Annotated in this window: 97 protein-coding genes (1 of these 97 running past the window's edge); 61 read left to right on the forward strand and 36 right to left on the reverse strand. The window is 44.8% G+C overall.

The window, feature by feature from the left end:
- Window positions 1–445 precede the first annotated feature (445 nt).
- The 7 genes from AB2J24_RS15740 (at window position 446) to AB2J24_RS15770 (ending at window position 6,604) form a co-directional block, all read left to right on the forward strand.
- A complete protein-coding gene (locus AB2J24_RS15740; protein ID WP_162653488.1) occupies window positions 446–1,048 on the forward strand; it encodes a hypothetical protein in 603 nt (200 codons plus the stop codon).
- A gap of 189 nt (window positions 1,049–1,237) precedes the next feature.
- Window positions 1,238–2,050 (forward strand): phosphonate ABC transporter ATP-binding protein, encoded by an 813-nt coding sequence (phnC, locus tag AB2J24_RS15745; RefSeq protein ID WP_367386258.1) that lies wholly within the window; start codon window positions 1,238–1,240, stop codon window positions 2,048–2,050.
- Window positions 2,051–2,108: 58 nt separating this feature from the next.
- The gene (gene phnD / locus AB2J24_RS15750; RefSeq protein ID WP_367386152.1) at window positions 2,109–3,020 is read left to right on the forward strand and encodes a phosphonate ABC transporter substrate-binding protein; all 912 of its coding nucleotides are present in this window, start codon (window positions 2,109–2,111) and stop codon (window positions 3,018–3,020) included.
- Window positions 3,021–3,102: 82 nt separating this feature from the next.
- Window positions 3,103–3,969 (forward strand): phosphonate ABC transporter, permease protein PhnE, encoded by an 867-nt coding sequence (gene phnE / locus AB2J24_RS15755; protein WP_367386153.1) that lies wholly within the window; start codon window positions 3,103–3,105, stop codon window positions 3,967–3,969.
- On the forward strand, window positions 3,966–5,306 hold the full coding sequence (phnE, locus tag AB2J24_RS15760; RefSeq protein WP_367386154.1) for a phosphonate ABC transporter, permease protein PhnE: 1,341 nt from the start codon (window positions 3,966–3,968) through the stop codon (window positions 5,304–5,306). The genes phnE (AB2J24_RS15755) and phnE (AB2J24_RS15760) overlap by 4 nt, the downstream gene beginning before the upstream one ends.
- A gap of 3 nt (window positions 5,307–5,309) precedes the next feature.
- Entirely contained in the window at window positions 5,310–5,987 is a 678-nt protein-coding gene (locus tag AB2J24_RS15765) for an SDR family NAD(P)-dependent oxidoreductase (protein WP_367386155.1), read from the forward strand.
- A 2-nt stretch (window positions 5,988–5,989) separates the two neighbouring features.
- Window positions 5,990–6,604, forward strand: coding sequence for a chloramphenicol acetyltransferase (locus tag AB2J24_RS15770; protein WP_367386156.1), 615 nt, complete (start codon window positions 5,990–5,992; stop codon window positions 6,602–6,604).
- 70 nt (window positions 6,605–6,674) lie between these two features.
- Here AB2J24_RS15770 and AB2J24_RS15775 read toward each other — a convergent pair whose 3' ends face one another.
- Window positions 6,675–7,901 (reverse strand): glycerophosphodiester phosphodiesterase family protein, encoded by a 1,227-nt coding sequence (locus tag AB2J24_RS15775; protein WP_367386157.1) that lies wholly within the window; start codon window positions 7,899–7,901, stop codon window positions 6,675–6,677.
- Between the two features lie 67 nt (window positions 7,902–7,968).
- Complete coding sequence (gene phnF, locus AB2J24_RS15780; RefSeq protein WP_162653481.1) at window positions 7,969–8,733, reverse strand: phosphonate metabolism transcriptional regulator PhnF; 765 nt, start codon at window positions 8,731–8,733, stop codon at window positions 7,969–7,971.
- A gap of 129 nt (window positions 8,734–8,862) precedes the next feature.
- Here phnF and phnG point away from each other — a divergent pair, with 129 nt between their 5' ends.
- From phnG to phnN, 7 genes are read left to right on the forward strand one after another with little or no spacing between them, the layout of a single operon-like run.
- Complete coding sequence (gene phnG / locus AB2J24_RS15785) at window positions 8,863–9,291, forward strand: phosphonate C-P lyase system protein PhnG (protein WP_420883665.1); 429 nt, start codon at window positions 8,863–8,865, stop codon at window positions 9,289–9,291.
- Window positions 9,288–9,869, forward strand: a complete 582-nt coding sequence (phnH, locus tag AB2J24_RS15790; RefSeq protein ID WP_367386158.1) for a phosphonate C-P lyase system protein PhnH — start codon at window positions 9,288–9,290, stop codon at window positions 9,867–9,869. The genes phnG and phnH overlap by 4 nt, the downstream gene beginning before the upstream one ends.
- The gene (locus AB2J24_RS15795) at window positions 9,869–11,041 is read left to right on the forward strand and encodes a carbon-phosphorus lyase complex subunit PhnI (protein ID WP_367386159.1); all 1,173 of its coding nucleotides are present in this window, start codon (window positions 9,869–9,871) and stop codon (window positions 11,039–11,041) included. Before phnH ends, AB2J24_RS15795 begins: the two co-directional genes overlap by 1 nt.
- Entirely contained in the window at window positions 11,038–11,916 is an 879-nt protein-coding gene (locus AB2J24_RS15800; RefSeq protein WP_162653477.1) for an alpha-D-ribose 1-methylphosphonate 5-phosphate C-P-lyase PhnJ, read from the forward strand. Before AB2J24_RS15795 ends, AB2J24_RS15800 begins: the two co-directional genes overlap by 4 nt.
- Window positions 11,913–12,683 carry a phosphonate C-P lyase system protein PhnK gene (phnK, locus tag AB2J24_RS15805; RefSeq protein ID WP_162653476.1) on the forward strand — a complete coding sequence of 257 codons (771 nt, stop codon included), beginning with the start codon at window positions 11,913–11,915 and terminating at the stop codon, window positions 12,681–12,683. The genes AB2J24_RS15800 and phnK overlap by 4 nt, the downstream gene beginning before the upstream one ends.
- Window position 12,684: 1 nt before the next feature.
- On the forward strand, window positions 12,685–13,368 hold the full coding sequence (gene phnL / locus AB2J24_RS15810; protein WP_367386160.1) for a phosphonate C-P lyase system protein PhnL: 684 nt from the start codon (window positions 12,685–12,687) through the stop codon (window positions 13,366–13,368).
- Entirely contained in the window at window positions 13,368–13,928 is a 561-nt protein-coding gene (gene phnN, locus AB2J24_RS15815; protein WP_197742836.1) for a phosphonate metabolism protein/1,5-bisphosphokinase (PRPP-forming) PhnN, read from the forward strand. The genes phnL and phnN overlap by 1 nt, the downstream gene beginning before the upstream one ends.
- On the opposite strand, the gene AB2J24_RS15820 is transcribed toward phnN, so the two are convergent.
- Window positions 13,897–14,592: a DUF1045 domain-containing protein gene (locus AB2J24_RS15820; protein ID WP_367386161.1), complete on the reverse strand. Its 696-nt coding sequence runs from the start codon at window positions 14,590–14,592 to the stop codon at window positions 13,897–13,899. The genes phnN and AB2J24_RS15820 overlap by 32 nt on opposite strands.
- 74 nt (window positions 14,593–14,666) lie before the next feature.
- Between AB2J24_RS15820 and AB2J24_RS15825 the strand changes: the two genes are divergently transcribed.
- Window positions 14,667–15,860: an alpha-D-ribose 1-methylphosphonate 5-triphosphate diphosphatase gene (locus AB2J24_RS15825; protein ID WP_367386162.1), complete on the forward strand. Its 1,194-nt coding sequence runs from the start codon at window positions 14,667–14,669 to the stop codon at window positions 15,858–15,860.
- Between the two features lie 47 nt (window positions 15,861–15,907).
- Here the strand turns inward: AB2J24_RS15825 and AB2J24_RS15830 are convergent, their stop codons facing one another.
- The gene (locus tag AB2J24_RS15830) at window positions 15,908–17,482 is read right to left on the reverse strand and encodes an ABC transporter substrate-binding protein (protein ID WP_367386163.1); all 1,575 of its coding nucleotides are present in this window, start codon (window positions 17,480–17,482) and stop codon (window positions 15,908–15,910) included.
- Window positions 17,483–17,617: 135 nt separating this feature from the next.
- Here AB2J24_RS15830 and AB2J24_RS15835 point away from each other — a divergent pair, with 135 nt between their 5' ends.
- The 3 genes from AB2J24_RS15835 to AB2J24_RS15845 are packed head-to-tail and all read left to right on the forward strand — an operon-like array spanning window position 17,618 to window position 21,242.
- Window positions 17,618–18,595, forward strand: a complete 978-nt coding sequence (locus AB2J24_RS15835; protein ID WP_367386164.1) for an ABC transporter permease — start codon at window positions 17,618–17,620, stop codon at window positions 18,593–18,595.
- Entirely contained in the window at window positions 18,595–19,512 is a 918-nt protein-coding gene (locus tag AB2J24_RS15840) for an ABC transporter permease (protein ID WP_367386165.1), read from the forward strand. Before AB2J24_RS15835 ends, AB2J24_RS15840 begins: the two co-directional genes overlap by 1 nt.
- Window positions 19,512–21,242, forward strand: coding sequence for a dipeptide ABC transporter ATP-binding protein (locus tag AB2J24_RS15845; protein WP_367386166.1), 1,731 nt, complete (start codon window positions 19,512–19,514; stop codon window positions 21,240–21,242). The genes AB2J24_RS15840 and AB2J24_RS15845 overlap by 1 nt, the downstream gene beginning before the upstream one ends.
- A gap of 5 nt (window positions 21,243–21,247) precedes the next feature.
- Here AB2J24_RS15845 and AB2J24_RS15850 read toward each other — a convergent pair whose 3' ends face one another.
- The gene (locus tag AB2J24_RS15850; RefSeq protein WP_367386167.1) at window positions 21,248–22,147 is read right to left on the reverse strand and encodes a LysR family transcriptional regulator; all 900 of its coding nucleotides are present in this window, start codon (window positions 22,145–22,147) and stop codon (window positions 21,248–21,250) included.
- Between the two features lie 96 nt (window positions 22,148–22,243).
- Between AB2J24_RS15850 and AB2J24_RS15855 the strand changes: the two genes are divergently transcribed.
- Entirely contained in the window at window positions 22,244–23,746 is a 1,503-nt protein-coding gene (locus AB2J24_RS15855) for a CoA-acylating methylmalonate-semialdehyde dehydrogenase (RefSeq protein ID WP_162653468.1), read from the forward strand.
- A 56-nt stretch (window positions 23,747–23,802) separates the two neighbouring features.
- Here the strand turns inward: AB2J24_RS15855 and AB2J24_RS15860 are convergent, their stop codons facing one another.
- Together AB2J24_RS15860 and AB2J24_RS15865 are read right to left on the reverse strand one after the other, a co-directional pair.
- Complete coding sequence (locus tag AB2J24_RS15860; RefSeq protein ID WP_162653467.1) at window positions 23,803–24,573, reverse strand: amino acid ABC transporter permease; 771 nt, start codon at window positions 24,571–24,573, stop codon at window positions 23,803–23,805.
- 10 nt (window positions 24,574–24,583) lie between these two features.
- Window positions 24,584–25,327: an amino acid ABC transporter ATP-binding protein gene (locus tag AB2J24_RS15865; RefSeq protein WP_367386168.1), complete on the reverse strand. Its 744-nt coding sequence runs from the start codon at window positions 25,325–25,327 to the stop codon at window positions 24,584–24,586.
- A gap of 133 nt (window positions 25,328–25,460) precedes the next feature.
- On the opposite strand from AB2J24_RS15865, the gene AB2J24_RS15870 reads away from it, so the two are divergent.
- From AB2J24_RS15870 to AB2J24_RS15925, 12 genes are all read left to right on the forward strand, one after another.
- Window positions 25,461–26,237 carry a transporter substrate-binding domain-containing protein gene (locus tag AB2J24_RS15870; RefSeq protein WP_367386169.1) on the forward strand — a complete coding sequence of 259 codons (777 nt, stop codon included), beginning with the start codon at window positions 25,461–25,463 and terminating at the stop codon, window positions 26,235–26,237.
- A 154-nt stretch (window positions 26,238–26,391) separates the two neighbouring features.
- Window positions 26,392–27,597, forward strand: a complete 1,206-nt coding sequence (locus AB2J24_RS15875) for an NAD(P)/FAD-dependent oxidoreductase (RefSeq protein WP_367386170.1) — start codon at window positions 26,392–26,394, stop codon at window positions 27,595–27,597.
- A 121-nt stretch (window positions 27,598–27,718) separates the two neighbouring features.
- A complete protein-coding gene (locus AB2J24_RS15880; protein ID WP_367386171.1) occupies window positions 27,719–28,915 on the forward strand; it encodes an MFS transporter in 1,197 nt (398 codons plus the stop codon).
- Window positions 28,916–29,096: 181 nt separating this feature from the next.
- Window positions 29,097–31,016, forward strand: a complete 1,920-nt coding sequence (locus AB2J24_RS15885) for an autotransporter assembly complex protein TamA (RefSeq protein WP_367386172.1) — start codon at window positions 29,097–29,099, stop codon at window positions 31,014–31,016.
- Window positions 31,013–35,305 (forward strand): translocation/assembly module TamB domain-containing protein, encoded by a 4,293-nt coding sequence (locus AB2J24_RS15890; protein WP_367386173.1) that lies wholly within the window; start codon window positions 31,013–31,015, stop codon window positions 35,303–35,305. Before AB2J24_RS15885 ends, AB2J24_RS15890 begins: the two co-directional genes overlap by 4 nt.
- 215 nt (window positions 35,306–35,520) lie before the next feature.
- Window positions 35,521–36,726 (forward strand): LuxR C-terminal-related transcriptional regulator, encoded by a 1,206-nt coding sequence (locus AB2J24_RS15895; RefSeq protein WP_367386174.1) that lies wholly within the window; start codon window positions 35,521–35,523, stop codon window positions 36,724–36,726.
- Between the two features lie 27 nt (window positions 36,727–36,753).
- Window positions 36,754–39,108, forward strand: a complete 2,355-nt coding sequence (locus AB2J24_RS15900; protein WP_367386175.1) for a S8 family serine peptidase — start codon at window positions 36,754–36,756, stop codon at window positions 39,106–39,108.
- Between the two features lie 13 nt (window positions 39,109–39,121).
- On the forward strand, window positions 39,122–40,393 hold the full coding sequence (locus AB2J24_RS15905; protein WP_367386176.1) for a trypsin-like serine peptidase: 1,272 nt from the start codon (window positions 39,122–39,124) through the stop codon (window positions 40,391–40,393).
- A 3-nt stretch (window positions 40,394–40,396) separates the two neighbouring features.
- A complete protein-coding gene (locus tag AB2J24_RS15910; protein WP_367386177.1) occupies window positions 40,397–42,361 on the forward strand; it encodes a di-heme-cytochrome C peroxidase in 1,965 nt (654 codons plus the stop codon).
- Window positions 42,362–42,531: 170 nt separating this feature from the next.
- On the forward strand, window positions 42,532–42,978 hold the full coding sequence (locus AB2J24_RS15915; protein WP_367386178.1) for a hypothetical protein: 447 nt from the start codon (window positions 42,532–42,534) through the stop codon (window positions 42,976–42,978).
- A gap of 24 nt (window positions 42,979–43,002) precedes the next feature.
- The gene (locus tag AB2J24_RS15920) at window positions 43,003–44,835 is read left to right on the forward strand and encodes a M4 family metallopeptidase (RefSeq protein ID WP_367386179.1); all 1,833 of its coding nucleotides are present in this window, start codon (window positions 43,003–43,005) and stop codon (window positions 44,833–44,835) included.
- A 72-nt stretch (window positions 44,836–44,907) separates the two neighbouring features.
- A complete protein-coding gene (locus AB2J24_RS15925) occupies window positions 44,908–46,404 on the forward strand; it encodes a M20/M25/M40 family metallo-hydrolase (RefSeq protein WP_367386180.1) in 1,497 nt (498 codons plus the stop codon).
- Between the two features lie 78 nt (window positions 46,405–46,482).
- Here the strand turns inward: AB2J24_RS15925 and AB2J24_RS15930 are convergent, their stop codons facing one another.
- Window positions 46,483–47,916: an HlyD family type I secretion periplasmic adaptor subunit gene (locus AB2J24_RS15930; RefSeq protein WP_367386181.1), complete on the reverse strand. Its 1,434-nt coding sequence runs from the start codon at window positions 47,914–47,916 to the stop codon at window positions 46,483–46,485.
- Window position 47,917: 1 nt separating this feature from the next.
- Window positions 47,918–49,627 carry a type I secretion system permease/ATPase gene (locus AB2J24_RS15935; protein ID WP_367386182.1) on the reverse strand — a complete coding sequence of 570 codons (1,710 nt, stop codon included), beginning with the start codon at window positions 49,625–49,627 and terminating at the stop codon, window positions 47,918–47,920.
- Between the two features lie 405 nt (window positions 49,628–50,032).
- Between AB2J24_RS15935 and AB2J24_RS15940 the strand changes: the two genes are divergently transcribed.
- From AB2J24_RS15940 to AB2J24_RS15975, 8 genes are all read left to right on the forward strand, one after another.
- The gene (locus AB2J24_RS15940) at window positions 50,033–52,504 is read left to right on the forward strand and encodes a calcium-binding protein (protein ID WP_367386183.1); all 2,472 of its coding nucleotides are present in this window, start codon (window positions 50,033–50,035) and stop codon (window positions 52,502–52,504) included.
- 242 nt (window positions 52,505–52,746) lie between these two features.
- A complete protein-coding gene (locus AB2J24_RS15945; protein ID WP_367386184.1) occupies window positions 52,747–53,499 on the forward strand; it encodes a FadR/GntR family transcriptional regulator in 753 nt (250 codons plus the stop codon).
- Window positions 53,492–54,643, forward strand: coding sequence for a PLP-dependent transferase (locus AB2J24_RS15950; protein WP_367386185.1), 1,152 nt, complete (start codon window positions 53,492–53,494; stop codon window positions 54,641–54,643). The genes AB2J24_RS15945 and AB2J24_RS15950 overlap by 8 nt, the downstream gene beginning before the upstream one ends.
- Before the next feature lie 36 nt (window positions 54,644–54,679).
- The gene (locus AB2J24_RS15955) at window positions 54,680–55,939 is read left to right on the forward strand and encodes an ABC transporter substrate-binding protein (protein WP_162653451.1); all 1,260 of its coding nucleotides are present in this window, start codon (window positions 54,680–54,682) and stop codon (window positions 55,937–55,939) included.
- Window positions 55,940–56,007: 68 nt separating this feature from the next.
- Window positions 56,008–56,871, forward strand: coding sequence for a carbohydrate ABC transporter permease (locus tag AB2J24_RS15960; protein ID WP_367386259.1), 864 nt, complete (start codon window positions 56,008–56,010; stop codon window positions 56,869–56,871).
- Window positions 56,872–56,883: 12 nt separating this feature from the next.
- Entirely contained in the window at window positions 56,884–57,717 is an 834-nt protein-coding gene (locus tag AB2J24_RS15965; RefSeq protein ID WP_420883667.1) for a carbohydrate ABC transporter permease, read from the forward strand.
- 10 nt (window positions 57,718–57,727) lie between these two features.
- Window positions 57,728–58,810: an ABC transporter ATP-binding protein gene (locus AB2J24_RS15970; protein WP_367386186.1), complete on the forward strand. Its 1,083-nt coding sequence runs from the start codon at window positions 57,728–57,730 to the stop codon at window positions 58,808–58,810.
- Window position 58,811: 1 nt separating this feature from the next.
- On the forward strand, window positions 58,812–61,199 hold the full coding sequence (locus AB2J24_RS15975; RefSeq protein ID WP_367386187.1) for a transketolase: 2,388 nt from the start codon (window positions 58,812–58,814) through the stop codon (window positions 61,197–61,199).
- A gap of 157 nt (window positions 61,200–61,356) precedes the next feature.
- On the opposite strand, the gene htpG is transcribed toward AB2J24_RS15975, so the two are convergent.
- The 8 genes from htpG to AB2J24_RS16015 all read right to left on the reverse strand — a co-directional run bounded on the left by htpG (window position 61,357) and on the right by AB2J24_RS16015 (window position 70,554).
- Complete coding sequence (gene htpG, locus AB2J24_RS15980) at window positions 61,357–63,222, reverse strand: molecular chaperone HtpG (RefSeq protein ID WP_367386188.1); 1,866 nt, start codon at window positions 63,220–63,222, stop codon at window positions 61,357–61,359.
- A 65-nt stretch (window positions 63,223–63,287) separates the two neighbouring features.
- Window positions 63,288–64,412, reverse strand: a complete 1,125-nt coding sequence (locus AB2J24_RS15985) for a RuBisCO large subunit C-terminal-like domain-containing protein (RefSeq protein ID WP_367386189.1) — start codon at window positions 64,410–64,412, stop codon at window positions 63,288–63,290.
- Window positions 64,412–65,416, reverse strand: coding sequence for a transketolase family protein (locus tag AB2J24_RS15990; RefSeq protein WP_367386190.1), 1,005 nt, complete (start codon window positions 65,414–65,416; stop codon window positions 64,412–64,414). The genes AB2J24_RS15985 and AB2J24_RS15990 overlap by 1 nt, the downstream gene beginning before the upstream one ends.
- Before the next feature lie 12 nt (window positions 65,417–65,428).
- Complete coding sequence (locus AB2J24_RS15995) at window positions 65,429–66,355, reverse strand: transketolase (protein ID WP_367386191.1); 927 nt, start codon at window positions 66,353–66,355, stop codon at window positions 65,429–65,431.
- A 77-nt stretch (window positions 66,356–66,432) separates the two neighbouring features.
- Window positions 66,433–66,873: an RbsD/FucU family protein gene (locus tag AB2J24_RS16000; RefSeq protein ID WP_367386192.1), complete on the reverse strand. Its 441-nt coding sequence runs from the start codon at window positions 66,871–66,873 to the stop codon at window positions 66,433–66,435.
- 75 nt (window positions 66,874–66,948) lie between these two features.
- Window positions 66,949–67,992, reverse strand: coding sequence for a substrate-binding domain-containing protein (locus AB2J24_RS16005; RefSeq protein WP_420883666.1), 1,044 nt, complete (start codon window positions 67,990–67,992; stop codon window positions 66,949–66,951).
- A gap of 34 nt (window positions 67,993–68,026) precedes the next feature.
- Complete coding sequence (locus AB2J24_RS16010; protein WP_367386193.1) at window positions 68,027–69,043, reverse strand: ABC transporter permease; 1,017 nt, start codon at window positions 69,041–69,043, stop codon at window positions 68,027–68,029.
- Between the two features lie 11 nt (window positions 69,044–69,054).
- Entirely contained in the window at window positions 69,055–70,554 is a 1,500-nt protein-coding gene (locus tag AB2J24_RS16015) for a sugar ABC transporter ATP-binding protein (RefSeq protein WP_367386194.1), read from the reverse strand.
- Between the two features lie 118 nt (window positions 70,555–70,672).
- On the opposite strand from AB2J24_RS16015, the gene mtnK reads away from it, so the two are divergent.
- From mtnK to AB2J24_RS16035, 4 genes are all read left to right on the forward strand, one after another.
- Complete coding sequence (gene mtnK, locus AB2J24_RS16020) at window positions 70,673–71,935, forward strand: S-methyl-5-thioribose kinase (protein ID WP_367386195.1); 1,263 nt, start codon at window positions 70,673–70,675, stop codon at window positions 71,933–71,935.
- Window positions 71,932–73,041: an S-methyl-5-thioribose-1-phosphate isomerase gene (gene mtnA / locus AB2J24_RS16025; protein ID WP_367386196.1), complete on the forward strand. Its 1,110-nt coding sequence runs from the start codon at window positions 71,932–71,934 to the stop codon at window positions 73,039–73,041. The genes mtnK and mtnA overlap by 4 nt, the downstream gene beginning before the upstream one ends.
- A 20-nt stretch (window positions 73,042–73,061) precedes the next feature.
- Window positions 73,062–74,030 carry a sugar-binding transcriptional regulator gene (locus tag AB2J24_RS16030; protein ID WP_162653431.1) on the forward strand — a complete coding sequence of 323 codons (969 nt, stop codon included), beginning with the start codon at window positions 73,062–73,064 and terminating at the stop codon, window positions 74,028–74,030.
- 91 nt (window positions 74,031–74,121) lie between these two features.
- Window positions 74,122–76,179 carry a bifunctional aldolase/short-chain dehydrogenase gene (locus AB2J24_RS16035; protein ID WP_367386197.1) on the forward strand — a complete coding sequence of 686 codons (2,058 nt, stop codon included), beginning with the start codon at window positions 74,122–74,124 and terminating at the stop codon, window positions 76,177–76,179.
- Window positions 76,180–76,219: 40 nt separating this feature from the next.
- On the opposite strand, the gene AB2J24_RS16040 is transcribed toward AB2J24_RS16035, so the two are convergent.
- From AB2J24_RS16040 to AB2J24_RS16070, 7 genes are all read right to left on the reverse strand, one after another.
- The gene (locus tag AB2J24_RS16040) at window positions 76,220–77,296 is read right to left on the reverse strand and encodes a D-TA family PLP-dependent enzyme (RefSeq protein WP_367386198.1); all 1,077 of its coding nucleotides are present in this window, start codon (window positions 77,294–77,296) and stop codon (window positions 76,220–76,222) included.
- Window positions 77,286–78,755, reverse strand: coding sequence for a M81 family metallopeptidase (locus tag AB2J24_RS16045; protein WP_367386199.1), 1,470 nt, complete (start codon window positions 78,753–78,755; stop codon window positions 77,286–77,288). The genes AB2J24_RS16040 and AB2J24_RS16045 overlap by 11 nt, the downstream gene beginning before the upstream one ends.
- Complete coding sequence (locus AB2J24_RS16050; RefSeq protein WP_367386200.1) at window positions 78,755–79,567, reverse strand: ABC transporter ATP-binding protein; 813 nt, start codon at window positions 79,565–79,567, stop codon at window positions 78,755–78,757. Before AB2J24_RS16050 ends, AB2J24_RS16045 begins: the two co-directional genes overlap by 1 nt.
- On the reverse strand, window positions 79,564–80,538 hold the full coding sequence (locus AB2J24_RS16055; RefSeq protein ID WP_367386201.1) for an ABC transporter ATP-binding protein: 975 nt from the start codon (window positions 80,536–80,538) through the stop codon (window positions 79,564–79,566). The genes AB2J24_RS16050 and AB2J24_RS16055 overlap by 4 nt, the downstream gene beginning before the upstream one ends.
- Before the next feature lie 2 nt (window positions 80,539–80,540).
- The gene (locus tag AB2J24_RS16060) at window positions 80,541–81,392 is read right to left on the reverse strand and encodes an ABC transporter permease (protein ID WP_367386202.1); all 852 of its coding nucleotides are present in this window, start codon (window positions 81,390–81,392) and stop codon (window positions 80,541–80,543) included.
- A complete protein-coding gene (locus AB2J24_RS16065; RefSeq protein ID WP_367386203.1) occupies window positions 81,389–82,336 on the reverse strand; it encodes an ABC transporter permease in 948 nt (315 codons plus the stop codon). The genes AB2J24_RS16060 and AB2J24_RS16065 overlap by 4 nt, the downstream gene beginning before the upstream one ends.
- A 72-nt stretch (window positions 82,337–82,408) precedes the next feature.
- Window positions 82,409–83,950 (reverse strand): ABC transporter substrate-binding protein, encoded by a 1,542-nt coding sequence (locus AB2J24_RS16070; protein ID WP_367386204.1) that lies wholly within the window; start codon window positions 83,948–83,950, stop codon window positions 82,409–82,411.
- A 145-nt stretch (window positions 83,951–84,095) separates the two neighbouring features.
- Between AB2J24_RS16070 and AB2J24_RS16075 the strand changes: the two genes are divergently transcribed.
- Both AB2J24_RS16075 and AB2J24_RS16080 read left to right on the forward strand, forming a co-directional pair.
- Window positions 84,096–84,494, forward strand: a complete 399-nt coding sequence (locus AB2J24_RS16075; protein ID WP_367386205.1) for a RidA family protein — start codon at window positions 84,096–84,098, stop codon at window positions 84,492–84,494.
- A gap of 15 nt (window positions 84,495–84,509) precedes the next feature.
- On the forward strand, window positions 84,510–85,388 hold the full coding sequence (locus AB2J24_RS16080; RefSeq protein ID WP_367386206.1) for a MurR/RpiR family transcriptional regulator: 879 nt from the start codon (window positions 84,510–84,512) through the stop codon (window positions 85,386–85,388).
- Window positions 85,389–85,420: 32 nt separating this feature from the next.
- Here the strand turns inward: AB2J24_RS16080 and AB2J24_RS16085 are convergent, their stop codons facing one another.
- The 4 genes from AB2J24_RS16085 to AB2J24_RS16100 all read right to left on the reverse strand — a co-directional run bounded on the left by AB2J24_RS16085 (window position 85,421) and on the right by AB2J24_RS16100 (window position 90,201).
- Window positions 85,421–86,923, reverse strand: coding sequence for an aldehyde dehydrogenase family protein (locus AB2J24_RS16085; protein ID WP_367386207.1), 1,503 nt, complete (start codon window positions 86,921–86,923; stop codon window positions 85,421–85,423).
- A 127-nt stretch (window positions 86,924–87,050) separates the two neighbouring features.
- The gene (locus tag AB2J24_RS16090) at window positions 87,051–88,355 is read right to left on the reverse strand and encodes an aspartate aminotransferase family protein (protein WP_367386208.1); all 1,305 of its coding nucleotides are present in this window, start codon (window positions 88,353–88,355) and stop codon (window positions 87,051–87,053) included.
- Window positions 88,356–88,360: 5 nt separating this feature from the next.
- Window positions 88,361–88,705, reverse strand: a complete 345-nt coding sequence (fdxA, locus tag AB2J24_RS16095) for a ferredoxin FdxA (RefSeq protein ID WP_367386209.1) — start codon at window positions 88,703–88,705, stop codon at window positions 88,361–88,363.
- Between the two features lie 62 nt (window positions 88,706–88,767).
- Complete coding sequence (locus AB2J24_RS16100) at window positions 88,768–90,201, reverse strand: KamA family radical SAM protein (protein WP_367386210.1); 1,434 nt, start codon at window positions 90,199–90,201, stop codon at window positions 88,768–88,770.
- Between the two features lie 47 nt (window positions 90,202–90,248).
- On the opposite strand from AB2J24_RS16100, the gene AB2J24_RS16105 reads away from it, so the two are divergent.
- Entirely contained in the window at window positions 90,249–91,355 is a 1,107-nt protein-coding gene (locus AB2J24_RS16105; RefSeq protein ID WP_367386261.1) for a LysR substrate-binding domain-containing protein, read from the forward strand.
- 42 nt (window positions 91,356–91,397) lie between these two features.
- Here the strand turns inward: AB2J24_RS16105 and AB2J24_RS16110 are convergent, their stop codons facing one another.
- The 7 genes from AB2J24_RS16110 to AB2J24_RS16140 all read right to left on the reverse strand — a co-directional run bounded on the left by AB2J24_RS16110 (window position 91,398) and on the right by AB2J24_RS16140 (window position 98,311).
- Window positions 91,398–92,456 (reverse strand): saccharopine dehydrogenase family protein, encoded by a 1,059-nt coding sequence (locus AB2J24_RS16110; protein ID WP_367386211.1) that lies wholly within the window; start codon window positions 92,454–92,456, stop codon window positions 91,398–91,400.
- Between the two features lie 73 nt (window positions 92,457–92,529).
- On the reverse strand, window positions 92,530–93,387 hold the full coding sequence (locus AB2J24_RS16115) for a 3-keto-5-aminohexanoate cleavage protein (RefSeq protein WP_367386212.1): 858 nt from the start codon (window positions 93,385–93,387) through the stop codon (window positions 92,530–92,532).
- A gap of 169 nt (window positions 93,388–93,556) precedes the next feature.
- Window positions 93,557–93,982, reverse strand: coding sequence for a universal stress protein (locus tag AB2J24_RS16120; protein ID WP_162653415.1), 426 nt, complete (start codon window positions 93,980–93,982; stop codon window positions 93,557–93,559).
- Window positions 93,983–93,999: 17 nt separating this feature from the next.
- On the reverse strand, window positions 94,000–95,301 hold the full coding sequence (locus AB2J24_RS16125) for a TRAP transporter large permease (RefSeq protein WP_367386213.1): 1,302 nt from the start codon (window positions 95,299–95,301) through the stop codon (window positions 94,000–94,002).
- On the reverse strand, window positions 95,298–95,828 hold the full coding sequence (locus AB2J24_RS16130; protein ID WP_367386214.1) for a TRAP transporter small permease subunit: 531 nt from the start codon (window positions 95,826–95,828) through the stop codon (window positions 95,298–95,300). Before AB2J24_RS16130 ends, AB2J24_RS16125 begins: the two co-directional genes overlap by 4 nt.
- A 60-nt stretch (window positions 95,829–95,888) precedes the next feature.
- A complete protein-coding gene (locus AB2J24_RS16135; protein WP_367386215.1) occupies window positions 95,889–96,869 on the reverse strand; it encodes a TRAP transporter substrate-binding protein in 981 nt (326 codons plus the stop codon).
- A gap of 188 nt (window positions 96,870–97,057) precedes the next feature.
- The gene (locus AB2J24_RS16140; protein WP_367386216.1) at window positions 97,058–98,311 is read right to left on the reverse strand and encodes an NAD(P)/FAD-dependent oxidoreductase; all 1,254 of its coding nucleotides are present in this window, start codon (window positions 98,309–98,311) and stop codon (window positions 97,058–97,060) included.
- Between the two features lie 185 nt (window positions 98,312–98,496).
- Between AB2J24_RS16140 and AB2J24_RS16145 the strand changes: the two genes are divergently transcribed.
- Window positions 98,497–99,009 (forward strand): Lrp/AsnC family transcriptional regulator, encoded by a 513-nt coding sequence (locus AB2J24_RS16145; protein ID WP_162653410.1) that lies wholly within the window; start codon window positions 98,497–98,499, stop codon window positions 99,007–99,009.
- 92 nt (window positions 99,010–99,101) lie between these two features.
- Window positions 99,102–99,818, forward strand: a complete 717-nt coding sequence (locus tag AB2J24_RS16150; RefSeq protein WP_367386217.1) for a hypothetical protein — start codon at window positions 99,102–99,104, stop codon at window positions 99,816–99,818.
- 1 nt (window position 99,819) lies between these two features.
- Here AB2J24_RS16150 and AB2J24_RS16155 read toward each other — a convergent pair whose 3' ends face one another.
- Window positions 99,820–100,881: a glycosyltransferase gene (locus tag AB2J24_RS16155; RefSeq protein ID WP_367386218.1), complete on the reverse strand. Its 1,062-nt coding sequence runs from the start codon at window positions 100,879–100,881 to the stop codon at window positions 99,820–99,822.
- Window positions 100,882–100,996: 115 nt separating this feature from the next.
- On the opposite strand from AB2J24_RS16155, the gene AB2J24_RS16160 reads away from it, so the two are divergent.
- From AB2J24_RS16160 to AB2J24_RS16220, 13 genes are all read left to right on the forward strand, one after another.
- A complete protein-coding gene (locus tag AB2J24_RS16160; protein WP_367386219.1) occupies window positions 100,997–101,713 on the forward strand; it encodes a class I SAM-dependent methyltransferase in 717 nt (238 codons plus the stop codon).
- Window positions 101,714–101,963: 250 nt separating this feature from the next.
- Window positions 101,964–102,590, forward strand: a complete 627-nt coding sequence (locus AB2J24_RS16165; protein ID WP_367386220.1) for a TetR/AcrR family transcriptional regulator — start codon at window positions 101,964–101,966, stop codon at window positions 102,588–102,590.
- The gene (locus AB2J24_RS16170) at window positions 102,583–103,746 is read left to right on the forward strand and encodes an isovaleryl-CoA dehydrogenase (protein ID WP_367386221.1); all 1,164 of its coding nucleotides are present in this window, start codon (window positions 102,583–102,585) and stop codon (window positions 103,744–103,746) included. The genes AB2J24_RS16165 and AB2J24_RS16170 overlap by 8 nt, the downstream gene beginning before the upstream one ends.
- Before the next feature lies 1 nt (window position 103,747).
- Entirely contained in the window at window positions 103,748–105,343 is a 1,596-nt protein-coding gene (locus AB2J24_RS16175; RefSeq protein ID WP_367386222.1) for a carboxyl transferase domain-containing protein, read from the forward strand.
- Window positions 105,344–105,348: 5 nt separating this feature from the next.
- Window positions 105,349–107,328 carry an acetyl/propionyl/methylcrotonyl-CoA carboxylase subunit alpha gene (locus AB2J24_RS16180; protein ID WP_367386223.1) on the forward strand — a complete coding sequence of 660 codons (1,980 nt, stop codon included), beginning with the start codon at window positions 105,349–105,351 and terminating at the stop codon, window positions 107,326–107,328.
- Window positions 107,329–108,948, forward strand: a complete 1,620-nt coding sequence (locus tag AB2J24_RS16185) for an AMP-binding protein (RefSeq protein ID WP_367386224.1) — start codon at window positions 107,329–107,331, stop codon at window positions 108,946–108,948.
- Window positions 108,948–109,823: a hydroxymethylglutaryl-CoA lyase gene (locus tag AB2J24_RS16190; RefSeq protein WP_367386225.1), complete on the forward strand. Its 876-nt coding sequence runs from the start codon at window positions 108,948–108,950 to the stop codon at window positions 109,821–109,823. The genes AB2J24_RS16185 and AB2J24_RS16190 overlap by 1 nt, the downstream gene beginning before the upstream one ends.
- On the forward strand, window positions 109,816–110,598 hold the full coding sequence (locus AB2J24_RS16195; protein WP_367386226.1) for an enoyl-CoA hydratase-related protein: 783 nt from the start codon (window positions 109,816–109,818) through the stop codon (window positions 110,596–110,598). The genes AB2J24_RS16190 and AB2J24_RS16195 overlap by 8 nt, the downstream gene beginning before the upstream one ends.
- A gap of 53 nt (window positions 110,599–110,651) precedes the next feature.
- Window positions 110,652–111,119, forward strand: coding sequence for an Lrp/AsnC family transcriptional regulator (locus AB2J24_RS16200; RefSeq protein WP_244627889.1), 468 nt, complete (start codon window positions 110,652–110,654; stop codon window positions 111,117–111,119).
- A gap of 207 nt (window positions 111,120–111,326) precedes the next feature.
- The gene (locus tag AB2J24_RS16205; RefSeq protein ID WP_367386227.1) at window positions 111,327–112,514 is read left to right on the forward strand and encodes a thiolase family protein; all 1,188 of its coding nucleotides are present in this window, start codon (window positions 111,327–111,329) and stop codon (window positions 112,512–112,514) included.
- Window positions 112,515–112,543: 29 nt separating this feature from the next.
- A complete protein-coding gene (locus AB2J24_RS16210) occupies window positions 112,544–113,578 on the forward strand; it encodes a Leu/Phe/Val dehydrogenase (protein ID WP_367386228.1) in 1,035 nt (344 codons plus the stop codon).
- 38 nt (window positions 113,579–113,616) lie between these two features.
- Window positions 113,617–114,762, forward strand: coding sequence for an acyl-CoA dehydrogenase family protein (locus tag AB2J24_RS16215; RefSeq protein ID WP_367386229.1), 1,146 nt, complete (start codon window positions 113,617–113,619; stop codon window positions 114,760–114,762).
- A gap of 4 nt (window positions 114,763–114,766) precedes the next feature.
- Window positions 114,767–115,343: the 5' portion of an enoyl-CoA hydratase/isomerase family protein gene (locus tag AB2J24_RS16220; RefSeq protein ID WP_367386230.1), read on the forward strand. 500 nt of this gene lie beyond the right edge of the window; 577 of the gene's 1,077 nt are visible here — the first part of the coding sequence; the start codon lies at window positions 114,767–114,769; its stop codon lies beyond the right edge, outside the window.

Raw genomic sequence — 115,343 nt, forward strand, 5'->3', positions numbered from 1 at the left:
TATAAAATTGAGATACTACATAACCAGATGTAGAAATAAACCAACAGCGACAATACGTTACCCTAGTAACGTATGAGAGCTATGGCACATAACTTGCCCAATTAGCCCGTCAATTTGACGGGCTTTTGGCATTTAGATGCTGGGATCCAGTATTTTGACACCTAATCAGGGGCCCAATAGGAGGGCTTTGCACGACGCATTGGGACAGAAAATGTAAATCCTACTCCCGCAATCAAAACATAAAAAGCCCTCACCGTAAAACGTGAGGGCTTTTTTGTGTCTGGTAGTTATGAAACATAGGGTAGCTGATAGCTGAGAAAATGATCGCGCATCCAAATTATTGAAAACAGTTAGATAAATCCTACCGATACATTCAAAATTCATTCCAGTATTGATTACCTGCTAAGACTATTGCTAAATAGTCTTACATCAGGAGAACTTAAAGATGTTGAAGTTTTACTTATCATTAATAGCCGTTACTCTATTAGCCTCTGGTTGTGCTGTTAACTCCATTGAGCAGGGTAGTCTTGAAAGTGGGATATATCAATCATCTACCCAAAAATTTACGATACCTGTTCCTGACGGAGCTAAAATTTTTGATGGTACACATGCGTTGGGAGAGTATGTAGCTGTAAATTCCTTGCCCAAACCTCTGGAAGTTCGTGGAGTGAGCTACAATCGCGTCGCGAATGTTGATGAAGAAACCTCCGAATTAACCAAAGACAACATAATTAAAAGCGGATATGATTTTTGGAGAAAAGGATATGCTGGCATAGAAGTGAGCACGATTAGTAGTGAATGGATAGAGCTAGACGGTAGACGCGTATATTTTACAGTTTTGGAGGGGCAGCCGGCAGGGCTTCTTGTTAAACCGAATACATTTTATGGCACGCTTAATTTTCTAAAAGATGGGTATGGTTATGTTGTTTTTGAGAGAATACGTACTGAAAAAATGCTAATTGGCGCTGAAGGGCGTCCAACAGGTGCGGATGCAGAGTTACGTAAAAATTCTATCCTTGCATTTTATCGCAGCATTAAATTCCATTAAACTGCAGAAATATATGTATTTTAAGTTTGTATCTCATTAGCCAAGGGTGAGATTTGGCAACTCTTGCCTACTCTGTGGAGTGAGCTTACCAGCTATTTAGTTAGTCATGTATTTGTATTAAATCCGTCATCAAATTGAGACGGGAAGGCCTTAGTGTTCGCTTGAGATGAACCAGGGACTTTGTACATGCTGCTTGAATTTCGTGATGTGATAAAAAAATTCGGACCCGCCACAGCGGTAGATAAAGTAAAATTTACTGTCGAGCGCGATCAGTTCATTGGAATTGTTGGACGCTCGGGCGCAGGGAAATCAACTGTTCTTCGAATGCTAAATCGCCTGGCGGACCCAACAGAAGGTTCGATCCTTTTTAATGGAAAGGATATCACAAAGTTGGAGGGCGCAGGGAAACGTAAATGGCAATCCGATTGCGCTATGATTTTTCAGCAGTTCAATTTGGTGCCGCGTTTGGATGTTGTATCCAATGTTCTTCATGGAACGTTAAACAGACGCAATACACTAGCAACGATGTTTAATCTTTATCCAAAGAGCGATATACACACAGCGCTCGATCTTCTTGAACGACTTGGAATTGAAGAGCATGCAATTAAGCGGGCGGAAGCGCTTTCAGGCGGTCAGCAGCAACGTGTCGCAATAGCAAGAGCATTGATGCAAGACCCGCAAATTGTTTTGGCAGATGAGCCTATCGCATCGCTTGACCCGATGAATGCACAGATCGTTATGGATAGCCTAAGGCGTATCCATGATGAAGATGGACGTCTCGTCATATGTAATCTTCACACACTTGATACTGCACGCAAATATTGCGATCGCGTTATTGGTATGCGTGATGGCAAAATCGTCTTTGATGGCGCAGGCGCAGAACTCACCGCTGGTGCAGCGCGTGAAATTTATGGTGCTGATGAGAGCTTTTCAGAATCGGCAACTTCAACAAGCGTTGAGACACTTGCCCAGACTAATCACAAGCTAGAAACGCTTGCATGATATGACCCAGCCCCGAAATGTACGGGGTTTTTTATGTCTTTAATGGAGAAATTAGATAATGAAAAAAATAGCTATTGCCCTAATGGCAACGACACTCATGACAGGTGCAGCATTTGCTGACAGCATGGAAAAAATTTCCGAATTCCGCATCGGCATCCTCGGTGGTGAAAATGCGCAAGACCGTATGAATGATAATCAGTGTCTTGCCGATAAAGCAAAAGAGCTGCTTGGGGTTGATGTTAAGTTGTTCGCACCTGCTGATTATGCTGGCGTGATTCAAGGCCTACTTGGCGGTACAATTGACATGGCTTGGCTTGGTGCGTCTGGTTATGCAAAAACGTATCTTTCTGATCCAGAAGCTGTTGAGCCTGTGCTGGTTAAAGTCAATGTTGATGGTGGATATGGTTATTATTCAGTTGGTTTTGCACGTAAAGATTCAGGCGTGAAGTCACTTGAAGACCTTAAAGGGAAAACATTTGGCTTTGGTGATCCAAATTCAACATCTGGCTATCTAATTCCTTCCATTGAAATTCCGCAGAAAATCAATGCTACGATGGAGTCAGGTGACTATTTCGGTGAAGTGAAATTCACTGGCGGTCATGAGCAAACAATTGTTGCTGTTGCAAATGGTGAAATCGCCGGCGGTGTAACCTGGGCTGATGGCCTTGGCGAATGGGAAGACGGATACAATTCAGGTGCGCTTCGCAAGGCCGTTGATGCCGGTTTGGTTGACATGAATGACATGGTCAAAATCTGGCAGTCAGAAACAATCCCTGAAGGTCCGATTGTGCTCCGTAAAACTTTGCCAAGTGATGTTAAGGTAAAAATGACAGGACTTCTCGCATCTCTACAATCTATCGATCCAGAGTGTGCGTATGGGATTGCTAAAGGTGAAACAAAAGGCTTCATGCCAATCACGCATGATGCTTATGAAGTCATTATCGAAGCTCGCAAATTGAAATCAAACTAATCGATTTTCAGCGCTTTTGAGGGCCACTCTTAACAGGGTGGTCCTTTGTTTTAATACCTACATCTCTCGTTAAAGATAGCTTATGTCATCTCAAACAATATCAAACTCCGCAACGACTGAATTGCGTGAAAAATATTTAGCACAAGTTCAGCGTAAGCAAATTTATAATGCAATTTTATTGGCAGTGTTCGTTGCACTTCTTGTCGGCGGCTTCATGACAGCCAATGATCGAAACGCAGGCGGTTTTTGGGATGGTTTGCCCAATATTTTTGATTTTCCAGATGAGATGCTAGCCGATGCAAGTGAAAAACTGGTACAATTTCCGGCCCATTTTCTGCGTTTTCTGCCCAGCTTACTAGAAACAATAAACATCGCAGGTGCAGCAACGCTTATCGGTGCGATTTTTGCCGTATTTATCTCACTGCTCGCAACTCGTGGGCTCGCGAAATGGCCAAGACTAATTCCTGTGTTTCGTCGCTCAATGGATATTTTGCGTTCGATGCCAGAAATTGTTATCGCGCTCGTTTTGATCTTTATTATGGGAGGTGGACCGGTTCCTGCCATGATTGCGATTGCATTTCACACAGTTGGAGCTTTGGGAAAGTTATTTTCCGAGGTTAATGAAAATGCAGATATTAAGTCGGTGGAAGGTCTCCAATCTGTTGGGGCGACATGGTTCCAGCGCATGTGGCTCGGTATCATCCCACAGGTGATTCCGAATTACTTGAGTTATGCTCTTCTACGTTTTGAAATAAATATTCGTGCCTCTGCCATTCTAGGTTTTGTTGGGTCGGGCGGAATTGGTTATGAATTGAAAAATGCGATGAGCTGGGGCAAAGGCAGGTATGATGAAGCTGCTGTTATTTTCATTTTATTGTTCCTGACAATTGTACTTGTTGATCAGGTATCCAGCTATGCAAGAAATAAACTCGTTGGAGAAAGCCGATGAGTACAATCACCGCTGATAATAAATTAGATATTAGAAACCTTGTCGAAGATAATTTCGCGCGAAAGAAGATTATTGCTTTTGGCGCTCCATTATTGATCGTTGCATATTTCATCTACATAGCAATTTCATTTGATTTTGCAGGGATATCAGAACGCGCTAAATTGGATAAGGCAGCAACACTTCTAGCTGATACTTATTCTTATAAAACCCATGTTTTGAAATCCAATCGCGGAGCAGAGGATTTTTCTATTGCCATAGAAGGCGAGAAAAAGGGACGCTACAAAAAAGGGGTTACGCCTGATTGGGTAGCAATCAATGGCGACAATGCGACGGTTTCATTAGCGCCGGAACATGCGATCGAGTTTGTTGGGAAGACTGTTTACTATGATATTCCGAACTATGGTTTGGTTGAGGTGCAGCCAAAGAGATCAGGGGTCGATCTTAAGTTACCAAGTGAAGATATTCCTGATTTTATCAATGCATCTAAAACGCGTGTAACAATAACAACTGATGCTGGCCGTGTAAGTGTTACAAAAACAAAAACGCAAGTCTTTCGTTACTTTTTTGGTTGGGAGATGTTTTTCTTTACACTCGATAGTCCATTCTACGATATGAGTTTCACCGAGATTGTTGGGTCAGCATTTTCATCAGATCAAATTGATCCTGTTAGAAGCAATGCGAGCGCCATCTGGAATGATTTTTGGTATAATCCAATGTGGCGCCATTCCGATGTTGCATGGGCGTTGTTTGAAACGATCCTCATGGCATTTTTGGGCACTGTTGGCGGTGCATTGATTGCGCTACCTTTGGCATTTATGGCTGCAAAAAACTTTTCACCGATTTGGTTGACGCGTTTTTCCCTACGTCGCGTATTTGATTTTCTACGCGGTGTGGACGGACTTATTTGGACCATCATATTGTCTCGTGCATTCGGTCCCGGGCCGTTAACCGGTGCGCTCGCGATTTTGTTAACTGATACGGGAACATTTGGGAAGATGTTCTCCGAGAGTTTGGAAAACGTTGATGAGAAGCAAATTGAAGGCATTCGATCAACAGGTGCTAAGCCATTGCAGCGTTATCGTTTTGGCGTGATCCCTCAATTGATCCCGGTTTTTCTTAGTCAAATTCTTTATTATTTAGAATCCAACACGCGCAGTGCTACAGTCATCGGTGCGATTGTTGGTGGCGGTATCGGTCTGCAACTGACTCAAGCCATTATCACTGGCAAGGATTGGGAAGAGGTTAGCTATTACATCATTCTCATTATTCTTATGGTGATGATGATGGATACGATTTCTGGCTGGCTCCGCAGGAAACTGATTGGTGGAAAGGGGTAAAACATGCCTTCTGCACTCATTACAGGAGTTGCGCGCGGAATTGGTTTTGAGCTCGCACGTGTTGCTTTAGATGATGGGTTTAAAGTCTATGGCAGCGTTCGCTCTGCGAGTGACGCGGATTATTTAGCTACGGAGTTTGGTAGCCAGTTTGTACCTTTGATCTTTGACGTAACGGATCAAGATGCCATTTTAACGGCTTCTATGCAGATTAGTGAGTTGGATATTATTATCAATAATGCGGGCATAACTGGTCCAGAAGATACGGACACAGTTTCTGCCAGCACGGACGAGTTTCTCCGAGTTTTCAATATAAATTCTGTAGCCCCTCTTAATATTTCAACGACCTTCTTACCCGCTTTGCGCAGGGTGGAAGGTGGAAGAATAATCTCGATCTCCAGTCAAATGTCGTGGATGGGGTATGGTAAATCTGATCGGATAGCTTATCGAGCGTCAAAAGTTGCATTGAATAAAATCATGCAGGGGTTGGCAACTGATTTGGCGGACGAGGGTATTAGCGTTTGTGTTGTTGATCCCGGCTGGGTACGGACGGATATGGGTGGAGTGGATGCTGATAACGACCCTAAGGACGTAGCTGTCGGTATTTGGAATATTGCGAAAAATTTGCAGGTGGATCATTCAGGCCAGTTTATTCATTGGTCAGGTGAAGAGCGAGACTATTGATCATGGCGAGATTATCAGAAGAAGTGTTTTTGCATCCGGAATGTAATGTAAAAAAAAGCAATTTTGGGCGTTATACCGAACTCGGTCAGGGAACTCGTATCCTAAACAGTGAGTTGGGCGATTATTCCTATACAGATCGCTATGCTGATATTGCTAACACCACAATTGGTAAGTTTTCTAACATAGCTTCATTTTCACGAATTGGACCTACGGACCATCCGATGGAATTGGCAAGCATGCACCATATGCTTTATCGGACAAATGATTATTGGGATGATGTTGAACCGTGGACAGATTTTTTTGAAAAACGCACAGCTCGCCGAACGCATATTGACCACGATACATGGATAGGTGCGCAAGCGATTATCAAGCCAGGGTTAAATATTGGTCATGGTTCAGTTGTTGCGGCTGGTAGCGTGGTGACGAAAGACGTAGCGCCGTTTATGATTGTTGCTGGTGTTCCTGCGGTGCCGCTTCGCAAACGTTTTGAAGATGATATTGCTGAACGCTTGATGGCTTTGTCTTGGTGGGATTGGGATCATGACAAACTTAAAGATGCTTTGCCGGATTTCAGATTACTTCATATAGAAGCATTCCTAGAAAAATACGAAAGCTAGAAAAGACGGGACAAATGCCCCGCCTTAATTTATCATCATGCGTTGTGTTTGAGATGATGCGTTATTCCGATTAATTAATTTTGTTATCCAGCTCCATGCAATTCGCATAGTAGGTGACTGTTGCAGGCCAATCAGAAAATATACCTTCGATGTCAACATCCTGAGCTAGAACATCAAGCACTTCAAATAACATGCCGTCGGTATTTGTTACATCTTTGATGGATTGGTAATACCAGCCGCCACCTGTTTGCAGAGGTCCTGAACGTTCAAGTGTCCAGGTGATGATTTTTAGGCCAGCTTCCTTGGCTTTATTTGCATATTCAGACGGAATGATTTTACCATCCTTTGTGGTCATAAGCATCCACATGGGAGGTGCGATATAGTTGACGCCCAAATCTTTGAGTTTTTGCATCGAAGGCTTGAAGGTTGCAGCATTATTTGCGTTGAAATCTTTGCGTTTGTAACTCGCATCTAGGTAGACAGCTTGTTTGCCAAATTCCGGTTCGTTTTTGATCCAGTATAAAACATCATCAAGGTTAAATGATTGTGCCCATACGTCAGAAGCGGGGATGCCAGCTGTTTTATATTCATCAATCATCTTCTGGGCGTAATCAGCCTGCGTAAAACCATTAAACGGCATTTCTACAGCTGGCGATTTGAGTTCTGGTGTAAACTTAACATCTAATGATTTGAACAACTCAATCGATTGAGCATGCGTCATTAGGGTGCCGGTCTCTGCGGCATAAAGATCAGTGCGCCAATCTGCCGTTCCACCCAGATACGCTGCAACATCTTTAGCTGAGCGATCTGCCGCATCCATCTTGCCTTTGAGTGTTTTAAACTCAGCTAATGTGATATCAGACGTTCTGCATTCTGCTGATGCTTTTTTATCGCCATTTGCTGGCATGAAACCAGATGTACATTGTGGCGCGAGATCTGATGCAAGAATATTGGTCGTTGTATGAAGATCGTTTTGCGCATGCCGGCACACAAGTTCCTTATCCTTGGTAAAGGTGACGTCACATTCAACAATGCCTGCGCCCATGCGTGCCGCAGCTTTATAGGATTCTTTGGTATGTTCGGGAAATTGCATTGCAGCGCCGCGATGCCCGATTGAGAAGTCAGATTTCTTGAAATCCATCTTGGAACATGAAAGCAGCTTCTCTTTAAGTTCGCTCTGTTTCATCTGATCAATCAGATAAAAGGGTCTTGGCCCTAATTCAATATCTGCGGCAAATGCTGTTGACGTAATAATTGCGCAAGCGAGTGTTGCTGTCGTTGTTTTCAGTTTGATCATTGAAAATCACCCAGGTTTTAAAATTTCTATAGAATGATAGAACCCACATGTGACACTAAGTCAAAGTTTATGAGACTGTTTTATGAAATTCTGAGTTTGCTTCATTTTTGAAGATAAGTTCGATATTATTTCCCGAAAACCATGTGCGTCCATATTCAATGATTTGTCCATTCGTATCGCAGTTTAATGCCAGAGATCGGAGCAGCGGAGCACCAGATTTCAAGTTTAGATGAATGGCTGTTGTTGCGTTGCAAAGGACAGCGGTAAGTCTCGTCTCAATTCGAAAATAGTCGTTAATACCGCACACCGACATTGCGCTTGTTACAGATCCGGTTTCAACCAATTTGTTTAACAGATTTGGGAGTTTTTTTGCCGGATATGCAGATATAAAGTGCGCTGCAGGTTGATCATCAATAAATGCAATTCCCTCGTGGATATGTACCAGGTCGGTCGTACTGATTTTTAATGCTTGAGCTTCTTCTTTTGTTGCAGGCCGTGTTTCAACATGAAGTGTTTCCTTTTTTGCTTTATGTCCCTCACCATCAATTGATTGATGAAACCTCACACGTTTTCCGATTTCATATTTGGCTGGAGCAGTGGATACGAAAACACCAGATCCTTGTTTTGAGAAAACTATCCCATCTTCGTTCAAACTGGAAAGTGCGTGGCGAATTGTATGTCGATTAACATTAAATCTTTCGACAAAGGCTGCTTCTGTTGGCAGCTTTTCACCTGGTTTGTGAATTCCATCTGTAATTTCTGTTTGAATAATTTCAGCAATGGTTTTCCAAACGGGTTTAGATTTTCGGTTATTTGTGCCGCTTCTCGACATGTCACATAACTTTCATAAAATTGGCATGGATATTTCATATATTTCATGCAATATTTGTCTAGTTGTATAGTAATATGGACAATTGGAGAATTTGTCTAGATGAAATATTTAGCAGATAGAAAAAATTGGATGAGCTTGCTAGCCAAAGCCCCGTCTTCAACATTGGCAGCTGCATTTTCGAATGTGATTGAAGAACTTGGTCTTACGCCGGATTTTAAATGGCTCCGCAAACCTGAGATTGGCGGTGTAATGGTGCAAGGTCGTGCAGGTGGAAAAGGCGATGCATTTAATCTTGGTGAAATGACAGTCACCAGATGTTCATTGAAGCTTGAAAATGGTGTCGTTGGTCATGCTTACGTGCAAGGGCGAGATAAAGTGAAGGCAGAGCAGGCCGCACTTATTGATGCATATATGCAAAGTGATAAAGCCACCGTTTTTGCCGATATCGTTTTGAAGCCAATTCTAGATGAGCTTTCCGGTATTGGTGCAAAACGTAATCAGCGAGCCTCAAAAACCAAAGTTGATTTTTTCACCCTTGTTCGGGGGGAAGATCAATGAGTACAAATTCACTTGAAGGCGGCTTTGTTGATGCGCCTGTAGAATCAGCACAGGCATTCCGCAAAATTATGAACGTGATGGCGAGGCCTGGCCTGATTGAAGATCTCGCAGTCGCAGCGCCTCCTCAGCCGTTGTCGCCAGCCATGGGCACGTTGCTTTTGACATTGTGTGATGGGCAAACATCAATTTTTCTAGCGGGTGAATATGATAGTGCTGCAGTGCGAGAATGGATTACATTTCACTGCAATGCTCAATTTGCCGATGCTGCAACTTGTATGTTTGCGATCGGGAACTGGAGCTCTTTGTTACCCATAGATCAATATTCGATTGGGACTTCGCAATATCCAGATAGGTCAGCAACATTGATTGTCGAGATGGATGAACTTACTTCCCATGGTCAGGAATTATCTGGCCCAGGTATCGAGACCGTAAAGCATCTTTCCTTACCGGATACGGACGCTTTCCAGAAAAATGCATTACTTTTCCCGCTTGGTTTGGACTTCTATTTTACATGTGGTGCGAAAATTGCAGCTTTACCCCGTACGGCAAAAGTCATCGGCATAGAGGAGGTGGCATAATGTATGTTGCAGTAAAAGGTGGTGAACGTGCCATTGATGCCGCCCATGAATGGTTGGCAGACGAGCGTCGTGGAGATCGATCAGTTCCTGCTTTGTCACTTGCGCAGATCATTGAGCAGCTAGCTTTGTCCGTAGCGCGCGTTATGGCGGAGGGATCGCTTTATGATCAGGAATTAGCCGCACTCGCGATCAAGCAATCTCGTGGTGATTTGATCGAAGCCATTTTTCTGATGAGGGCATATCGCACGACATTGCCAAGATTTGGTTATTCCAAACCAATAGAGACGGGCCAAATGAGTTGCATACGGCGCATATCCGCAACATTCAAGGACGCCCCTGGCGGACAGATTTTGGGCCCGACATTTGATTACACGCACCGGCTTCTTGATTTTAAGTTGGCGGCTGAAGGTGATGACATAATTTCGAAAGAAGAGGCTGATGCACTTAGTGTTTGTTATGAGAACAATGATGCGGCAAACGGGAATGAAGCAAACAGGAATCACGAAAATGACATTCCGCATATTACGGAGTTTCTCAACAAAGATGGCCTCATTCAAACGGAAGTAGAAAGTAACGCAACACCGGGAGATTTAACTCGTGAACCGCTTGAACTTCCAACGTCACGCCCTTTACGATTGCAGGCTCTTACTCGAGGGGATGAAGGTTTTGTCTTAGGCTTGGCTTATTCCACGCAACGCGGATATGCGCGAAATCATGCGTTTGTCGGTGAATTGCGTATTGGTTATTGCCCGGTGGAGATGGAGATCCCCGAACTCGGATTTACTATCGATATTGGCGAAGTGCTGGTGACAGAGTGTGAGACCGTCAACCAGTTTAAAGGTTCAAAAAAAGAGCCGCCACAATTCACACGTGGATACGGGTTGGTTTTTGGACAATCGGAGCGAAAATCCATCTCGATGGCGCTGGTTGATCGCGCACTTCGATGGAAAGAATTGGGTGAAGATTTTGTCGGTGCGCCTGCGCAGGATGAGGAGTTTGTCCTTTATCATTGCGATAATATTCAAGCGACAGGTTTCTTGGAGCATATCAAACTACCCCATTATGTGGATTTCCAATCTGAACTCGAACTCATTCGGAAAATTCGTAGTGAGGCTATGAAAAATCAAGAAAATGAAACCCAACAAGAGGCGAATTTGGAGGCAGCAGAATGAACGAGTATAATTTTGCTTATCTTGACGAGCAAACAAAACGGATGATCCGCCGAGCGATTTTAAAAGGATTGGCAATACCCGGATATCAAGTACCCTTTGCCAGCCGTGAAATGCCAATGCCTTATGGTTGGGGGACAGGCGGTGTGCAGGTGTCTGCGGCATGTTTGATGCCTGATGATGTTTTAAAAGTGATTGATCAGGGTGCAGATGATACGACCAACGCTGTATCCATTCGCAAGTTTTTTGAAAAGACCGCAGGTGTTCAAACAACTGGTCGAACATCTGATGCGACACTTATTCAAACAAGGCACCGGATTCCGGAAGAAGAATTGAGTGAGGATCAGGTTTTGGTTTATCAGGTTCCAATCCCCGAACCGCTTCGTTTTCTTGAACCACGAGAAACTGAAACGCGGAAAATGCATGCGCTCGAAGAATATGGTCTTATGTATGTAAAGCTTTATGAGGATATATCTCAACATGGGCAAATAGCGACATCTTATTCTTATCCGGTTAAGGTAGAAGGGCGTTATGTTATGGACCCGTCACCCATTCCAAAATTTGACAATCCGAAACTGGAAATGTCAGCAATTCAACTCTTTGGTGCGGGGCGTGAGCAGCGTATTTATGCCATCCCGCCCTATACAAAAATTGTTAGTCTCGATTTTGAAGATTACCCGTTTGAAGCAATGAAAGCGGAAGGCAAATGTGCGCTTTGTGATGCTGATAACACTTATCTTGATGAAGTGATCATTGATGATGATGGTGGTAGAATGTTTGTTTGCTCTGACACGGATTATTGTGAAACGCGCCGGCAGCAAGGTTTCATTGGAAGTGAAGGTGTTCCTCAGTCAGATATGGAAGGTAGCGTGCTATGACACCTTTGTTCCAAGTGAAAAATATTGCCAAGAATTATGGTAATCGAATTGGCTGCAAGGATGTGTCCTTTGACCTTTATCCCGGTGAAGTGATGGGAATTGTGGGTGAGAGCGGGTCTGGAAAATCAACATTGTTGAATTGCATGGCAGGCCATCTCGAACCTGATGCAGGAGAGGTTTTGTTCAACACTCGCATTGAGGGGCTTAAAGATACACTGCTTATGTCTGAGCCGGAGCGCAGAATGTTGTCGCGCACGGATTGGGCATTTGTGCATCAAAATGCCCGTGATGGATTGCGCATGGGAATTTCTGCTGGCGGCAATATGGGTGAACGCCTAATGGCGGTTGGTGATCGGCACTATGGGCAGATTCGATCGCAGTCAATTAACTGGCTGGAGAAGGTTGAAATTTCAGAGGATCGGATCGACGATCGACCAAGTGCTTTTTCAGGCGGTATGCAGCAGCGTTTGCAAATTGCACGAAATTTGATCACAGGCCCGCGCTTGGTGTTCATGGACGAGCCGACGGGTGGGTTGGATGTATCGGTTCAGGCTCGCTTGCTTGATTTAATCCGAAGTCTTGTCCGAGAGCTTGGATTATCTGCTATCATTGTAACGCATGATTTGGCCGTCGTACGTCTTCTTGCTGATCGGTTGATGGTGATGAAATCTGGCCACGTCGTTGAAAGCGGTTTGACAGATCAGGTTTTAGACGATCCGCAACATGCCTACACACAATTGCTCGTATCATCGGTTCTACAGGTGTAATATGATTGAGATTAAGAACGTATCAAAAACCTTCACGCTCCATAATCAGGGCGCTACGTCTATCAATGTTATGCGTGACGCAAATCTTGTTGTAAAAGCGGGTGAATGCGTGGCGCTTACGGGGAATTCTGGCTCTGGTAAATCAACACTTATGCGGATGATCTACGGAAATTACCTAACTCAAGATGGGCAAATTCTCATCGGCGAACTTGATGTTGTGCAGGCTGAGCCCAGAGATATTATAGAGCTTCGCAAGACAACACTTGGTTATGTCAGCCAGTTCTTGCGCGTTGTACCTCGTGTTTCAACGCTCAATGTTGTGGCGGAGCCATTACTTAAGATTGGTGTTGACGTGGATGTAGCAGAAGCGCGTGCTAAAGATCTTCTTGCAAGGCTTCGGATACCGCAAAATCTATGGCAATTGTCGCCACTCACATTCTCCGGTGGTGAGCAGCAGCGCGTTAATATCGCACGCGGTTTTGCGCATACATATCCGGCGATGTTGCTGGATGAGCCAACAGCTAGTTTGGATGCTAAGAACCGTGAAACCGTATTATCTCTTATTGAAGAGGCAAAAGCACGCGGTGCCGCGATTATTGGTATTTTTCATGATGAAGCGGCTCGAGACCGGGTTTGTGATCAGCAAATTGATGTTTCAGTATTCACACCAAAAGTTGCCGCATGATGAGTGATATCAAAGGACAACTCGTTGCGATTGTCGGCCCGTCTGGGGTTGGTAAAGACACAATAATGCAAACGCTTAAGGTTCAATGCCCTGATATTGTATTAGCCAAACGTATTATCACACGACCGGGTGACGCTGGGGGGGAGGACTTTATCGGGGTAAGCCAAGAAGAATTTATGCAACGACAATCCGATGGAGAGTTTGCATTGGAGTGGACAGCTCATGGATTGAACTATGGTGTACCGGCGGTAATTGATGATTATTTACGTATAGGGCGAACTGTTTTGTTCAATGGTTCAAGGGCTGCATTGCCAGCAGCAGAAGAAAAATATCCTGATTTGAAAGTTGTCATGATTTTGGCAAGTCAGGAAACGCTTGAAAAGCGACTTACTGAGCGCGGGCGAGAATCTGCGGATGATGTACAAAATCGTTTGAGTAGAGCAAATTATAAAGCTCCGGTGGGCAGTAATGTCGTGACGATTTCAAATGATGGTGAGCTACAAGTTGCGGTGGACCAGCTTAAAAAAGTCATTCGCTGCAAAGAGGAAACCGTTCAATGATTTCAAATTTTCCATCATTACGTTCTCCATACAGACAAATATCATCCGCTTTGAGTGGTTTGCTTAGTATGTCCGATAGATGTTCAGATAAGATGTTCTTCGTGGTTTCTGCGTCATTTTCATCAAGTCTTCCAGTGAGGGTGAGATGAAATTTGAATTCTTCAAAAACGTAAGGGTAGCCCCATCTAAGCATCAATTCATCCTGTCTTTGGGTGAGGTTAGCCCTTCGACGTTTGGCGATATCGCTTTCGCTCAATGGAGCTCTAAATTCTTCAAAATGCTCGACAATTGTTGCCGCCAAATTGCGCAATTCCATGGACTGATTTTTTTGAATAATCGCCACGAAGTTTCCCAACTGTGCCACTTTCATTTTTCCAATGGTAAATTTGGGTGTATTTTTGCAGAATGTTTGCAGAGCTGTGCGCAATTCATCGCAGGATTTTGTTGGGTTCAGTTTAAAGGGAGCCTTCAACGTACCATGAAATCCATATTTTTGCGGCGTTGCTACGATTTCCGATATGGGTGCTGGAAGAGACTGGATATCAGGATGCTTGGCATTGCTCGCTTTTTCAACATCCCAACCCAACCATTTAGAGCCAAATTGCGCCAAGGGGCTTTTGCTTGCTGGTGCATAAAAAATGGCAAGGCGATTATAAGTCGTCATAAAACTGTTCCATATTTAGTTTAACCCCATCAAACACTGTAATATTACAGCATTATTACGATATAGGATTTTGTATGAACAATCATCAGGTTATAGATAGTCAAAACAACTTACTTGCATCAGATGATGTTGTTTTCACGAATGCAAATCTTGTTCTTGGTCATGAGATTGTAAAAGGCTCTCTCCGTGTAGAAAATGGATTGATTGCGGATATTGATACATCCGGTGTAATAAGCGCTGGCAATAGTATCGATTGCGAAGGGGATTATTTGTCTCCCGGACTTGTGGAGCTTCACACGGATAATCTGGAGCGGCACTTACAGCCACGCCCCGGTGCGCATTGGCCGCCATATGCTGCTATTTCATCACATGATGCGGAACTGGCGAGCGTAGGAATCACGACAGTTTTTGATGCATTGCGCGTCGGTTCACTTCCATCTGAAGGAAAACGCGGTGGGTATAAAAAATATGCGCGTGAAGTTGCAACGAATATAAGTTTCATGCGCAATCAGAACATGCTTCGCATAAACCACCTTCTGCATCTACGGGCGGAAATTTGTTCTGAAACGCTTCTCGAAGAAATAGAAGAATTCGATCAAAATGACCAAGTCGGAATTGTAAGTCTTATGGATCACACGCCCGGGCAAAGACAATTTCGTGATACGGAAAAACTGGCTGAATATCTCCGCGGCAAACACTCTATGACGGATGATGAAATTTACGCCCATTTTGGTAGATTGAGAAAGCTTCAGCAGGAGAATGGCGAGAAGCACAATAAGGCAGCAGCAGAGATGGGTCGTAATCTAGGTGCTATTCTCGCCAGCCATGATGATACAACACAAAGTGATGTTGTCGAATCAGTTAAAATAGGCGTTGGTGTTGCGGAGTTCCCAACAACTTTGGAAGCTGCTCGCGAATGTAATGCAAGTCGTATCGGTGTTATGATGGGTGCACCAAATCTGCTGCGGGGCGGTTCTCACTCCGGCAATGTTGCCGCGCATGAGTTAGTGGAGCATGATTTGCTTGATATATTCAGTTCAGATTATGCGCCATCGTCTCTTCTCGCTGCTTGCGTGCGTCTTGGACTTGAAAGCGGCAATATGGCTAATGGTCTAGCCAAAGCAACTGCCGCTCCTGCAAAAGCAGCAAGTTTAGATGATCGTGGGGTTTTAGAAGTTGGAAAGCGTGCTGATTTGCTCAGGTTCGGCCTTATTGAGAGCTTGCCGCTGACGAGAGGTCTTTGGGTTGGTGGAGTTCGCGTCGCTTAATAAAAAACCCGCATATAGCGGGTTTTTATTCGATAGTATATTCTGGTTTAGTTGACTGTTACCCAGCGTAGAATAAAGAAATTATCTGTTCGTTGTGTCAAAGAAATATTATCTTTTGTCGCCCAGATAAGCGGTTGAACATACATCGGAATATAAGCAACTTCATCTTGAATGAGCTTGTGAGCTTCATCAATCATAGCTTGACGTTTTGCATCGTCAATTTCCGTTTGTATCATCGGCAGCAATTCATCAACTCGCGCATTTGAGTAACCGCCGAAGTTCCAGGAACCAAGTTTTTTCTCTTTGTTTGGCGTCGATGCAAGAAAGCGCAATGGTTGCTCTGCATCAAATGTACCTGGTGCCCATCCAAGAAGATACATGTCGAAATTATCTGCGCGCAGTTCGGACCAATAACTACGGACCGGCATCGTTGTTAATTTAGCTTCAACACCAATTTTTGCGAGCATAGACGCTGTTGTACGACAAATAGCTTCGTCATTTATATACCGATCATTCGGGCACATGAGACCGAAGGAAAACCCATTTGGATACCCTGCTTCGGCGAGTAATTTCTTAGATGCCTCGACATCAAGTGGAAAGCGATCCGCCAAACTTGTTGAATATCCTTGCATATCTTTAGATACGAGTTGGGATGCTGGTGCAGCTGTTCCGCGCATAACTTTGCTTGTTAATGCGTTCACATCAATAGCTTGATAGATGGCCTTACGGACACGTGCATCCTGAAACGGATTTTTGTCACTTGTTTCATTTGAATATTTAAGCACATTTGATTCATGACCGAAACCAAACATCAAAACACGTGCTTCCACCCCTTCATGCACAGTAAAGCCAGAACGTTGCTTCATGCGTGGTACATCTTGTAGAGGAATTGGCTCGATCATATCTATTTCGCCGGACAAAAGTGCGGCAATTCCTGTTGAAGCCTCGCCAATCGGAGTATAGATGGCTTCAGTTACATTGCTTTCCATTTCACCCCACCAACCTGCATATGGTGCCAAGGTTGTGCGTACACCGGGATCGCGAGATGTTAATGCAAAAGCGCCGGTTCCGTTTGCGTTACGTGTCGCAAAGTTTTCAGCTTCTTTTGAAGGTCGTGCCGCGTCATTGCTCTCCGTCCATGTCTTATCCATGATCAGGAAATTCGCGATACTATTTGGAAAGAGTGGGTTGGGCGCTTTGGTCATGAAATCGATTGTATAATCATCTTGCACGATGACTTCAGATACAACTGCAAACCAGGAGCGTACGTCCGATTCTTCCGAGGCAGCGCGCTCATAAGAAAACATTACATCTTCTGCATTGAAGTCTGATCCGTCCTGAAATTTAACACCCTTTCGCAGGTTAAAGCGCCAGCCATCTAAACCCAGCGGTTCCCAGCTTTCCGCAAGAGATGCTTCGATCTTCATTTGCTTGTTTCTGCGAACAAGGCCTTCGTAAATATTATTAAGAAATCCGAGCACGGGCGCTGAGCTAACAGCGTGCGGATCCATAGTTTGCGGGTCAGTTTTACCGGCCCATCTAAATGTTTCAGCTGACAAAGAGCTGACTGAGAGCGACAGCGTAATGAGTGCAGCTCCGGAAATGCCTAGTATTTTCATCATAGTTCTCCCACTAATGGTTTTTGATCGGGTGAGGCGTAGCGGGAGCTAAGCATATGTAATCTCTCGTGACTAGTTTAAAATTTCGCTAGCCAAATGCAATTTAACTTGGCAAGATCACTCGATTGGGAGTGCTTTATGACAGGTTTTGTTGTTCGACGTTTAATACAATCAATATTTGTCATGCTTGCTGTAAGCTTATTGGCATTTGCCTTGTTTCGGTTTGTGGGCGACCCTGTTGCTGTGATGGTTGGACAGGAAACTTCGATTGAAGATCAAGAGCGCTTACGTCAACAGCTTGGACTAAATGATCCCATTATTTCACAATATCTGCGATTTTTGGGCAATCTCGTTGAAGGTGAATTTGGATTCTCCTATCGCACGCGCCAGCCGATTGGTGAGATGTTGCTTGCAAGAATACCTGCTACAATTGAACTTGGCCTCGTGTCGCTTCTGATATCTCTGATTGTTGGAGTGCCAGCCGGTGTTTACACAGCGCTTAAGAATGATGGTGTCTTGGCAAATTCTATTCTAGTCTCGACCCTTATCGGGATATCAATTCCAACATTTGTTATTGGAATATTTCTGATCTTTATTTTTGGTGTACAGCTTGGATGGTTGCCGACTTTTGGGCGTGGCGAAACGGTTCAAATTGGCTGGTGGCGAACAAACTTTCTAACTATTGATGGTTTGCGGGCACTTATTTTACCGGCTCTCACTCTCGGGATTTATCAACTCACGCTCACCATGCGTTTAGTGCGGTCTGAAATGCAAGACGTGATGAATACTGACTTTATCAAGTTTGCGATCGCGCGCGGTATTGATTATCGCACTGTGCATTATAGGCACGCACTGGGCAATTCGATGATACCTGTTGTCACAATTATTGGCCTACAATTCGGTGGTGTTATAGCGTTTTCTATTGTGACGGAAAGCGTGTTTCAGTGGCCGGGTATGGGTTTGTTGTTTCTTGATAGTATCAAGTATGTCGATATTCCAGTTATGTCTGTTTACCTTGTGGTGATTGCGTTGATTTTCGTCATCATCAATCTGATCGTAGATGTGCTCTATTTCGTCATAGACCCGCGTGTTCGCCTTAAAGCGGAGGCTGCGTAATGATTAAATACTGGCAGCGTATCAAGTTGGAAAATGAGCTGATCTACTTGTTTTTAAATTCTCGCATCAGTCAGATTGCGTTTGTTATAGCTGCACTTTCGATCCTATCTGCAATTTTTGCTCCACTCCTTTCTCCAACAGATCCTTATGATCTGGCAACGTTTGATATTCTGGATAGCTTTCTGCCGCCGAGTTTTTCGGATGGTGGAGATCCTCGTTATTTTATTGGAACGGATGATCAGGGGCGAGATCTATTCTCATCCATATTATATGGCACGCGTCTATCCCTAATGGTTGGTTTGTTTTCCGTTATTTTTGCAGCAGTGGTTGGTACAAGCCTAGGAATAGTTGCTGGATATGTAGGCGGGAAATTTGATTCAGTAATCATGAGAATAGCTGATGTCCAGTTAAGTTTACCAGCGATTCTAACTGCGCTTTTGGTTGATGGGATTGCTCGGGGGATTTTGCCACGTGAACAACATGAAGACCTTTTGCTCGTGGTCTTGACCATAGCAATTGGACTTTCGCTATGGGTTAATTTTGCACGAACCGCCCGTGCGTCAACCTTTGTCGAGCGCAATAAAGAATATGTTCAAGCGGCTGAGATTATGGGGCTGCACCCGATTCGGATTATGGCAGTTGCAATATTGCCCAATATTATGGGTCCGCTCCTGGTTATCGGAACAGTCGATTTAGCTGTCGCGATATTACTGGAGGCAACATTAAGTTTTCTGGGTGTTGGTGTTCCGCCAAATCAACCGTCTCTTGGAACCCTTATTCGCATAGGTACTGAATATATATTTTCCGGCGAGTGGTGGATTGTCGTTTTTCCTTCCATGATGCTCATTGTTCTTATTATTTCAATCAATATCCTTGGTGATTTTGCGCGAACTGTTTTAAATCCGAGGCTTCGTTGATGGGTGCATTATTGAATCTACAGAATTTAACGGTTGAATATCCAACGCGGTTTGGGATTTTTCAGGCGATTAAAAATATAAACCTATCGTTGGAGCCTGGCGAAATTCATGGTCTTGTTGGTGAGTCTGGCGCGGGTAAATCAACCATTGGTGCGGCGATCATTGGGCTTATTCCAAACCCGGGTTATATCGCAGAAGGTACTGTTGATTTTCAAGGGATGGATTTGCGCGCAATATCGCAAAGCGCGTATCATAAAATACGTGGCGCAAAAATTTCAATGATTTTTCAGGACCCTCAAACGTCTTTGAACCCGCTTCTTACCATTGAAGATCAGTTGATTGAAACTATTCGGCAACATTCAAAGCTTGGGGTTAAAGAAGCACGCCAAGAGGCAATTCAATTGCTGGCAGAGACAGGCATTCACGATGCCGAAGCGCGGATGGGCGACTATCCGCACCAGTTTTCTGGAGGAATGAGGCAGCGTGTTGTTATTGCTTTGGCGCTTTGTACCAATCCCGACTTAATTGTTGCCGATGAGCCAACAACGGCTCTTGATGTTGCCATTCAAAACCAAATATTGGATTTGATAAGAGAACTTGCCGATAAGCGAAAAGTCGGTTTCATTCTTATCACGCACGATATCGGTGTAATTGCGAAGATAACCGATAATGTAACTGTTCTTCGTAATGGCGAATTAGTGGAAAGTGGCCCCACGCAACAAGTGTTGCAATCACCTTCAGAAGAATACACTAAAGCGTTGATGGCCGCAGTCCCGCAGCTTGGTCAGAAACTCGATCGGTTTACAAATATTCTGGCAGACAAACCTGAGCTTTCAACACCAGAACTCCTCTGGCGCGTTGAAGGTGCCTCATCGGAATTCGCCTCTGATTGGCTCCTTAGTGGCTCAAGATCTGAGGCAAATACGGATATTGTTTTATCGGTTCAAAATGTAGATGTAACTTTTCATTCGCAGGCTCCATTTGTATGGCAGAAGAAAATTGGCTTTAAAGCGCTAAAGGATGTGTCCTTGGAAGTTCGGCGTGGTGAAACAGTTGGTGTTATCGGTGAGAGTGGGTCTGGAAAATCTACTCTTGCAAAATCAATTGTCGGTCTTGTTAAACCTTCCGCGGGCACAATAGAGTTTGAAGGAGAGGCATTGGGCTATGGTCGCCGTCGTCCGCGAGATCATGATGCACGTCGAAAAATCCAGATGATTTTTCAAGATCCTTACTCGTCACTTAATAATCGTCGAAGTGTTGAGAATATCATAGGTGAGCCTATTCGTTTTTTTAAGCTTGCATCTGATAATGAGGAAAGACGTAAGATCATTGCCTCGGTATTGGAGCTTGTTGAAATGCCCCAACGAGCCATGTTGAAATTTCCGCACCAATTTTCTGGCGGGCAACGCCAGCGTATCGCAGTGGCGCGTGCGCTTGTTGCTCGACCAGAGTTTTTAATTTGCGATGAACCCACGTCAGCGCTTGATGTTTCAATACAAGCCCAGATGCTCAACCTCTTGAAAGATATTCAAGATAGTTTCGGGCTTTCGATCTTGTTTATAAGTCACAATTTGGCGGTGATCAGGCAAATGTCTGACCGAGTTGCTGTCTTGAAGAATGGCACTCTGGTTGAGACTGGCGATGTTGAGGCGTTTTTTGCTGGCCCCACGGCGGACTATAGTATTTCCCTTTTACAGCAAACGCCATCGGTTGAATTTATTCGCAGCTAGATGTTTTATGAGTTTGCAAACTCTGGACAAAAGAGTGATTTATTGGTGAGTGCAATTTTATCAAGAAATTGAGCAACGGTGGCAATTCGGCGTGTGTTTTTCATACTTTCATGCCAAACGGTGTAGTAGCTGCGGTGGACTGAGTTTTGCGGGAATAGGCGCACTATGCTTTCGTCGGATAATGCCATGAAATCATGCAGGACGCCAATTCCGGCACCTGATTTAACAGCCTCGAACTGACCCAGAGCGCTGGATATCTCAATTTTGGAATGCCAACCGCGTAAGAAGTCAGAGGTATAGTTTAGTGCAGGTGCAAAGATGAGATCCTCTACATATCCGATAAGTTTGTGTTCTGATAAATCAGCTAAGGTGGTGGGTACTCCCGACTGCTCCAGATAGGCTTTGGATGCATAAAGCCCAAGCGAGTAATCTACTAATTTTCGTGAAAGCAGGCGTCCCTTTTCTGGCCGCCCTACCATAACGGCAATATCAGCTTCCCGTTGTGATAAGGAAAAGCTCCGGGGAATGGGAACAAGTTGGACATCAAGGTCAGGGTTTTCCGTCGTTAAATGATGCAGGTGTCGGGATAGAAAAGCCACGCCGAAACCATCGGGTGCACCAATTCGAACTGTGCCTGAAACATCACTTTGGGAACCCCTTACCAATGTGGGAACGTTGATGAACTCTGCTTCTATTCGCTCAGCTACCTCTAAAAGCATATTGCCGTTATTGGTCAAAATGCAGCCACCGGTGCTGCGATCAAATAATCTGCAGTCCAAAGCCTGTTCGAGCGATGTTATACGGCGACTTAACGTAGCTTGGCTTACACCCAACCGACTTGCGGCACTTAACATTTGGCCTGCGCGTGCGACTGCTAAGAAGTATTTTGCATCGTCCCAGTTCATGATGTTACCTACATTTATGAATATCAAGTCATGCTTATTGTATATATACGCGGATATTAAATGTCGATAAGTTGGCGGCAACCAAAGGAGAATAATATGACTGAGATTGCTCATTTTATGAATGGTGCTTTCGTTGCTGGTACATCCGGACGTTCGCAGCCCGTATTTAACCCTGCTACAGGAACGTCGGAAAAGACTGTCGCGCTTGCTTCATCTGCCGAAGTCGATGCAGTTGTTGCTGCTGCTAAAGCTGCTTGGCCTGAGTGGTCGAAAACACCAGCATTACGTCGCGCTCGAATAATGGATCGTTTTAAGTCCATTTTGTGGGAACGCGCGGATCAAATGGCAGAGGCAATCTCATCTGAACATGGCAAAACCCATGATGATGCTTTGGGTGAAGTGACACGCGGTTTGGAAGTTGTCGAATTTGCGACAAGCGCACCAAGTTTCTTAAAGGGCGAATTTTCTGAGAATGTCGGTACTGGTGTTGATAGTCATATGATCCGCCAATCACTGGGTGTTTGTGCAGGGATTACACCATTTAACTTTCCGGCAATGGTTCCTATGTGGATGTGGCCTATCGCATTGGTGACTGGTAACACATTTGTTCTCAAACCATCTGAACGTGATCCGTCTGTTTCATTATTAATGGCTGAATGGCTGAAAGAAGCTGGTCTGCCAGATGGCGTATTTAATGTTGTGCAAGGCGATAAAGAGGCTGTTGATGCGCTTTTGACCAATGCAGATGTCAAAGCTGTTAGTTTTGTTGGTTCAACGCCGATTGCGCAATATATTTATCAAACTGGTACAAGTAATGGTAAGCGCGTTCAGGCGCTTGGTGGTGCCAAAAATCATATGATCATTATGCCGGATGCTGATTTAGACATGGCGGCAAGTGCGCTAATGGGTGCAGGATACGGCTCTGCTGGTGAACGTTGCATGGCTATTTCTGTTGCGGTTCCTGTAACGGATGCGGTGGCTGATGCGCTGATAGAAAAGCTGGAACCTCAGATTAAAGCACTTAAAGTTGGCCCAGCTGCCGATAGAACTTCTGAAATGGGACCGTTGGTAACCGAGCAGCACCTTAATAAAGTTCGTGGCTATATCGATAGTGGTGAAGCACAAGGCGCAAAAGTTGTTGTCGATGGCCGTACCTTTAAGCAGGATATGCAGGGATATGAAGATGGATATTTCATCGGAGGAACTTTGCTTGATAATGTGACCGAAGATATGACCTGCTATAAGGAAGAAATATTCGGCCCTGTTTTGTCAGTAGTGCGTAAAAAATCTTATCAAGAAGCAGTTGATCTTATCCATGGTCATGAATATGCCAATGGTACTGCGGTATTTACCCGTGATGGGGATGTAGCGCGGAACTTTAGTCAAGACATTGAAGTTGGAATGGTTGGGATCAATGTTCCGATCCCAGTGCCGATGGCGTTTCATAGTTTCGGTGGATGGAAAGCTTCCATCTTTGGCGATCATCATATGCACGGAATGGAAGGTGTTCGGTTTTATACTCGAATTAAAACCACGACAACACGTTGGCCGTCTGGTCAGAGGTCTGATCCTGAATTTACAATGCCAACTCTTGGCTAGAGTTATTTCAATAAATATAAATGTAGAACGGCAGCTATTTTTAGCTGCCGTTTTTGTTATTGTTTGCTTTCATCGGAGCCCATTTTGCGTTCTAGCCATCGAACAAAAAAACTTATGATAAGTACCAGAACCAGATATTCTAAAATCAAAAGCGTATAAATTTCCAGTGGGCGATATTCGGTCACCACAAGTTCGTTGGCACGGCGGGTGAGCTCTTGCATTCCGATGACAGATGCAAATGCGGACATTTTAACAATGTAGATGAATTGATTTGCCAATGGCGGCAGGATGCGTCTGATAGCTTGTGGTAGTACAACATAACGCATGGTTTGCGCGTAGTTTAGTCCAACCGTTTTTGCAGCTTCCGTCTGCCCCTTGCTTATCGACTGGATGCCCGAGCGATAGATCTCGGCGGTAAAGGCACTGTCAGATATGGCCAATGTGATAATGGCGCCCCAGAAGGCATCTATGCTTATGTTAATTCCTATTGATTTTAGCACGACCGGAAGTCCGTAAAAAACCCAGAAAAGCATCGGCAATAGCGGAATTGCCCGTACAAATTCGATGTAGGTTCGCGATGGCAAACGCACCCATCGATTGCCAGACATACCCGGCAATGCCACGACCATACCAATAACCATCGATAGTATGGCCGCAATCACTGATAACAAGATTGTCGAGCCAAAGCCGTTTAACAAGAATTTGATGTTGGTATAGCCGTTGGGTGTCGTGGGATCGATGACATACCACCCCCAATTTCCAGAATTTGAAGCACAGCCTGTTAGGGACAAGATGGCAATGAATGAGAGAATGACTTTTATTTTCATTGGGTTGTACCTAGTGTTGCAAAATCTGGCTCAAGAACTGCTTGCAGCGCTCTGTTTTAGGTGCTTCAAAAAATTGTTCCGGCGTTCCCGTTTCTATGATCTCGCCATAATCCATAAAAATCATTCTGTCAGCGGCACGGCGCGCGAAGCCCATCTCGTGTGTAACACAGATCATTGTCATTCCCTCTTCAGCAAGATCTACAATCACGTCTAACACTTCTGAAATCATTTCAGGATCAAGTGAAGATGTTGGTTCATCAAAAAGCATGATCTTTGGTTCCATACATAAAGATCTTGCGATTGCGACACGTTGTTGTTGTCCACCAGACAGAGCCGCTGGCTTTTTGTGTGCTTGATCAGGAATGCGCACTCGTTCGAGATATTTCATGGCTCGTTCTTCAGCATCAGTTTTGGACATTCCACGTGCTTTGATCGGACCGAGTGTTAGGTTCTCTAATATTGTTAGATGAGGAAAGAGATTAAACTGTTGAAAAACCATACCGACTTCAGAACGTATCTCATTTACTGAAGTTTGACACTTCATCTCAATTCCATCGACTATAATTTTTCCAGAATCGCGTTCTTCTAAAGAGTTTACACATCTGATTAATGTAGATTTTCCAGAGCCAGAAGGGCCACAAACGACTATGCGTTCGCCATTTGCAACAGTTAGATTCACATCTTTTAGTGCTTGAAAATCACCGTACCACTTGTTCAACGCCGAAATCTCAATTGCTAGTTCATTTTCTGACATGGTGCTCTCCTCGAAATGTCGGCTAGCGTTATTGTTACTTGATTTTCATGTAAAGCTATACAAAATAGAATTCGTAGTGAGATAATGCGACAATGCAAATAAACAAAAAGTTATTTAAAGAGGAATCGATATTATGCGATTAATGAAACGATTGGGTCTAGCGCTGGCCTGCATCACTTTTGCAATGGCCGGGCCTGTTAATGCTCAATCAGCACTGAATGATATCCTGAGCAATGGTGTCTTGAAAATTGGGACGACTGGCGACTGGAATCCGATGTCGGTTCGTGATCCAGCAACTAATTCCTATAAAGGTTATGATATCGATGTTATGACGCAACTTGCGGCAGATTTGGGTGTCGAGCTTGAATTTGTGCCAACAGATTGGAAAACACTGGTCAATGGTGTTGTTGCTGGCAACTATCATGCAACAGGTTCTGCCTCAATTAGCCCATCGCGCTTGAAAGCTGCGGGTTATTCACATAGCTACATCTCTGTCGAGATATTGCCATTTACTACCGATGATAAAGCAGCTCGTTTTAGTGATTGGGAATCAATCAATAAAGGCGATGTGAAGGTAGCAACAACGCTTGGTACGACATTTGAAAAAAGCGTTCGTGAATGGTTCCCTGATTCAGAGATTACCGTTGTTGAAGCGCCTGCGCGCGGTTTCCAAGAAGTTTTGTCTGGCCGGTCAGATGTCTTCATCACGTCGAATATTGAAGGTTCTACATTGTTGACGAAGTTCCCGAATTTACGTCAAATCGGTGTATCGACAGCACGTGCACCTACACCTATTGCTATGCTTTTGCCACAAGATGACCAGGTTTGGATTAACTACATCAACAGTTGGATTGAGTTGAAAAAAACACAAGGCTTCTTTGAGGCGACTGCCGCAAAATGGGGACTATGATTACACTTCAACACTAAACTTGTTTCTGTGATAAAGACCGTGGAGCTTATAAAAGTTCTGCGGTTTTTGTTGCCGAACATATATTTTCTTGCAAATAGTTATGTGTATTACGAACGATGACGAATATGTCGAAATCTAGAGGCTGTTACTACGGATGAGCAATATTATTATCATTGGAGCTGGGCAAGCTGGTAGCTCTGCGGCATTCAAACTTCGCGCACTTGGTTATGAGGGTTCCATTACACTTATTGGTGAAGAGGCATATGCGCCCTACCAAAGGCCGCCATTATCAAAAGCTTATCTGCTCGGTGAGCTGGAACAAGATCGATTGTTATTAAAGCCGAAGGCGAGTTATGAAGACAATAATATTCGCCTTATTTTAGGAGCAACGGTAAAGTCGATGGACCCAGCTAAGCAAGTTGTTTGTGTTGGCGATGAGACATTAAATTATGATGAGTTGATTTTGACGACTGGGTCGTCACCAATTGCACTGCCAACGTCGATGGGTGGTTCGCTACAAAGAGTTTATTCCATCCGGACACTTGCTGACATTGATGCTATGGCGCCCGAGTTTGTCGAAGGACATAAGGTTTTGATAGTCGGCGGTGGTTACATCGGATTGGAAGCCGCAGCGGTATCTGCGAAGAAAGGCCTTGATGTCACTGTTGTAGAGATGGCTGATCGCATCCTACAGCGCGTAGCGGCACCTGAAACATCCGATTATTTTCGTCAGCTTCATCAAAATCATGGTGTGACGATCCATGAGGGTGTTGGTTTGAACAGATTAATTGGAGAGGGCATTGTACGTGGTGCTGAACTTTCGAATGGCGAGACACTCGATGTAGATTTTGTCCTTGTGGGTATTGGCATTCGCCCTAATATTACTTTGGCTGAAGACGTAGGTATAAAAATTGAAAATGGCATTGAGACGGATGCGTATGGCCGCACATCTCATCCCCATATTTGGGCAGCGGGAGATTGCGCTTCATTTCCATTTAATGATAAACGCATACGACTTGAGAGTGTCCCCAATGCAATTGGCCAAGCAGAAGCGATTGCTGGGAATATTATGGGTGCGCAGACAGAATATGTTGCCAAGCCATGGTTCTGGTCTGACCAGTTTGATATTAAATTACAAATTGCTGGACTAAATACGGGTTTTGACCGTGTTGTTGTACGCAGTAATGCGCAACCTCAATCCATATCGCATTGGTATTATGCGGGTGAGACGCTTTTGGCAGTGGATGCCATGAATGCGCCTCGCGAATTTATGATTGGAAGACGCATGATAGAAAATGGAAAATCACCCGATCCGGTGCTGGTCGCAAATCCAGAAACAGATCTGAAGTCTTTGATGTAGATCGGTTATTGCTCTCAAAAGTGTTATCCATTTTCATCTTTGTTTGATTGACGCATCGATCGATACCTTTATTGTCTGCGGAATTAACCGTGAGGCCTTTTGGCTCAGAGGAGCCTTTTTGATGGCAACACATCAAGAGAAGAACAAATGGATCGTGATGGGAATTACCGCTTTGGGCGTTATTCTCACGTTGACAACCTGGTTTTCAGCAACGGCTATTATTCCCGATCTTCAGGACGCGTTCAACTTAAATGCAAGTGAGCTGGCATGGCTTACAAATGGCGTACAGGCAGGTTTTGTAGTTGGGGCTCTTAGTGCCAGTATTTTATCATTGGCCGATGTTGTTCGCCCGCAAAGGTTGATGGCATGCTCTGCGCTGTGCGCGGGCCTTGCGAACGCAATCATTTTGTTGGAGCCAGGCACGACATGGATTATCGTGTCGAGGTTTTTAACGGGTATTGCGTTGTCGGGTGTCTATCCACCTGCCATGAAATTTATAGCAAGTTGGTTTATCAGGGGCAGAGGGCTTGCAATGGGAACAATGGTTGGGGCGCTTACCCTTGGTTCTGCTCTGCCGCATTTCATTCGCGCTGTCGAATTTGGGTTCGATTGGCAATCGGTCATTGTGGTTAGTACACTTGGCTGCATAGTAGGATCAGTAATCTTCATCGCTTTGTTGCAAGAGGGTCCGCATAAACCTGCGCCAGCTAAGGTTAATCCTCGTCAACTAGGCCGAATGTTAAGAGATAGGCCTGTTATGCTCGCGAACCTTGGGTATTTCGGCCATATGTGGGAGTTATATGCTATGTGGGCGTGGTTTTTATCTTACGCTATCGCTGCAAAACAAAGCATGGTTTCCGATTGGAATGCGTCAGTATTGACGTTTTGTGTGGTCGCGTTGGGTGCTCCGAGTTGTGTTATCGCTGGTGTTGTTGCAGATAAAATTGGAAGAAGCCTGACGACTGCCGGATGTATGATTATCTCTGGCAGTTGTGCGATTTTGATCGGCGTATTTTTTGATGGCCCAGCATGGCTGTTTTTTGTTGTGGCAATAATTTGGGGTTTCACTGTTGTTGCTGACAGCGCTCAATTTTCGGCATCGGTAAGTGAAAATGCTGACACATCATTTATTGGAACAGCATTAGCGTTTCAGATGGGTGTAGGCTTTGCTATCACCATTTTCGTGGTTTGGTTGATGCCGCATTTAGCCAACATATTTGGCAGTTGGCGCTGGACATTTTCTATCCTGGCCTTAGGTCCGTTTGTGGGTACTTGGTCTATGCTTAAGCTTTATAGGTATGAAAAGAGTAGAATGTAGCTGGTGTCATGTTTCATATATTCGAGACAAATACTCACTTTCTTAGAAATAATTTTCGTATTGAAACACATTAAGTTGACGTCAGATGTGTAATTCATCAAATATAAACCATGATTAGGCTACAATTTTAGTGTTTTTATTATGCGTAATTGTATGCCAGCGTTTTTGGAAAGAGAACAACTTGACGAAGAGCAGAAAGGCCATGTTGGCCTCATGGATAATAATGCTCAATGTTGTAGCGTTGCCCCAGGCCGGTGCGCTGGAATTATTTGGCTTTTGTTTAAGTGGTTCTTGTAAAAACGCCGAGGGTGACAACGCGGATGTTATTGATCCAAAAAGTTATACCGTTCAGTTTACTGTCCATGGTGTTGCCTCCCAGGATTTGGAAAACTCCTTAAAATTAACCTCTGAGCTTGTCCGAGGAGAAGATAAGGCAGTTGCCGGTGCTGCGGGATTGATTACACGTGCGAAAGGCGATTATCGACGAATATTGGCTGGCCTTTATAATGAAGGTTTTTACGGTGGCGAGATTTCTATTCGTGTCAATGGACGGCAAGCTTCTGACCTGAAGCCCGGTGACGAGATTCCCAATAATTCTACGGTCCAAATCAAGGTGGATTCCGGCAATATCTATCGGTTTGGCAAGTTCGAAATTTTCAATCAGGCACCTGATACCACTGACAAAGGAGACATCGTTGAGCGACCAACTTCATTGTTTGTTGCCACGGGGGATATTGCAAAAGCGGGTCATGTTGGCTCTGCTGCCCGGTTTGAGATAGAGCGCTGGCGGCAGCAAGGATATCCGAACGCCAAAATTGGCACCCAAAGTGTGAAAGCCCGCCATGATGAGAATATACTCAATGTTAGCCTGAGTATCGACCCAGGTTTGAAAGCAACTTATGGCGACGTTACCGTTGATGGTGCGGAAAATGTTGATCGGGATTTCATCGAATATATGATTGGTTTGCGGTCGGGCCAAGAATATGATCCTGATGATATCGAACGTGCGAAGAAACGCCTTGATAAGCTTGATGTGTTTTCAGTTCGAAAAGTTGAAACTGGTGAGAATATGAACTCCGATGGTTCGATACCGATAAATGCGTCAGTTAAGGAAAAGAAACCGCGTCGAGTAGGTTTAGGAGCAACGCTCTCATCTACAGATGGTGTGGGCTTGAGTGCTTTCTGGCTACATAGAAACCTGCTGGGCAAAGCAGAGCGACTTCGGGTTGAGGGTGAAATTGGGGGACTAGGTTCGAGCTTTAATGTAAATCAACTGGACTTTAAACTCGGTGCCACATTTACAAAGCCCGGCGTCTTTACACCAAACACAACATGGATTTCTAATCTCTTTGCTGCCCGAGAGTTCAATACTGCATTTGAAGGCGAAACAGGTGGCGGCTCCTCAGTTCTATCTCATATATATACTGATGAAATTAGCGTCGAAGGCGGTGGATTTTACGAATATTCACGCTTTAAAGATGCTTTCGGAACACGAAATTTCTCAACGCTGGGATTAACCGGGAATGTGACCTTTGATGGTCGAGACAGCAAGATAGAACCAACGGACGGTATTTTCGCAAAACTTGATGCCAAACCGTTTTATGAAACAAAATTTAAAAATGCAGGTGCACGGGTAAATGCGGAAGTAAGAGCCTATTATGCCGTTGATAAAGAAGCAAAAACGGTATTGGCTGCTCGCGCTAAAATCGGGACGCTTGTTGGGCCTACGCGTAGTGAAGTGCCAACAAACTTCTTATATCTTGCCGGCGGAGGCGGATCAGCACGCGGGTTTGGCTTTAACAATATTGGTATAACTGACAATTCAGGCAATGTTTCCGGTGGTCGTTCAGTTTTGGAAACAAGCGTGGAATTGCGACAGAAGCTTAACGATAGTTTTGGTGTCGTTGCCTTTACGGATGCCGCCGTTGTTGGCAAAGATCCGATTATTGATTTTTCTCAAGATTTTCGAGTAAGCGCCGGACTTGGTGTGCGATATTACACGGGGTTAGGGCCTATTAGAGTGGATGTTGCTGTGCCAATTAATCCCAAAAGTGGTGATCCAAAATTTGGTATTTTTGCCGGTATAGGACAGGCATTTTGATTAAAAAAGCGATTATCTCATTTATCGGAATGTTGGCGACTTTAGTGGTTGGAGTGCTTGTTGTATATAGTCAGGACAATGAACGTTCTGCACTCATCAAATATGTCGAAGAGCAAATATCATCACCGAGCTATCAGATCAAACTTAACGGTTTGGATGGGGCTTTATCATCGGACGTATCGTTGGATAGTATTACAATATCGGATGCTGACGGTATTTGGCTTGAGATATCAAAACCAAAACTAGTTTGGACACGATCGGCCTTGCTTCGTGGACGTTTGGTTGTCGATACATTAAAAGCCGAGAAAATTAACATTCTTCGTAAGCCTCTTCCCGAAGAGGGTTTGCCCGCACCCGAAAGCGGTTCATTTGCTATACCGGAATTACCAGTTGCTGTTTTGCTGGAAGATCTGGATTTGCCGTTGGTTGAGTTTGGCCCAGATGTCATTGACCTTGCATCTAAGGTCAGTATTGCCGGAAAAATGATCTTGGATGAGGGATCATTTGATCTCGATTTGGAAATTAATCGATTGGATGAAATTGGCGGTGAATTGAAGGCAATTGCGCGATACGAGGGTAAAGCCAAAACGTTATTTTTAGATGTTGATCTGAGTGAACCAGAGAATGGTATCATCGCCTCGTTAATGAATATTCCTCAGAAGCCACCTCTTAAATTGAAGATCGCAGGGAACGCTCCCCTGTCTGAACTCGAAGTCGTTCTGGCATTTGACGTTGCGAATGAGCGTATCTTGGATGGAAATGCCAATTTTGCAAATGTTCAGGACGGTTTGCATGTTAGTGCCAATTTAAATGGTCCATTGTCGAAAGTACTACCCGAAAATCAACGTGCTTTTTTTGGTGAGCAAAGTGAGTTGAAAGCGAAGTTTGCATTTTTGAATGATGGTGGATTTCGATTGCTAAACTCAAACCTGAATTCTGGCGCAGTTAAGTTACTCGCAAGTGCTAACATGACATCAGATGGTTTTTTAAATGCGCTGAAATTGCAAGGTAAGTTGGGCAGTTCTTCCGGTGAACGACTCCAGCTGCCGGATGATACGAATAAAAGCACTATTCAATCTGCCACTCTCGATATCAATTACGATGCTACATCGCAGAATATCTGGAATGGTAAACTCAATCTTATTGACTATGCCAGTAAGGATGTTTCGATCAAGAATGTGATGGTAGATGCGTTCGGCACTATCTTGACAGAAAATGAGACCAAAACGCGCGAAATTAGTTTTGATGTAGATGGATTGGCCAGTGAAATTGCATCTCCTGATCAAGGGTTGGCTGAGGCAATTGGCAGAAGTATAAAGCTACAATTTGATGGTGACTGGCAATCTAACTCACCTGTCAAAATATCTCGTTTCAATATTCTTGGCGAGACATATAAGCTACTCGCAAGCGGCGCCTTCTTTGATAATACGTTTAATGGGAATGTTACTGTCGAGGCGGATGATCTAAACAGTTTTTCATCTGTCACCGAAACTAATTTGAATGGTTCAGTTAAACTAGCAGTTAATGGGGATGTACTGCCTTTTAGCCGCGGGTTTAATCTGACTATTGATGGGCGTGGAGAAGACCTGAAAAGTGGGTCCGATCAAGTAGATCAGTTGCTTCAAGGTGTGACAGAGCTAACGGGCAAAGTTGCACGTGGGAAAGATGGTTTAGTGGTTGATGGATTATCACTAAAAAATAGACAGACGAATGTCACGATCAACGGCAACCTATCGAGTGAGGTTGCTGATTTATCTGCCCAAGCGAAGATCATTGATATAAATGTGCTTGATAAAGATTCGTCAGGACAGGCTGCATTAGATATCGATTTACTTGGGGAGCAATCTCCATTCAATTTGAATGTCGTACTTGGTTTGCCAGATGGTCGACTTGCAAAGCAAAACGTGAGCGATCTGGCTTTGATATTTGAAGGCCAAACAAATGGTTCTGATCTTAAAGGTCAGCTTTCATCGAGGGGGACTTTGGCAAAACATGCAGTAAGCATAAGTGGTCATTTAGAGTTGGATGAAATAGCAGTTCGTCTTGATGACTTTATTGCTCAAGTAGGGCAGAGCCATATCAAAGGCAGATTTGCAAGGAATAAAGCAACCGGATTAATGCAGTCTGACCTTGCTATTAAAAGTCAGGATATCTCAGCCATCGCAGCATTTGGGTTGATTGAAGCATCTGGATCTATTGATGGTAAATTCACACTCAATGCAGCAAACAATAATACACAGTCGGCAAGCGGTGAATTTGGTGCGGCCGCATTTCGTGTTGATGCTCTGGAAATTGCGAGTGCCAATATTAATTTTAAGGCTCAAGATTTATTAAACCAGCCCAAAGTAGACGCAGTTGTTAGTGCACTGGGAATTGTTGTCGGGGGTATTGAGGCAAAGAACTTATCAGCTAGAATTGATAATGAAGGCTCGCTTACCAAATTTGAATTGGTCTCTGAACTTGCGCGAAATTCGGCACATGTGAATACGTCTGGTAGTGTTAATCAAGTTGGTGATTTAACTGAGGTTCTGATTGATGAACTTGAACTAAAATCAAATATAGCCAATGCCGCACTGGCCTCTCAGAGCCGCATCACACTACAAAGCAAATCTATTCAGATTGAGCCAACTAAGTTGAACGTTGGCGGTGGATTTATTGAAGTGAAAGGGATTGCAAATGAGCAGGTTAATATTGACATCATTGCGCAATCACTGCCTCTGAATATAGCTAATGCATTGCAGGCAACTTTGGGTGCAGATGGTATCGTGGGCGCAAGTGCGAAGATTTCAGGATCATCTGATAATCTCAAAATCGCATTCAATGCTAATGGCCAGGGTGTAACTACTCGTCAGATGAGGAGTTTCGGGCTTTCTCCATTAAGCTTTTCGGGTGATGGAGGTTTTGCGAATAATGTTGTGTCACTGACAAGTTTTAGAATTCAGAACAAACAAGCGCTTGCGATAAATGCAAATGGTAAAATCCCTCTTTCTGATAGTGGGTTAGATATCAATCTTGATGGTACGGCGCCACTCGAGATAGCCGATATTTTTCTAATCGATCGGGGCACGCAATTAGGCGGAATAGCGCAACTCTCAGCAAAGGTGTCGGGCTCGTTGAACAATCCTGATGCGTCTGGTCAGGTCTCGCTGGAGGGTGGAACAATTGTCGACCCACTGTCAAATCTACGCATAAATGGCGTTCGGGTTGGCTTGAAACTTGATAAGTCCAAATCAGCAGATGTTACTTTTAGCGGCAATTTTGCAAGTGGTGGTTCTGTTTCTGCCAGTGGTCGTGTTGGGTTAACTGGTCAACTACCTGCAAACCTGAACATTCAAATGCGTTCGGCTAAGTACAGTGATGGTGAAACGTTTGACACAAGTGTGAACGGCGACCTCGTTATAAATGGTGACCTTCTAGCTACACCTTTACTATCTGGGAACTTAAATCTCGGGCATACAGAAATAGTCGTGCCAGAGAGTTTTGCCTCAGAGATTAACTTGGTTGATATAGAGCATATTAATGCCGATAAAAAAGTTCAAAAAACACTTGATCGAATTAAGGCTGTAACACCGCAAAAAGACACTGGCAATCAGGGCGCAAGCATAAGACTTCAACTTAATATTAATGCTCCAAATCAAATCTTTGTCAGAGGTCGTGGTTTGGATGCCGAGCTTGGAGGCAGTCTTGGCCTTTCCGGTTCACTCGATAATATCGTACCGTTGGGAAGCTTTACACTACGTCGCGGACGCCTTTCTCTGTTAGGGCAGCGTCTTGACCTGCAGAGCGGAACTATAACGCTTGCGGGTGACTTGGACCCGTTACTCAACTTTGTTGCGACCACGCAAGCAGGAGACACATTAGCTTCTATTCAATTACGTGGAACCGCATCAGACCTGAAAGTAACATTTTCTTCCAGCCCTGAACTACCTGAAGATGAAGTTTTAGCCAAAATCATATTTGGCAGAAATTTGACTGATCTATCTCCGGCTCAGATCGTAAAACTTGCATCTGTTGCAAGTGAATTAACCGGAGGAAATAGTCCGTCGCTTGTTGATGGTTTGCGCAAAAGCACTGGTCTTGATGATGTTGATATTGTGCAAGATGATCAAGGTAATGCGGCCGTCAAAGCAGGAAAATATATCTCTGATAATGTGTATCTGGGTGTGCAAGCGGGTAAAGAAACCGAGGCAACAATAAATCTCGATATTACTGATAGTTTGACGGCACGTGGTTCGGTTGGCTCCGATGGTAAGTCATCATTGGGCATCTTCTTTGAGAAAGACTACTAGCTACATTTGCACTATTATAACTTAGTCTGGCCAGTACTCGCGGTTAGAAATTGTGTTAAACGGCTGGAGTAATTGAAGAAAAAACAAGCTCGATTTCATTTTTTGTGGTTTATGAACTATAGTGGGAACTCTCAAAGGTACACGAATTGCAATATTGCAGCGCTGAGTGCAGCCTTAGATGTGAGTGCTCTAGTTCGTCGGATGGAGGGCCAGTTGTGGAATCGGAACTGATACTCGATATATACGATGCTACTTTGGATCCTGAGCAATGGCCAGGTATTTTGCATCGACTCGCCGAACTTATCGACGCTCGGGGAGCATTCGTTTTTGATGTTGAAAATCGTTATGGTCAGGAAGTATTGAATGCAACATATTTTAGTTCCAACTATCAAGCTGATTTAGTTCGCCAATACCTTGTTGAATACCGCTTGCTTGAATTGGAAGATCAAGCACTTTTTGCGCGCCATTCACGAGAGTTGGACCATGTGGAACTGGTGCGCGATGACGTGCTTGCTCCATCTCGAGATGAACTTATGAAACGTGCAAATGCTGCTGCGATGCGTGATTTCGGGATTTTTTATCGTATGGGTGGCCTCCTAAACAAAGACAGAATTTCCGCAGATCGATTTGCATTACAGTTCTCTGAAAAATCAAGCTTCCCTAGTGGTGAGCGTCTTAGGATTCTTAATCGTGTTTTGCCGCATATTGCTAAAGCGTTGAATATCGGGCGACATACTAGTCGTTTAAATCAGAAAAGTGATTTACTATCTAAGGGTTACGACCAGTTACGTGTTGGTGTTGCACTTCTTGATCGCAGAGGTGAGTTGCTATTTTCCAATACTGAATTTCAAAGACAGATGGATTGTTATGGTGCGTTTCAACTCACCGCCGAGAACCGACTTGTTGCAAGACTAGACAAAGAAAATGAGCGCCTCTCGCGTCTGTTCTCCGATATCAACGCACATGGTCTTTTTGGTGCCCGACCTAGAAAAGAGGCTTTGCTTCAACCACTTGCTCATCATGAAAATGCCCTCTGCATTGAAGTTTGCCCGCTTAAAGAACCAAATTTCATGAATGGCGAAACATTGAATGGTTATGCAATATTCTCGCTCGACACGAGCTTAGATATTGATATTGATACCGAAGGCATGGCGCGGTTTTTTTCGTTGACACCGACAGAAGCTGAAGTTTTAGAATTGCTGACGCTGGGTCTAACCAACAGCGAGATTAGCGAGCAAAGAGAACGTTCACGGGAAACTGTCAATACGCAGGTTAAATGCGTCTTGCAAAAAACAATGTCCTCAAACCGAACGCAGCTTATGCGGTTGGCTCTACAATATTCTAATCAAATCATCATAAAAGAAAACGATGAACAATCCATCCCCCAATCGGGTGATGACGGAGTTTTAAAGGGTAGCTAATTTTTAAACCTATGGGAGGATAAAAGCATGAATTGCATTCATCGGTTGCTATTATCGTTGTTGGTGTTTGTGTGCTTTGTGAGTTTCCAAAATAAGGCGAGCGCGGAACAAGCTTCTTTGTCACAAGAGACTTTTGACTGGCGACAAGAAGTCATTAGTCGTGATGAAGTCCAAAGAGAGCTTGCTCGTTTATATGTTCTGCTTCATGAGAAAAATGCGCTACCCACGCGGCTTGAAACTATACAATCCGGTGATCGTGTTTCCGATGTTCTCATTCGCGCAGGTGCCTGGCCCAAATGGCTAACCAATTATGCTCCTGAAATCTTAGACAGTCTGCTTTGTGATTTGAATGCTGATATATGCAATCGAAAAATACGTTCTGCAAGCCAGAAGGACTCTGTGCAGGATTTAGCAACTATTTCCGGTACTGTGGTATCGACAGGAAACTGGGCTGGCGCCTGGCCCGGTCGAAAAATGATCGTGCCTGATGTTGAATTAAAGCTCGATTATGATTTTGGAGTTCGTTCAAAGTATGAGTTATCTCTTTCAAAAACCGAGGCGGTATTTGAACAGACATCCGATTTTTTGCAGCTATTTTGTCGGAAATTTCCAAATAATAAGGAACATTGTCGTAGCCGAATTGAAAAGGGGGCATGGGAAGCTGAGGAACCGGTTATCTATCGATTTATTGATGATGGTAATGCTGACCTAAATCGCTACGAGGCCATTGCTAACCCTTCATTTTTGCGGAAAATCGGAACAAAGGATAGTGACAGTTGGCTTGTTGCAATTCCGACACTTGATGTGGATTTGGCAATTGAATCTATCAAACTTGAAAGCCTTGTTGGTGATTCAGATCAATTCTCACAGCGGGTTTTAATCCAGCGCTCGGCTAAGACGGAATCGCTGGAAAAAAGTATGCTTAGCCGCAGATTAATGGGTTTAATTGAAGACAACGGCAAGCCGTTTCGTTCTTGGCAGGATGGTTTACCTATTCGTCCTATTCGGATTGTTCATGTGGATGAGGAGGCACAGCTCGATCATTGTATATTCCGCCAATTTGTACAAAGCGGGCAACTTAAACTAAAGCGTTGGACTGATGAAGGTACTTTTGAAACAGTAGTGTTTCCCCCAATGGAACCTTCGACAGAGACATCATCAAGTGTACATTCAGAAACAACTGATATTCCGCATGAAGTTGCTTCGTCAGATACCAACGGAGCGAACACTCCGTTAGTGCAACCAGTGTCCGACACTGAGGGAACTGACGTTGTAGAAGATGCTATACATGCCGAGCCGACAATTGAGATGTCTGATTGCGGTAACTACAATCCGGTTGTTTTGGCACAGGGAAATCATGGAACTCACACGCTAGGCTTATTAGCAGATTTGGCGCTTGCAATGGATCCCAATTTACCGATCACGCCTAATCCGCAAATTGAAGAACCTCCGGTTACAATTTATCATATTGCTGTACCAAACGGTCCTGAGAAAACGCGAGCCTTAACTGATACAATCAAAAGCATGGCCATCCATGGCCCCGATTTAGTCAATATCAGTCTGTCTTGGCCTCGGTCTGGAAGCACGCCATTGGTTGATGCGATCAAACAATATAAACGAAATGTATTATTTGTTGCCCCGGCGGGAACGGGTGATGAAGATGTATCCTGCTCGATTGTGCCTGCATGTATTCAAAGCGACAATGTTATATCTGTTGTGGCGCTTGACCATCAGGAAGATGGCACACTTTCGATCCTGCCTGGAACCAATATTGGTGCGGCATTTCACGAAATTGGTGCAATTGGGGCGGACCTGGTTGCACCTGTTGCCGGTGATCAGATGGGTGCGCTTTCGGGAACTTCGCAAGCTGCACCAGTTGTAACGTCTGTTGTAAGTTATTTGATGCGCATGGGCATACGTGATTTTAAGCAAATTAAACGGAGACTTGTCACGACGGCCATTCTGGATAGTGATCTGCTTCATGCATCCTCAGCGACGTTGATCAATGCACGCCTAGCTTTAGACTTTGCACATGATTTCGTTCGGCTTGCCGACGGGTGCGAAATGCGTGGACGATTTGATAATCTATCTGGAGATGATGAAATTCGTTCCAAGGCAAAGGAAACGGGCACGAGTGAACATCGTATAGAGGTCACAGAAATTCTTCGAATCTTCTACAATAGTAATGCTGACACACGTCTTATTATGGATATGCCTCAGTCTAAACTCAGGCAGCAGAATTATCGATTGAAAGATGATGACCTTGATCGAAAAATGAATTTCAAAGCTGAATTCGTAAAGAATTGCTCTACTCGCGCTGCTGGCAGTTTTCATAATTTTCCTCTCCGGGATGTTCGCGATTTTATTAAAGCGTTGGAATAGGAGTAACTCCGTTATGTCTCGCTTAATTACGGTATTGAGTTTTGGTTTTATCTGTCTTGTATCCGCTCCCGTAGCTGCGCAGGGTGAGGCACCGGTGCCGTTACTTTCCGTTCCTCATATCGAAGGCGTTGTTGAGGCGTTGGGGGTTAAATATCCGCCGCCACCGGAGGAAAGCAGTGCTAACAATTCGCGTGGTGCTGCGGTATGGGCCTATAGCGAGCTTCGTCCTGGTGCTAAAATGGTGCAGTTGAAAATTTCAGATATTACCTATGATGCAGATGACTTTTTTCAGATTGAAATCATCAATCATTCCGGCGCAGTGCTGCAAACATTAACGGCAGAATCAATCGGAGTTAGTACATCGGTTTGGACTGATTTAAGTGTCGGTCAGTCTATTGGGCTTTACGTTTATGGTAATCGCAAAGGTTCTCTTAGTTTTACAATTGAACAGATCTCATTTGACCGAGAAGGGCGAACGCTAGAGTCGGTTGTAGGAACGGATGATCGCGAACATCTGTATAAATATAATGGAGACTTTCTTGATGTTGCAGAACGCGCTCGCGGTAGCGTTGCTAAACTCTCTTTTTTAGTAAAACGCCAACAAGGTACAGTACGCGAAACTTGCACAGGGTTTTTGATCGATAATGATTTGCTCATGACAAATCAACATTGCGTTGCAGATCAGGAACGTTGTGATACGACTAAAGTTATATTCGGCTACGCTTATGATCAGGCTGGGCGCATTCCGGGTATGGAACAGTATTCTTGCACCAAGGTCGAAAGTGTGGATGACGACCATGATATGGCGCTATTGCGAATTGAGGGCAAGCCTGGTTTACGATGGGGTACATTGGCATTTTCACCAACGGCCCCAAAATCGGGTCAAGCCGTTTTCATTCTCCAACACCCTGCCGGTGAAGCAAAACAGATATCTGCGCTTGGATGTGAAGTTGCAGAAGCTATTTCTCCCGGGCGAGCAGAACAGACAGATTTTTCGCACCGTTGTGACACATTAGGTGGTTCATCGGGTTCTCCGGTTATTGATAAAAATGGTGATGTGGTTGGCCTTCATCATTGGGGCCGGACAAGTTTTGGCACTTATTCGCAAGTGAACCGCGCCGTTAGAGCGGAAAAAATTGTCCCGATTATTACCAGTTTTTTGCCAACCACAAGTAACGAGCCAGAAGCATCTGATCCTGAAACGACTCCAATTCCGGAAAACTCGAATTCTATGAATAATGAAACAGAAGGCGCAAGTACCGCTGCCCCAACCGAAGGAAACTGACAGATGATCATGAGACCGATCTCAATTTTCACATTAACGCTTCTTGCGGCAATGAGCATTCCGTTTATGAATGCGGCTTTCATAAATACTGCAAGTGCGGCATCTCCCTGTTCAAATGTTATAGAATGTCTTGATCAAAATTGGAGTGAGGCAGATCGGGCATTTTGGTATCGGACAAGTCAAGGTTCGCGTCTTATACCTTTAGCGTGGATGAAGGCACTTGAGGAGGCCAATAGCGGTGAACCATTCCTTTCGCCTAGGAATATTGAACGGTATGGATATCTTTCAGACGCTCGCTCATCGGTAAACCCTCATGGGTTACCTGTTGGATTTGTTGTTGATTATGATCCAAAGAGAAGTGCGGACATGATGTGTCAAACATTTCCAAATATTTGTGCAGGGCGCATTATGCGTCAAGAATGGCTTGGCTTAAATTGCTCGGCCTGCCATACGACGGATATTAGGTTTGGCGGTAAAACAGTACGCGTGGAAGGTGCACCAACACTCGCCGATTTTCAAATGATGCTCGAGGATCTCCATAAATCCTTGGTCGCGACCTCGACAGATGAAGACAAGCTCAATCGATTTGCAAATCAGGTTCTAGGTTCAAGCCATAGCATGGGTGAACGAAAAACACTGCAAGCACAAGTCATGGAACTTGCCACATATCGTGGGCAGTTATTGGAGATGAATAACTCAGACGTCCGCTACGGTTACGGTCGTCTTGATGCGCAAGGGCATATCCTTAACAAAGTCACTTATATTGGAAAAGGTGGGCAGATTGATCAACTAGTAAAATCTAATGCGCCCGCAAGTTATCCTCATATCTGGAATACATCCCAGCAAGACAAAATTCAATGGAACGGTATTGCCGGTGAAATTGTGAAGTTACCAATCTTTGGAAAGACAACCGATGTTGGCGGGCTAATTCGCAATATTTCAGAGGTGATCGGCGTTTTTGCTCATGTGGAAATCAATAGAAAATGGAAGCCTGATTTTTTGGGTTATGACTCCAGCGTTCGCGTGAAAGAGATGATTGATCTGGAACAGACACTTGAAAAACTTGGCTCCCCTTTATGGCCGGAAAATGTGTTTGGAGCAATTGATCGGGAAAAGGCGGAAAGGGGGCGTGAACATTTCCTGTCGCAAAAATGTGCGCAATGTCATGAAGATTTGGAACAGGGGGATATCACTTCTCCTATAAAGGTAACAATGTCTGGCGTAGAAGAAGCGGGCACTGATGTCATGCTTGCCTGCAACACGTTGTTGCATATGGCTAAGGCTGGACGTTATGAAAACAGAAAACCTTTCATCATAAAAGGTGATCCGATTAAGGAGACTGATAGCACAACTTTCATGCTAAAAAACGCGGCAGCGGGTGTCGTTATTGGTAAACTTGATGAGGTGCTTGATAGTGTGATTGGAGATGTGATCGGTGGGTTCAGGGGTGCTCCCCCAGATGAAGCAGATACAGGAAAGCAATATCTTCCCGGTAGCTCGTCATCCGATAAACAGGTTCTCGCGAAGGCTTGCTTAACATCAGAAAATGCTAGTGATGATGCAACGATCGTGGCGTATAAAGCGCGCCCCTTAAATGGCATATGGGCAACGGCTCCTTATCTCCATAATGGGTCCGTTCCAACTCTCTACGACTTGCTTCTACCTTCACATTTGCGCACAGTTCTGAAAGATGGTGAAACAATGCGTGAGCCGAAATCCACGGACCGTCCTTTAAGTTTTCATGTTGGCTCTCGTGAGTTCGATGCGGAGCGAGTAGGTTTTAAAACTGACGATTCTCCGATTACAACATTTTCCGATGGCACTAGTTTGTTGCCATTTCGCTTTGATATTGTTGATGAATTTGGAAATCCAATTCCGGGAAATTACAATTCAGGCCATGAATACGGATCATCGGAACTGTCTCATGAGGAACGTTTGGAACTGGTGGAATATTTAAAAACTCTTTGAGGAAAATGCAGATCATAGGTTTTGCAATTTAGATATAGAGAAGTTGTTTTGTAACTCTTTTTGGCATCCGTCCCCCTAATGGGTGACGCAAAAAGAGCCCTGATTTGGTTTCATGATTACGGGTGGAGGATTCACCTTTAATTTCGTGAAAATCGCACAGGAGAAACATCATGTTTGAATACCTAAAGTCCGCATTTATTGTAGGCGCAGTTGCCTTTTCATTTGGATTGTCCAACATTGCGGTTGCGCAAGATGCTGCTGCGCCTGAGGATATGCCGGAGGCAATTTCCTCCTTATTCGCTGACGCTGAAGCCGCTGGCAATGAAGTGTCGTTTGCTGAACCTGAAGGTCAACAACCTGGCGCTGACGGACACATGTCTGCCGCTGATAGTGAGGCTGCAACGGCAGCTGCCAAGCGCTACATCTATACAACCCTTCGCGTTATCAGCAATGGTAATACGCGTGGCTGTAGCAGTGGTAATTGGAACTGCATGACACGCCTTTGCAAAGCCGACCTACGGACGCAAAGCGCTTGGCGCGGCTGGGCTGGTTGTTGGAAGAAGGGTAGCAAATTTATCTGCTATTTTGAATGTGGCCAAACTCGCAACGCGTTCTAATTTTAAGATGGAAAGGAAGAGATAATGATATCCGTTACAAAGGTCACATTGCTGGCCACGACCATAACAGCTCTGCTCACTTCCAGTGTATTAAGTGCAGAAGTTCGCAACATTAGCGAATTTGCATCAAATCTGACGGGACTTGCAGAATCGTCCGGTTCACCTGAAGCTCTCGGCGAAGCGACCGCGAATGCGATTGGATTAGATCAATCATCCAGTCTTACATTGGAGAAAAGCAATACGCTTCCAAATAATGCCGGGCGAACTTCGAGGTTCACTCAAACACTCAATGGTATTCCTATCTGGAACCAGCTTGTGATTGTTGAACAAGATGAAACGGGACGATCCATTGGTTTAGAAGGCACAGCAGTTTTTGATATAGAGCCAGAAGAGTCGGGTGCTCCGACTGCTACACTTTCTGCAGACCAGGCGTTAGAGCGGGCCAAAGAAGCATTAACACGTCTTACGCCCAGAGCAGCATTGAGTAATGAAGAAAGCTCTGAGCTTGCACCGTTTGAGAACGAGGAATCATCCCTTGTATACTTTGTCACATCAGATCAACAATTACGCCTGTCGTATGTTACCTCGTTTTTCACCACGGTGATTGATGATGGTGGCGGGCTAAAACCAGCGCGCCCTGTGACAATAATCGATGCAGAAACTGGCGAAACATTGGATAGCTTCGACAATATTCAGTTCGCTGAGTTGGGCACTGGTCCTGCTGGAAATAGCAAAACGGGAACATACACATGGGGAACGGGGACAGCGCCTAAGTTTGAAGTAACTCGTTCTGGCAATAACTGTAAAATGGAAATACCGACCATCAAAACAGAAGATCTAAATAATAGAACGTCTGGGTCAGGCCGTGCTTATTCCTATAATTGTTTTAACAATACGCGTCGCCCGATAAATGGTGCTCGCTCTCCTTTGAACGATGCGCAAGGGTTCGGTAAAGTCGTCTTTGATATGTTTCAGGATTGGTATGGCACCAGCCCTTTGACCAATCAGCTGCATATGCGAGTTCATTATTCCAACAATTATGAGAATGCATTTTGGAACGGGCGTCAAATGACCTTTGGTGATGGAGCAACACGTTTTCATCCATTGGTATCAATGGATGTGACTGCCCATGAGGTTGCGCATGGTTTTACCGAGCAGAACTCTGGTTTGGTTTATCGTAATGAGTCAGGTGGTATGAATGAAGCCTTTTCTGACATGGCTGGTGAAGCTGTAGAATATTGGTTTGCGCAGAACCGCGGTCAGTTATTCTCTGGGCGCACTATGCCTGATCTGGAAACTGGAGCTGATATCTTTAAAGCATCAGGAAAAGCATTGCGATATATGTGTAATCCGCCTCTTGATGGACGTTCAATCGGGCATATTCGTGACTATCGACCCGGTATGGATGTTCATTATTCAAGTGGCATCTATAACAAAGCCTTCTGTATATTATCGAAGCGCTCTGGCTGGAATGTAAAAAAGGCATTTGATATATTTGTGGTTGCCAACCAGAATTATTGGGTCCCAAACGAGACATTCCGCAATGGCGCAGCCAAGGTTTTGAAGGCCGCAAAAAGATTACGCTATGCAGAAGCTGATGTTATCCATGCATTCAAACAAGTGGGTATTAATCTGACACCACCAGCAACAGGTAACCGATATATTTATACAACGCTGAGAGTTATCTCCAGTTCAGCATCGCGCGGGTGCAGTTCAAGCGACTGGAGTTGTATGACGCGCATTTGTAAGGCAGATCTTCGCGACCAATCTGCTTGGCGTGGATGGGCTGGCTGTTGGAAAGAAGGTTCAAGTTACACCTGTAATTTTGAATGCGGTCAGGTCCGTAAACTCTTTTAACCTCCCAGGGTGGGGCTCGGCAAAATTGCCGGGCCTTTTCTATTTTAGTTTCTAAGATCAAAGGTGGTTGTTATGCGAAGTAGATTATATATAGCCGCAGTTTTTTGTGGAATTGTTTTGAATGGCATGGGGCAGGCCATAGCGCAAAGTGGTGAGGATCAGGGTATAAATTCGAATGCCGAAGAATGGATCGTTATGGGTACGGATGCGGCACAGGCGTTGACTAACGATTTAGCGAGCAAATTTATAGATGTAAATGACGCGCCTCTTTTTGCTATTAATACTGAGGAAAATGGTCGTACCATAGCGCGCATAGAGCCAAACCTAACGCCATTCTTGCACGAGACAATGCATGAAAAGTTCAACCGTTGCGGTGGCTATACTGTTCATGAAAGCCGTGAAGCTGCGCTTTCTGAGCTAAATAATCCAGTTTATCAGTCCGATTTCACCCATGCTGTTGGCATATTCAATGAGCCTCTGGATCAGGCAATCCCAGTTAATCGTGCGCTTGGCTTGGTGCAACCTTCAACGATTATATCAATAATCCGACAAATGGAGAACCTAGGAACACGTCATTACCAAACCTCTGGTGGGCAGGAGGCTGCAATACGTGTGCAAGCATTGTGGAATGGATATGGTGCAGGGCGGGGTGATTTCAGCGTAGAGCGAATTGGTCACTCCTGGTTACAGGACAGTGTTGTTGCAACAATACGCGGGAGTGAAAAACCAGACGAAATTGTCGTGATTGGTGGTCACCTGGATTCGATGAATGCAAATGACCACAATGATGCACCCGGGGCCGACGATAATGGTTCCGGTATTGCGGTTGTCAGTGAAGTTTTGAGAGTTTTAACACAAATGAATTTTCGACCTAAACGGACAATCCAATTCATGGCTTATGCCGCTGAAGAAGTTGGCCTTCGTGGTTCAGGTGATATTGCGGCGCGTTATCGTCGAGAAAACCGCAATGTCGTTGGTGTGTTGCAGTTTGATATGACGGGATTTCGAGGTTCAAATCGAGATATGTATTTTGTGACGGATAATGTTAACCCCAATGCGACCAATTTTCTACGTCGCCTGATCCGTACGTATAATGCGAATGGAGCACATAGGATTACATATGCAGATACCCAATGTGGGTATGCGTGTTCTGATCATGCATCTTGGAATAGGCATCAATTCCCCGCAGCCTTTCCTTTTGAAAGCGCTTTTTCAGAATATAATAGAGCGATACACTCTCCCCGTGATAGGGTTTCGGTAATGGATAGTACTGGTGCACACCAAACCAGGTTTGCAAAACTTGGTTTGGAATTTGTGATAGAGCTTGCTAAATCTTCTGATGGAAACCGCCCAACTCCAACAAGTAATCGTTATCTACAAACTAGTTTGAAAGTCATAACCAATGGAGCGCCTCGCGGATGTAAATCTGGTGAGTGGGCTTGCATGACGCGATTATGTAAAGCGGATATGCGAGATGCATCTGCTTGGCGTGGTTGGGCTGGTTGTTGGAAATCAGGCTCTAAATTTCAATGCTACTTTGAGTGTGGAAAAATATCTACACTGCATTAGAGACCGAATTTATGAGATGAAGTTTAGGCACTTGAATTCGTTCAATATGTCGGGGTAACCATTGGTTCGCGTAACAGGTTACTTCTCTCGGAATGCTTTTCTAAAACTGTCTGTGATAGGCTGTAGTGCATAAGAGAAGAAGCTGCGTGCTTCAGTTTCTATGAAAACTTGCGAGTACATACCTGCTTGAACACGGCTGATAGTCTCTTGATCAGGTTGCAATGAAATGCGTGCGGTAAAATATGTTTCACCAGTACTGGGATCAATTTGAGAGTCAGCTGAGATGTAGTTAACCCTACCATCGATAGGATCTACAAGACGTGCATTAAATGCTGTTATTACCACGCGTGCATTTTGATCAATATAGACTGATGCAACGTCGGTGGGCATTATTCTTGCCTCGACTTGTACTGGTGATCCAGAAGGCACAATCTCTGCAATTACATCAGATGAATTTATGACGCCGCCGACTGTATTGGCTGTTAGGTTCGTTAGCGTACCGGAAACTGGTGCTCTTATTTCAGAGTATTCGACCGCCCGCTCTGCCGCTTCGATCCGCTCTTTAATACTGCCAAGTTCTGATAACACATCTGTGAGTTCTCTAGAGTTGTCTTGTTTGCGGGTTGCTTTTAGAACAGCAATCCTATCCTCAACTTCATCCATTCTACTAACAAGCGAAATGGAGCTGCCTTTTAGCTCATCAAGACGTGCTAATGTCGTCAATCGCTGCGATTCAATCTGCCAAACCTGGTTTTCTGCGATGGATCCGCTGTTTCTCAATGTATTGAGGTTTTTGAGTTGTTTACTTAAAAGTGCGAGCTGTTGCTCATTTCGTTCCGCTTGATTTCCAACACTTACATATTCGCTTTCCAGGGCAGATAGTTGATTTTTGAGGGCTGACAATTCCCGGCTGAGCAGGTTAGAACTTGCATTAAGTTCTGCAATTTGTGCGAGATATATCCCTTCGTTGTAGGTTTTATCTTCTGTATAAATGCCGCCTCGCAGATTTCCATAGAAAGTTTCACCTCGAAGGTTAGCCGTTTCTATTCTGCCCACTTGGGAAGAACGAATTCTGTTCTGTGTTGCAATTAACAGGTCTTTACGTGCTCGGAGCTGAGCAAGCTGGGAGATGGCTTCGGATGGATCGATTATGGCGACTAGATCGCCTTTGTTTAAAAAGGCGCCATCCTTGGCACTGATTTGCCTTACAACACCACCGGTTGGATGTTGGAGCAATTTATTTTGTCCGGCAATTATGATTTTACCATTTGCGATCACTGCACCGGATATCGATGAGAAGCTTCCCCACAAAACAAATATAAAAAGTGTAACTCCAACAGCGATGTAGCCTCTTCTGGAAATTGATGCTGTTTCCGCTGAAACATTATCTTTCCAGTTTAGTTTCTTGGACTCATGTCCTACATGAGGTTGAAGTAATGCCTTTTCGGATGATGATTTATCATTCCTTCGATAGTCCGTGAACCGATCTCTGAGCTGCTTTACGAATTTCATATCAGGCACTCTTCGGACTTCTATAGGGGTAAGGTCTTGCGATACTTGAATATGGAGCAGGTTCGCCGGCATTTGCGGTAGTTTTTGGTTTTGTCCGTTCAGAATTGGCATTAAGTGGAACTTGTCGACCCTCTTTGATCATCATTATTCTGTTTGCAGTTTTAAGAATGCTTCTGCGTTGCGTAACGATGATGATCGCTACACCTGACTTTTTAAGCCGATTTAATGATTTCATTAATATATTTTCGCCTTCTTGATCCAGGTGAGCATTTGGCTCATCCAAAATCAGAAGCTTGGGGGAACTGTAAAGAGCTCGCGCGAGCGCAATCCGTTGCTTTTGTCCACCTGATAATCGAACTCCGTCACCGCCGATTTTGGTCATGTATCCGTCGGGGAATGAGTTGATGAGATTGTGCGCGCCGGCGAGCTGTGCAGCTTTTATGATTTGTGCTTCATTTTCATCGCTCGACATGCGAGAAATGTTTTCAGCGACAGTTCCTGGAAACAGCAAAATTTCCTGTCCAACATAACCGACCCAACGCCCCCATTGTTCCGTTGGCCAGTTCTTTTGAACGCATCCATCTAACATGACCTCGCCTGTTGATGGTGATGCAGCACCTGCAATAATGCGGGCCAGAGTTGATTTCCCTGATCCAGACGGACCAATAATGGCCAGTAATTCTCCTGGAGATACTTTGAAATTTATGTCTTTAAGAATATCAAGGCTTTTATCTTGACCGTCTAATGTAAGAGAGACATTACTGATAGTTAAGTGACCGGAAGGATCAGGTTGAGTAATTTTCTCGATTTTGTTTTCTTGACCGTACAGAACTTTTTCAAGGTCAGTATACGCACTTTGTGCACGATTAATACCATCCCAGCTGCCGATCATTTGTTCAATGGGTTGAAGCACTTTGCCTGAAATCATTGATGCCGCGAAAATCATTCCGCCAGACATGTCGCCATTTAGAACAAGCCATGCGCCCCAAGCCATTATCGTGATTTGTAGGATCTGGCGTGTCGATTTACTCAAAGCCATAAAGAAAGAGCTTTGTTTCACTGATGCATCTTCAGCGTTTATGGCGGCGCCCATCATATTACCCCAACGGTCGACAAGTGCTGGCAGAAGCCCCATTGCGCGGATATCTTCAGAGCGACTGGCAATTGCACTGGCAAACGCTATTGCCTCGGTGCCAGTTTGTGATGCCTTTTTTTGACTGTCTTTGGTCAGTTTCTTGTTTAGCCAAGCGACTGCTATCAATATACCTGCGCCGATGGTTGTTAATAGGCCGACCTGAAAGTTCAAAAGATACAGGAGCAGCAAAAAGAAGGGCGAAAAGGGGACGTCATAAAGGCTGATTAGGGAGCGACTTGCAAGAAAAGTTCGCACTGTGTTGAAGCTTCTCATGATCTCGTTTGATTTTTCAACCGGCACCGCACCACCCGTCATTCCGGCAAATAGTGCATCCGCATGCTTCACTGTGAATTGGGTTGACAGGCGCTGTGCTATGCGCGCACGGATCATTTCGCATATACCGAATAATGTAAGCGCTACTGCGGCAATGAGGCTGATATAGATGAGTGTCTCAGCACTGCCTGAAGATAGAACCCGATCGTATATCTGCAACATATGTAGGGGGGCTGCCAACATCAAAAGATTCGAAAATATTGAAAAAACTAACAGTGGTCGACAGACCTGAGACAACGCCACAACACTACTCCTACAACATATGCAGGTGTTTATAGCGCAAAAGGTATAAAAAAGAGTAACCGAGATATCATGAGCTAAATATTGCAAACAATGTTGATTACTGCTCTTCGGTCACTTCAAATGTTCCCGCGCGGAAGCTCTGTGAGCTGCGATTATCTGAAAATAGATTAAAGTTATGAGTGGGTTACTGATCCAGGTGATAATTCAAAGGTTAGTCATTCAAACGATGTGTGTAATGTTTTTGGTAAAGTGGATTGTTTCTAAAGTTAGTTGTGCTTGTGATGTTTGAGCTATTGTTCGGATTTAATTCAACTTTTATGTGTTAAAGTTAACAACAGCTTAAACACACAAGCCCGTTTTTTTGTGAAATAAACCCTTAAATTCAAAATTCAATTTGAGGCTCCTATGACAAACTTAATAAACGGTACATCTTCTGACGACACACTGGATGGAACTTCTGCTCAAGATGTGTTCATTGGCTCAGCGGGTAATGACCGCATTGATGGCGGTGATGCCGGTTATAATCAAATAGATTATGCAGGTTCCCCAAGCGATTATACATTCACCCAAAATAATGATGGTACTGTCACAGTAAAGAAGCCAAATGGCGGAACTGATATCATCTCGAATATTGGTGGTTTTTGGTTTGTAGACGCAGGTGTTTGGATGCCTTTAAGCGATGTTCTGGCCACAAACAATGATGATGAAACATTTACCGGAACTGACGGAGATGATAGGTTCATTGCAGACACGGGCAATGACATATATGAAGCTGGGGCTGGCGACGATAGTGTACAATATTTAGGCCGACCGAGTGATTATACGCTTACACGAAATGTAGAAGGCGACATTACTGTTGTTAAGCCGGACGGTACATCTGACACACTGCGTGATGTGGAAACTGTTGAGTTTCGTGATCTTGATGCGATTGAACTTGTATTTGCGGATGACATTCCAGTTGTTGCAGTTGGAAATAATATTATTATCGGCGGCCCAGAAGATGATTATATCGATGGAACAGATGCTAATGATGATATCTCATCAGGCGGCGGTGTAGATGTCATCAATGGCTCTAAAGGCAACGATAACATCGATGGTGGCGGAGCTGAATATGATCAGGTTGATTATGATGGTGCAGCCTCTGACTATACATTTACAAAAAATGACGATGGTTCGGTCACAGTGGTTAAGCCCGATGGTGGCATAGATACACTGAAAAACATTGATGGTTTTTGGTTTAAAGGTTCTCAAGAGTGGAAACCACTTTCAGAAGTCCTATCTGACACTGACGGTGGAAACACTGGCGGCCCGATTGAGGGAACTGATGGAGACGATTATCTATCTGGTACGGATGGTGATGATACAATTAATGCGGGCGAAGGTGTTGATGTCATCAACGGGTCTGAAGACAATGATGTGATCAATGGTGGTGATGCCGGTTATAATCAGATCGATTATGATGGTGCACGTTCCGAGTACATATTTACTGATAACGGTGATGGAACTTTTTCTGTAACCAAGCCAGATGGCGGCATGGATACTATATCCGATATTGGCGGTTTTTGGTTTAAAGGTGAATGTAAATGGTATTCCATAGAAGACGTTTGTTCGCCAGAACCAGAACCAGAACCAGAGGAGGTTTGCGCTGAGATTGAAGGTAGCAGCATGATCTGGGAAGGTCTTACCAATGCACCTAAAGAATACACCGTTAAACTGGATGAAGTTGTTACTGAAGATACATGGGTGACAGTGAAAATTGGTTCCGATACGGCACAGCAAACTGACGGCACAGGTTACAAAGATTTTAATGTCTATTATGGTCCAAACGTAAAAAATGGTCAGCCTTTCAATCCTGGAACCATTAAAGGTGAAGATGTAATTTATTACACGACCAACCAAACTCAACAGAAAAATGTTGAAAAGGTATGGCTCAACGACAAAATTTATAGAACTGGAAATACTGACGGTGATGGCAACGCTCGCGACAATATTGTTGGTGTAGATAATCTTGTTCATGACTTTCTGGTCTATGATTCTGACGGTGAGATTGTCAGTGGTGACACGGTAAAAGTTCTTGTTAAAGCTGGTGAGAAGACATCTGAAGCCTTCTCTATACAAGCCAACAAAGAAGTTGAAGTTGGTGCTAAGACAAATAAAGGCTCGAACGGCGATGTGGAAGGAAACGAAACTTTCACATTATCAGTTGAAAGTGTCGGAGATTGTCTTGTTAAAGACAATTGCCTGGAAGTCACAATTAAAGATCATAAAGCAAGCGTCTCGCCAATTGTCCTTGATCTTAACGGCGACGGTGAAATTGGAGTAACGGGTGAAACGTCTTCTCATCAAAAAGATGTTGATGATGAAGTTGTTAACACAGTTCAGTTCGATATAGATGCTGATGGTGAACTTGATACAATTGAATGGGTTGATGGTTCAGGCGACGGCGTTTTGGTCGACCTTTCGAAGGTTGGCGAAAATGGTTCAATCGATGGTTCTGCTCTTTTTGGAGACGAAGGTGGTAAATATGCCAACGGTTATGAAAAGCTGAAAGTTTTCGATAAAGACGGTGACGGTATGGTTTCCGGCGTTGAGCTTGAAGGCCTTGGCCTCTGGATAGATGATGGTGATGCGATTCTTGAAGATGGTGAAATGCAGACAGCAAAAGAAGCTGGTGTATCTTCAATCTCAACTGATATGAAAATCGTTCTTGATGATGAAGGCCGTGAATTGATGCAGTCTACTGCTGAAGTTAATGGTGAGACTATCCTTAGTGAAGATGTTTGGTTTGCTGAATCTACTCAAAATCAAGATGAATTGGTAAATCTTAATGAAGAAATGAACAAGGAAGTTATTCTCGAAGATTGCTTTGTTGGATAGTCCAACTTCTAGTTTGCAGTCGCTTCTGTAACATTCATTTAGTTTAAGTCACAAACTCCCCATGGTGTCGTATGTCACCTTGGGGAGTTTTGCCTTTATGTGGATTCTCAATTCATTTCGAATTTTACCACTAATTCTCTTAATTATATGAAATTATTGCGTAAATTTAATGTCATACATTATGTTGATTTTGTGTGACATTATGTGTAAGGTTTCAGTACTACAGATTTTGAGGATTGAGAGTGTCTGAACTAACCCGCAAAAAAACAACTCTAGATTCTGCTGCCACAAATGCCCTTGTGCATCTTGAAAGCTCAGATAAAAATCGGGATGTGCTTGAGGCACTTTCACTCATGATCGAGCGTGCGGAGCTTGGGATCGGCGATCGGTTGCCTCCAGAAGTTGATATTGCCAAGAAGCTCAATGTCGGGCGCTCGAAGGTTCGCGAAGCGTTGATTGCTTGGCAAAATATGGGCATCGTTACACGCAACAAGAAGGCAGGAACACGGCTTGCTGCTGAGGTGTCTTCTAAAGATATTCATTTGCCTGTTACGTTGAAACTGGAAGCTGAGAGCCTTCTTAGAACACATGCTGTTCGACGCCCCCTTGAGATCGAGGCTGTGCGGGTTGCTGCTCGCAACGTTACGACGCAACAATCGCGCGTTATCCTTGCAAGAGTTGCAGAATTAATGGCTGCTTATGAGGCTGGCGAAGATTGGCGAGCTGCCGATCATCGTTTTCATAGGGCAATCCATGAAGCTTCTGGGAATCCATTATTTGAACAATTGATCAGGCAAATTCAAGAGGGGTTTAACGCCATTTATGAAACACCTTTTGGTCAGCCACATCTTGGTCTGGAAACTATTCCACTTCACCCTGACCTCGCGCGCGCCATCACCGAGAGAGATGGAGAGTCTGCAGCTGAAATCATGACGAAGATCATGGATATGGTAGAAGATGATGTTCGCGAAATTATGGAGGGGCAAAATGTCTGACCAGCAGAATTTCGCGACGCTAATGGCGACCGTATTTGATGATGAAGATGGTGCTATGACACCGCCAATTGTCCAAAGCTCGCTCTTTTCTTTTGATAGTTATCAGGCTTTTGAAGACCGTATGGCTGGTATCTCAGATAAACCTCTTTACACGCGGGTACAAAATCCGACAGTAACGGCTTTTGAAGACCTCATGACTAAGGCTGAAAGTGGAGAGGCGGCTGTTGGTTTTGCCTCCGGCATTGCTGCGATTACGTCAACATTGATGGCCTATGTTAAGCCGGGTTGTAAGATAGCTTGCATTGAGCATGTTTATCCAGACACGTTTCGGTTTATGGAACGAATATTGCGTCCATTCGGTGTAGAGATTAGCTATCACTCCGCAGAAGCATTTGAGAATGATGCTGACTTGTTGAGCGGTGTTGATCTGGCCTATCTGGAAAGCCCAAATTCAGTTATTTTCCAGCCGATCAATCTGCAAAAGGTGTCTGAATATGCCAAACGGCATGGCACCGTAACTATGGTCGATAATTCCTGGGCAAGTCCTGTGTTTCAACGTCCGTTAACACTGGGCATTGATATCGTTATTCACTCGGCCTCGAAGTATATTTCAGGCCATTCGGACACGGTTGCGGGTGTTGTGGTATCCTCCTTTAGCCACATCGCACGCATCCGTGACCTGACTTTATCGCTTTTGGGTGCAAAGCTTGCACCATTCGAAGCCTTTTTGTTAACCCGTGGCCTTCGTACGCTCAATATACGCATGATGCAGCATCAGGCAACGGCCAATCTTTTTGTTGATCGCTTGTCAGCAATCCCGCAAGTCCGAAAAATAAATAGTCCAGGGGCGAATGCTGTTCCAGGCCTGACCGGGCGTTCAGGGTTAATGTCGGTCGAGTTTGACGATAGCGTTAATATTCCGAAGTTTTCTGATGCCTTAAACCACTTTCGGCTGGGGGTTAGCTGGGGAGGCTTTGAGAGCCTTATGCTGCCGGCTCGTGTTGGCTTGGCGCAAGCTGGGGAGCAGAATTCAATGCAGAAATTTGGTGTCTCACCAAACTTGGTTCGACTGAGCCTTGGTTTGGAAGACCCAGAAGATCTTTGGGCAGATTTTGTAAACGCCCTAAGCCAAAGCGCCACATAATAAGACGCTGAACATCAACTATAGGAAGGAATTAACATGAAACGTCTACTTACCGGCCTCTGTGCCGCCACGATGCTGATGGCAAGTGCGGCCTATGCCGACACGACCTTGAAGTTAGTGGAAGTCATCACAAGCCCTGAGCGAACAAAAGTACTACAGGGAATCGTAGATAAATATGAAACTGATAATCCTGGAGTTAACGTTGAAATCGTTAGTCTTCCATGGGGACAGGCATTTGAAAAGTTAGCTACAATGGTTGCTGGCGGAGATGTGCCTGATGTGGTTGAAATGCCTGATACATGGCAAGCGCTTTATGCTGGTTCAGGTCAATTGGCAAGCCTAGCTGACCACGTATCTGGATGGAAGCACGGTTCTACGCTTACCGATAAAACCGTTGCTATGGGGTCTCAAGCTGGGGATCTCTATATGATTCCTTATGGCTTTTACCTACGTGCAATGTTCTACAATAAGAAATTGTTGGCGGAGGCTGGAATTGAAAACCCTCCAGCAACAATGGAAGAGTTTATGACTGCTTCTACCGCGGTGTCCAAGCTGGATGGTAAATCAGGTTACTGCCTTCGTGGTGGTCCTGGTGGTACCAATGGCTGGATCATGTTTGCCGCTACCATGAATGGTACTAATGAGTTCTTTACTGAAGACGGTAAAAGCCGGATTAATGAGCCTGGTTCAGTCGAAGGCATTCAGTTCATGATCGATATGTACCAAAGTGGTAATGCACCGAAAGACAGTGTTAACTGGGGATTCAATGAAATTGTTGCTGGTTTTTATTCTGGCACATGTGCTTTCCTAGATCAGGACCCAGATGCTCTTATTGCTATTTCTGAGCGTATGCCTGCAGAAGATTTTGCTGTCATTCCGATGCCGGTTGGTCCGTCTGGTAAAGCATTCCCGACGATCGGTTTTGCTGGTTGGTCTATCTTCAAAACGACCGAACATGAAGATGATGCCTGGAATCTTGTTGCAGCTCTGTCTGAGCCGGAGGCAAATGCCACTTGGTCAAAACGCGTTGGTGTGATTCCAATTCATGAAGGTGCCGATCAAGATCCGCACTTCAAAACCGAGCAGTTTAAGGGCTGGTTTGATGAGTTGAATGGGGATCAGTATGTCCCAACTGTCATGCCTACATATCTTGAAAAATGGGGTTACTTTGGTAGTACCGTTTTGCTTGAAAGCAGTCAGGAAGCACTTCTTGGTCAGCGCACAGCGCAAGACGTTGCTGACGAATGGGCTGAGCTTTTGACTGATGAATACGCTAAATGGAAAGCGAAACAGTGATCACTCGTTCACATAATAAGACCTCGCCCGGCGTACGCCGGGCAGGTCGCTCGCTGTACTGGCAGTATATGGTAGAACCCTTTATCTATCTGTCGCCAGCTATACTCCTGATTGGGATTGTTATGTTGATCCCGTTGATTATCGGGATATCCTATTCTTTTCAGGCCATCGAGCTGCTTAACCCGTTTGATACTGGTTGGGTGGGGTTAGAGAACTATCAAGCGCTCTGGTCTGATCGGAAATTCTGGATTGCTCTGGAAAATACTTTCTGGTGGACATTCTGGTCAATTTCCTTCCAATTTCTGTTGGGTCTTGGGTTAGCGATGCTGCTCAACACAAAGTTCTACGGTAAAAAGCTATTTCAAGCTCTAGTCTTCCTACCATGGGCTGTACCAACGTTTTTGTCTGCATTAACTTGGGCGTGGTTATTCAACCCAGTTATTGGTCCGTTGCCACATTGGATGACTGCCCTTGGTATCCTGCCTGAGCCGTACAACATCATGGGTGATCCAGACATAGCAATGTGGGGACCTATTGTCGCCAATATCTGGTTTGGTATCCCGTTTTTTGCGATCACTTTACTGGCAGCACTTCAGTCGATCCCCAGCGAGCTTTATGAAGCTGCCGAGATCGACGGCGCGTCGGTTTGGCAGATATTTACCAAGATCACGTTGCCATTTCTTGCGCCAATGATTGCCATCACTGTTATGTTGCGCACCATCTGGATCGCAAATTTTGCGGATCTGATTTACGTGATGACAGGCGGGGGGCCTGCAAACTCCACCCAAATTGTCAGCTCTTACATTTTTACAACTGCTTTCCGTAAACTTGATTTCGGATATGCCTCTGCGATCGCGGTCGCACTACTGGGTATCTTGCTGATTTATGCTTTCATTCTACTTTGGCTTCGCAAGAAGCTGGTCAAGATCTGAGGTGATATTATGATAACTGCTTCTAATCCCGTGGTGACCACAGGAAAGTACGTCGCTCTTTTAGCATACTTGACCTTTGCATTATTTCCACTTTATTGGCTGCTCAAGATAGCGATCACGCCCGACCAAATGATCTTCACGGAAGGTACCCATATTTGGCCTTCTGCACTGACGTTTGATAATTTTCAGTCTGTGCTTTTTAAGACCGACTTTCTAGCTTATTTTGGAAACTCACTCTATGTGTCACTTGGCACAGCGGCAGTAACAACTTTGGTTGCGGCAGGCGCAGGCTATGCTTTCTCCCGATTTGATTTTGCTGGCAAGCGGATCATCATTGCGGTCATGCTTATTACCCAGATGTTCCCGTTGTTGATGATTATAGCGCCGATCTACAAGATTGTAGCATCTCTCGGTTTGCTTAATTCACTTACCTCGCTAATTATTGTCTACACAGCATTTAACGTTCCCTTCGCAACCTTTTTAATGCAATCCTTCTTTGATGGGATTCCAAAGGATCTTGAGGAGGCAGCAATGATGGATGGCTGTACTCGTTTTCAAGCTTTACGTAAGGTGATTTTTCCGCTGACATTGCCAGGCCTGGGCGCGACATTGGGTTTCGTCTTTACTGCAGCATGGTCAGAGCTTCTTTTCGCTCTCATGCTGATTTCTAAAAACGATGCGATGACTTTTCCAGTGGGCTTGTTGACTTTTGTGTCAAAGTTCTCAGTCGATTGGGGACAGATGATGGCCGCTGGAGTGCTGGCGTTAATCCCAAGTTGTCTATTCTTCATTTTCATTCAACGCTACCTCGTGCAGGGCTTAACGTCCGGTGCAGTAAAAGGATAGGAGGCCTGATATGGCAAATATTGAACTCAAAGACGTTGCGAAACGTTACGGCTCTGTCGAAGTTCTGCGCAACATCAACCTTGAGATCCAGGATGGCGAATTTATCGTCCTCGTCGGTCCGTCAGGTTGCGGTAAATCTACGCTTTTGCGCATGATTGCAGGGCTTGAACCGATTACAGGCGGTGATTTCCTGATTGATGGTGAACGGATGAACGATGTGCGCCCGCGTGATCGTGATATTGCAATGGTGTTTCAATCCTACGCGCTCTATCCGCATATGGATGTTGCACGGAATATGGGTTTTTCCATGGAGATTCGTAAAGATCCCATAGAGGAACGTGCTTCTCGAATTCAAAAAGCTGCGACAACATTGGGCCTGACGGAGTTGACAAAGCGATTGCCGAAAGCACTATCTGGCGGACAACGCCAGCGTGTTGCTATGGGCCGCGCCATTATTCGTGACCCGCGAGCCTTTTTGTTTGATGAGCCGCTCTCAAACCTAGATGCCGCGTTGAGAGTTGAGATGCGTCTGGAAATTGCACGACTACATCAAAAACTGAAATCAACAATGGTCTATGTGACACATGACCAAGTTGAAGCGCTGACTTTGGCGGACCGCATTGTTGTCTTAAATGGCGGTGACATCCAGCAAATCGGAAGTCCGCTTGATCTATATGAACGACCGGCGAACAAGTTTGTTGCGCAGTTTATCGGCTCGCCAACGATGAACATCGTTCCGGTCAGCAGCACGGCAACTGGAACCGGCATAACACTTGCAGACGGTACCGACCTGACATTGCCGCACTTGCCAAACACACAAGGTGCTGTGGAACTTGGCATTCGTCCAGAGCATGTCGATGTTGTAGATATCGGAGATTTGGTTGGCATTGTGGATGTCGTGGAGCATTTAGGTTCGGATACCAATATCTATCTAAAGGTTGACGGTCTTGGTCCAATGATGGTTCGAATGCATGGCAATATTCGGGTACGTTCAGGTGAACAGGTTGGATTGCGTGTTCAGCGCGAAAACGCTCATCTATTTACATCCGATGGCACTGCTTTGGAGCATGCAAAAGTAGATTTGGCGATATGAGATGAATATTACGCCTGATATCCGTAGTGCTCTGGAGAAGAAGACACTTTGGTTGTCGTCATGGATGATCCACAACGCAAATAATGTTCGAACAAAAGGGCGGATAAAGGTTGGTGGTCATCAGGCATCGTCTGCCTCCATGAATGCTATTTTGAATGCACTATATTTCGATGTGTTGCGACCAGAAGATCGCGTTGCGGTGAAACCCCACGCGAGTCCTGTTTTCCATGCAATTCAGTACTTGCTTGGTAATCAGACGCGTCAGCAGCTACAGGATTTTCGTGCACTGGGGGGCGCGCAACCCTATCCATCGCGGACAAAGGATAAGGATGACGTCGACTTCTCGACTGGATCTGTAGGTATGGGCGTAGCGATGACGGCCTTTGCGAGCATGACACAGGATTATATTTCCGCGCATGGGTGGCTGGATCAGCCAAAGGGACGGATGATCGCGTTGGTTGGTGATGCTGAACTTGACGAGGGTAATATTTATGAGGCACTTCTAGAAGGTGCAAAGCACGATTTGCGCAATTGTTGGTGGGTCATCGACTATAATCGGCAGTCATTAGATGGGGTCGTAACCGAAGGTTTGAATGCACGCTTTCGTGATATTTTCATCGCATGTGGCTGGGACGTTGTTGAGCTAAAATATGGCACTTTGATGCAAGGAGCATTTAAACGACCCGGTGGTAAAAAACTGCGTACTTGGATCGACAGTTGCGAAAATGGTCTTTACTCGGCACTTACCTTTAAGGGCGGTGCGGCCTGGCGAGAGCATCTTGAAACAGACTTTTCCGGTGATAACGAAGCGCTGGCATTGGTTGCTGATCACAATGACGATGAGTTGGCGCGGTTGATGAGCAACCTTGCAGGTCACGATGCTGAACTTATCGCCAAGACAATGAAAGCGATTGATCATGATCGCCCGGTTTGTTTTATCTGCTATACTGTTAAAGGCCATGGCTTACCGTTAGCTGGCCACAAGGACAATCATGCGGGAATCATGACAACCACCCAGATTGAAGGTCTGCGCGATGGTATGGGAATTGCTGAGGGTGAGGAATGGGAACCTTTTGCTGGACTTGATATTCAAGGTGATGAAATACAGGCATTTTTGAATGATGTGTCGTTCAGTTCTGAAGGTTCTCGCCGCTATGCTGCTGCGAACATATCTACGACTGTCGCTGTCACGCCTCGCTTCAAACAACGAGCTTCGACACAGGAAGCCTTTGGGCAAATTCTTTCCTCAATTGCGTCTGGCGCGCCGGAACTGGCTGCACGGATCGTGACCACATCACCAGATGTTTCAGTCTCGACCAACCTGGGGCCGTGGATTAACAAGACAGGGCTCTTTGCTAAATCTGATCAGGCGGATGTATTTCGAGATCATGCAATTCCATCTGCACAGAAATGGAAGCGCCATATGGACGGACGCCATGTTGAGTTGGGTATTGCTGAAAACAATCTCTTTACATTTCTCGGTGCCTTGGGGCTTTCCCATTCTCTTTTTGGAGAACGACTTTTGCCCGTGGGTACCGTGTATGATCCTTTCATTTGCCGTGGTCTCGATGCGCTCAATTATGCCTGCTATCAAGATGCCCGGTTTATGCTTGCGGCTACACCTTCGGGGGTGACGCTTAGTCATGAAGGTGGAGCCCATCAATCTATCTCAACACCTCTTATCGGAATGGCGCAGGATGGTCTGGCAACTTTCGAGCCGGCTTATGCCGATGAGTTGAGCGTTATCATGCGCTGGGGTTTTGACTATATGCAGCGTGATGGGGCTGCGTCTGAGGATGAAGAGAATTGGCTACGGGATGAAAAAGGTGGATCAATTTATTTACGTTTGTCCACTTTGCCACAAGAGCAGCTTCAACGAGAGATGACTGATCAACTAACCAGAGAAATTGTAGCTGGTGGGTATTGGCTACGTGAGCCAACAGCGTCAACATCCGTGATATTGGCATATACTGGTGTAGTCGCTCCAGAGACGATCAAAGCTGCTGGTCTTTTGGCCGATGATATGCGTGATGTAGCTGTACTGGCTATCACGTCGGCCGATCGACTGAACGCTGGATGGCAGGCCGCCGAACGGGCAAGGCAACGTGGCGACGATACTGCCCGGTCACATGTGGAAATACTTCTTGAGGGGGCGTCAAGAGATGCTGGTCTAGTGACCATCACCGATGGACATCCGGCAGCTTTGAGTTGGCTTGGTGGTGTTACTGGACATCGCACTAAATCACTTGGTGTGGAACATTTCGGGCAGGCGGGTACTGTCGATGATATCTATCATCTACATGGGTTAGATGCGAACGCAATTATGCATGCTGCACGAGCTTTACTTCCAGGCCGTGGCGCTCGCTATCTGTCTCCACTTGCGAGTTAGGCTTAATCGATTTGAGTTCGAATCTCATCGCATGGTTGTCTGATGCATGCATAGATGATTGTATTTTCTATCGCCTACGGAGTTTATAAACCAATTTTCCTGCCAGCATAGAAGGCCGACAGGATGAAAATTCAATGCAAATACCGTCACCCAATTCTTAAAGCGCGTTAGACATGATTGATGAAAGGCGTCGTCCAAATTCAACGGGATCTGCCGGAACTTCACCATCTGCAATTCGAGCTTGATCAAGCAGGAGATGAGCCGCGTCTTTCAATAAATCATCAGATGAAGCATCATCTTTGCCCGCTCGTTCTGATAGTTTTTTGACGATTGCATGGTTTGGATTAAGTTCAAGCACACGAAGTGATCCCTGCTGTAACTGCCCATGCTGCTTTAATAAACGTTCCAAGTTTACATCCATGTCACCTTCGTCTGCAATCAAACAAACAGGACTATCGGTTAAACGTTTGGATGGGCGTACATCTTTGACGAGTTCACCGAGTTCGGATTTAATTGTTTCAATTAGTTTTTCAACACCAGGGGTTTGCGCCTCTGCATCCTTGTCATTTTTGTTATCATCGGCATCGAATTTATCTAAATCAGCCGCACCGCGGGTAACAGATTTAAACACCTTACCGTCAAATTCGGTGACGTGCTGCAGCCAGAACTCATCGACGGAGTCCGAAAGAAGCAAAACTTCAATTCCTTTGGCTTTAAAACCCTCAAGATGTGGTGAGTTCGCAATTTTGGTTGCGTCATCACCAGCAATATAGAATATCGCATCCTGACCAACTTTGACCCGCTCGACATAATCAGAGAGGCTAATAAGTTCATCGCCTTTTGTTGACTTAAAACGGCAAACTTCGAGCAATTTTTCTCTTAGGCTTGGGTCTTCAACCAGCCCCTCCTTGAGGACAGCTCCGAAATTGTTCCAAAAAACAGCATATTCGTTCGCTGCTTTATTAGCTTTCTTTTTCAACTCACCAATTACACGTTTTGTAAGGCCAGTTTTTAGCTTTGCAAGTTTAGGATCGGTTTGAAGCATTTCTCTTGAAACGTTGAGCGATAAATCTTCTGAATCGACAACGCCACGTAAAAAACGCAAGTAAGTTGGCAACAGACCCTTGGTATCATCGGTGATGAAAACACGATTTACGAATAGTTTGACATGAGACTTGCGTTCAGGTTCATAAAGATCAAACGGAGGAGATGATGGGATATATAAAAGGTTTGTGTAGCTCAAAAGACCTTCAACGCGATTGTGAATAGTCATCCATGGCTGGTCGAAGGCATGAGCAGTATGGCGATAAAATTCGGTGTGTTGTTCTTCAGCAATATCCTTGGCGGGGCGTGTCCAAATAGCTGAGGCTTCATTTAATGCATCATCGCCGAGTAGGACAGGGAAGCTTATATGGTCGGAATAGGTTTTGATGATGTGGCGAACACGTGCATCTTCGAGAAACTCTTTTGCATCTTTTTTAAGTTGCAAGATAACGTCGGTTCCGTTTGTGTCTCGAGTGGAGGGTTCAATTGTAAATTCACCCTTGCCATCAGATGACCAAAGCCAAGCTTGCTCTTCACCTGCTTTGCGTGTGATGACATCGACACGATCTGCAACCATAAATGCAGAGTAGAAACCGACACCAAACTGGCCAATCAAACCGACGTCTGCTTTTTGATCGTCTTTAAGCGAATTGAGAAAATTGCTTGTCCCTGATCGCGCAATTGTTCCCAATGTCTCTAAAAGATCATCATGGTTTAAACCAATTCCATTGTCAGAAACAGAGAGTGTTTTAGCTTTCGTATCAGCAGCTATGATAATTTTGAATTCTTGATCGCCACCAGATAGTTCTGAATTTGTAAGTGCTTCATAGCGAAGTTTGTCACATGCGTCAGATGCATTGGAAACCAACTCACGTAAGAATATTTCTCGGTTCGAATAAAGAGAGCCCGCAACAATATCAAGAAGTTGGCCAACTTCTGTTTGAAATGAAAAAGTTTCTTTAGTTTGAGTGTCCGTCATCTTACATATGTCCCCGTAGTTTACAAAATCAATGTGACTGCGGTTATGTAAGAGCCTAACCAATCTTATGCAAGTGCTGTTCTCATTTGTTCGATTGCAACATTGATTTTATCTCTGAAGCGTAACAGCGAACCTCCGACAAGATAAACACAATCATCTCCATAGGTATCATGCATTTCCGGTAGTCGTTCAAGGCTCATCCCACCGCCGGGACTTGGTAGAATTTTGTTGCCAATTCCAGTATCCGTATTACAAGCATCTACTATTTCCATACACTCGTTTTTGCTGAAACCAAAACGCCCGCCATAGTTTGGAAATACGCTGATGTCGGCGCCTGAAAGGCGCATAAGATCACCAAAGAAACATCCATGCGAGTAACCAGTATTTTCTGATAAAACATAGGGGCCTGTGAAAGAAGGATGTGCCATAATTGGTAGTCCAAAATTCTCATTTCTTGCGAGGCGTTGCATGGCATCAAAACCGAACAACCCGGGAATGAGTAATAAACCAGTTGCTCCGTGAGCCTTTGCAAAAAAGGCAAGTTCTTCGACTTGATCACCATGTCCGCCAATGTTGGGTAGATAGATTGCCTGGCTATCGTCACCATTTGCTTTTCTTATCGCATTTGCTTTGGCAACTGCTTCTGCACACTTTGGAACTCGTTCTTTAAATGGAGCATTGGTTTGATTGGATAGGCCATGGTCCTCTTTAACAATATCCGCACCAGCGAGGGCTGTTTGATAACAAAGTTCAGCTAGTTCTTCGATGCTTGAACCTTGAGGTTTAATGACCGGGCAGATAAATCCGCCTGATGACTTCCCAGTTAGGTTCCTGACACCTTCTGACCCAAACCGGGCACCGGGGAAAAGTGACCTGACGTCATCATTAAAAGACATCTTGATAACTTTAACACCCTTTAGGATTGAAGCGTTTCCGAAAATTACATTGAGCAATTGCGGCAGTTCTTCACCCGCTGCATCAATATGATACCCAATTGTGGCTTGCCATGTTTGCACAGTTTCTGGTTCAATTTTTTGAACGCGACCAAGAACCACATCTTCTATATATCCTTTGGGCACCACATCGCGCGGGATTTCAACGGTGTTTTCCAACGCAATAGCATTTGCAAATTCGAGTGCATCATCATCCGAACCCGCAAAAAGGCGGTATGTAATTTCAAAGCGCTGCATCAAAGACCCTCCGCCTTAACGGTTGAATGGACTGCCTCGACACGTGTGGTTGCCAAATCTTGCTCTGATATACCTAGTTGTTCACCTGTTAGTTTTTCGACACCTTTTACGAGGGCAATGGCATCAAGACCGTAATAGTTCATCAAGTAAGGCCGTGATCCTCCGTGGGCGTACGTGTCTTTAAGGCCAAGGCGTACAAGCTTTTTGCCCACACCATTATCTGCAATTATCTCTGCAATAAGCGAACCTATGCCTCCTTCAGTGACGTGGTTCTCAAGTGTGATTACGCCACCTTTTACTGAATGGATATGATCTAGCATGGCTTGGTCATCAAATGGTTTGATTGTATTAAGGTGTAGATGTCTAACTGAAACTCCCGCACTCTCCAACGCAGATCTTGCGCGGAGCGCTTCCTCTGTTGTTATACCGGATGTAACAATGAGGATATCATCACCCATTGATAATTCGCGCATCTTGCCAACTTCTATAGGTGTATCAAATAAACGCGGGACATTGCCACGTAACACTCTGCAATAGACAGGGCCATCAATACTATCTGCGGCCTCACAAATACTCTCAACTTCCGTTGCGTCGCCGGTTTCCAAAATTGTCATGTTGGGAATGGACCGCATGACCGAGATATCCTCAATGGCTTGATGGGTCATGCCACCGGGTGTTGTGATACCAGGAAGGAAACCCATTAGACGCACTTTGCGACGTGGATATGCAATGGATGCCATAAGTTGATCATAAGGGCGGCGATATAGAAAAACGCCAAAAGTGTGTATAAACGGGCGATAACCAGCTAGTCCAAGCCCGCCAGCAAAGCTAAGCATGTTTTGTTCAGCCATCCCGAGTGAGAGAAACTGTTCGGGGTGTTTGTCGCGGAATTTATCAATCTCACATGATGATGTCAGGTCTGCGGAGAGGCATAAAACGTCTGGGTTAGCCAATGCATATTTTTCAAACGCGCCTTCATAAGGGCGAGCAACCATTTCTACCATAATCTTTCTCCCCTAATGTTTGTAATCGATTGGATCAATGCCCAATGATTTGGCTATATCTCTGTTCATATCAGCTCGCTCTTGTTCTGATTTGAAGCGTACATAATGTAATCTGGGGAAGCGGAGCTGAAGGCTTGGCATACCTCTAAACGGACTTGAATTTGCTAAGATGATAAGAGGCTTGCCACGATGTGGTGTTTTAGCAGCGTCTCGGATTTCATCAAGATTATGTGCATCGACCCAAACAACTTTTGCGCCGAATTCTTCCATCTTTCGGCCAATATCTCCCACTTCCATGACCGAACCCATGGCGCCATCGCATTGCTGGCGGTTGACGTCCATGATGGCTTTGACATTATCAATTTTATGATGCGCACAAGCCTGAATGGCTTCCCATGTTTGCCCTTCTTGTACCTCGCCGTCGGACATGTAAACCCATACTTTCCCCTTCTCACCACGCTTTTTGCGACCCCAGGCTAGACCTGCTGCGGTGGATAGGCCGATACCGAGCGTTCCATTATGCACTTCCATGCCCGGTGAATGTTCAGCTCCGATCATTTCAACGGAGGAGCCATCTTTATTAAACATATCAAGGCCTTCAGGCGCCATGCGACCTGTTTCAATTAATGTGGCATAAGCTACAAGTGCATAATGTGCAGGGGCTATGAACAATCGATCCAAGTCAGGTTCAAATGGTCCGTTGTAGCCAGCACCAGTATGATAGCCCGTGTTCTCAGCAGACGGTACGCCGCCGAATGGTTTTGGGATCATCGGTAATGTCGGTTCACCCAAATTAAGTTCTTCATTGTAGAGCCAAGCGAGTTGTTCTGCCGCTGAACACGCTTGTGAAAGATAACCACCATTATTATGTATGGAGTGCTCAAATACACGGCGACGTATACCAAAGGCAATTTCTTCAGTGCTTTTGCTGTTCTGCATTGCGTAATCCTCTTACGACCAGAGTAACTAACTGCTGATCACCATCCATTTATCTCTAAATTTGAGTCCTGCTAAAATTAAAAAATCACGCCTTTGCGTAATAAAAAGCATCCAAAAGGCCGAATTTCACCAACTTGTACAACAGCAAATGCAGCCTTTGATCTCTTGTAGAAAATTTGTCGTTCAATTGATCCCTGTCCCACATCGCCAGAGACATGATCCAATACTGTTACAACATCTTTATGTACGTCGCCCAACTCGTTTGGCGCACCATCAATTTCCATCCGCAATATTCCAAACTCTGTGAATGTATCAAGCGGCATAAGTTTGGTGATGAGTTCGATGCATTTGGGCGCATCAACACCCATCATGTCTATCGGCTCTTTGGTAATGCAATGGGCAGCAGTTGAAACTGCTGGAAAGTTAGCATCAACAACAGCTATTTCATCTCCATGGCCCATCTGCGCTAATATGAATAGCAGTTGTGGTGATATACGTTTATCGATGTTTATCAGCATGTTTTATTTCCGAAGGTGATTGTACCCTAAGGCCAATATGGCCTTAGGATTTTCATATTTATTTCTGGTTTCCACTCAGCGTTTTGGTAGTGGAAGCCAATCGGCTGTCGATACATCTGCATGTTGGAATTGAGGCATTTTCTTGCCCAAATCATCCATGTTTTTGATATCGTTTTCATTAAGGAAACTTTGTGTAATGAGTGTTGGCGGCACGACAACGGATGCACCTGGGTTATTACCGGAAAGCATTAATGCAAGTGTTCGTACGCTCACTTCACCAACCACAGACGGGTTTGTTGCAACAGTTGCAACCCAAGCTGAACCCGGCTCCCGCATCGCAGAAATATCAGCTGTTGAAACATCGGCAGAATAAATATCGATATCATCGGTTAAGCCAGCTTCATCAACTGCAATCTTCACACCTTTTGCAAATTCATCATAAGGCGCAAATACAACATTTATGTTTGGGTTCGCTTGCAAAACAGAACGCGCCTGGTTTGCAACAGAGTTTGCAATTGGATTATCCAAAGTTCCAAACATTGCTGCTTCTGTGATGTCAGGGTTAGCCTTCTTAATGTCCTGCCAAGCAACATCGCGGCGATCAAGTGGTGCAATCCCAGCAACATAAACATAGCCAGCTGTAAAATCGTTGCCGTTATCCTTTACTGCCTGATCGAGTGCGAGTTTTCCAAGTTGGTAATCTGACTGTTCAATCTGTGGAATAGCTTCATTTTCAACATTCACATCAAAAGCAACGACTTTAATGCCGGCGTCAACAGCACGTTGCGCAGCCTCTTTCATGGACTCGGTGAGACCATGTTGGATGATGATGCCGTTAACCCCAAGCGCAATTGCTTGATCAACCATATCGGCTTGAAGCGCAGCATCTTGACGGCTATCGAAAACACGCAAATCAACACCAAGCGCTGCTGCCTGATTTTCTACACCTGACAGATAAGATTGGAAAAAATCACCCGTTGACAGATAGCGCACCAGAGCAATTTTCACGTCGCCCGGCTTGTCGAATGGAGCTGGCATATCAGCTGCAAAAGCTGAACCACTAAGCGCAAGTATTGATGCACCTGCACCAACCAGTTTCATGAATTGTCTTCTCAGCATTGTAAATCCTCCCATGGGTTTATCTGAGTTTCATTTAGATTTTTCGTCCCGCCATATGTCGTGACGATAGGTAAAATGTGAAAACAAGTGCGCAAACAAGAACTGCGCCTTTAACAAAGTCCTGTGTGTAATAAGGTGCGTTCATCATGGTCATTCCTTGAAGAAGAATTCCGACAAATAATGCACCGATTGCAGTTCCAAAAGCATTTGGTCTGGCCGCACCTAGAACAGCGAAACCGATGAGGCCAGCAGCAACACTATCAAGTAGTAGATTATTGCCCGATGCTATGTCACCACGACCAAGGCGCGCCGCCAATAATATTCCGCCAATAGAGGCTGTGACGCCGGAGATCATATAGGCAGCAATTTTGTAGCGCTCTACATTTGCGCCGACAAGCTCTGCCGCACGTTGGTTGGACCCAATCGCATACATCAAGCGTCCATGACGTGTGAATTCTAGAAAGATCCATATCCCGATTGCGACCAATATGAAGATAACAACAGGAACAGGAACCAAACGTTCCAAGAAGAAATCAAAACGGTGTCTACCTAACCAAAGAAACGCTTGCGAAAATGTACCTTCTGCAACATTACCATCACCAAGGTTCATTCCGGTTGCAATTGAATTGCCTTGTGTTGGAATTCGCTGCAAACCAATGAGTAGAAACATCATCCCCAAAGTAGCCAGAAGATCAGGTACTTTCATCTTCACTATTAGCAAGCCGTTGATCAAACCCACCAAAGCGCCCATCGCAAGACAAAGGATTACAGCAACATATGCTGGTTGTTCAAGAATGACCATTGTGTAGGCCGACAGCATCAATGCTGATGTGGCCACAGAGCCGATGGATAAATCAAACCCGTCTACAACAAGAGTGCAAGTCACGCCCAAAGCAAGAATGCCAGTAATGGCGACTGATTGGAAAACAAAAACAGCAGAACGCGCACTGAAAAACCCTGATGCGGCTACACTGAAATACACTGAAAGCCCTATCAATAAAACAATGAAGCCATATCTAATGGCAAATTTTTGCAATCTTTCATTGCGCATTTAGTTGTTCCTCATGCCGCTTTTTCGCCTGTAATTTGCGCAATCAATGCACCCAGGTTTAAGTTTTGATTATTATGTTCGCCAACCAGAGAACCTTCGTTTAACACGACTATTCTGTCAGCGATTTCGATTGCCTCGTCTATTTCGGCTACAAAAACAATGGTTGTCCGATCACTTGCTGTGTCGCGAATATGTTGTCCAATGTCTCGTCTTGCGCCTATGTCAACGCCCTGAAAGGGTTCATCTAATAATAAAACCTGACAGGGTTTGAGTAACCAGCGCCCGATCATGACTTTTTGTTGGTTGCCGCCAGAAAGTGTTCCGATCAGGTCTTCGTCAGACTGACAAACAATGCCGATCTGATTGATCATATCCGTCGTGGCATTACGTTGCTGACGATTTCGAATGAGGGAAAGTTTACTAAAAGCCCGCAAAAATGGCAGGCTCATATTATCTGCAATATTAAAAGCTCTGACGACGCCATTATTGCCGCGGTCTTTTGGTGACATGAAAACACCTGCGCCAATGGCTGCAGATGCACTAGTCGGCTCATAAGCTTTGCCGTCAAGTTGCATTGTGCCACCGGCCGGTTTCTTCAAGCCAAAAATAACATCTGCCAGTTGACTTTTACCACTGCCAAGCAAGCCAGTTACGGCAATCACCTCGCCCTTATTCGCGATCATATTAAATGCTGGCCAGTTCGGTTTGAGAGAGATGTTCTTAAGTTCCAAAATCGGTGCATCGACCACATTTGGAGTGATATCTACTTCCGTCATTTTGTGGCCGAGCATTGCTGTGACAGCTCCCTCATAATCAAGGTTGTCACTTTCAAATATGCCCGAAACTTGTCCATCACGCATGGAAACAATGCGGTCGGCTATACGCCTTATATCCGACATGCGGTGCGAGATATATAAAATAGCCACACCTTGATCACGTAGACGATCGATAAGTGTAAATAGACGCTTTGCTTCCGATGCAGAAAGAGACGAGGTTGGCTCATCCAGAATTAGAACTTTTGGCGATCTCGCCATGGCCCGCGCAATAGCGATCATTTGCCTGTCCGCAACATTTAAATCGCTTACCCGAGTGCGGACATCCATTGTCAGGTCCATTGACTGTGCAATTTTTGCAGCTTGTTTGCGTAACTCACGGTCTCGCACGAATGTACTTGCGCCGGATTTTGTCAATTGATCAAGCATCAGGTTTGTCGCAACATCAAGATCCGGCACCACGCCATCATCAATGTTTTGATGAACGGCAATAACACCTTTAAGAAGCGCATCTGCCGCCCCTGCTGGCACATAGTCAACACCATCAAGCTCCATTGATCCGGCATCGAAAGAATGAATGCCACATATTATTTTTACCAAAGTAGATTTACCAGCGCCGTTTGCACCCATTAATACAGTGACCGTCCCGGTCGTTAACGATAAATCAATGCCTTTAAGAACTTCATTCACTCCGAAGCTCTTGCGCGCACCTTCCACTGATAAAACTGCTGACGACATTATCTCTCCCAAACACTCCAGGTTGGAGTTTGTTCATCTATCGTGACGTGAATTTCTTCTTATGTCAATAGTCTTGACAATTGACTATATTTATTGTCTCTAGAGATATGGAGGTAAGATGGATATGGCAAAAAATTATGAAGAGCTATCGGTTGACACTATTCCATCAAGACTTGGAGTTCTCGAGGAGATCGTCACTCGGATAGGGGCTGATGTAGAAAATTGGCAGGTCAAAGAAGTTGGTGATGGCAATCTCAATCTTGTATTTATAGTCGAAGGTTCTGGCGGTACTGTTATTATTAAACAGGCACTTCCCTATGTTCGACTGGTGGGGGACAGTTGGCCACTGCCACTGTACCGCGCCTATTATGAGCATGAGGCTTTGTTGCGACAGGAAGAACGTGCACCTGGGTCCGTACCAGAGATTTTTTACTTCAATCGCGAACAAGCACTAATTGTTATGGAATTCCTTCAGCCGCATATTATTTTAAGAGGGAAGTTGATTGCTGGTCAAAGAGTTGCGAACCTATCGGAAACAATGGGTAGATTTTGCGCTCAAACAGCATTTCGCGGCTCGGAACTTTCGATGAAGAGCATTGATAAGAAAGCTGATGTGGGTGTTTTCTCAGGGAACGTAAAAATCCCCGCCATTACAGAAGCTTTGGTTTTTACGGACCCATATTTTGATGCAGAGATGAACCAAAATACGCCGGAACTGGGTGGGTTTATTAAAAAACTTCGTGACAATGTTGCACTCAAATCGCGTGTTCAGGCAATGTTGATGAAGTTTGCGTCCAATACGGAAACGATGCTGCATGGCGACCTTCACTCCGGATCTATTATGTCAACAGATGATGATAGCCGTGTTATTGATCCTGAGTTTGTTCAATATGGCCCAATGGGCTTTGATATTGGTATGCTGACAGCCAATTTTCTGATGGCTTATTTTAGTCAGCCGGGTCATCGCGATGAGGCAGATTTAGCAGAATATCAAACTTGGATTCTGACGACAATTACGGAAATATTTGAGCATTTTAATGCCGAGTTCAAACATCTATGGAAAACAGAACGAACCGGTATGCTCTATCCTAAATCTCTCTTCGAGGATCAAGGGCATTCGTCGGAAGCTGCATGTAACGATGTGCTTGATCACATCATGCGAGATGCCGTTTCATTTTGTGGCATTGAGATGCACAGGCGGGTTTTATCTCTGGCTCATAATGCAGACTTTGAGATGATAGAAGATACGTCCCTAAGAGCATCACTTGAAGCACGAAATATCGCAATGGGTGTCGAACTCATTTTAAATTTTGAGACTATCAAAGACGTTGCCTCGCTCACTTCTATGGCAAAGCGGTTCAATGAAGGAGATTACATATGAAAGTAGACGGCAAGCATTATCGATCGCTTTGGTGGAATGCTGAAAAGGATGTTCTGGAGATCATCGACCAGCGCTGGCTGCCGCATGAATTTAGAATAGATACCCTTCAAACTATAGAGGAGTTTGCAACTGCCATCGTTGAAATGCGTGTTCGTGGAGCGCCTCTGATTGGCGCGACAGCCGCCTATGCAATGGCATGTGCCATGAAGCTAAACTCATCAAACAGTCACATCGAAGCTGCGTGGTCCTACTTTCATAAGACGCGCCCAACCGCTGTTAACTTGCGTTGGGCACTGGACCGTTGCAAGGAGGCGATGCTGCCATTACCGGAAGAAGAACGTGCCGCGGCTGCATTACAATTAGCTCATGCTATTGCGGATGAGGATGTAGAGATTAACGCGCAAATTGGCCGGAACGGACTAGCTATAATCCGTGAGATAGCTGCCAAGAAGAAGCCTGGCGAGCCTGTTAATATTCTCACCCACTGTAATGCAGGTTGGCTTGCAACCGTTGATTGGGGTACAGCAACAAGTCCAATGTTTCACGCCCATGATGCAGGAATTCCCATTCATGTATGGGTAGATGAGACCCGGCCTCGTAATCAAGGTGCTCTAACATCATGGGAACTTGGTAGCCACGGTGTTCCACATACATATATAGTTGACAATGCTGGTGGGCATCTCATGCAGCATGGTTTGGTGGATATGGTGATTGTTGGCACTGATAGGACAACGAGCCGTGGAGATGTTTGCAATAAAATCGGCACATATCTCAAAGCATTGTCAGCCAAGGATAATAATGTTCCTTTCTACGTCACTTTACCTTCGCCTACAATCGATTGGACAATTTCAGATGGAGTTGCAGACATACCGATTGAAGAACGCGACGAACAAGAAGTAACACATATACAAGGCCTTCTGGCAGAAGGTGATATTGGTGTTGTCCAAGTGTCGCCGATCGGTACATCAGGTGGAAATCCGGCTTTCGATGTCACGCCAAACCATCTTGTTACGGGGTTAATTACGGAAAGAGGGATCAGCGCAGCATCTTCAGACGGTTTGGCTGCTATGTTTCCCGAATTGTGCAAGATAGATCGAACAGCATAATAGAAAATCGAGGTTCCGAATTGCCAGAAAGTAAAACGCGCTCGACAGATGATATCCGGCTAGACCGTCAAGAAAGAGCAATACTTGATGCGACGTGGTGTTATTATCATGAAGGTCTTAATCAAAATGAGATTGCAAAAAAACTGGGTATCTCGCGCGCATCCGTCGTCAATTATTTGTCGGAGGCACGTAAGCGTGGGTATATTCGTATCTCACTTGATCCAAGTATTTTCACAGAACACGAACTGGCACGAAAAGTTGCCAACACATTTGGACTAAAAGAAGTTAGTATTGCACCATCATCGGGCGAGGCAACTGAGGAGCGTGTTGCAAAAATGGCTGCCGATTGGCTGCTTCATCTTCTCGAAAAAGGCGACCGTCTTGGTGTCGCTTGGGGTGAAACCATTTTCAGGGTATCGGAGGCTGCATCACGTCAAACCGTTGAAGACCTTGAAGTTGTCCAGCTAGTTGGTTCACGGCCTGCAGCTAAAGGGTTCTCAGCAGAGATATGTTCAGCGGTACTTGCGCGGCAGTTTGGTGCTCACTGCGTTAATTTACACGTTCCACTCTTATTGTCTGATAAAGAACTCGCACAGAGGCTTATGGCTGAGCCTGTCATCATGGAGCAAATGTCAGCGGTTATGAACTGTAATAAAACAATATTTGCATGTGGAACTTGTAGCGAAGACAGTCATATTTTGAAAACAGGTCTCATGAATTTGCAGCAACTGGAACATCAAAAGAAACAAGGCGCGACCGGTGTTATTTGTGGACGTCTTATTGATGAGGACGGCAACCATATGCCCACCAGCGTTGAAGATCGCATGATTGGAATAACCCTGGATCAGATGAAGGGCAAAGAAATGGGGTTGTTGGTGGGATCAGGTCAAACACGTGTTGAGCCAATATTGGCGGCAATAAGAGGCGGATACGCAACGCATCTTGCAACATGCGATGATACTGCAAGGATGCTACTGGAAAGAGTTTAATTGGATGTTTCAACTTACATAGAATGAATGTTTTACGACAGATAAATTGCCAAAATTTGGTGCGAAATAATTGATATAGTGGAAGAACGATATGCAGAATAATTGGATAGATAGTGAAGCTCAAACACTTGTTGATGACCTGGCTAAAGAGGGTATCAATGAAGACTTAGCACTGCGAGTTTATACAACGAGATTGCTGGGGCTTGTACCGCAGCTGGTCCTGCATGGAGGTGGCAATACATCTGTCAAAACAACTGCAACGGACATAACCGGTCAGGTATGGGATGTCCTTTGTGTCAAAGGAAGCGGTTGGGATATGGGTATTATTGAGCCAGCCGGCTTGCCTGCAGTTAAACTTAAGCCACTTCTAAGCACGCGTAATTTTGCGGCATTATCCGATGAAACAATGGTTGAATTGCAGCGTTCAAATCTTATTAACTCGAGTTCCCCTAATCCTTCTGTCGAAACGCTGTTACATGCGTTTATTCCACATAAATTTGTAGATCATACCCACTCAACTGGTGTTCTTGCTATTATAGACCAAGATAATTCCAAAGAGCTGGCCAGAGAAGTCTTTGGCGAAAGATTTGGGTTTGTTCCGTACATTATGCCGGGTTTTGATTTGGCTAAGAAAGCAGCGGAAGTTTATGAAAGTAACCCGGACGTGGATGGTTTGATTTTGGATAAACATGGCATCTTTACGTTCGCTGAAGACGCAAAAAGTGCTTATGATCTCATGATTGATGCCGTGACCAAGGCTGAAAATTATGTCGAACAAAACAGAAAGTTTTCATCATTTCCCAAGGCTGCTTTACCGGAGAATATAGCAAATCTAGAGGATGTACTTCCCATTGTTCGAGGTGCCATTGCTCATGCTATAGATGATGGAGATTACAAAAGGTTTGTCTGTGATCACCGTGCCGACGATAAAATTCTGAATTTTACTAATGCTGCTGATCTCGACAAATTTGCGACGAGAGGTATGCCTACGCCAGATCTATCCATTCGAATAAAACACAAACCGATAATTTTTCCTGCACCTGAAACAGATCATCTTGATGCATTCAAAACAGCTGTTCAAACAGCAGTTAAATCATTTATTGCTGATTACACTGAATATTTTAGCAAAAATGATGCGCAGGATGATGTTACGCGTACCATGCTTGACCCGATGCCAAGATTGGCCTTCATTCCTGGTATTGGGATGATAGGCATTGGACAGACTTACAAAGAGGCCAAGATTGCGGCAGATGTTGGTGAAACATTTGTTGAAACAATTTCCTCTGCTGAGGCTCATGGTAAATTTAAACCCGTCGATATGCCTGAACTTTTCAAGCTTGAATATTGGTCTTTGGAACAGGCGAAACTGGCGTCAGCAAAAAAGCGAGCTTTAGATGGCCAGGTCGTTATGGTGACTGGTGGGGCTGGAGCCATTGGTGCAGCCACTTGTCAGGTATTTGCAGAACAAGGTGCACAAGTTGTTGTTTCTGATCTCAATTTAGATGCGGCAGAAACAATTGCAGCCTCGCTGGGTGCAGGTCACTTAGGGGTAGCTTGCAATGTTACAGACCGGACCAGTATTAAACAATCATTTGACGCAGCAGTTACAAAATACGGTGGACTGGATATCATCATATCTAATGCGGGTGCTGCTTGGGAAGGCGCGATTGGCGAACTGGATGATGAAATTCTACGTAAAAGTTTTGAATTGAACTTCTTCAGCCACCAGAATATTTCACAAGCTGCCATTGATGTTTTTAAGGCTCAAAGTACAGGCGGTTGTTTGTTATATAACACCTCAAAGCAAGCTATAAACCCGGGTGCGAATTTTGGCGCCTATGGTTTACCAAAAGCTGCAACGCTGTTTTTATCGCGTCAATATGCTTTGGAATATGGGTCCATTGGTGTCCGGGCAAATGCTGTTAACGCTGACCGAATTAGATCAGGTCTGCTGGATGATGATATGATTGCAAGCCGTTCGTCAGCGCGTAATATGAGTATTGACGATTACATGAGCGGAAACCTACTCAAGCAGGAGGTAACCGCTCGAGATGTGGCGGAAGTCTTTTTATCTCAAGCGCTTGCACGAAAAACGACAGGAAATGTCTCGACCGTGGATGGTGGAAATATAGCTGCTATTTTACGTTAAGGTCGTTTGATTTTTCATGTTCAAACACTGAGCATGGATGTTAGATCACCTTGCCACGCGCATTGATTGGCAAAGGTATAAGACTATTATTCCCAGTCTCGAGCCAGATTTCATCAAACATGTTTGAAACCACACACACGTGATTTGGAACAATTCTGAGCCGCTGCCCTATTACCAATGGTTTTTTTGGATCAACGTCTAAAATGCCGTGCTCTTCGCTCAAACTTGTGATGCGGATTTCTGGATGATCTATGATGTGGCCGTAGTCCGAAAATCCTAACAAATCTGAGGTTAAAACTTTTGATCCTGCATCAATAATTGCTCGCTCTGGTGTAGGGGTGCTAACAACAGTTGCTAGCACATGCCCGGCACAATCATCCCATGTGCAGGTGCCTGATCTAACCAATGAGCGATCATTATATATGTATGTTCCAATTCGGTATTCTGTTAGAACCCCGTCTGTTGACGCGTCCCACATGTTGGGTGAGCCTCCTGAAGAAACTGTCGGGCAGGGGATGCCTTGTTCCTCTAGCATAATCTTCGCTTCGCATAAAAATTTCGCTGCGCCGTCCGCCCCGTTAACAGCTGGATAGGTCATGAGACCTGCGAATTCTAGTCCTGGTGAATTAGCAATTGTTTTGGCCAAGGCTGTTGCTGCGCCTGGTGCTTGAACACCACAACGCCCAGCACCCGTATCACATTCAACCAAAACACGGAGTTTACGCGGCGCTCCGTTAAATGCGGCTGAAAGTCCTTCTACAACGGTCGCATTGTCCGCAACGACCGCGAGCGCTTTAAGACGCTCAGATAGTGCGCAGAGACGTTTAAGTTTGGCAGAGCCAAGGATGTTATATGTAATGAGAATATCGTCTATCTCATTATCTACATCCTCTGACAGCATTGCCTCGGCCTCGCTAATCTTCTGGCATGCAATTCCGATTGCTCCCGCTGCGATCTGAACATTTGCAAACCGGATCGACTTATGAGTCTTGATGTGAGGGCGCAAGCTAAGGCCAACTGTGTCACAATGAGCTTGGAACTTATGTATGTTCGCAAGCGCTGTTGTTTCATTTACAACAAATGCAGGCGTGTCGATTGTGTCTATATCAAGAGCCATGGGGTGTCTCCACTCGGGGCCAAATTTCGCGATTTAGGTTTTGATAGTTGTTTGTTTTTGGATTGTTTGGATATGGTCCGTCAACTGCAGCATAAAGTATATTATCTGATATACGTGAAAACGCATCCTGAAAATGATTTGTCGATTTGACAACTAACAATTTCTTGCGTTTCGGATCGATTCCAAAATTAGAAAAAACATCCGGGTTGAACACTTGACTGCGCACTGAGTTTAAAATGACATCAATACCTTCAACTTCGATCCATACAGCATCACCCAATGGAACAATACTTTGACCAAAGCTTTGTACAGCATTGCGCATAGTTCGTTTGACAATGACATCCGCATCAAGAGGATCGCCTCCATGTTCTGACATCTTTGCTCCAAAGCGTAATCTGAATTGTGCATCTTCTCCGGCCGAAAAACAGGTGCGTACGGCTATGGGATCCCAGATGGTAGCTAACGCCGCGTTTTTAACTTTACGACGTATCATCTCTGCTAGCAAAATTGTTGAATCGCCTGGTACGCCACCGCCTGGATTATCCCAAACATCAGCCACAACAACAGGAGCTATGCTACATGTTTCAGCTCGATCAAAAACAGTTTTAGATGTTAAAAATTCTGGTCGTGTTTTGCCGCGCATTGCAAACAGCTCGTTACCAAGTTCTTTGGCTAATTTATCGCCAGCAGATTTGTCGTTATCTGTAATAACGATTATTTTTGAACCAAGGTCCGGTACATCTCCTGCCATAAACCCGTGAATGACAGAAATAGATAATATAGAATCATGGCCTTCGCGTGCTTTAATCTTATCTACAAAACTGCGCATAGGTTCTCGGCTGGTTGGAAGAACCTCAATCATTTTGCAATCAAACGTGCTGATGACTGGTGTAATTTTGCCAAGCGAAGTATCGTGTACGAGTTCTACCAACTCTTCGGCAACTTCGACAAAATCTGTATGAGGAAATTCTTTAAATACGCTGATCAAGTTAGCGTTGTCTGTGCGACGTTTTGAAAGATGGCTATGCGGATCAAATGTTGTGCCAATAATCGTATTCGCACCAACAATTTCTCGAATGGCGGTTAAAAGTTCACCTTCGCAGTCAAGGCAGTCTTGTGAGACCATTGCGCCATGAAGTCCCAATAAAATGATATCAACAGGCATGGCTGCTTTCAGTTCAGTTAGGAGTTGATCACGTAGAAACTCCCAAGTGTTCTGATTTACAATTCCACCTGGTTCCGCCCATGAGGCTGTGCCTTCGACGATTTGCCAATTGAACTCCGCTGCACGTGCGCGGGCCGCTGGATAGACCGCGCTACATAATGTAGGGGTGTCAGGATGCTGGCCTGGCGGTGCATAAAAACTTTCCTCAAAGTCTTTCAGATCTGTGCGCAGAGGTGAGAATGTATTTGTTTCAGTTGCGATTGAACCGACAAATACGCGCTTGGGAGTTAGCATTAGGCAACCTCTTTTTTGACTGAAATTCGGGGAATTGAACGCAATAATTTGCGCGTATATTCATGCTGTGGTGCTTCGAATATTTGTTGCTTGTCACCTATTTCGACAATTTTACCCTCAAGCATGACTGCAACCCGGTCACTAATATGCCGGACCACGCCAAGATCGTGGCTGATGAACAGCATCGACACGCCACTGTCGTGTTGTAACTTTTTGATCAGGTTTAAAACTTGCGCTTGAATAGAAACATCTAAAGCTGATACCGCTTCGTCTGCGATCACTAGTTTGGGCTTTAAAATCATGACGCGTGCAATTCCGATACGTTGTCGCTGGCCACCGGAAAATTCATGTGGGTGACGCGTCATAACTTTTGGGTCCATGCCAACTATTTCAAGCATTTCCGCAATGAGTTGACGAGCCTCATCCCATGTTTGACAAATCTCGTGAATAAATAAAGGTTCAGCTAAAGTCTGTTCAATTTTGAGGCGTGGGTTGAGCGAGGCAAATGGGTCTTGAAAGATCATCTGAATTTCACGACGAAGCGGACGGAATTTGGCCGGAGAGAGAGAAAGAAAGTCTTGTCCTTCAAACAGAGCTTGTCCTGATGTGGCTTTTTCCAAATGGGTTAGTGTGCGACCGACTGTTGATTTCCCGCAACCAGATTCTCCAACGAGGCTTAAAACCTCTCCAGGTGCAATTTCAAAAGATACACCATCAACGGCTTTAATCGCCTTTTTCTCACCAAAAAGACCTGCGCTCTTAGTACGGAAATGGGTTTTGAGATTCACGACGCGTAACAGTGGATCGGTCATGATGTTTCCCTTCCTGCAAAATGACATTGAACGCTGTGACCCTGTTTATAGTGTGTGGTTAGCGCAGGTGTTGAGATGCAAAGTTCTGTTGCCATAGAGCAGCGCGGATGAAAAGCGCATCCGGCTAGGGTTTCATCCAGTGTTGGCACCCGTCCAGGAATAGCTTCGAGCCACTCGACATCATGATCAACCACAGGAATTGAATTCAATAGTCCGCGGGTATAAGGATGAGCTAACTCTTGAAAGAGGCTTGTTGTTGGCGCGGCCTCTACCACTTTTCCGCGGTACATCACGGCAACTTTGTCGCAAGTCTGAGCGATAACTCCTAGATCATGGCTGATAAGAACAACGGCTGTACCCATACGGTTTTGAAGATCCGCCATCAAATCTAGAACCTCTTTTTGTACTGTTACATCCAGAGCTGTCGTGGGTTCGTCCGCGATTAGCAGTTTTGGGTCGCAAGATAACGCCATTGCGATCATCACGCGTTGACGCTGGCCACCTGACATTTGGTGAGGGAAACTACTAATCCTTTCCGATGGATCAGGGATGCGCACCAATTCAAGTAACTCAATTGCGCGATCACGTGCGGCTTTTTTTGAAAGCTTTTGGTGTTGTGTCAGGTTCTCTATGATCTGATCACCGATACGATAAACAGGATTTAGGCTTGTCATGGGTTCTTGAAAAATCATAGCCATACGATTGCCCATGATTGTACGACGTTCCTTTGCGGAGAGTTCTAACAAATTCATTCCGTCGAAATGAATTTCGCCACCTGTAATCTGGACAGTCGTTCCACCTAGTAATCCCATGATAGCGAGAGAAGTAAGGCTCTTGCCGCAGCCGCTCTCACCCACAATCCCGAGGGTTTCCTTTTCATTTACTTGAAAGGAAACTCCTTGCACGACAGGCAGTGTTTTGCCTCCGGTGTTAACCACAATTTCTAGATTTTTAACTTCTAATAATGTCATGGTTAAACCCCTGCGATATCGTCTTTGAAGCGGGGGTCAATGCTATCGCGTAATGCGTCCCCGACAAGGTTCATTGAAAACACCGATATTACGATCAGGAGCCCAGGATAGATCAGTAACCAAGGGGCACGTGTTACATAGATACGTTCTTCAGATAACATGTTACCCCAACTTGGAACTTCAGGTGGTAGCCCTAGTCCAAGGAAATCGAGTGCGGCAGCCTGAAGCTGCGCGAAAGCAAAGATAAAGCTGGCCTGCACCAGTAGCGGTGAAATCAGGTTTGGCAAAATATGCTTAAACAAAATAGATCGATGTCCTGCTCCTGAACAGATGGCGGCATCCACGAAGACTTCCCCTTTTAACTTTAAAGTCATGCCATAAAGGATTCGGGCTGTTGTCGTTGCGTAGACGATGCCAATGACAAGAATTGTATTAAATACACTGCGTTCCAGTAATGTTATCAGAACAAGCGCCATCAATAATGCAGGAAATGCCATTAGCACATCGACGCCTCGCATCAAAACGTGCCCAAGCCGAGTAAAATAAGCGGACATCATGCCGATCAATCCACCAAAAGTTAAGGCGACAAGGACGCTTCCGACGCCGATCAATACAGTCATACGTGCACCATAAATTGCGCGGGAGAATGTATCTCGTCCAAAGTGATCAGTTCCAAATAGGTTGAGCCAGCCAGGCTCTAACAAACGAGCGACCGGATCAATTTCCAAAGGGTCGTAAGGAGCAATTAACGGAGCGGCGATAGCTGATATAACCACAAGACAAAGCCAGATAAATCCCACAGTCGCCAGTTTGCGGCCTCTAAAAGCATTGCGAAAGAAGTTGATAGCATTCATTTTAGAGACACCCTTGGATCTAGGCGTGCATAGGCAAGATCCACCAGTAAATTGATGACCATATAAAGAACGACAATCACAAGGATAACTCCTTGAATAACCGGATAATCGCGACGTAAAATTGACTGCACGACCAAACGGCCTATGCCAGGTAATGAGAAGACCGTCTCTGTGACAACGGCTTCTGATATAAGTGCAGCGAATGTAAAACCAAATGCCGCAGCAACAGCGATCAATGCATTGCGAAATACGTGCTTCATAGCAACACGGGCTGGATGAAGCCCTTTGGCCCGTGCTGTGCGTACATGATCTTCTCGGGCAACATCAAGCATAGATGCTCGTACGAGACGCATAATAAGTGCTGCATTGGGTGCTGCCAGTGTTAGGCTTGGAAGAAGAAGATATCGCAGATTGGCAATTCCTCCGTCGTCAGATAGTGATGGAAAACCTGAGCTTGGGAACCAGCCAAGTGTAACTGAGAAAATCATTATAAGGTACAGACCCAACCAGAAGGTCGGCATGGATGCAGCAAGCATTGCGCCGCTGGATGTAATCTGGTCAATCCAGGTTCCATGCTTTGTGGCTGATAGAACACCTATCGGAAGGCCAATTAAGATGATCCAAACCATTGTCATGGTCGCGAGTAAAATGGATGTTTCCGCACCGCTTCCGATTACAGATAAAACAGGTTCGCCAAAGAAAATCGAGGTTCCAAAATCACCTCGGAGTATATTGCCGAGCCAATAAAAATACTGAACCCACAAAGGACGATCAAAGCCCATCTCCGATGACAGTTGGGCTATTTCTTCCGGTGTGGCACTGTCACCAAGAAGTATGGCTGCCGGATCACCGGGGATCAGGTGAACAAAAAGGAATACAAGCACCGAAGCTGCAAGGAGCGTCGGAATGAGCGTTAATAGGCGCTTCATTGTGTAAATGAGCATATTATCCTCAATGTATGGAAGTAAGAAGGGTTGCCCCCGCCTCGTAACAAAAAGCGGGAGCTGGGAGAAAAGCTACTTAGAGACATTCCAAAAGTTAGGCCAGATCAATGTCTGTTCGCCAAGGCCTTTTAGATTAGGCGAAGCAATGTTGTAGGTATAAACATCGCCAGTCTTCATCGTTGGAACTTGATCATAGATGAGCGCCTGGATTTCTGACCAGATTTTTTGACGTTCAGCAGAGTCAGAAGAGGCTGTAAACCGATCTTTCAGAGCTTGCTTCTCAGGAGTTGCCCACCAACCAGGATAATTGTCATTCATGACCGAAATCAAAATCGGATCAGGAACAAAACCATGATGAGTAAAGAACATATCCCATTGATCAGGCTGTGCACGCTTTTCAATTAATGTCGCCCAGTCATAAACCTGAAGATCGACATTAAATCCGGCTTGAGCTAACTGTTTTGTATAGATGATTGCACTATCGTAGTGGAATGGATAGTTGGTCGAAACCATGAATTTAATCGGCTCTCCGTCATATCCAGCATCCGCAGCCATTGTGCGGGCAGCATCTGCATTTCCTTTGCTGAAATGTTCTGCTCCTGAATCGGTATACCAAACATTACCTTCTGGTGCGAAGGATCCATTTGCACGCCATAAGCCTTCAGGACCGATAGCTACTTGTAGTGCCGGTGTTTTATCAAGCGCTGTTTGAATGGCGCGACGGAGTGCAAAGTTTTCCTTCAAAGGCCCATCGCTGGAGTTCATGAAAACAAGACCGAAGATCGGTCCACCATTTAACATGGTTTTAACACCAGGATCAGCATCTAAGTCTGCGAAAAGATCACCGGGGATACTTTCAGCATAATCATAGTCACCTGCACGAACACCAGCAACACGGGTTCCGACATCCGGGACCGGAATAAAACGCAATGTGTCGAATTCGGCGATACGAGTGCCGCCATAACCATCAGCTTTACCCGATGGGGACGCGTAATCATCAAAACGTTTTAGCTCAATGTAACGGTTCGCGTTCCAGGCATTAAAAGTGTAAGGACCTGTTCCGATATAATTTTCAGGTTTGATCGGCTCCTTTGTAGCGCCCGTTATGATGCTAGCAGGATATATTGCCGGGCCGCCATTGATGAAGGCCATCAGGTTTTTCCAAGGGCCGAATGGTTCTTTAAGTTTAAGTGTGATTTCATGGTCACCAGTTGCGGCAACATTTTCAACATGATCAAAGATTAGACTACCGCGAGAACCAAACTCACCCCAACGCTGTAGCGATGCAAGAACATCTGCTGAGGTCATATCCTGACCATTGTGAAACTTAACTCCTTCTCGAAGTGAAATAACAATTGTCTTACCATCGTCAGAAACGGTTTCTCCTGAAGCTAGAAGTGGTACCGGCGCGTTGGAACCATTGAAGGTATAAAGACCTTCAAAAATGTGGTGCGCAATTGTTGTTGCTAAATCAGAAGTGATAACCTGTTGATCCAGGCTAGGCGGCTCGCCCACAGTTGCATATCTGAGAATGCCGTCGGCGTTCGCTCCAACCGTCAGTGCCATTAAGGCTCCTGCCGCCAGCATAGATTTCATCCAGTTCTTCATAGTCATTTTAGCTCCTCCACTGTCATTTTATTGATCATTATTATTGTATTATGAAAGAAACTTACAAAAAATCAACTTTGAGTCAACTATTATTGTCATTTTGATCCGATTAAGCTACAAGTACTGTAATTAACTTACAAATGGAGTTCGCATGACTAATACCCCAAAGGGAATCACTCGACTGGATGGAGCTGATGCTGCAGCTGGTGGAACGCCGCGTCCATTTGCCAAGGCTGTGCGTGCTGGTGATTACATCTATGTTTCTGGACAAGTACCTACCGTGGACGGCGAAGTTGTTTCGGGCGGAATTATTGCGCAAACCGAAGCGGTGATGCAAAATATTATGGCTGTGCTTGAATTAGCCGATTGCGGTCTTGAACATGTTGTGAAGGTAAATGTATGGCTTGATGATCCACGTGATTTCACAAGCTTCAATTCAGTCTTTGCGAAGTATTTTACGGCTCATCCACCAGCCCGGTCGACGGTTCAAAGTGCAATAATGGTGGACGCTAAGGTGGAAATGGATGTAATTGCGTATAAACCAGAATAATTGCAGGTGGACCTAATGCCTAAAGTCATCGATATCATCTCCAATATGCGCTCTTTATTAGGGTCTCTGCCAAAACGCGAACAACTTGTAGCAGAATTTGTTCTCACCAATTTGGATCAGATTTCATTTTTATCGCAGAATGAGATAGCTAAAGCGGCAAACGTGTCTGTGGCAACCGTAAATAGATTTTGTACATCGATAGGGTGTGAAGGTTTTCGTGATTTTCAAATTCGAATGGCGCAAAGTGTTGCGGTTGGCATGCAGTATCTCGATAACCGGAGCGGGGACATGTCAATATCGGGGCAATTTGTCTCGCAGGTGTTTGGCAATTTGATAGATACGTTGAAGTTAACGGGTTCACAACTGGATGGTCAGCAGATTGAAGAAGCAGCAGAAGTTTTAGCTAATGCACATCGTATCGGGTTTTTGGGTGTCGGCGGTGGATCTGCAAATGTTGCAAGGGAAGGGGCCAACCGTTTCTTCAGATTGGGCATCCCGGCTGAGTCCCACTCGGATGGGTTTTTGCAGCGCATGGTTGCCTCAACTTATAGTGACGGTGATGTGCTTGTTGCAATTTCATCTAGCGGGCAACCCGCTGAGTTATTGGATAGTGTGACAATTGCGCGCCAATATGGTGCTAGTACAATCAGTTTGACGAAGAAAGGATCTGAACTGTCGGCAATTACGGATATTTCAATTCAAGTCGATATTCCCGAGGATCAGGATATTTATGCGCCAACCTCCTCACGGCTTGCTTACTTGGCCATTGTTGATGTGCTCGCAGCAGGGGCTGCACGTAAGCGGCCTGAGCAGGTAAAGGAAAATCTGCGCAGAATCCGCACGTCGCTCGCTCCACTTTATAAAGATACTGGTCCCAAACCTATCGGTGATTGATTTGCAGGACTGATACAAATCCCTGTGAGGGTTTAAATATCGAACTTTATGCCTTGTGCAAGCGGTAGCTCACGTGAGTAATTGATGGTATTGGTTTGTCGGCGCATATAGGCTTTCCACGCATCCGAACCACTTTCGCGACCACCACCGGTTTCTTTTTCGCCGCCAAAAGCGCCGCCAATTTCAGCGCCGGAAGGGCCAATATTTACATTTGCAATGCCGCAGTCAGACCCGATTGCTGACAAAAAGAGTTCAGTTTCGCGAACATCTGTTGAAAATATACACGATGATAGGCCTTGCGGTACTGCATTCTGTAAATCAATGGCTTGGTCAAGGTCGGAATACTTTACTGCATACAAAATAGGAGCAAACGTCTCGCGATGCATGATATCAGATTGTGCTGGCATTTCGACAATCGCAGGAGCAACATAAGCTGCATTTGGATAGGTTTCGGACAATACTTGTCCGCCGCCATGAACTACACCGCCCTCGGTCTTTGCGCTCTCAAGCGCAGCATCCATAGCTTTCATAGCATTCGTGTCGATAAGTGGACCAACTAAAGTTTCATCGTCAAGAGGGTCGCCGATGGGCAAAGTTTGGTAGGATTTAATCAAACGCGGTAATAAATCATCATAGATACCTTCGTGTACAATCAAGCGGCGGAGCGAGGTGCAGCGTTGTCCCGCTGTGCCAACCGCGGAGAAGACAATCGCGCGGAGTGCCATTTCAAGATCAGCAGAGGACGCAACGATCATTGCATTGTTGCCACCTAATTCTAGAATGGTTTTTCCGAGGCGTTTGGACATGTCAGAAGCAACGGCTTTACCCATTGGTACAGAACCTGTGGCGGAAACTATTGCAACATCTTGAGAGGCGGTTAGCAATTCGCCAATTTCGCGTTCTCCGATCAGAGTTTGTGTCAGCCCTTCTGGGGCATCAGAACCAAACTTGGCTAGGGCGCGGTCACATATCTTTTGAACGGCAAGTTGAACAAGCGGTGTTTTTTCAGATGGTTTGGCAATGACGGGATCGCCGCAAACAAGAGCAAGGGCAGCATTCCAGCACCAAGGTGCGCAAGGGAAATTAAATGCTGTGATGATGCCGCAAACTCCCAATGGGTGCCATGTTTCGCGCATGGAATGACCCGGGCGTTCGGACGCAATCGTTAAGCCGTATAGCTGACGTGATAGGCCAACAGCAAAATCACAAATATCTATCATCTCTTGAACTTCACCAAGACCTTCTTGATAGATTTTGCCACATTCGAGCGTAACAAGGCGGCCGAGATTTTCTTTCTCCGCACGAAGTTCTTCGCCGAGCAGACGCACCAACTCACCACGGCGTGGCCCTGGCACTTTTCGCCATTCTTTAAAGGCTTCAGCGGCTTTGGCAATAACAGTCCGGGCTTCCTTGATGTTGTGAGATTTAACACTGGCAATTACAGAGCCATCTACAGGTGTTGTAACGGTAAGTGTGCCGCCGTTTAGTTCATCGCTTGTAAAGCCGTTGGCAGTAAGAATTTCGCTAAAAGACATGTTCATTGCTTTCTTTGATTTACCATTAACTTCGCACAACACGCCTTATGAGTATAACGAAATTTGGTCATAGTTCGATGAAAAATCGGAATGAGAATGTTTTACTACCTGCTCAGTCCTGTTACGTTTATTGAAGAGCTTTTACCTTTCGAAACCCACCGAGCATTATATCTGCCATCTGATCAATTTCGGCAGAGGTCATAGCAGTAGATAGCAGCCCGGAACCCGTTTCAATCATCAACAATCCCTCATCAAATACATGATCTAGGAATGTTGCCAGATATCGTTGCTCATCCGAATTTATGAAAGCTGAACGATAGTTTGTCGGAGCCAGCTCCTTAAAATGGATTCTAAACATAGAGCCAGCGCCTGTTACACATGCGGAAACACCGGAGATTTTTATACCTTCCTCAATCGCAGATCGTGCAAGATCGGAGAGTTTATTCAATCGTATCACCGCCTGTTGGTTGAACCATTCCATTGCTGTTTTGCCTGCCGTCATGGTGATAGGGTTGGCACTAAATGTGCCATAATGTGGAAAACGTGCAGGGCCGTTCAATGGGTTCATAACGTCCATGATGTCTGCGCGGCCAGACAAGGCACCGACTGGAAAGCCACCACCTATCATCTTTCCCATTGCTGTCAGATCAGGCTTTACATCATAAGACCCCTGCGCTCCGTCATAATTAGTCCGAAATGTGATGACTTCATCAAATATTAGAAGCGCTTGGTTCTCCGTAGCCCAATTGCGCAAAGCCTTCACGAAACTCGGATCGGCAGGTATAACACCAATGCGATGTGGTAGAAGATCGAGAAGAACTGCAGCAATAGAGTCTTTATGTTCGTCGAGGATTTTGATGGCGCGTACTGTGTCGTTAAATGGAATGATGACGACATCATCCAGTGCACCTTGAGGTGTACCCTGCGAGACGGGAACGCGTGCGGGGTGTTCAATGTCACCCCAATTATTTGGTTTGGCCGTCTGGCTTACTTCGGCATAGTCATAAAGACCGTGATAAGAGCCTTCGACCTTCGCAATTTTTGGTTTGTTGGTATAGGCGCGTGCTGCTTTTATGCAACTCATAACAGCTTCGGTACCGGAGTTTACAAAGCGAATTTTCTCAAAACTAGCGCAACGCTTTACCATTTGTTCTGCGTAGGAAACTTCAATCTCAGTGCCAACTGTGTAAGCGGTGCCCCTTTGTAGCTGCTCACCGACAGCATTTATGGTTGCCGGATGTGCATGGCCGTGAATCAAAGATGCAACATTATTGGCGAAATCAATGCGCTCCTTGCCCTCTATGTCCGTCACAATGCAACCTTTGGCATGTTTGACGTAAACAGGATGTGGTTTACGCAATATTGTGTTACGAGAGCAGCCGCCTGGCATTACGCGTTTTGCTCTTTCGTAGATTTGTTCGCTAGGTGACATGGTTTTCAACATTTCTCGTCTGCCGCGCTCTTGATAAGATGCTCGAGTTTGCCTTCGACATTATTCCATTTTTCTGCATCAGCCATCGGTTCTTTTTGATCCGTAATTTGCGGCCAAACCGATGCGAGTTGCTCGTTGATGTCCAGAAAGTGTTTTTTCTCTTCCGGCAAGTCGTCTTCATTATAGATGGCATCAATAGGACAGGCTTCGACACAAGCATCGCAATCAATACACTCATCGGGATGAATCGCTAAGAAATTCGGACCTTCATAGAAGCAATCGACAGGGCAAACAGATACACAATCAGTATGTTTGCAGTTGATGCAATTATCGGTGACGACATAGGTCATTTCGGCTCCTTTGATAATTACGAGTGGTAAATTTAGTCATGTATTATGATTTTATTTGCCCTCTATTCGGCAGCTTCGAGTTGAGTGCTAATAGGTTTGATGCCGTACATGGAGAATAACTCAGCCTCGTCCACGACGACGCGATCATCATATCCATTGAACCAGATTGCATCAGGATTTCGTCCAACGATAGTTACCTTCGCGCGATTGGATGCATCTGCTGCACCACGTAAAAGTTTGAAGACGACAACGCCGTTTTCTCCTCCCTTTACACCAGGGACGGGCGTATCTGTGATGGCCGCAACTTCTGTTTTACCTTTGTAGTGTGTAATCGATAAGCGAGCATGAGCTTCAACGCCAGAAAGTCCACGTTGGGATTCATTTAAAATTTTCCATGCGGTTTCAATTGGTACATTAAATGCTTTGTGGCCGACAATATCTCGCCCACAGAAAAAGTAGTGATTTTCAATGCCGTTGCGTTTCAACTCTCGTTGCAAAATGCGTAAAGCATCAGCATTGTCATTTATGTCAGCAATGATCGGGGATTGATTGTCGACGTTGATCCATGAGCGACTTCGAAGCTGTTTTACCGCTGATAGTGTTTCATGAATCCATTCCAGTCCACCATCTGGATTATCGATATAAGTTCCGTCAGGATTTTTTTGCAGAAATTCGTCTGGGTGGTTAAAATGCACCATCATGCGGAGGCTGATTTGTGGATAAGCTTTATGAAATGCATCCAACATGGCGAAGAAATGCTCATCAAAACGTTCGGGAAAAAAGGCTAGTTCCTTGGTGCCGATGCGGATATTTTCAACACCTGCCTGCGCCAATGCGCAAAGCCATTGGGCAATGTTTTTGTTACCTAAAACCATAGGGTCGCCGCCGGACATTAGAACTTCCCGAAGTTTTTCACGCCCTGTTTCTGGATGTGTGCCACCGTTTTCTGAAACAATGCGGTTGTGTTCTAAAATGTAATCAACGACGTCCTTGATTTGTGCCAAACCTTTGGGCGCGATCGTACCGTCTGGACGTTCAACGTCTTTTTTCGCGATCAGTTCTTCACGATAACAAAAACGACAATGGGCAGAACATGTTGCAGCAACATAGAGCAAGGCAAGTTCATATTTGTGGATCATGCCTTCTATTGGGCTATAAGACATTTGTTTGCCCGGGTCCTCTGCACCATCCAGGTCATAAGTTTCTTTTGGGCTGGCTTTAACCAGCGTCTGTAGTGACTTTGATCGCACAGCTTGTTGGAAATAATGCCGTGTGATCTTGATTGGCATGCGTTTTTGTAGATCACGATCAGAACCATCTAGTGCAACAATTGCATCAAGCTCCTCCTTGGAATAAAAATCTTTCATATCTTGTGGAGCAGACCCCTCAATGAACTTTTTAAGCCCATTGATAATCTGGCGATCATACCTCCCATTTTGCACCGTTGCCAAAAATGTGTTTTCCTTATCCGATGGGATGTATTTTTCCATTGCCATTGAGCACCTCCAGATGGTCTGCATCATTTAACGGGAACATCGCGGTGATGTTCTGCCTCGCCAGTCGTGAATTTGCAGGCAATGTAATGTTAGTATTCGGCAATAAACAAACGCTTGTTCGTCACCGATTGATGAGTTGTTTTCATGCTTATGCAAAAATACTGGCTTTGCTGTCATCGATTATTCATGTATGTTTTTCATCTCACTGGCTAATTTATGAAGCTGGATTCATAGGTAATATTATGCACAAACAAAATATCCAGCGCAGATATCTGCCATCACATTCTGTATTGCGTAGTTTCGAGTGTGCTGCGCGGCATCAAAGTTTCACACTTGCCGCCGAGGAACTTCACCTCACGCAGAGCGCTATTAGTCGGCAAGTTAAAGAGCTTGAAGATAATGTGGGGACCGCGCTTTTTAGACGTTCTGGTAGACGAGTTCTATTGACCAAAGCAGGTCGTACACTTGCAGAAGAACTGGCAGTTGATCTTGAAAATATACACCAAACCATCATGCGTGCTGTCTCGGCAGGGCGTCAAGGGACGGCCATTAGCATGGCCGTTTTGCCAGGATTTGCAAGTCGTTGGCTTATCCCCAGATTGCCTGAATTTTCCGCACAACATCCCCATATTGAGCTCAATCTTTCGACACGGATCAAGCCATTTGACTTGGATCGCGAACATTTTGATCTGGCTATCCACTTTGGGACCGATGACTGGCCAGATACTGATATGAGAGAGTTGTGTACAGAAACTATGATTGCGGTCTCCTCGCCAGAGTTTAAGAAACAGTATAAAATTTGTGATCTCAACAAATTGGCAGATGTTCCGTTACTTCACATGGAAACACGACCTGTCGTGTGGCAACAGTTTTTTCAACAGAATGGCATTGAAGATAACATTATTTTGTCGGGCAAATATTTTGACCAATTCTCGATGATTATTGCCGGCGCAGTTGCTTCGCTTGGCGCTGCGTTAGTGCCGACCTATCTTATAGAGCGAGAACTAGGTGCAGGGCTTCTGGTTCAATTAGGCGAACCTACGGTTACAACCAAAAACAGCTACTACATGGTGACGCCTAGCAATCGACGGAATGAAGACGTTGATCTATTGTGTGACTGGATGAAAAATTCCGTTGGTGAACGTGTGCTTTAATTTTGTTGAGGTCTAGCGCCAGACCAGATAATCGCACGCAGCCTATTCAGCATAAAATGCGCCCGTTTTTGTGGCCAGAAAATCGACGAGAGGGATATCTTCCTGCTTTAAAAAACCGCTGTTAGGTAAGGTTCCTGCCCGCACCATCTCCATGATGGCAACAACAGAACCTGCGGTTGTCCAAGCAATTGCTGTACGCATTTTCCCTCCGATTTCAATCGGTCGATATGCACGTACAAATTCTTTACGTTGCAATCTGCTATCAATAGTTCCTTCGGCCGAGACATGAACATAGACCACGTCTTCGTTAACGGGCGGTTTGGCGTTCACCAATATCTCACCGGCTTCCTTGCGACGTTCACGCATTAGGAGTTCGTGAAAGAAGAAATTCATAAGTGCGGCATGCCCAGGATAACGCATCGTTTTATAGTCAATATTGGCGACTGATCCCAGATAGGTTTCGCACATAGTGCCAAGGCCGCCAGAGGTCGTGAAGGCTTCCAATTTGATTCCGTCGATATAGATATCCTCCAGCCACTCCATCGCGGAGACCCATTTAATCTCACCGTCTTCAAGAACTTCGCAATCATTGAGATATTCATTCACCACACCTTCGGGCGACCAATTGAATGAATATCCCATCAAGCCTGTTGGGTGTTGGGGTAGAGCACCCACACGCATTTTACAGCTGCGGCATTCGTCTAGCTCTTCGATTAAACTGGCTCCTGCAATGCCAATAAAACCCGGCGCCAATCCACATTGTGGTGCCATCAAGCCTTTAGAGGTTCTGGCTAATTCGATGATAGATTTTGTTGTTGGGACATCCTCGGTTAGATCAAAATAGTGGATGCCAGCTTTATAAGCTAACTTGGCTAGGCGTGCATTTAAATGGAATGGCAAGCAAGAAAGAACTGCATCATTTTCCTCAAACTCTACCGCTACATCATCGGCTGAACTGAGATCAATTACCTTCGTCGTAAATGGTAGGTTGGTTTTTGATGGATTGATATCAATTCCAGTAACGTCGAACTCGGCTCCATGCAGCAGCTCCGCCGCAAGTGTGCCAACTTTGCCTAGCCCAAGGACTATTACTTTTTTCATGTTCTCTCCGATGTTCCAAACTTATTATCGTCTCAGGATTGTTCCATTTATTTCGTTTGTTATCGCTTCTTTCTTACGGCTCTATTAGATTTCGTTTTTGCTGTTGTAATTTTAGACCTAACATCATTTTTGCTTCATTGGCGGTTGCAACTGGGCGCTCGTGTTTTTCACAAAGTTCTACGACCCTTTCAACGAGCGCTGCATTTGAAGGGGCAAGCCGATCTTTACTCAGTCGAACATTATCTTCAAGACCAGTTCGCGTGTGACCTCCATCACGAACTGCCCACTCATTTACGATCAGTTGCCCGCGACCAATCCCTGCGGCGCACCATTCCGCGTCTGGTGCTAAACGTTTCATTGTCTGAACGTAGTAAGCGAAGATATCCTCATCAACCGGTGTTGCATTCTTAACACCCATGACGAACTGCAGATATAATTTTGCTGGTAAACGACCGTCGCGGTGCATCTCAATAGCTTGATGAATATGGCTGAGATCAAACGCCTCAATCTCAGGTGTAATTTCATATCTTCGCATCTCGCTGGCGAGCCAGTCCACAAGATCTGGTGAATTCTCATATACGCGTGTGGGAAAGTTGCACGATCCGACTGATAGTGAGGCCATGTCTGGGCGTAATGATAGGCATGCCCCACGTTGTGTACCTGAACCAGAGCGCCCACCGGTTGAGAATTGAACAATCATTTCCGGTGTGTGTTTTCGTAGTCCATCAAGAAGTCTGCAGAATTTATCTGGATCGGAGCTGGGTGTTTGATCATCGTTTCTAACATGGCAATGAACGATGGTTGCACCAGCTTCGAATGCTTCATGGGTGCTCTCAATCTGTTCTTCCACACAGATGGGGACCACAGGATTGTTCGCCTTTGTTGGAAGTGACCCAGTGATTGCTACGCAGATGATGCATGGTTTTGACATTGCTCAGCAGTTCCATCTCTATTCAACTGAGTAAAAAGTACGTCAATTGTGCTCGTCAATAAAAACGTTACTTAGTCATGGATACATGAGTAAATAGAACATCGGTCAGGCTGATATCTGTGAAATGAATTATGGGACAATCTCACGTCAGCAGTCGGAACCAAAAATGTTAGTTTCTAACAACCAAAACAGAACATGGCGCATGGCGAATAATTTGCGTGGCATATGAACCTAAACTATGTTTTTCAACGTCTGGCCGATGGGCATTTACAATCATCAATGATGCGTCAATTTTTTCCGCTAAAAGGAGTGCTTGTTCTCCTACACCACCACGTAGCACATGATCTTTGACCGAGCCAATATCAGCATCTTTTATGATGCTATTTAGTTCTTCATGTGCTCGCTTTGCTGCAGCTTTTATGTTTTCTTCCGGCACAAATGGCTCTATATAGCTGAAATAACCGTATGGCATAACATAGGCAATATGCAGCTCATCCCCTTCATTGCATTGTGACTTTGCCTCCCTGCACAGTAAAAGCGCATTATTGCGGTGGGCTATATCAATCATAGCTAATAGGCGTCTTTCTGTACTCATAAAGTGACCTTTCAAGACTATTTGCTCAAGACTTCTGGCAACCAGGTTGCCATCTGCGGGAACAAAACAAGGAAAACAATGAAGACACACATGACCAGAAACATCGGGAATGATGCTTTGGATATGAAAGCCATATCTTTACCCGTCATTCCTTGAAGCACAAAGAGGTTGAAGCCAATAGGCGGTGTGATTTGTGCCATCTCAACGACGATCATCAAATATACGCCGAACCAAAGCATATCAAAACCAGCAGCGCGAACTAATGGTTCGATGACAGCCATCGTTAAAACGATTGACGATAGACCATCCAAGAAACACCCGAGAATTATATAGAATATGGTCAGGATAAGAATGAGCATAAGCGGAGATAACTCCCATGCGCCGATAGTTTCAGCTAGTGCGCGGGGGATTCCTGTAAAGCCCATTGCAAGGGATAAAAAACCGGCGCCCATCAATATGAGCATGATCATGGCGGTTGTTCGAACAGAGCCCATGATACTTTCTAAAAATCCATCGATTGTGAAACTACGTTGAATCATCGATAGGAGAATGGCACCAACAACACCGAGCGCTGCAGCTTCGGTTGCTGTCGCAATTCCTGAATATATCGAACCGATAACGCCACCGATTAATATAAGAACCGGCAATAAGTCGCCAATGCGTTTGGCAAGTGTTTCCGTATCTATGATGTCAATTTTCGGTTTAAATGTTCCACGATTAAGGAACGACCATCCCATAATGTAGATCATGAAGAAGATCGCCAAACCTAAACCAGGTAGCATCGCTGCCATGAAAAGTTTTGATATGCTTTCATTTACAGTTACACCGAAAATGATCATAGAAATGGAAGGTGGGATCAAAAGTCCTAGAGTACCAGCTCCGGATAATGTTCCGATAATCATCTTTTCTGGATAGTCGCGCGCGCGTAGTTCCGGGATCGACATTTTGCCAACCGTTGCCACCGTTGCAGCTGATGAACCAGAGATCGCCGCAAAAACAGCTGATGCACCAACGTTTACGTGTAATAATCCGCCAGGCAATTTGCGTAAGAAGGGTGCTAAACCTTTAAAGAGTGTTTCGCTTAGTTTGGTGCGAAACAATATTTCCCCCATCCAAATGAAAAGCGGTAAAGCGGTGAGCGTCCAAGAAGATTGTTCACCCCAGATTGTCACCGCCATAGAATCGCCTATTGGAGCAGATGTAAAAAGAAACATCCCAACTATTGCAGTGGTTAAAAGTGCGGCTCCAACCCAAACGCCGATTCCAAGGAGGATGAATAACGTCGATAGGAAGATGATAACTGAAAGTGTCTCGGTCATACCTCGTTAGGTCCCTCATGTTTGTTTGTTTCAGGATTAACTTCGTCATAGTCAAAAAGAGCCTGACACAAAGTATGCACAACGGCGAGCGCGAGAAGACCCGCGCCAATTGCTACAGGTGTTTGAGGTATCCAAAGTAAAATAGCGTCGGCGCCTTCGCTCCGCTCACCGAAATCGTAGCTGTCATAGGCCAGACGGACCATATAATAGGCAATGAACAAAGAGACCAAAGACATGATTGATAGGCACAGGATCTCTATTTTACGCCTCGTCTCACCTATAAAATTTTGAATGAGGAGAGCAACACGAATGTGTCCTTGAGTTCTGAATGTGTAGGCTAGGGCCATAAAACTACTTGTGGCCATCACATAACCGGCAACATCTGTCGCGCCGCCTGCGAAGAAGCCGAATAAGCGGGACAGGATGCTATAAATAACAAGTGAGCACAGCAGCACCAGAAGTAATCCTGACCCCCAAGCTCCAATCTTGTATATCAGATCCAAAAAATCGGATAATTTACGAAGCATTTTCCCCTCCCCAAGAGAAAGAGGCGGATGATATTTCACCCGCCTCTAAGATTGTGTTGATCACATATTGTTAAATGCTTCGATGACAGCTTTACCTTTGTCACCAGCGCGCTCTAGCCATGCATCTCTCAATTCAGCACCAACTTTTTCAAACTCAGCTTGCATGGCTGGATTGAGATTGCCAACAGTCATGCCATTTGTTGTAAATTGCTCAATATACCATTGATCCAATTCTGCAGATTTCGCCCAGCAATTTTCTTCCGCTGTTGCTGCTGCTGCTTCGATCACGCCTTTTGTAGCATCATCAAGACCAGCCCATGCCTTGCCATTTACGATCACCATGTTGCGGGGCAACCATGCTTTTACATCGTAGTAATGGCTGACATGTTCCCAAAGCTTACGGTCATAGCCAGTTGAGCCAGAAGAAATCATAGATTGAGCGACACCAGTAGCAAATGCTTGGCTCAACTCCGCAGCTTCAATTTTTGTCGGCAACATGCCAAGGCCTTCCGCCATTTTTGAAGTTGTCGCATTGTAGGCGCGGAATTTTAGGCCTTTAACATCATCAAGTGAGTTAGCTTCTTTAATGGTGTAAAATCCTTGCGGTGGCCATGGGCATGAATAAAGGAAGTGAAGACGGGCTTCTTCCAATGCCTCCTTAAGAGCGGGCTTTGATGCTTTATAAAGCTTCTTTGCACCTTCAAATCCAGTGGCCAGGAATGGCACGGAATCAACTTCATAAATTGCGTTGTCATTGCCAAGTGCTGAGATTAGGCGTTCGCCGATGGGGGCAAGACCTTTGCGAACAGCGCCGAATATTTCAGAGCCGCCGAAAAGTGAACCACCCGGGTGCGTAACAATGCTTAACTTACCGCCAGACTTTTCTGTTACTTCTGCAGCAAATTCTGCGGCGATTTCAGAATGGAAATTGGTTGCTGAATATGCCAGTGCCATATCCCATTTTTCGTTTGCGTGTGCATTAGTTGCAGCCACTCCCGCTATGAATGCGACACCGCACATAAGTGTTTTGATTTTAGTCATTTATAGTTCCTTCCACTAGTTTATTTGTGTAATTTTTATACATCGTTAAATCCGGCGAATTCGAATACAGCCCCTCATAATGTCGGTTATAGAGGTATATCCGCTATTATGTCGGTTAATTTCGTCGATTTAATATAATTCATGGTCGTAATATCCTTGCAAGCTACCTAAACATATTGAGTTTCAAATTATAAGCGAAATCTTGCAGGAGAAAATGGTGTGGGGTCTATAGGGCTTTCTGTATCGTTTATGAGGGATGATAATAGTTTTGCAGTTCCAGTGGATGTATTAAATCCGATATGTTGATGTCCACAAGCTAGCCAGACGTTTGGTAGATTTTTAAGTGCTCCGATTACAGGCAATCCATCAGGTAGGGAAGGTCTGTTGCCCACAGCCGGTGTAGGCATATCTGGCTCCCCCAAATCTAATATACTTCTTACGCGATTAATTGCATCTGTCATCGGTTTTCTATTTACCCTCTGGTTGAGCGTTGTAAGATCAGTACCCGTTGAGATTTGAACTGAACCCGAACGCGGCGATAGAACGAGACCACCGCTGATATCGCAAATAGGGTGATTAATCTGCTTGTTTTCATCCAGCTTAAACCTTTGAATATATCCGCGTTCGACGATCATAGGCAGTTGAATGCCGCAATCTTTAAGGAGTTTATTTGACCAAGCACCCGCTGAAATTACTACTTTATCAAAGTGAGTTGTTTCACCGGTGTGAGCGTGTATTTGAACGCCATTCGCATTTGTACTGGGTGAAATGCCTAAAACTTTGTGTTTTTTAAAGTGGGCACCGAGTTTTTTTGCGTGCTCAATGTAGGTTTTGACAATGGTACGAGGGTCCGCTGACGCGCTATCTTTTATATGTACGGCGCGATAAAATGTCCTCTTAAGAGCAGGCTCCAATTCCGATAATTCAGAAGGTGAAAGAACCTCATATTCGACATCATACTTGTCAAAAACATGTCGTCGGTTTGAGCCGGCTCGATACGCTGATTCATTTTCATAAAGCATCAACCAGCCATCGCGCTTCAGTAAGTCAGATTTTCCCATTTCTTTGAGATATTCATCATGGCCATTTCGCGAGAGAGAAATTATGTTGTGAAGTGCTTCTACTATCGGTTCGAACTGCGAGGGGCGAGCGTTGTTTAAGAATTTCAAACCCCAGTTCAGTGTCTGAAAAGATGACGACAAATTATAATGAAATCCGGGGGTTTTGCCCATGAGTAGGCGTGGGATATTGCCGAAAATCTGCGGATTATTGAGCGGGTATAGTGACGAAGTCGCCAGGACACCAGCGTTCCACTGGGACGTTTCCATCCCGGGTTCGGATTTATCAAAAAGTGTAACGTCGTGGCCAGTCTTTAACAGTTCTATCGCCGCACAAATTCCGACAATGCCCGAGCCAATGATTGCAACTTTTTCAACTGTCAATTTATACTGACCACCCTGATAGAGATTGACTGATTAGCACAACGTATCTGACGCAATAGGATCGGTTGTAGTGGCATGGCGAATTCAAAATTTGTAATCTCCTAATCTTGGTGTTCTCAATATCGCGAGAGTTGGGTTCAGATAGAACTTGACAATATGCCGGATAATCTATCTTTTTTGGCAATATGACAACAAGACCGATAAAATGGCTTAAAGATGAGCTTGACCGTAGGATCATACGTGAACTTCAAAGTAATGCGCGTGAATCCACCTCCAACATCGCAACAAGACTTGGCGTTGCTCGCTCCACGGTTCATGAGCGTATTGCGCGAATGGAAAAGGACGGAGTTATCACCGGATACTCCGTTGTTCTTAGTAAAAATCCAAGCGAAGAAAATATTCAGGCTTTGGTTTTTCTGGAAATCAAGCAACAGGAAACAAAGCAAATTATACATCACATAGGCCAATATTCTGAAATCCGGGTATGTCTTTCAATTAGTGGTGATTTTGATTTGTTTTTAAGTGTTGAGGCACCACGCATTGAAGACCTTGATGTTATTGTCGATGAACTTGGTGCCCTGCGCGGTGTTCTTAAAACAAAAACATATGTTGTGTTCGGACGGCGGTTTGATCGTAGATATAATGAATCTGTCCAGCGGATCACTGAACAAATTTTAGAGATAGAAGGTCATAGTTAAACATTCCGGCGAGGCTTCGCGGCATATGCTCAAGTTACACGCAGGTGTAAATTAATACGTTAAAAATATTCCATTTGAACAGGACCTGAAATTTGACCCTTAATAATGATAATGAAGGTTTTATTGGTGTTTTGATGCTTGATACAGCCTTCCCGCGGATCGTCGGGGATGCCGGGAATATTGAGAGCTACAATGCGCCTGCCCGAGTTAAAGTTGTTTCGGGCGTTGGAAGTATAGATGTTGTTCGTGATGGAAAATTGCCAACGGATGTCATTAAGCATTTTTGCAGTGCTGCTCAGGATCTGGAGCGTGAAGGAGCCCGAATCATTGTTTCAACATGCGGATTTTTGATCACAGCTCAAGATGAGATTGCGCAATCGGTAAATGTTCCCGTGATGGTGTCCAGTCTTTCACTTTTTGGCGGTATTAAGATAGCTCTTGGAACATCCTCTAAGGTTGGAATTTTAACTGCGTCGAAACGGAGTCTTGGGAAGGCTGCACTTAATGCAGCAGGCATATTAGACAGTGATGCCGTGATCATGGGGCTTGAGAACTACGATATATTTCGCAATATATTTTTGTGCGACAAGTACTTGCAACCTAATAGATTAGAGGCTAATGCGCTTGAGAATGTGGTCGTTGAACAATCCTTGAGGCTTGTTGAAAGCGCTCCCGACGTTGGTGCACTCATTTTCGAATGTGGTAACCTCCCTCCCTATGCGGATGCTGTTCGGCAATCGACTGGTCGCCCCGTTTTCAGTATTATTGACGCAGCGAATTTCTTATGGAGTGGGACTAGGCTTAGATAATCTACCCGGATGCCAGTGCTAGGTATTTTTCGACACATTTTTCAATTAAAAAATCCTCTTTAAGCTCGGCTCGGTACTTATCAGCGTTCTTCAGCACATCGGTTATATTCCTACTTAACAAATCCACGTCATTAACCGGGGATAGGTTTCTTTGCGGTAATATTTCTGACGGACCCGAAGGGCAATCTGTACTGATCACGGGTACACCGAGTGCGAGTGCTTCCAGAATTGTCATGCCTAGCCCTTCGAAATCTGATGAAACAACTAACGCCTTTGCTGCTTTAATAAAGGGGTATGCGTTGGACTGAAAGCCCATGAAGATAACTCGATCTGAAATTTTCAATTTCTTTGCGAGCTCTTGAGTCTCTTCGAGTAATTTTCCTTTGCCCAACAAAACTAGTTTTGCATTACTTGAAGATTTCGAAAAAGCTTCCAGCAGTCGATCATGTCTTTTTGCCGATTTAAAGCCTCCTACATTTATTATATACTCACCGAGTTGATCGGTCTTCGCGTTCTCATTATCGGCTAGATTACTGATTGTTAATGGATCAACAGGATTGTAGATTACCCGATTTGTAACTTCATTCTTCAGCAGCTTTTTTAAATCCGTGCCCACACCTTTGCTAACCGATATACAAGATTTTTGCCGATAAAAGTTCAAGGCTTGTTGAAGTTGTCTTGGTTTATCGGCATATTCCTTTGATAGAGTGTTATGAATGATGAAAAAGATGTTTTTCAATTTGCTGGATGATAATATCGCGTCTACGGGCTCTAGGTTTGATAAAATCAAATGAGGTCGACCAATTTGCTCTCCAACAAATTGGTCAAATGCCCTACTCGCAAAAAATGTGCGCATAAATTTGGGCAACACTCTAAATTTTTGGTAGGGGAAGATGTGAATTGGTATCCTGGAATCTACGTCGAAATCTATATGATCCTTGAAGCAGATTATATGTACGTCATGACCTTTTATAAGCATTGCAGTTGCTAATGTTATAACAACCCGCTCTGCTCCATTACCTTGTAATGTAAATATTGCAAAAACAATACTTTTTTTAGTCATTCCGTCCCCCTTAGAGTTTTTGATAGTGTGTCACCGTCTGTTGACTTGCGAGACGCTGCTTTATACTAAAGCATTATAAAGTAACAGTAATGTAACCCAACTGACTGATCGCAAAATGATAAGAAAATTTATTCGTCAAACATTTTTTCCACAAAAGCGACGATATAAGAAGATGTTGAAATTATCTACGCCACAAGAACGGTTTTCACAAATCTACAGACAAAATTTATGGAGTAGCGCTGAATCACGCAGTGGGACTGGATCAACGCTTGAATATACAAAAAATATGCAGAAAGAACTTTCAAACCTTTTTCTGAGACATAAGATCTCTTCGGTTCTAGATGCACCGTGTGGAGATTTTAATTGGATGAGTGAAGTGATACAAAATCATCCGGATATCAGTTATACTGGAGCGGATATTGTTGGAGAACTGATTTTAGATAATCAAAAAAAGTACGCATCCAAAAATATCTCTTTCAGAACGCTAGATATAACATCCGGCGACTTGCCATCTGCTGATTTAATGATTGTCCGAGATTGTTTGATACATTTGAGCTTTAACGATATCTACTCCTTTTTAAGGAATTTTTGTGAAAGTGATATCAAACTTTTACTTGTCGGAACTCACGATTCAACCGCCCCACTTGTAAATAGACCAATTTCTACCGGTGAACATCGATATGTAAGTCTATTTGAAAGCCCGGTGAATTTCGAAAATGATCCAATATACCGTTTTCCAGACTTTGTACCGCCTCAGCCCTTTCAAGAGCAGTGCCTGTTTGATAGGAGTTCTGTTGTTAAATATTTGAAGAATTATACTATTCTTCAATAGCACGTTGATTGAGTAGTTCTGTGATGAAAGCCTTTTTGGTGGAAGTGTATTGGTCTACTTGTGCATCTAAATTCAGATTATGTTTCGGAATGATCACTGCATCTCCAGCTGGTGAGTGGTTGATTAGTTAGCCGTTTGTTTTGCGGATGCTTAATTAAATTTGATTTTTTAATTTTCAAGATGCAATTGAATCATTCATTACTTCATGCTATTAATATAACGAACGTTCATTTAATTAAAGGGTTTGTTAGTGGCTCGTAGTGTCGGTTCCGATGGTAAGATAACAGCAGCTGAGATACGTAAGAACTGCCTTGTTCTGTTTGCCCGTAATGGATATGCAGCAGTATCGATGCGCCAGATTGCGCAAAGTGTTGGTGTGCAGGCCAGTGCTATTTATCAATATTTTGAAAATAAACAGCAGATTCTAGTCGATCTTTTGCAAACGCATATGGAGAAGCTTTTAGAGGCTTGGGATGCTGAGATGTGTCGTGAGAGTGCGCCTAAAGCGCTTGAGCGGTTTATTCGTTTTCACATCCGGTATCACATAAAAAAACCAGATGAAGTTTTCGTCTCCTACATGGAGTTGCGCTCGCTAGAGCCTGAAGGATTTAAAACAATCGAATCTCTGCGTCGCAAATATGAGCAGGTTTTAAAGTCTATTCTTGAGGAAGGTGCCGCGGACGGTAGCTTGAATGTTGATGATCCACATGTAGCTGCGATGGCAATTCTATCGATGCTAACCGGTGTTAATACTTGGTATCGATCTGGTGGGCGATTATCACAAGATAGAATTGAAGATATTTATGCCGCGATGGTTCTTAGATCGCAAGGCGTAATGGTTTCATCGGAAAATAACGAGGAGTTGGCCCATGTATGAATCTATGATGAACTTTAATTTGGGAGAAGATATCGATGCGCTACGCGATATGGTGTCTAAATTTGCTCAAAGTGAAATTGCACCCCGCGCAGCAGAAATTGATGCTAGCAATGAGTTTCCAATGGATCTTTGGGAGAAAATGGGAGAGCTCGGACTGCATGGCATAACGGTTAGCGAGGAAGATGGTGGCGTTAATATGGGGTATTTAGCCCATTGTGTTGCGATTGAAGAAATAAGCCGAGCATCAGCATCAGTCGGACTTTCTTACGGTGCACACTCCAATCTTTGCGTAAATCAAATTCAGCGATGGGGAACAACGGCGCAAAAGGCAAAATACTTGCCAAAGCTTCTGTCCGGAGAACATGTTGGCTCGCTTGCCATGTCAGAGCCAGGTGCAGGTTCAGATGTTGTTTCGATGAAGCTGAGAGCAGATCGTCAGGATGATAAGTTCATCTTAAATGGAAACAAGATGTGGATCACGAATGGTCCCGATGCGAGCACTCTTGTTGTTTACGCAAAGACTGATCCAGAAGCAGGGCCGAAAGGGATTACAGCCTTTATAATAGAAAAAGGCATGGTTGGATTCTCGACTGCGCAAAAGTTGGATAAACTTGGAATGCGCGGATCAAATACTTGCGAATTGTTATTCAACGATTGTGAAGTGCCGAGTGAAAATATTCTTGGTGAAGAGGGGCAGGGCGTAAAGGTACTTATGTCCGGGCTTGATTATGAGCGGGTTGTCCTTGCTGCTGGTCCTGTTGGTATTATGGCTGCAGCAATGGATTTGGTCGTGCCATATGTTCACGATAGACAGCAATTTGGAAAACCGATCGGAACTTTCCAGCTTATGCAGGGTAAGCTGGCAGATATGTATACAACGATGAATGCCTGTAGGTCATATGTTTATGCTGTTGCGCGAGCTTGTGACAATGGGGAGGCAACGCGGAAAGATTCTGCCGGCTGTATTTTATATGCTGCCGAGAAAGCAACGCAAATCGCATTGGAGGCAATTCAATGTTTAGGCGGCAACGGCTATATGAATGAATTCCCAACCGGTCGCCTCCTGCGTGATGCCAAATTGTATGAAATCGGCGCGGGAACAAGTGAAATCCGGCGCATGTTGATTGGTCGTGAAATTTTTAACGAAGCGGTTTGATATGGCTATTCTTCGATCGAACGCGAATCCTTCCAGTGAAAATTCCACTACAATGGAGCAGCAGCTTGACATTATTTCGAAAGAAGCCTCGCGCCTAATGCAAGGTGGCTCGAAAAAAGCAAGGGAACGTCATCAGAATCGCGGCAAATTGTTGCCGCGTGATCGGGTGCAAAACCTTCTAGACTATGGTTCGCCTTTTTTAGAGATTGGCTTGTTTGCTGCACGTGAGGTTTATGATGTCGATATCCCGGCGGCGGGTGTCATCGCGGGAATTGGTAAAATTCAAGGCAGAGATTGTATGATCGTCTGTAATGATGCGACAGTAAAAGGGGGAACCTACTATCCTTTAACCGTGAAGAAACATTTGCGCGCGCAAGAGATTGCAGAGGAAAATCGTCTTCCATGCATATATTTAGTAGATAGTGGTGGAGCGAATTTGCCAAATCAGGATGAGGTTTTTCCTGATAGGGATCACTTTGGGCGTATCTTTTATAATCAAGCGCGCATGAGCGCTAAAGGCATTGCTCAAATTGCGGTTGTGATGGGGAACTGTACTGCTGGTGGTGCTTATGTACCAGCTATGTGTGATACCACAATTATGGTCAAAGAACAGGCAATGATTTTCCTTGCTGGTCCTCCATTGGTTAAAGAGGCAACGGGAGAAGAAGTCGATGCCGAGACGTTAGGTGGAGCAGATACCCATACCCGTCTTTCTGGCGTTGCGGACTATTTGGCAGAAGATGATACTCATTCATTGGCACTTGCAAGGCAGGTGGTCAGCACTTTGGGGCAGGCGCCTGCTACGGATTTAACATTGCGAGACCCTAAGCTTCCTGCCTTTCCAACTGATGACGTTATGGGATTAATTCCCAAAGATACGCGGCAGCCATATGATATACGCGATATCATTGCGCGTATTGTGGATGGCAGTGAATTTGACGAATTTAAGGCGCGTTATGGCGCAACATTGGTTACAGGGTTTGCACATATTGATGGAATGCCAGTTGGCATTATCGCCAACAATGGTGTGCTTTTTTCCGAAAGTTCTCTTAAAGGTGCCCACTTTATTGAGCTCTGTTGCCAAAGAAAAATACCGCTTTTATTTTTGCAAAATATTACGGGCTTCATGGTAGGTTCAAAATATGAAGCGGGCGGGATCGCCAAGGATGGTGCAAAGCTAGTTAACGCTGTTTCAACGGCTAATGTTCCAAAAATTACTGTCATAATCGGTGGATCTTATGGTGCGGGAAATTATGGAATGTGTGGTCGTGCGTTCGGCCCTCGCTTTGTCTGGATGTGGCCTAATGCACGAATTTCAGTCATGGGTGGTGCGCAAGCTGCGGGTGTCATGGCCACTGTAACGCGCGCTGGTAAACAGGCGCGAGGTGAGGACTGGAGTTCCGAGCAAGAGGCTGCGTTTAAGCAACCAATTCTTGATCAATTTGAAGAGCAATCTCATCCGTTCTATGCCTCTGCCCGTTTATGGGACGACGGGATAATTGACCCTCGTAAAACAAGGGATGTTGTGTCTTTGAGTTTAAAAGCGTGCCTGAATGCGCCTTTGGAGGAGACAAGTTTCGGCTTGTTCAGAATGTGATGGTTATGTTTTCAAAAATACTGATCGCCAATCGCGGTGAAATTGCTTGCCGTATTATTGATACTGCGAGGCGTATGGGTATTAAAACGGTTGCCGTTTTTTCAGATGCAGATGTAAAAGCTCGTCATGTATTGATGGCAGATGAAGCTGTTCACATTGGTCCAGCGCCCGTTGTCGATAGTTATCTTAAGGGTGATGTTATCATTAAAGCAGCCCTAAAAACGGGTGCTGAAGCCATTCATCCAGGCTATGGTTTTCTATCTGAAAACCCTGATTTTGTGGATGCAGTAGACGCTGCCGATATTACCTTTATTGGACCGAGTTCAAAAGCAATTCGCGCTATGGGTTTAAAAGATGCGGCCAAGATGCTTATGTCGGAAGCTGGTGTACCTGTTGTACCCGGATATCATGGGTTTAATCAGGATCCGGAGTTTTTGCATGCAGAAGCAGAGAAAATTGGCTTTCCCGTTTTGATTAAAGCGCGTGCAGGCGGAGGCGGGAAGGGTATGCGTCTTGTCGAAGCGTCTGATGATTTTAACTCAGCACTTGAAAGTGCGGCTCGCGAAGGGCAGGCAGCATTTGGTGATCCTGTCGTGCTTATTGAGAAATTTATTACATCCCCCCGACACATTGAAGTTCAGGTTTTTGGTGATGGTTTTGGAAATGTAGTTCATTTGTATGAACGTGACTGTTCTCTCCAGCGCCGTCACCAGAAAGTGATTGAAGAAGCTCCTGCACCAGGCATTGGCGATGAAATGCGTGCGTCGATGACCAGTGCTGCTGTAAAAGCTGCAAAAGCAATTGGTTATGAAAGTGCCGGAACAATTGAGTTCATAGTTGATGGCTCGAACATGCTTCGCAGTGACGGTTTTTGGTTCATGGAAATGAATACACGTCTGCAGGTTGAGCATCCGGTGACCGAAGCGATTACAGGGTTAGATTTGGTCGAACTCCAATTACGTGTTGCAGCGGGTGATTCATTGCCATTTAAGCAAGATGAAGTGCAAGTTAACGGTCATGCATTTGAGGCGCGTCTTTATGCAGAGGATGTTAGCTCGGGTTTCTTGCCTGCTTCCGGTAACTTAGCTCATGTTGAGTTTTCTGATATGGCTCGCAATGATACGGGCATTGGTTCCGGTGATGATATTACCCCTTACTATGACCCAATGATTGCTAAAGTTATCACGCATGGATCAACACGAAATGAAGCGTTGAATAAGTTGAGCGGGGCTCTATCGGAGACCCATATTGCAGGCACGATCTCGAATTTGAGTTTTTTGCAAGCCTTGGCACATAATGTAGATTTTGTAGATGGCAATGTTGATACGGGTCTTATCGAGCGAAACTTAGATGCACTCACGATGCAGGCAGAACCCAACAACACAGTCGTAGCCATCGCTATGATTACAGTATTGAAATTGAATTTCTGTGACCCAGATACTGGTTGGCGTCTATGGGGTTCCGCCAGTCACTTGGTCACTATGTTTAGTCAAGCAAAACAATATGTCTATCGATTAGTGTTGCAGGAACAAAATCGTATCAACCTTCAATCAGTCGATGATGAGAGAACGGTGGTTCAGCTCGATGTGATATCTCACGATGACAAAGGGATAACTGTTTTTGTCGATGGTATCCAGTTTTGCGCAAAGACTACTTGTTTTGAGCGTGGTCATGAAAAACATGTCTCAGTTTTGATAGATGGGCAAACTTTTGAATTTGTTTTACCGGATCCCCTTGCCAGTGCTGATGCAGAGGCACAAAGCGCAAATGCCATTGTGGCGCCAATGAGCGGCGTTGTAAGATTGGTGGAAGCTACAAATGGAGCGCACGTAAAATCTGGTGAACGGCTCATCGTAATTGAAGCTATGAAAATGGAAATGAGTCTTACTGCTCCATGTGATGGCAAAATAAATGAGATCAACTGTTGTGAAGGAGATGCTGTTGAGGGCGGAACCGTATTGCTCACAATTGAGGATGAGAACTAGATGAATTATCCTCCAGAGAGTCTGTGTTATAGATTAGAGCGTGACGGCTGGCAATTGCCAGATGTTTACAATATCGGGCAAGTTGCATGTGATGATTGGGCTGAAAAGACACCAGATGTTTCTGCTCTTGTTCTTGCGGATGAAGAACGCTGCGTGAGCTATGGGGAGTTGCGTGATCTTTCTAATCAATGTGCAAATTTTCTGATTGAAGCGGGCATAACGCAAGGAGACCGCGTAGGCATTCTATTGCCTCAAGCTTTAGAAACAGCTGTCGGACATCTAGGAGTTTTCAAACTCGGAGCGATCTCGGTGCCGTTATTTATGCTCTTTGGACCGGATGCTTTGCAGCATCGGGTTGTTGATGCGGGAATTAAACTTATTATCACTAACCGTGATGGTGCGCGAAGGTTAAATCTGATGGACGCCGTGGCACGGGAAAATCTCGTTATATATACAGTTGACGGAATTCATACCGACCTCGGTTCGTTAGACTTTAATTCAGCTCTGATGAGGCAGGATAGAAGATACAGCCCTGCACCAACTAAGCCTGATGATCCAGCAATTATTATTTATACATCTGGCACCACAGGTTCACCCAAAGGGGCGCTACATGGACATCGGGTGCTGGAAGGACATATGCCGGGGTTTGAGATGTTTAATGACTTCTCAGCCAAGTCTGGAAATGTAATGTGGACACCTGCTGATTGGGCATGGATTGGCGGATTATTTGATGCACTGATGCCGGCCCTTGCGAGCGGTATGACCGTCGTCGCTAAACGTTTTGAAAAATTCACGGCTGAAGCGGCTATCGAACTTCTATCAAAACATGATGTTCAACATGCATTTTTGCCGCCGACCGCGTTAAAAATGATGCGGAGTTATGCGCCAAAGAAATCACCCACAAGACTATCATTACAGTCTGTTGGCAGCGGCGGAGAGGCGCTTGGTTCTGAATTACTGTCATGGGGGCGTGATGTTCTAGATGTAACGATTAATGAGTTTTATGGTCAAACAGAAGCAAATCTTTTGGTTTCTTCTTGTTCCTCAGTTGTAGCAACGCCTCCGGGAATGATGGGTAAGGCCGTTGCAGGACATCAGCTTGCTATCATTGACGACCATGGTGTGCCTGTTACCCAAGGCGAGATAGGCATGATAGCGGTGAAATCATCCACCCCTGTTATGATGTTAAATTATTGGAAGAACTCCGAGGCCACGCAAGATAAATTTATTGGCGATTGGTTGATCACCGGGGATATGGGTATCGACGAGGGGGATAATTGGTTTCGGTTTCTAGGACGGGATGATGATGTGATTACATCCGCTGGGTATCGGATAGGTCCGGGAAGTATTGAGGATTGTTTGATGCGGCATCCCGCTGTGCAAATGGCTGGTGTTGTGGGTAAGGTAGATAATGTGCGAACCGAAATCGTTACTGCATTTATTGTACTTTCTGATGGTTATGATGAGACAGATGAGTTGATCTCGGATCTGCAAACGCATGTGAAAACGCGTCTTGCTGCACATGAATACCCTCGTGAAATCACCATTGTTCCCGAGCTACCAACGACGGCGACTGGCAAAATCATGCGTCGGGAATTACGCAAGTTAGGTGGATCGTAATGGATAAGTTCGTACACATATATGAAGTTGGTCCACGAGACGGATTGCAAAATGAGAAAGTCATAATTCCAACAGTACAAAAAATTGCCCTTATTAATGCGCTCTCAAAATTGGGGTTTAAGCGTATTGAGGCTACTGCATTTGTGTCGGCAAAATGGGTTCCGCAGATGGCGGATGCAAGCGAGGTTTTGACTAATATCATCCGGGAACCAGATGTGGTCTATGGGGCATTGGTGCCAAATATGATCGGTTTTGAAAAAGCATTGGAAGCGAAAGCCGATGAAGTGGCAATATTTGCGGCGGCATCAGAAACATTCAGTCAGAAGAATATAAATTGCAGCATAGCAGAAAGTTTGCAGCGTTTTGCACCAATCATCGACGCTGCAAAAAAAAGAAATATCAGAGTTCGTGGTTATGTTTCTTGCGTTGCAGGTTGTCCTTATGAGGGGCACATTGCACCTAAGGCAGTTGCCGACCTTACAGCTCAGATGTTCGAAATGGGCTGTTACGAAATCTCTCTTGGAGATACGATTGGGATAGGAACCCCTCTAACGATAGAGGCAATGCTTGCATCGGTGTTAGAGTGCGTCCCCTCCAAAAATCTGGCAGGACATTATCATGATACGAATGGGCAGGCGTTGACTAATGTGAAGGTTAGTTTGGACATGGGCTTGCGCAGTTTTGATAGTGCAATTGGCGGTCTGGGAGGTTGCCCATATGCGCCGGGTGCGAAGGGTAACGTATCAACATCAGCGCTTGCGAATATGCTTCTCAATGAGGGTTGGCAAACGGGTATCGACCTGGAAGGGCTAGAGAAAGTTGAAATTATGATGGGCAATATTATGCACGAATTGGAGGGCGGTATTGATGTCTGATTTTAATACTATCTCGTTGTTGATAGACGAATGTGGGATTGCATATCTGACATTAAATCGAGCCGAAAAACATAATGCGATGAATGCGGAAATGTTGCTTGAATTAACTGCCGCAGCCGAGCAATGCGCAAATGATGAAAATGTCAGAGCGGTTGTTCTAAAAGCTGAAGGGAAAAGTTTTTGTGCAGGTGGGGATCTGGACTGGATGCGCGAACAAGCGGGGCAAAATCGCGAAGGAAAAATGGCAGCAGCTAGAATTCTAGCTAGTGCACTTATGAAATTAAACACTTTGCCTAAACCTCTCATTGGCCGCGTTCAGGGAAATGCGTTTGGCGGCGGTATAGGTTTGATGGCTGTTTGTGATCTCGTTATCGCACATCCTGCAGCTAAATATGGGCTAACCGAGACAAAATTAGGCCTTGTTCCGGCTACCATCGGTCCATTTGTAGTAGAGCGAATGGGAGGTGGATTCGCGCGGCAAGTTTTCTTTTCAGGGAGAGACTTTAACTCGGATTTTGCGCTGCGTAGTGGTCTCGTAACTAAAGTAACAGAGGATTTGGATGAGGCTATAGATGCTGAGCTAAAGACGATCTTAAAAACAGCGCCGGGAGCTGTTGCAGATGCAAAATTGCTCTGTCAAAACCTGTCGAGCAATATAACGCCAACTCAAATAGAGAGTACGATTGCAATTCTTGCTGACCGTTGGGAGAGTGAAGAGACTAAGCTGGGTATTGACGCATTTTTTAACAAGAGATTAGCTCCCTGGGTACGCTAAGGGGGGCGTTAGAATGTTGTTGAACTTTAGAATGTTTATCAGAAGGAAATTTTATGGCGCAAATGAGTGTTGATGCAACCGATAGAAAAATCCTAAAAGCTCTGCAGAAAAACCCGGATATGACAATGCGGGAATTGGGTGAGGAAACAGGTTTAAGTCACACACCATGTTGGCGCCGACTTTCCAAAATGAAGCAAAGTGGCGTTGTTGATGAAAAACGCTACATTGTTGATCCCACAAAAGTTGGTTTGGATATTGTTATCTTTTGTTTTGTGCGCCTGAGAGAGCATAATCGAGATAGTCTTAATGCATTTGAAACCGCTGTTGCCGATGTGCCCGAAGTTATGCAGTGTTATACAATGACCGGTGATCATGATTATATTCTTCGTGTTCTTGCCCAAAGTGTTACCCATTATGAAAGCACGATTAAAAACTCGCTAATGCAACTCCCAAATGTTGCCTTTACGCATACGAGCCTTGCTTTGAAGGAGGTTAAAAACACTGCGTCTGTACCTCTGTAACTGACTTTTAGTTAAGTGCTTGAACCCATACTGTTCTTATCTAGGTGATAAATTGATGATAGTTTCATTAATATAGCCCAAATTTTATTACTGTGTTGCGATATATATTTAAACAAAGCGACAATTTAACAACACGGTTACTAACTGTTCATCGTAAACTTTAGTTAGATTAGCTCAAGTTGCTCGCGGATTTTGAAAGGAAATTGGATGAAAAAAGATTCCATTGTTATTGTCGGAGCATCCCGTACACCAATAGGCGCGATGATGGGTGGTTTTGCGCCACTTTCAGCAAGTCAACTGGGTGGAACTGCGATTAAAGCAACTTTAAAAAATGCAAACGTAACAACAGATCAAGTTGATGAAATCCTTATGGGAAATGTTTTATCTGCCGGGCAGGGGCAAGCACCCGCAAGGCAAGCAGGGTTTCATGCTGGGCTGGGAAAGTCGATTCCAGCAACAACGATCAATAAAATGTGTGGTTCCGGCCTTAAAACCATTACCATGGCCCATGATCAGCTCTTGGCGGATAATGGTAAGGTGCTTATTGCGGGTGGCATGGAGAGCATGACCAATGCGCCGCACCTTTTACCAGCCATGCGAGCGGGTGTTCGATTGGGGCAGAGCGTGGCCGTTGATCATATGATGAAAGACGGGTTGGAAGATGCCTATGAAACAGGACGTGCAATGGGTACTTTCGCTGAAGATTGTGTTGATAAATTTAAATTTACGCGTGAACAGCAGGATGCGTATTCTCTAGAAAGTCTAGCGCGTGCCAAACGTGCACAATCTGACGGCAGTTTTGCCAAAGAGATTATACCGGTTACAGTATCAACTCGCACGGGCGATATGATTGTAACTCAGGATGAACAACCTGATAATGCAAGGCCAGAAAAAATACCGCATCTTCGTCCTGTTTTTAAAAAGGATGGTACGGTTACTGCGGCAAATTCATCATCAATTTCTGATGGTGCTGCTGCTGTTGTTTTAATGCGTGAGAGCGATGCAATTGCTCGCAACGCCAATATTCGGGCACGCATAGTTGCGCACGCAAGCCATGCGCAGGAACCAAATTGGTTTACAACCGCTCCCGTACCAGCCATGCAAAAAGCGCTTAAGAAATCAGGTTGGGCAGCCGAAGACGTTGACCTTTGGGAGATTAACGAAGCATTTGCCGTTGTTCCTATGGCCGCTATGCACGAACTTAATCTGGATCATTCAATTGTGAACGTAAATGGTGGAGCATGTGCGCTTGGACATCCTATTGGTGCAAGTGGTGCCAGAATTTTGGTGACACTTATTAATGCGCTTGAAGCAAGAAATATGCGCAAGGGCATGGCGTCGTTATGTATCGGTGGTGGTGAAGGCATAGCGCTGACAATAGAACGACTTAACTAAGGGACCTTTGACAATAAAGGTGAGTAGATATGAATATTACAGAAGTTGATAGTTTGGATGGTTATGAGGCTTTGCACTATTGCGAAGACACGGACACTGGTCTGCGTGCCCTGATTTCCATACACTCTACTCAACATGGCCCTGCGGCTGGTGGTTGTCGTCTTTGGAATTATGCCTCCCTTGAGGAAGCAAAGACAGATGTTCAGCGCTTGTCTAAGGGGATGACTTATAAAAACCGTTCTGCCCAGCTTCCTTTAGGTGGTGGTAAGTCGGTTATTATTGGTGAAAAGAAAACACCAGAAATGATGCGTGCATTTGGGCGTTTTGTGGATGCGCTTGACGGTCGCTACTTCACAGCGGAGGATGTTGGTATCTCTCCATCAGACATGGAAATTGTGGCAGAGGTTACACCCTATGTCGCCGGTTTGGAAAAAGGTGAATATGCAAGTGGCGATCCGTCACCTGTAACGGCCAAAGGTGTATTTGCATGTCTTGCTCGTTCAGTTGAGTATCGATTAGGGAGATCTGATTTAACAAATGTTAAAGTGGCAGTCCAAGGTTTAGGTCATGTTGGATGGCATCTTGCTTCGTACCTGCACAACGCAGGTGCCCAGCTTCTGGTTACTGATTTGAATAATGATCTTGTTAAAAAAGCTGTCGCAGAATTTGGCGCTGTCGCCATTCCGCTGGACGAAATTTATGCTGTGGAAGCTGATGTTTTTGCACCCTGTGCATTGGGTGCCGTTTTGAATGAAGAGACAGTCGATCAGTTGAAAGTTTCGGTAGTTGTTGGCGCTGCTAATAATCAACTTTCAGGCCCCGATATCGGAGATTTATTAAATTCGAAGGATATATTCTATGCGCCCGATTATGTTGTAAACTCAGGTGGTATCATAAATGTGGCAGCAGAAATTTTGAAGTGCGATGATCCTTCTTTTGTAAGTAGTCGGATTGAAAGCCTGACGCAAACATTGGACAAAATTATCGAACTTGCTGAACGTGAAAATATTGGCATGCATAGTGCCGCTGATCAGTATGTTGAGGCTCAATTAAACAAAGCATAACTTGTAAACCAAACCAACGGAAGACGAAGGATATAATTATGAACTTTGAGCTAACTGAAGAACAGACAGCCATCTTCGATATGTCTAAAGCTTTTAGTCAAGAACAAATCGCGCCTTTTGCATCTGAATGGGAACAGCAAGGAACAATCCCTCGTTCATTGTTGCAGCAGGCAGGTGAACTTGGTTTGGGTGGCATTTATGTGACAGAAGAGTTCGGTGGATCTGGTTTAAAACGTCTGGATGCAGCACTAATATTTGAGGCTCTTTCTCATGGGTGTCCATCTGTTGCAGCATTTATGTCTATTCATAATATGTGTGCTTGGATGATTGATGCTTATGGTTCCCAAGAATTGAAACAGGAGTGGTTGTCTAAGCTTTGCACTTTTGAAAAATTTGCCTCCTATTGTTTGACAGAACCAGGTTCTGGATCCGACGCTGCGTCATTACGAACACGTGCCAGTAAGACAGGTGATGTCTTCCAGCTAAATGGAACCAAGGCATTTATTTCCGGTGGTAATTATGCTGATGTCTACCTTGTTATGTGCCGTACTGGGGAAGATGGTCCGAAAGGAATCTCTTCTATAGTCGTGAATAAAGAAGCTACTGGATTAAGCTTTGGTGCAAACGAGCATAAGATGGGTTGGCAATCTCAGCCGACAGCACAAGTGCAGTTTGATGATTGCGAAGTGCCTATCTCAAACCTTATGGGTACAGAAGGTGAAGGTTTTAAATATGCAATGTCGGGTCTGAATGGTGGCCGGCTAAACATTGCAGCTTGCGCACTCGGTGGTGCACAATCTGCGTTAGATAAATCACTGACATATGTTGGCGAGCGAAAAGCTTTCGGCAAGACGCTTGATCAGTTTCAAGCTCTTCAATTTAAACTCGCTGATATGGAAATTAAATTGCAAGCTGCTCGTAGTTTCCTGCACAAAGCTGCTTGGATGCTTGATCAAAAACATCCACAAGCCACAAAATTCTGCGCAATGGCAAAGGTATTTGTAACCGATGTCTCGTTTGAAGTTGCAAATGAGGCGCTGCAACTTCATGGCGGTTACGGCTATCTTAAAGATTATGGAATCGAGAAAATTGTTCGCGATTTGCGTGTCCATCAGATTTTGGAAGGCACGAATGAAATCATGCGTGTTATCACTGCGCGTGCCCTGTTGGAAGAAAGAGGCTAGTGTCGTGGAACAATGTACAGATGTTCAAGTCAAGATCGATGGAGCTGTTGGGCGTATAACGTTAACGCGCACTAACGCGCTCAATGCCCTTTCTCATGATATGGCACTTGCCATCGAGAAAGCGCTCATTGGTTGGATTAATGATAGTTCAGTGAAAATCATCTTGATCGAAGGGGATGGTGATCGAGCGTTTTGTGCAGGCGGGGATGTGAACTGGCTGTATAATTGTGGCCTTGATAAAAACTATGCAGAGCCAGCTCAGTTTTGGCGTGATGAATATCGATTAAATGAACTCATCGCGTCCTATCAAAAACCATTCTTTAGTTTTATGCATGGGCTTGTGATGGGTGGTGGAGTTGGAATATCAGCACACTGTTCCCATCGAATAGTTACAGATAGTAGTATGATCGCCATGCCAGAATGTTCCATTGGATTGGTGCCTGATGTGGGCGGTTCACTTCTATTGGCAAATGCACCTGGTTATTTAGGTGAATATCTGGCTCTTACGAGTTATAAAATGAATGCGGCCGATGCCATTTTTTGTAGTTTTGCGGACTATTTTGTCTCAGAGGCAAAGTTGG

Origin of the sequence: Lentilitoribacter sp. EG35, assembly GCF_040784015.1 — a bacterium.
GTDB lineage: Bacteria > Pseudomonadota > Alphaproteobacteria > Rhizobiales > Rhizobiaceae > Lentilitoribacter.

Bases quoted from the DNA above. Each gene is read 5' to 3' on its own strand.
- AB2J24_RS16155 (WP_367386218.1), bottom strand. From the start codon at position 100,881: ATGACTAAAAAAAGTATTGTTTTTGCAATATTTACATTACAAGGTAAT.
- mtnA (WP_367386196.1), top strand. From the start codon at position 71,932: ATGAAAGTAGACGGCAAGCATTATCGATCGCTTTGGTGGAATGCTGAA.
- phnK (WP_162653476.1), top strand. From the start codon at position 11,913: ATGACACCTTTGTTCCAAGTGAAAAATATTGCCAAGAATTATGGTAAT.
- AB2J24_RS16065 (WP_367386203.1), bottom strand. From the start codon at position 82,336: ATGCTCATTTACACAATGAAGCGCCTATTAACGCTCATTCCGACGCTC.
- AB2J24_RS15870 (WP_367386169.1), top strand. From the start codon at position 25,461: ATGCGATTAATGAAACGATTGGGTCTAGCGCTGGCCTGCATCACTTTT.
- fdxA (WP_367386209.1), bottom strand. From the start codon at position 88,705: ATGACCTATGTCGTCACCGATAATTGCATCAACTGCAAACATACTGAT.
- AB2J24_RS16215 (WP_367386229.1), top strand. From the start codon at position 113,617: ATGAACTTTGAGCTAACTGAAGAACAGACAGCCATCTTCGATATGTCT.
- AB2J24_RS15900 (WP_367386175.1), top strand. From the start codon at position 36,754: ATGAATTGCATTCATCGGTTGCTATTATCGTTGTTGGTGTTTGTGTGC.
- AB2J24_RS15835 (WP_367386164.1), top strand. From the start codon at position 17,618: ATGACAGGTTTTGTTGTTCGACGTTTAATACAATCAATATTTGTCATG.
- AB2J24_RS15770 (WP_367386156.1), top strand. From the start codon at position 5,990: ATGGCGAGATTATCAGAAGAAGTGTTTTTGCATCCGGAATGTAATGTA.
- AB2J24_RS16085 (WP_367386207.1), bottom strand. From the start codon at position 86,923: ATGTCTTTTAGCGAAATTCTTACTGCCAACGGCTTTACAAGCGATGAA.
- AB2J24_RS15960 (WP_367386259.1), top strand. From the start codon at position 56,008: ATGGTAGAACCCTTTATCTATCTGTCGCCAGCTATACTCCTGATTGGG.
- AB2J24_RS16045 (WP_367386199.1), bottom strand. From the start codon at position 78,755: ATGCTAACTCCCAAGCGCGTATTTGTCGGTTCAATCGCAACTGAAACA.
- AB2J24_RS16205 (WP_367386227.1), top strand. From the start codon at position 111,327: ATGAAAAAAGATTCCATTGTTATTGTCGGAGCATCCCGTACACCAATA.
- AB2J24_RS15970 (WP_367386186.1), top strand. From the start codon at position 57,728: ATGGCAAATATTGAACTCAAAGACGTTGCGAAACGTTACGGCTCTGTC.
- AB2J24_RS16005 (WP_420883666.1), bottom strand. From the start codon at position 67,992: ATGCTGAGAAGACAATTCATGAAACTGGTTGGTGCAGGTGCATCAATA.
- AB2J24_RS15795 (WP_367386159.1), top strand. From the start codon at position 9,869: ATGTATGTTGCAGTAAAAGGTGGTGAACGTGCCATTGATGCCGCCCAT.
- phnD (WP_367386152.1), top strand. From the start codon at position 2,109: ATGAAAAAAATAGCTATTGCCCTAATGGCAACGACACTCATGACAGGT.
- AB2J24_RS16200 (WP_244627889.1), top strand. From the start codon at position 110,652: ATGGCGCAAATGAGTGTTGATGCAACCGATAGAAAAATCCTAAAAGCT.
- AB2J24_RS16035 (WP_367386197.1), top strand. From the start codon at position 74,122: ATGCAGAATAATTGGATAGATAGTGAAGCTCAAACACTTGTTGATGAC.
- AB2J24_RS15765 (WP_367386155.1), top strand. From the start codon at position 5,310: ATGCCTTCTGCACTCATTACAGGAGTTGCGCGCGGAATTGGTTTTGAG.
- phnH (WP_367386158.1), top strand. From the start codon at position 9,288: ATGAGTACAAATTCACTTGAAGGCGGCTTTGTTGATGCGCCTGTAGAA.
- AB2J24_RS15860 (WP_162653467.1), bottom strand. From the start codon at position 24,573: ATGAAAATAAAAGTCATTCTCTCATTCATTGCCATCTTGTCCCTAACA.
- AB2J24_RS16190 (WP_367386225.1), top strand. From the start codon at position 108,948: ATGGATAAGTTCGTACACATATATGAAGTTGGTCCACGAGACGGATTG.
- AB2J24_RS16175 (WP_367386222.1), top strand. From the start codon at position 103,748: ATGGCTATTCTTCGATCGAACGCGAATCCTTCCAGTGAAAATTCCACT.
- AB2J24_RS15995 (WP_367386191.1), bottom strand. From the start codon at position 66,355: ATGCAGAACAGCAAAAGCACTGAAGAAATTGCCTTTGGTATACGTCGC.
- AB2J24_RS15985 (WP_367386189.1), bottom strand. From the start codon at position 64,412: ATGCAGCGCTTTGAAATTACATACCGCCTTTTTGCGGGTTCGGATGAT.
- AB2J24_RS15955 (WP_162653451.1), top strand. From the start codon at position 54,680: ATGAAACGTCTACTTACCGGCCTCTGTGCCGCCACGATGCTGATGGCA.
- AB2J24_RS16115 (WP_367386212.1), bottom strand. From the start codon at position 93,387: ATGTCAAAACCATGCATCATCTGCGTAGCAATCACTGGGTCACTTCCA.
- AB2J24_RS15975 (WP_367386187.1), top strand. From the start codon at position 58,812: ATGAATATTACGCCTGATATCCGTAGTGCTCTGGAGAAGAAGACACTT.
- AB2J24_RS15915 (WP_367386178.1), top strand. From the start codon at position 42,532: ATGTTTGAATACCTAAAGTCCGCATTTATTGTAGGCGCAGTTGCCTTT.
- mtnK (WP_367386195.1), top strand. From the start codon at position 70,673: ATGGATATGGCAAAAAATTATGAAGAGCTATCGGTTGACACTATTCCA.
- AB2J24_RS16180 (WP_367386223.1), top strand. From the start codon at position 105,349: ATGTTTTCAAAAATACTGATCGCCAATCGCGGTGAAATTGCTTGCCGT.
- AB2J24_RS15825 (WP_367386162.1), top strand. From the start codon at position 14,667: ATGAACAATCATCAGGTTATAGATAGTCAAAACAACTTACTTGCATCA.
- AB2J24_RS16075 (WP_367386205.1), top strand. From the start codon at position 84,096: ATGACTAATACCCCAAAGGGAATCACTCGACTGGATGGAGCTGATGCT.
- AB2J24_RS15905 (WP_367386176.1), top strand. From the start codon at position 39,122: ATGTCTCGCTTAATTACGGTATTGAGTTTTGGTTTTATCTGTCTTGTA.
- AB2J24_RS16070 (WP_367386204.1), bottom strand. From the start codon at position 83,950: ATGACTATGAAGAACTGGATGAAATCTATGCTGGCGGCAGGAGCCTTA.
- AB2J24_RS16100 (WP_367386210.1), bottom strand. From the start codon at position 90,201: ATGGCAATGGAAAAATACATCCCATCGGATAAGGAAAACACATTTTTG.
- AB2J24_RS16125 (WP_367386213.1), bottom strand. From the start codon at position 95,301: ATGACCGAGACACTTTCAGTTATCATCTTCCTATCGACGTTATTCATC.
- AB2J24_RS16015 (WP_367386194.1), bottom strand. From the start codon at position 70,554: ATGTCGTCAGCAGTTTTATCAGTGGAAGGTGCGCGCAAGAGCTTCGGA.
- AB2J24_RS15930 (WP_367386181.1), bottom strand. From the start codon at position 47,916: ATGAAATTCGTAAAGCAGCTCAGAGATCGGTTCACGGACTATCGAAGG.
- htpG (WP_367386188.1), bottom strand. From the start codon at position 63,222: ATGACGGACACTCAAACTAAAGAAACTTTTTCATTTCAAACAGAAGTT.
- AB2J24_RS15925 (WP_367386180.1), top strand. From the start codon at position 44,908: ATGCGAAGTAGATTATATATAGCCGCAGTTTTTTGTGGAATTGTTTTG.
- AB2J24_RS15990 (WP_367386190.1), bottom strand. From the start codon at position 65,416: ATGGTAGAAATGGTTGCTCGCCCTTATGAAGGCGCGTTTGAAAAATAT.
- AB2J24_RS16120 (WP_162653415.1), bottom strand. From the start codon at position 93,982: ATGAGTACAGAAAGACGCCTATTAGCTATGATTGATATAGCCCACCGC.
- AB2J24_RS15840 (WP_367386165.1), top strand. From the start codon at position 18,595: ATGATTAAATACTGGCAGCGTATCAAGTTGGAAAATGAGCTGATCTAC.
- AB2J24_RS16080 (WP_367386206.1), top strand. From the start codon at position 84,510: ATGCCTAAAGTCATCGATATCATCTCCAATATGCGCTCTTTATTAGGG.
- AB2J24_RS16000 (WP_367386192.1), bottom strand. From the start codon at position 66,873: ATGCTGATAAACATCGATAAACGTATATCACCACAACTGCTATTCATA.
- AB2J24_RS15845 (WP_367386166.1), top strand. From the start codon at position 19,512: ATGGGTGCATTATTGAATCTACAGAATTTAACGGTTGAATATCCAACG.
- AB2J24_RS15800 (WP_162653477.1), top strand. From the start codon at position 11,038: ATGAACGAGTATAATTTTGCTTATCTTGACGAGCAAACAAAACGGATG.
- phnE (WP_367386154.1), top strand. From the start codon at position 3,966: ATGAGTACAATCACCGCTGATAATAAATTAGATATTAGAAACCTTGTC.
- AB2J24_RS15830 (WP_367386163.1), bottom strand. From the start codon at position 17,482: ATGATGAAAATACTAGGCATTTCCGGAGCTGCACTCATTACGCTGTCG.
- AB2J24_RS15865 (WP_367386168.1), bottom strand. From the start codon at position 25,327: ATGTCAGAAAATGAACTAGCAATTGAGATTTCGGCGTTGAACAAGTGG.
- AB2J24_RS16210 (WP_367386228.1), top strand. From the start codon at position 112,544: ATGAATATTACAGAAGTTGATAGTTTGGATGGTTATGAGGCTTTGCAC.
- AB2J24_RS15910 (WP_367386177.1), top strand. From the start codon at position 40,397: ATGATCATGAGACCGATCTCAATTTTCACATTAACGCTTCTTGCGGCA.
- AB2J24_RS15775 (WP_367386157.1), bottom strand. From the start codon at position 7,901: ATGATCAAACTGAAAACAACGACAGCAACACTCGCTTGCGCAATTATT.
- phnE (WP_367386153.1), top strand. From the start codon at position 3,103: ATGTCATCTCAAACAATATCAAACTCCGCAACGACTGAATTGCGTGAA.
- AB2J24_RS16040 (WP_367386198.1), bottom strand. From the start codon at position 77,296: ATGGCTCTTGATATAGACACAATCGACACGCCTGCATTTGTTGTAAAT.
- AB2J24_RS15740 (WP_162653488.1), top strand. From the start codon at position 446: ATGTTGAAGTTTTACTTATCATTAATAGCCGTTACTCTATTAGCCTCT.
- AB2J24_RS16135 (WP_367386215.1), bottom strand. From the start codon at position 96,869: ATGACTAAAATCAAAACACTTATGTGCGGTGTCGCATTCATAGCGGGA.
- AB2J24_RS16145 (WP_162653410.1), top strand. From the start codon at position 98,497: ATGACAACAAGACCGATAAAATGGCTTAAAGATGAGCTTGACCGTAGG.
- AB2J24_RS16060 (WP_367386202.1), bottom strand. From the start codon at position 81,392: ATGAATGCTATCAACTTCTTTCGCAATGCTTTTAGAGGCCGCAAACTG.
- AB2J24_RS15855 (WP_162653468.1), top strand. From the start codon at position 22,244: ATGACTGAGATTGCTCATTTTATGAATGGTGCTTTCGTTGCTGGTACA.
- AB2J24_RS16090 (WP_367386208.1), bottom strand. From the start codon at position 88,355: ATGTCACCTAGCGAACAAATCTACGAAAGAGCAAAACGCGTAATGCCA.
- AB2J24_RS16110 (WP_367386211.1), bottom strand. From the start codon at position 92,456: ATGAAAAAAGTAATAGTCCTTGGGCTAGGCAAAGTTGGCACACTTGCG.
- AB2J24_RS16170 (WP_367386221.1), top strand. From the start codon at position 102,583: ATGTATGAATCTATGATGAACTTTAATTTGGGAGAAGATATCGATGCG.
- phnN (WP_197742836.1), top strand. From the start codon at position 13,368: ATGAGTGATATCAAAGGACAACTCGTTGCGATTGTCGGCCCGTCTGGG.
- AB2J24_RS16160 (WP_367386219.1), top strand. From the start codon at position 100,997: ATGATAAGAAAATTTATTCGTCAAACATTTTTTCCACAAAAGCGACGA.
- AB2J24_RS15940 (WP_367386183.1), top strand. From the start codon at position 50,033: ATGACAAACTTAATAAACGGTACATCTTCTGACGACACACTGGATGGA.
- AB2J24_RS16050 (WP_367386200.1), bottom strand. From the start codon at position 79,567: ATGACCGATCCACTGTTACGCGTCGTGAATCTCAAAACCCATTTCCGT.
- AB2J24_RS15950 (WP_367386185.1), top strand. From the start codon at position 53,492: ATGTCTGACCAGCAGAATTTCGCGACGCTAATGGCGACCGTATTTGAT.
- phnL (WP_367386160.1), top strand. From the start codon at position 12,685: ATGATTGAGATTAAGAACGTATCAAAAACCTTCACGCTCCATAATCAG.
- AB2J24_RS15920 (WP_367386179.1), top strand. From the start codon at position 43,003: ATGATATCCGTTACAAAGGTCACATTGCTGGCCACGACCATAACAGCT.
- AB2J24_RS15820 (WP_367386161.1), bottom strand. From the start codon at position 14,592: ATGACGACTTATAATCGCCTTGCCATTTTTTATGCACCAGCAAGCAAA.
- AB2J24_RS16010 (WP_367386193.1), bottom strand. From the start codon at position 69,043: ATGCGCAATGAAAGATTGCAAAAATTTGCCATTAGATATGGCTTCATT.
- AB2J24_RS16105 (WP_367386261.1), top strand. From the start codon at position 90,249: ATGTTCTGCCTCGCCAGTCGTGAATTTGCAGGCAATGTAATGTTAGTA.
- AB2J24_RS16055 (WP_367386201.1), bottom strand. From the start codon at position 80,538: ATGACATTATTAGAAGTTAAAAATCTAGAAATTGTGGTTAACACCGGA.
- AB2J24_RS15880 (WP_367386171.1), top strand. From the start codon at position 27,719: ATGGCAACACATCAAGAGAAGAACAAATGGATCGTGATGGGAATTACC.
- AB2J24_RS16130 (WP_367386214.1), bottom strand. From the start codon at position 95,828: ATGCTTCGTAAATTATCCGATTTTTTGGATCTGATATACAAGATTGGA.
- AB2J24_RS15850 (WP_367386167.1), bottom strand. From the start codon at position 22,147: ATGAACTGGGACGATGCAAAATACTTCTTAGCAGTCGCACGCGCAGGC.
- AB2J24_RS16195 (WP_367386226.1), top strand. From the start codon at position 109,816: ATGTCTGATTTTAATACTATCTCGTTGTTGATAGACGAATGTGGGATT.
- phnG (WP_420883665.1), top strand. From the start codon at position 8,863: ATGAGCTTGCTAGCCAAAGCCCCGTCTTCAACATTGGCAGCTGCATTT.
- AB2J24_RS16185 (WP_367386224.1), top strand. From the start codon at position 107,329: ATGAATTATCCTCCAGAGAGTCTGTGTTATAGATTAGAGCGTGACGGC.
- phnF (WP_162653481.1), bottom strand. From the start codon at position 8,733: ATGTCGAGAAGCGGCACAAATAACCGAAAATCTAAACCCGTTTGGAAA.
- AB2J24_RS15875 (WP_367386170.1), top strand. From the start codon at position 26,392: ATGAGCAATATTATTATCATTGGAGCTGGGCAAGCTGGTAGCTCTGCG.